At 64.2% G+C, this 111148-nt stretch carries 117 protein-coding genes, 2 tRNA genes and 1 pseudogene (1 of these 120 cut by a window edge); 53 read left to right on the top strand and 67 right to left on the bottom strand.

Translation table 11 applies throughout. The annotated features are described in order from the left end of the window. On the bottom strand, positions 1–562 hold the 5' portion of the coding sequence (gene tsaD / locus ACODSN_RS08295) for a tRNA (adenosine(37)-N6)-threonylcarbamoyltransferase complex transferase subunit TsaD (RefSeq protein WP_489054556.1). It extends 473 nt beyond the left edge of the window; the window shows 562 of its 1035 coding nt (coding positions 1–562); the start codon lies at positions 560–562; the stop codon falls past the left edge of the window. 44 nt (positions 563–606) lie between these two features. On the opposite strand from tsaD, the gene hemC reads away from it, so the two are divergent. The 4 genes from hemC (at position 607) to ACODSN_RS08275 (ending at position 3965) form a co-directional block, all read left to right on the top strand. Then, a complete protein-coding gene (gene hemC / locus ACODSN_RS08290; protein WP_489054554.1) occupies positions 607–1533 on the top strand; it encodes a hydroxymethylbilane synthase in 927 nt (308 codons plus the stop codon). Continuing rightward, entirely contained in the window at positions 1530–2201 is a 672-nt protein-coding gene (locus ACODSN_RS08285; protein WP_489054553.1) for a uroporphyrinogen-III synthase, read from the top strand. Before hemC ends, ACODSN_RS08285 begins: the two co-directional genes overlap by 4 nt. A gap of 9 nt (positions 2202–2210) precedes the next feature. Continuing rightward, entirely contained in the window at positions 2211–3107 is an 897-nt protein-coding gene (locus tag ACODSN_RS08280; protein ID WP_489054551.1) for a hypothetical protein, read from the top strand. 111 nt (positions 3108–3218) lie between these two features. Next, positions 3219–3965: an esterase/lipase family protein gene (locus ACODSN_RS08275; protein ID WP_489054550.1), complete on the top strand. Its 747-nt coding sequence runs from the start codon at positions 3219–3221 to the stop codon at positions 3963–3965. Positions 3966–3983: 18 nt separating this feature from the next. Here the strand turns inward: ACODSN_RS08275 and ACODSN_RS08270 are convergent, their stop codons facing one another. The 3 genes from ACODSN_RS08270 to aspS form a co-directional block, all read right to left on the bottom strand. Next, complete coding sequence (locus ACODSN_RS08270) at positions 3984–4169, bottom strand: hypothetical protein (RefSeq protein WP_489054548.1); 186 nt, start codon at positions 4167–4169, stop codon at positions 3984–3986. Between the two features lie 81 nt (positions 4170–4250). Then, positions 4251–5045, bottom strand: coding sequence for a polyphosphate kinase 2 family protein (locus ACODSN_RS08265; RefSeq protein ID WP_489054546.1), 795 nt, complete (start codon positions 5043–5045; stop codon positions 4251–4253). Positions 5046–5100: 55 nt separating this feature from the next. Further along, the gene (gene aspS / locus ACODSN_RS08260; protein WP_489054545.1) at positions 5101–6885 is read right to left on the bottom strand and encodes an aspartate--tRNA ligase; all 1785 of its coding nucleotides are present in this window, start codon (positions 6883–6885) and stop codon (positions 5101–5103) included. A gap of 126 nt (positions 6886–7011) precedes the next feature. On the opposite strand from aspS, the gene rnd reads away from it, so the two are divergent. After that, entirely contained in the window at positions 7012–8178 is a 1167-nt protein-coding gene (gene rnd / locus ACODSN_RS08255) for a ribonuclease D (protein ID WP_489054543.1), read from the top strand. A 4-nt stretch (positions 8179–8182) separates the two neighbouring features. Here rnd and ACODSN_RS08250 read toward each other — a convergent pair whose 3' ends face one another. Next, positions 8183–8866, bottom strand: coding sequence for a hypothetical protein (locus ACODSN_RS08250; RefSeq protein WP_489054541.1), 684 nt, complete (start codon positions 8864–8866; stop codon positions 8183–8185). A 143-nt stretch (positions 8867–9009) separates the two neighbouring features. Next, positions 9010–9423, bottom strand: coding sequence for a PH domain-containing protein (locus tag ACODSN_RS08245; RefSeq protein WP_489054539.1), 414 nt, complete (start codon positions 9421–9423; stop codon positions 9010–9012). Positions 9424–9567: 144 nt separating this feature from the next. On the opposite strand from ACODSN_RS08245, the gene ACODSN_RS08240 reads away from it, so the two are divergent. Beyond that, the gene (locus ACODSN_RS08240; RefSeq protein WP_489054537.1) at positions 9568–10101 is read left to right on the top strand and encodes a nuclease; all 534 of its coding nucleotides are present in this window, start codon (positions 9568–9570) and stop codon (positions 10099–10101) included. 6 nt (positions 10102–10107) lie between these two features. Here the strand turns inward: ACODSN_RS08240 and lepA are convergent, their stop codons facing one another. Continuing rightward, positions 10108–11916, bottom strand: coding sequence for a translation elongation factor 4 (lepA, locus tag ACODSN_RS08235; RefSeq protein WP_489054535.1), 1809 nt, complete (start codon positions 11914–11916; stop codon positions 10108–10110). A 174-nt stretch (positions 11917–12090) separates the two neighbouring features. Here lepA and ACODSN_RS08230 point away from each other — a divergent pair, with 174 nt between their 5' ends. Beyond that, complete coding sequence (locus ACODSN_RS08230; protein WP_489054534.1) at positions 12091–12858, top strand: CsgG/HfaB family protein; 768 nt, start codon at positions 12091–12093, stop codon at positions 12856–12858. A 54-nt stretch (positions 12859–12912) separates the two neighbouring features. Here ACODSN_RS08230 and ACODSN_RS08225 read toward each other — a convergent pair whose 3' ends face one another. From ACODSN_RS08225 to rpsL, 28 genes are all read right to left on the bottom strand, one after another. Next, a complete protein-coding gene (locus ACODSN_RS08225; protein ID WP_489054533.1) occupies positions 12913–13956 on the bottom strand; it encodes an acyltransferase family protein in 1044 nt (347 codons plus the stop codon). 158 nt (positions 13957–14114) lie between these two features. Further along, positions 14115–14768 carry an adenylate kinase gene (locus tag ACODSN_RS08220; protein WP_489054531.1) on the bottom strand — a complete coding sequence of 218 codons (654 nt, stop codon included), beginning with the start codon at positions 14766–14768 and terminating at the stop codon, positions 14115–14117. A gap of 45 nt (positions 14769–14813) precedes the next feature. After that, positions 14814–16178: a preprotein translocase subunit SecY gene (secY, locus tag ACODSN_RS08215; protein WP_489054530.1), complete on the bottom strand. Its 1365-nt coding sequence runs from the start codon at positions 16176–16178 to the stop codon at positions 14814–14816. Positions 16179–16365: 187 nt separating this feature from the next. Beyond that, positions 16366–16899: a 50S ribosomal protein L15 gene (gene rplO, locus ACODSN_RS08210; RefSeq protein ID WP_489054529.1), complete on the bottom strand. Its 534-nt coding sequence runs from the start codon at positions 16897–16899 to the stop codon at positions 16366–16368. Positions 16900–17037: 138 nt separating this feature from the next. Continuing rightward, positions 17038–17217, bottom strand: coding sequence for a 50S ribosomal protein L30 (gene rpmD / locus ACODSN_RS08205; protein ID WP_167304120.1), 180 nt, complete (start codon positions 17215–17217; stop codon positions 17038–17040). A gap of 5 nt (positions 17218–17222) precedes the next feature. Continuing rightward, positions 17223–17945 (bottom strand): 30S ribosomal protein S5, encoded by a 723-nt coding sequence (gene rpsE, locus ACODSN_RS08200; protein WP_489054527.1) that lies wholly within the window; start codon positions 17943–17945, stop codon positions 17223–17225. A gap of 2 nt (positions 17946–17947) precedes the next feature. Further along, positions 17948–18319 carry a 50S ribosomal protein L18 gene (gene rplR, locus ACODSN_RS08195; RefSeq protein ID WP_489054525.1) on the bottom strand — a complete coding sequence of 124 codons (372 nt, stop codon included), beginning with the start codon at positions 18317–18319 and terminating at the stop codon, positions 17948–17950. A gap of 1 nt (position 18320) precedes the next feature. After that, complete coding sequence (gene rplF / locus ACODSN_RS08190) at positions 18321–18854, bottom strand: 50S ribosomal protein L6 (protein ID WP_489054524.1); 534 nt, start codon at positions 18852–18854, stop codon at positions 18321–18323. Beyond that, the gene (gene rpsH, locus ACODSN_RS08185) at positions 18854–19249 is read right to left on the bottom strand and encodes a 30S ribosomal protein S8 (protein WP_489054523.1); all 396 of its coding nucleotides are present in this window, start codon (positions 19247–19249) and stop codon (positions 18854–18856) included. The genes rplF and rpsH overlap by 1 nt, the downstream gene beginning before the upstream one ends. Positions 19250–19261: 12 nt before the next feature. Continuing rightward, positions 19262–19567, bottom strand: coding sequence for a 30S ribosomal protein S14 (rpsN, locus tag ACODSN_RS08180; RefSeq protein WP_489054521.1), 306 nt, complete (start codon positions 19565–19567; stop codon positions 19262–19264). A gap of 56 nt (positions 19568–19623) precedes the next feature. Next, positions 19624–20199, bottom strand: coding sequence for a 50S ribosomal protein L5 (gene rplE / locus ACODSN_RS08175; RefSeq protein WP_489054520.1), 576 nt, complete (start codon positions 20197–20199; stop codon positions 19624–19626). Continuing rightward, positions 20199–20510, bottom strand: coding sequence for a 50S ribosomal protein L24 (gene rplX / locus ACODSN_RS08170; RefSeq protein ID WP_489054519.1), 312 nt, complete (start codon positions 20508–20510; stop codon positions 20199–20201). The genes rplE and rplX overlap by 1 nt, the downstream gene beginning before the upstream one ends. Beyond that, complete coding sequence (rplN, locus tag ACODSN_RS08165) at positions 20510–20878, bottom strand: 50S ribosomal protein L14 (RefSeq protein WP_183956278.1); 369 nt, start codon at positions 20876–20878, stop codon at positions 20510–20512. The genes rplX and rplN overlap by 1 nt, the downstream gene beginning before the upstream one ends. Before the next feature lie 167 nt (positions 20879–21045). After that, positions 21046–21309, bottom strand: coding sequence for a 30S ribosomal protein S17 (rpsQ, locus tag ACODSN_RS08160; RefSeq protein WP_340232325.1), 264 nt, complete (start codon positions 21307–21309; stop codon positions 21046–21048). Between the two features lie 12 nt (positions 21310–21321). Continuing rightward, positions 21322–21525, bottom strand: coding sequence for a 50S ribosomal protein L29 (gene rpmC, locus ACODSN_RS08155; protein WP_489054518.1), 204 nt, complete (start codon positions 21523–21525; stop codon positions 21322–21324). A 3-nt stretch (positions 21526–21528) separates the two neighbouring features. Continuing rightward, on the bottom strand, positions 21529–21960 hold the full coding sequence (rplP, locus tag ACODSN_RS08150) for a 50S ribosomal protein L16 (protein ID WP_006960313.1): 432 nt from the start codon (positions 21958–21960) through the stop codon (positions 21529–21531). Positions 21961–21981: 21 nt separating this feature from the next. Continuing rightward, on the bottom strand, positions 21982–22677 hold the full coding sequence (rpsC, locus tag ACODSN_RS08145) for a 30S ribosomal protein S3 (protein ID WP_489054517.1): 696 nt from the start codon (positions 22675–22677) through the stop codon (positions 21982–21984). A 4-nt stretch (positions 22678–22681) separates the two neighbouring features. Beyond that, positions 22682–23068: a 50S ribosomal protein L22 gene (rplV, locus tag ACODSN_RS08140; RefSeq protein ID WP_489054515.1), complete on the bottom strand. Its 387-nt coding sequence runs from the start codon at positions 23066–23068 to the stop codon at positions 22682–22684. Continuing rightward, the gene (rpsS, locus tag ACODSN_RS08135; RefSeq protein ID WP_007707899.1) at positions 23068–23343 is read right to left on the bottom strand and encodes a 30S ribosomal protein S19; all 276 of its coding nucleotides are present in this window, start codon (positions 23341–23343) and stop codon (positions 23068–23070) included. Before rpsS ends, rplV begins: the two co-directional genes overlap by 1 nt. Before the next feature lie 6 nt (positions 23344–23349). Next, a complete protein-coding gene (gene rplB / locus ACODSN_RS08130; protein ID WP_340232330.1) occupies positions 23350–24186 on the bottom strand; it encodes a 50S ribosomal protein L2 in 837 nt (278 codons plus the stop codon). A 1-nt stretch (position 24187) separates the two neighbouring features. Further along, positions 24188–24505, bottom strand: a complete 318-nt coding sequence (locus tag ACODSN_RS08125; protein WP_489054514.1) for a 50S ribosomal protein L23 — start codon at positions 24503–24505, stop codon at positions 24188–24190. Continuing rightward, positions 24498–25121: a 50S ribosomal protein L4 gene (rplD, locus tag ACODSN_RS08120; RefSeq protein ID WP_489054513.1), complete on the bottom strand. Its 624-nt coding sequence runs from the start codon at positions 25119–25121 to the stop codon at positions 24498–24500. The genes ACODSN_RS08125 and rplD overlap by 8 nt, the downstream gene beginning before the upstream one ends. 3 nt (positions 25122–25124) lie before the next feature. Further along, on the bottom strand, positions 25125–25877 hold the full coding sequence (rplC, locus tag ACODSN_RS08115; protein WP_489054512.1) for a 50S ribosomal protein L3: 753 nt from the start codon (positions 25875–25877) through the stop codon (positions 25125–25127). Between the two features lie 286 nt (positions 25878–26163). Then, positions 26164–26472, bottom strand: coding sequence for a 30S ribosomal protein S10 (rpsJ, locus tag ACODSN_RS08110; RefSeq protein WP_006960299.1), 309 nt, complete (start codon positions 26470–26472; stop codon positions 26164–26166). A 139-nt stretch (positions 26473–26611) separates the two neighbouring features. Continuing rightward, the gene (tuf, locus tag ACODSN_RS08105) at positions 26612–27802 is read right to left on the bottom strand and encodes an elongation factor Tu (protein ID WP_489054510.1); all 1191 of its coding nucleotides are present in this window, start codon (positions 27800–27802) and stop codon (positions 26612–26614) included. 135 nt (positions 27803–27937) lie between these two features. After that, positions 27938–30031: an elongation factor G gene (fusA, locus tag ACODSN_RS08100; RefSeq protein WP_489054508.1), complete on the bottom strand. Its 2094-nt coding sequence runs from the start codon at positions 30029–30031 to the stop codon at positions 27938–27940. 93 nt (positions 30032–30124) lie between these two features. Beyond that, a complete protein-coding gene (gene rpsG / locus ACODSN_RS08095; protein ID WP_489054506.1) occupies positions 30125–30595 on the bottom strand; it encodes a 30S ribosomal protein S7 in 471 nt (156 codons plus the stop codon). Positions 30596–30609: 14 nt separating this feature from the next. Next, a complete protein-coding gene (gene rpsL, locus ACODSN_RS08090) occupies positions 30610–30981 on the bottom strand; it encodes a 30S ribosomal protein S12 (protein WP_007707915.1) in 372 nt (123 codons plus the stop codon). A 377-nt stretch (positions 30982–31358) separates the two neighbouring features. Here rpsL and ACODSN_RS08085 point away from each other — a divergent pair, with 377 nt between their 5' ends. From ACODSN_RS08085 to uvrB, 3 genes are all read left to right on the top strand, one after another. Beyond that, entirely contained in the window at positions 31359–33635 is a 2277-nt protein-coding gene (locus ACODSN_RS08085; RefSeq protein WP_489054504.1) for a putative bifunctional diguanylate cyclase/phosphodiesterase, read from the top strand. 151 nt (positions 33636–33786) lie between these two features. Continuing rightward, positions 33787–34983: a M23 family metallopeptidase gene (locus ACODSN_RS08080; protein WP_489054503.1), complete on the top strand. Its 1197-nt coding sequence runs from the start codon at positions 33787–33789 to the stop codon at positions 34981–34983. A 59-nt stretch (positions 34984–35042) separates the two neighbouring features. After that, on the top strand, positions 35043–37226 hold the full coding sequence (uvrB, locus tag ACODSN_RS08075) for an excinuclease ABC subunit UvrB (protein ID WP_489054501.1): 2184 nt from the start codon (positions 35043–35045) through the stop codon (positions 37224–37226). A 46-nt stretch (positions 37227–37272) separates the two neighbouring features. Here uvrB and ACODSN_RS08070 read toward each other — a convergent pair whose 3' ends face one another. After that, positions 37273–39045, bottom strand: a complete 1773-nt coding sequence (locus ACODSN_RS08070) for an aspartyl protease family protein (RefSeq protein ID WP_489054500.1) — start codon at positions 39043–39045, stop codon at positions 37273–37275. Between the two features lie 225 nt (positions 39046–39270). Here ACODSN_RS08070 and ACODSN_RS08065 point away from each other — a divergent pair, with 225 nt between their 5' ends. Next, positions 39271–42108 carry a TonB-dependent receptor gene (locus tag ACODSN_RS08065; RefSeq protein ID WP_489054498.1) on the top strand — a complete coding sequence of 946 codons (2838 nt, stop codon included), beginning with the start codon at positions 39271–39273 and terminating at the stop codon, positions 42106–42108. A 104-nt stretch (positions 42109–42212) separates the two neighbouring features. Beyond that, positions 42213–42635, top strand: a complete 423-nt coding sequence (locus tag ACODSN_RS08060; RefSeq protein ID WP_489054496.1) for a response regulator — start codon at positions 42213–42215, stop codon at positions 42633–42635. A gap of 114 nt (positions 42636–42749) precedes the next feature. Here ACODSN_RS08060 and ACODSN_RS08055 read toward each other — a convergent pair whose 3' ends face one another. Further along, positions 42750–45359 (bottom strand): EAL domain-containing protein, encoded by a 2610-nt coding sequence (locus ACODSN_RS08055; RefSeq protein WP_489054494.1) that lies wholly within the window; start codon positions 45357–45359, stop codon positions 42750–42752. Positions 45360–45462: 103 nt separating this feature from the next. Next, a complete protein-coding gene (gene dnaN, locus ACODSN_RS08050; protein WP_489054492.1) occupies positions 45463–46575 on the bottom strand; it encodes a DNA polymerase III subunit beta in 1113 nt (370 codons plus the stop codon). Between the two features lie 406 nt (positions 46576–46981). On the opposite strand from dnaN, the gene ACODSN_RS08045 reads away from it, so the two are divergent. The 3 genes from ACODSN_RS08045 (at position 46982) to ACODSN_RS08035 (ending at position 49216) form a co-directional block, all read left to right on the top strand. Next, positions 46982–47401 (top strand): invasion associated locus B family protein, encoded by a 420-nt coding sequence (locus ACODSN_RS08045; protein WP_489054663.1) that lies wholly within the window; start codon positions 46982–46984, stop codon positions 47399–47401. A 79-nt stretch (positions 47402–47480) separates the two neighbouring features. After that, the gene (gene rlmN, locus ACODSN_RS08040) at positions 47481–48755 is read left to right on the top strand and encodes a 23S rRNA (adenine(2503)-C(2))-methyltransferase RlmN (protein WP_489054490.1); all 1275 of its coding nucleotides are present in this window, start codon (positions 47481–47483) and stop codon (positions 48753–48755) included. Positions 48756–48793: 38 nt separating this feature from the next. Further along, a complete protein-coding gene (locus tag ACODSN_RS08035) occupies positions 48794–49216 on the top strand; it encodes a hypothetical protein (RefSeq protein ID WP_489054488.1) in 423 nt (140 codons plus the stop codon). Positions 49217–49267: 51 nt separating this feature from the next. Here ACODSN_RS08035 and ACODSN_RS08030 read toward each other — a convergent pair whose 3' ends face one another. After that, entirely contained in the window at positions 49268–49810 is a 543-nt protein-coding gene (locus tag ACODSN_RS08030; protein WP_489054486.1) for an outer membrane protein, read from the bottom strand. A gap of 364 nt (positions 49811–50174) precedes the next feature. Between ACODSN_RS08030 and ACODSN_RS08025 the strand changes: the two genes are divergently transcribed. The 5 genes from ACODSN_RS08025 to ACODSN_RS08005 all read left to right on the top strand — a co-directional run bounded on the left by ACODSN_RS08025 (position 50175) and on the right by ACODSN_RS08005 (position 53684). Beyond that, the gene (locus ACODSN_RS08025) at positions 50175–50867 is read left to right on the top strand and encodes a cytochrome b/b6 domain-containing protein (protein WP_489054662.1); all 693 of its coding nucleotides are present in this window, start codon (positions 50175–50177) and stop codon (positions 50865–50867) included. Beyond that, positions 50864–51610 carry a molybdopterin-dependent oxidoreductase gene (locus ACODSN_RS08020; protein WP_489054484.1) on the top strand — a complete coding sequence of 249 codons (747 nt, stop codon included), beginning with the start codon at positions 50864–50866 and terminating at the stop codon, positions 51608–51610. The genes ACODSN_RS08025 and ACODSN_RS08020 overlap by 4 nt, the downstream gene beginning before the upstream one ends. Before the next feature lie 31 nt (positions 51611–51641). Continuing rightward, entirely contained in the window at positions 51642–52883 is a 1242-nt protein-coding gene (locus ACODSN_RS08015) for a class I SAM-dependent methyltransferase (protein WP_489054482.1), read from the top strand. A 101-nt stretch (positions 52884–52984) separates the two neighbouring features. Beyond that, positions 52985–53296: a hypothetical protein gene (locus tag ACODSN_RS08010; RefSeq protein WP_489054480.1), complete on the top strand. Its 312-nt coding sequence runs from the start codon at positions 52985–52987 to the stop codon at positions 53294–53296. Positions 53297–53405: 109 nt separating this feature from the next. Further along, the gene (locus tag ACODSN_RS08005) at positions 53406–53684 is read left to right on the top strand and encodes a DUF3297 family protein (RefSeq protein ID WP_489054478.1); all 279 of its coding nucleotides are present in this window, start codon (positions 53406–53408) and stop codon (positions 53682–53684) included. A 3-nt stretch (positions 53685–53687) separates the two neighbouring features. Here ACODSN_RS08005 and ACODSN_RS08000 read toward each other — a convergent pair whose 3' ends face one another. The 4 genes from ACODSN_RS08000 to ACODSN_RS07985 all read right to left on the bottom strand — a co-directional run bounded on the left by ACODSN_RS08000 (position 53688) and on the right by ACODSN_RS07985 (position 56804). Further along, positions 53688–54455, bottom strand: coding sequence for a CHAP domain-containing protein (locus ACODSN_RS08000; protein WP_489054476.1), 768 nt, complete (start codon positions 54453–54455; stop codon positions 53688–53690). A gap of 78 nt (positions 54456–54533) precedes the next feature. Continuing rightward, positions 54534–55070, bottom strand: coding sequence for a CHAP domain-containing protein (locus tag ACODSN_RS07995; RefSeq protein ID WP_489054474.1), 537 nt, complete (start codon positions 55068–55070; stop codon positions 54534–54536). Positions 55071–55179: 109 nt separating this feature from the next. Next, positions 55180–56253, bottom strand: a complete 1074-nt coding sequence (gene recF, locus ACODSN_RS07990; RefSeq protein WP_489054472.1) for a DNA replication/repair protein RecF — start codon at positions 56251–56253, stop codon at positions 55180–55182. Positions 56254–56291: 38 nt separating this feature from the next. Further along, complete coding sequence (locus ACODSN_RS07985; protein WP_489054660.1) at positions 56292–56804, bottom strand: hypothetical protein; 513 nt, start codon at positions 56802–56804, stop codon at positions 56292–56294. Positions 56805–56867: 63 nt separating this feature from the next. Here ACODSN_RS07985 and ACODSN_RS07980 point away from each other — a divergent pair, with 63 nt between their 5' ends. Next, positions 56868–57398: a peroxiredoxin gene (locus ACODSN_RS07980; protein WP_489054470.1), complete on the top strand. Its 531-nt coding sequence runs from the start codon at positions 56868–56870 to the stop codon at positions 57396–57398. A gap of 8 nt (positions 57399–57406) precedes the next feature. Here the strand turns inward: ACODSN_RS07980 and ACODSN_RS07975 are convergent, their stop codons facing one another. The 3 genes from ACODSN_RS07975 to ACODSN_RS07965 form a co-directional block, all read right to left on the bottom strand. Next, entirely contained in the window at positions 57407–58297 is an 891-nt protein-coding gene (locus ACODSN_RS07975) for a dienelactone hydrolase family protein (protein WP_489054468.1), read from the bottom strand. A 68-nt stretch (positions 58298–58365) separates the two neighbouring features. After that, entirely contained in the window at positions 58366–58752 is a 387-nt protein-coding gene (locus tag ACODSN_RS07970; protein WP_489054466.1) for a gamma-glutamylcyclotransferase family protein, read from the bottom strand. A gap of 395 nt (positions 58753–59147) precedes the next feature. Continuing rightward, a complete protein-coding gene (locus ACODSN_RS07965) occupies positions 59148–59594 on the bottom strand; it encodes a hypothetical protein (RefSeq protein WP_489054464.1) in 447 nt (148 codons plus the stop codon). Between the two features lie 141 nt (positions 59595–59735). Between ACODSN_RS07965 and ACODSN_RS07960 the strand changes: the two are divergent. Further along, a pseudogene (locus ACODSN_RS07960) lies at positions 59736–60407 on the top strand (spermidine synthase). Between the two features lie 13 nt (positions 60408–60420). On the opposite strand, the gene ACODSN_RS07955 reads toward ACODSN_RS07960, so the two are convergent. From ACODSN_RS07955 to ACODSN_RS07945, 3 genes are all read right to left on the bottom strand, one after another. Then, positions 60421–61164 (bottom strand): DUF72 domain-containing protein, encoded by a 744-nt coding sequence (locus ACODSN_RS07955; RefSeq protein WP_489054463.1) that lies wholly within the window; start codon positions 61162–61164, stop codon positions 60421–60423. 54 nt (positions 61165–61218) lie between these two features. Beyond that, on the bottom strand, positions 61219–61890 hold the full coding sequence (locus tag ACODSN_RS07950) for a peptidylprolyl isomerase (RefSeq protein WP_489054461.1): 672 nt from the start codon (positions 61888–61890) through the stop codon (positions 61219–61221). 142 nt (positions 61891–62032) lie between these two features. After that, a tRNA-Thr gene (locus ACODSN_RS07945) sits at positions 62033–62107 on the bottom strand. A gap of 114 nt (positions 62108–62221) precedes the next feature. On the opposite strand from ACODSN_RS07945, the gene ACODSN_RS07940 reads away from it, so the two are divergent. Next, positions 62222–62368, top strand: a complete 147-nt coding sequence (locus tag ACODSN_RS07940; protein ID WP_489054459.1) for a hypothetical protein — start codon at positions 62222–62224, stop codon at positions 62366–62368. Between the two features lie 102 nt (positions 62369–62470). Here the strand turns inward: ACODSN_RS07940 and ACODSN_RS07935 are convergent. Continuing rightward, positions 62471–62545, bottom strand: a tRNA-Glu gene (locus tag ACODSN_RS07935). 95 nt (positions 62546–62640) lie between these two features. Then, entirely contained in the window at positions 62641–64407 is a 1767-nt protein-coding gene (gene recJ, locus ACODSN_RS07930) for a single-stranded-DNA-specific exonuclease RecJ (RefSeq protein ID WP_489054458.1), read from the bottom strand. 148 nt (positions 64408–64555) lie between these two features. Between recJ and ACODSN_RS07925 the strand changes: the two genes are divergently transcribed. Together ACODSN_RS07925 and ACODSN_RS07920 are read left to right on the top strand one after the other, a co-directional pair. Continuing rightward, on the top strand, positions 64556–66670 hold the full coding sequence (locus ACODSN_RS07925) for an autotransporter assembly complex protein TamA (RefSeq protein WP_489054456.1): 2115 nt from the start codon (positions 64556–64558) through the stop codon (positions 66668–66670). Then, on the top strand, positions 66670–70875 hold the full coding sequence (locus ACODSN_RS07920; RefSeq protein WP_489054454.1) for a translocation/assembly module TamB domain-containing protein: 4206 nt from the start codon (positions 66670–66672) through the stop codon (positions 70873–70875). The genes ACODSN_RS07925 and ACODSN_RS07920 overlap by 1 nt, the downstream gene beginning before the upstream one ends. Before the next feature lie 14 nt (positions 70876–70889). Here the strand turns inward: ACODSN_RS07920 and ACODSN_RS07915 are convergent, their stop codons facing one another. The 10 genes from ACODSN_RS07915 to coxB form a co-directional block, all read right to left on the bottom strand. Then, on the bottom strand, positions 70890–71759 hold the full coding sequence (locus ACODSN_RS07915) for a class I SAM-dependent methyltransferase (RefSeq protein ID WP_489054452.1): 870 nt from the start codon (positions 71757–71759) through the stop codon (positions 70890–70892). Continuing rightward, complete coding sequence (gene thrC / locus ACODSN_RS07910; protein WP_489054450.1) at positions 71756–73156, bottom strand: threonine synthase; 1401 nt, start codon at positions 73154–73156, stop codon at positions 71756–71758. Before thrC ends, ACODSN_RS07915 begins: the two co-directional genes overlap by 4 nt. Positions 73157–73200: 44 nt before the next feature. Continuing rightward, positions 73201–73830, bottom strand: coding sequence for an SURF1 family protein (locus ACODSN_RS07905; RefSeq protein ID WP_489054448.1), 630 nt, complete (start codon positions 73828–73830; stop codon positions 73201–73203). Continuing rightward, complete coding sequence (locus ACODSN_RS07900; RefSeq protein ID WP_489054659.1) at positions 73827–74225, bottom strand: DUF983 domain-containing protein; 399 nt, start codon at positions 74223–74225, stop codon at positions 73827–73829. The genes ACODSN_RS07905 and ACODSN_RS07900 overlap by 4 nt, the downstream gene beginning before the upstream one ends. An 87-nt stretch (positions 74226–74312) precedes the next feature. Next, positions 74313–75143 carry a cytochrome c oxidase subunit 3 gene (locus ACODSN_RS07895; RefSeq protein ID WP_489054446.1) on the bottom strand — a complete coding sequence of 277 codons (831 nt, stop codon included), beginning with the start codon at positions 75141–75143 and terminating at the stop codon, positions 74313–74315. 41 nt (positions 75144–75184) lie between these two features. Next, a complete protein-coding gene (locus ACODSN_RS07890) occupies positions 75185–75760 on the bottom strand; it encodes a cytochrome c oxidase assembly protein (RefSeq protein ID WP_489054444.1) in 576 nt (191 codons plus the stop codon). After that, entirely contained in the window at positions 75760–75894 is a 135-nt protein-coding gene (locus ACODSN_RS07885) for a hypothetical protein (protein WP_489054442.1), read from the bottom strand. Before ACODSN_RS07885 ends, ACODSN_RS07890 begins: the two co-directional genes overlap by 1 nt. Further along, complete coding sequence (locus tag ACODSN_RS07880; protein ID WP_489054440.1) at positions 75891–76811, bottom strand: heme o synthase; 921 nt, start codon at positions 76809–76811, stop codon at positions 75891–75893. The genes ACODSN_RS07885 and ACODSN_RS07880 overlap by 4 nt, the downstream gene beginning before the upstream one ends. Before the next feature lie 111 nt (positions 76812–76922). Then, on the bottom strand, positions 76923–78590 hold the full coding sequence (ctaD, locus tag ACODSN_RS07875; RefSeq protein WP_489054438.1) for a cytochrome c oxidase subunit I: 1668 nt from the start codon (positions 78588–78590) through the stop codon (positions 76923–76925). Positions 78591–78608: 18 nt separating this feature from the next. Beyond that, positions 78609–79619, bottom strand: coding sequence for a cytochrome c oxidase subunit II (gene coxB / locus ACODSN_RS07870; RefSeq protein WP_489054437.1), 1011 nt, complete (start codon positions 79617–79619; stop codon positions 78609–78611). Positions 79620–79901: 282 nt separating this feature from the next. Between coxB and pyrE the strand changes: the two genes are divergently transcribed. The 5 genes from pyrE to ACODSN_RS07845 all read left to right on the top strand — a co-directional run bounded on the left by pyrE (position 79902) and on the right by ACODSN_RS07845 (position 83656). Further along, complete coding sequence (gene pyrE / locus ACODSN_RS07865; protein ID WP_489054658.1) at positions 79902–80483, top strand: orotate phosphoribosyltransferase; 582 nt, start codon at positions 79902–79904, stop codon at positions 80481–80483. Further along, positions 80483–81211 carry a pyridoxine 5'-phosphate synthase gene (locus ACODSN_RS07860; RefSeq protein ID WP_489054435.1) on the top strand — a complete coding sequence of 243 codons (729 nt, stop codon included), beginning with the start codon at positions 80483–80485 and terminating at the stop codon, positions 81209–81211. The genes pyrE and ACODSN_RS07860 overlap by 1 nt, the downstream gene beginning before the upstream one ends. Continuing rightward, entirely contained in the window at positions 81208–81609 is a 402-nt protein-coding gene (gene acpS, locus ACODSN_RS07855; RefSeq protein WP_489054433.1) for a holo-ACP synthase, read from the top strand. The genes ACODSN_RS07860 and acpS overlap by 4 nt, the downstream gene beginning before the upstream one ends. A 43-nt stretch (positions 81610–81652) precedes the next feature. Beyond that, the gene (gene lepB / locus ACODSN_RS07850) at positions 81653–82549 is read left to right on the top strand and encodes a signal peptidase I (RefSeq protein ID WP_489054432.1); all 897 of its coding nucleotides are present in this window, start codon (positions 81653–81655) and stop codon (positions 82547–82549) included. Positions 82550–82612: 63 nt separating this feature from the next. After that, positions 82613–83656 (top strand): AI-2E family transporter, encoded by a 1044-nt coding sequence (locus ACODSN_RS07845; protein WP_489054656.1) that lies wholly within the window; start codon positions 82613–82615, stop codon positions 83654–83656. 47 nt (positions 83657–83703) lie between these two features. Here the strand turns inward: ACODSN_RS07845 and ACODSN_RS07840 are convergent, their stop codons facing one another. The 3 genes from ACODSN_RS07840 to ACODSN_RS07830 form a co-directional block, all read right to left on the bottom strand. Then, positions 83704–84267: an FKBP-type peptidyl-prolyl cis-trans isomerase gene (locus ACODSN_RS07840; protein ID WP_489054430.1), complete on the bottom strand. Its 564-nt coding sequence runs from the start codon at positions 84265–84267 to the stop codon at positions 83704–83706. 79 nt (positions 84268–84346) lie between these two features. Further along, positions 84347–84553: a 30S ribosomal protein S21 gene (gene rpsU / locus ACODSN_RS07835; protein WP_004208618.1), complete on the bottom strand. Its 207-nt coding sequence runs from the start codon at positions 84551–84553 to the stop codon at positions 84347–84349. Positions 84554–84743: 190 nt separating this feature from the next. Then, the gene (locus tag ACODSN_RS07830; RefSeq protein WP_489054426.1) at positions 84744–85685 is read right to left on the bottom strand and encodes a toll/interleukin-1 receptor domain-containing protein; all 942 of its coding nucleotides are present in this window, start codon (positions 85683–85685) and stop codon (positions 84744–84746) included. Here ACODSN_RS07830 and ACODSN_RS07825 point away from each other — a divergent pair. Further along, positions 85684–86370 carry a hypothetical protein gene (locus ACODSN_RS07825; protein WP_489054425.1) on the top strand — a complete coding sequence of 229 codons (687 nt, stop codon included), beginning with the start codon at positions 85684–85686 and terminating at the stop codon, positions 86368–86370. The genes ACODSN_RS07830 and ACODSN_RS07825 overlap by 2 nt on opposite strands. A gap of 22 nt (positions 86371–86392) precedes the next feature. On the opposite strand, the gene ACODSN_RS07820 is transcribed toward ACODSN_RS07825, so the two are convergent. Beyond that, entirely contained in the window at positions 86393–87961 is a 1569-nt protein-coding gene (locus ACODSN_RS07820; protein ID WP_489054424.1) for a caspase family protein, read from the bottom strand. Between the two features lie 255 nt (positions 87962–88216). On the opposite strand from ACODSN_RS07820, the gene ACODSN_RS07815 reads away from it, so the two are divergent. From ACODSN_RS07815 to ACODSN_RS07785, 7 genes are read left to right on the top strand one after another with little or no spacing between them, the layout of a single operon-like run. Then, positions 88217–88807 carry a hypothetical protein gene (locus ACODSN_RS07815; protein WP_489054423.1) on the top strand — a complete coding sequence of 197 codons (591 nt, stop codon included), beginning with the start codon at positions 88217–88219 and terminating at the stop codon, positions 88805–88807. Further along, the gene (locus tag ACODSN_RS07810) at positions 88804–90423 is read left to right on the top strand and encodes an SUMF1/EgtB/PvdO family nonheme iron enzyme (protein WP_489054421.1); all 1620 of its coding nucleotides are present in this window, start codon (positions 88804–88806) and stop codon (positions 90421–90423) included. The genes ACODSN_RS07815 and ACODSN_RS07810 overlap by 4 nt, the downstream gene beginning before the upstream one ends. A gap of 57 nt (positions 90424–90480) precedes the next feature. Continuing rightward, positions 90481–91392, top strand: a complete 912-nt coding sequence (locus ACODSN_RS07805) for a hypothetical protein (protein ID WP_489054420.1) — start codon at positions 90481–90483, stop codon at positions 91390–91392. Between the two features lie 38 nt (positions 91393–91430). After that, a complete protein-coding gene (locus ACODSN_RS07800) occupies positions 91431–92978 on the top strand; it encodes a C1 family peptidase (RefSeq protein WP_489054418.1) in 1548 nt (515 codons plus the stop codon). Between the two features lie 10 nt (positions 92979–92988). Beyond that, positions 92989–95121, top strand: coding sequence for a RyR domain-containing protein (locus tag ACODSN_RS07795; protein ID WP_489054417.1), 2133 nt, complete (start codon positions 92989–92991; stop codon positions 95119–95121). Then, positions 95073–95876, top strand: coding sequence for an ABC transporter permease (locus ACODSN_RS07790; RefSeq protein WP_489054416.1), 804 nt, complete (start codon positions 95073–95075; stop codon positions 95874–95876). Before ACODSN_RS07795 ends, ACODSN_RS07790 begins: the two co-directional genes overlap by 49 nt. After that, positions 95858–96568, top strand: coding sequence for an ATP-binding cassette domain-containing protein (locus ACODSN_RS07785; RefSeq protein ID WP_489054414.1), 711 nt, complete (start codon positions 95858–95860; stop codon positions 96566–96568). Before ACODSN_RS07790 ends, ACODSN_RS07785 begins: the two co-directional genes overlap by 19 nt. Here the strand turns inward: ACODSN_RS07785 and ACODSN_RS07780 are convergent. Continuing rightward, positions 96526–97128 carry an ABC-type transport auxiliary lipoprotein family protein gene (locus ACODSN_RS07780; protein WP_489054413.1) on the bottom strand — a complete coding sequence of 201 codons (603 nt, stop codon included), beginning with the start codon at positions 97126–97128 and terminating at the stop codon, positions 96526–96528. The two genes, ACODSN_RS07785 and ACODSN_RS07780, sit on opposite strands and share 43 nt — an antisense overlap. Then, positions 97125–98135, bottom strand: coding sequence for an MlaD family protein (locus ACODSN_RS07775; protein WP_489054412.1), 1011 nt, complete (start codon positions 98133–98135; stop codon positions 97125–97127). The genes ACODSN_RS07780 and ACODSN_RS07775 overlap by 4 nt, the downstream gene beginning before the upstream one ends. A 159-nt stretch (positions 98136–98294) precedes the next feature. Here ACODSN_RS07775 and ACODSN_RS07770 point away from each other — a divergent pair, with 159 nt between their 5' ends. The 15 genes from ACODSN_RS07770 to ACODSN_RS07700 all read left to right on the top strand — a co-directional run bounded on the left by ACODSN_RS07770 (position 98295) and on the right by ACODSN_RS07700 (position 110754). After that, on the top strand, positions 98295–100166 hold the full coding sequence (locus ACODSN_RS07770) for a CHASE3 domain-containing protein (RefSeq protein WP_489054655.1): 1872 nt from the start codon (positions 98295–98297) through the stop codon (positions 100164–100166). 45 nt (positions 100167–100211) lie between these two features. After that, positions 100212–101453, top strand: a complete 1242-nt coding sequence (locus ACODSN_RS07765; RefSeq protein WP_489054411.1) for a putative DNA modification/repair radical SAM protein — start codon at positions 100212–100214, stop codon at positions 101451–101453. A gap of 74 nt (positions 101454–101527) precedes the next feature. Beyond that, a complete protein-coding gene (locus ACODSN_RS07760; RefSeq protein ID WP_489054410.1) occupies positions 101528–101884 on the top strand; it encodes a hypothetical protein in 357 nt (118 codons plus the stop codon). Positions 101885–101958: 74 nt separating this feature from the next. Beyond that, positions 101959–102423 carry a hemerythrin domain-containing protein gene (locus ACODSN_RS07755; RefSeq protein ID WP_489054408.1) on the top strand — a complete coding sequence of 155 codons (465 nt, stop codon included), beginning with the start codon at positions 101959–101961 and terminating at the stop codon, positions 102421–102423. Between the two features lie 5 nt (positions 102424–102428). Further along, complete coding sequence (locus ACODSN_RS07750) at positions 102429–103856, top strand: UdgX family uracil-DNA binding protein (protein WP_489054407.1); 1428 nt, start codon at positions 102429–102431, stop codon at positions 103854–103856. A 159-nt stretch (positions 103857–104015) separates the two neighbouring features. After that, the gene (locus ACODSN_RS07745) at positions 104016–104225 is read left to right on the top strand and encodes a dodecin (protein ID WP_489054406.1); all 210 of its coding nucleotides are present in this window, start codon (positions 104016–104018) and stop codon (positions 104223–104225) included. A gap of 109 nt (positions 104226–104334) precedes the next feature. Continuing rightward, on the top strand, positions 104335–104964 hold the full coding sequence (locus ACODSN_RS07740) for a nicotinate-nucleotide adenylyltransferase (protein ID WP_489054404.1): 630 nt from the start codon (positions 104335–104337) through the stop codon (positions 104962–104964). A 70-nt stretch (positions 104965–105034) separates the two neighbouring features. Further along, a complete protein-coding gene (gene rsfS, locus ACODSN_RS07735) occupies positions 105035–105424 on the top strand; it encodes a ribosome silencing factor (protein ID WP_489054402.1) in 390 nt (129 codons plus the stop codon). A 25-nt stretch (positions 105425–105449) separates the two neighbouring features. Beyond that, on the top strand, positions 105450–105872 hold the full coding sequence (locus tag ACODSN_RS07730; protein ID WP_489054401.1) for a 23S rRNA (pseudouridine(1915)-N(3))-methyltransferase RlmH: 423 nt from the start codon (positions 105450–105452) through the stop codon (positions 105870–105872). Positions 105873–105922: 50 nt separating this feature from the next. Continuing rightward, positions 105923–107140: a murein hydrolase activator EnvC family protein gene (locus tag ACODSN_RS07725; RefSeq protein ID WP_489054654.1), complete on the top strand. Its 1218-nt coding sequence runs from the start codon at positions 105923–105925 to the stop codon at positions 107138–107140. Between the two features lie 127 nt (positions 107141–107267). Next, positions 107268–108620, top strand: a complete 1353-nt coding sequence (locus ACODSN_RS07720) for a S41 family peptidase (RefSeq protein WP_489054399.1) — start codon at positions 107268–107270, stop codon at positions 108618–108620. A 22-nt stretch (positions 108621–108642) separates the two neighbouring features. Further along, on the top strand, positions 108643–109137 hold the full coding sequence (locus ACODSN_RS07715) for a disulfide bond formation protein B (RefSeq protein WP_489054398.1): 495 nt from the start codon (positions 108643–108645) through the stop codon (positions 109135–109137). Next, positions 109134–109688, top strand: a complete 555-nt coding sequence (locus ACODSN_RS07710; RefSeq protein ID WP_489054396.1) for a demethoxyubiquinone hydroxylase family protein — start codon at positions 109134–109136, stop codon at positions 109686–109688. The genes ACODSN_RS07715 and ACODSN_RS07710 overlap by 4 nt, the downstream gene beginning before the upstream one ends. Positions 109689–109699: 11 nt before the next feature. Beyond that, positions 109700–110242, top strand: a complete 543-nt coding sequence (locus ACODSN_RS07705) for a hypothetical protein (protein WP_489054395.1) — start codon at positions 109700–109702, stop codon at positions 110240–110242. 110 nt (positions 110243–110352) lie between these two features. Further along, a complete protein-coding gene (locus ACODSN_RS07700; RefSeq protein WP_489054393.1) occupies positions 110353–110754 on the top strand; it encodes a hypothetical protein in 402 nt (133 codons plus the stop codon). Positions 110755–111148 lie beyond the last annotated feature (394 nt).

Below are 111148 nucleotides of genomic sequence, written 5' to 3'. Positions count from 1 at the left end.
CCGCCTTCTCCACCGCAGGACCGCCGGGAAAGCCGAGGCCGAGCAGCTTGGCGGTCTTGTCGAACGCCTCGCCCGCCGCATCGTCGATCGTCGTCGCAAGCCGCCGGTAGCGCCCCACCCCCTCGACCCGCAACAGCTGGCAATGCCCGCCCGACACCAGCAGCAGCAGATAGGGAAAGGCCAGCGAAGGATCGGCGAGACGCGGCGACAGCGCATGGCCTTCGAGATGATTGACCGCGACCAGCGGCTTGCCCGCCGCATGAGCCAACGCCTTGCCGGTGACAAGGCCGACCATCACCCCGCCGATCAGGCCCGGCCCCGCCGTCGCCGCGATCACATCGACCTGCGCCAGCGTCATATCGGCGTCGGCCAGCGCCGCCTCGATCAGCGGCGTCAGCGCCTCGACATGCGCGCGCGCCGCGATTTCCGGCACCACGCCGCCATAGGGGCGATGCGCCTCCTCCTGCGTCGCGAGCCGATGGGCCAATATTCGCCCGTGGGCCGTCACCAGCGCGGCTGCGGTTTCGTCGCAGCTTGATTCCAGGCCGAGGATAATCGTCATTCCCGCTTCCATCTAATGCCCGTGGTCATTAGAGCAAGCCGCATATGCTTTTGCCCGAACGACCGTTGCGCCTTGGCACCAGAGGATCGCCGCTGGCGCTGGCCCAGGCCCACATGACCGCCCGCGCCCTGATCGACGCCCATGGCTGGAGCGACGAGGCGATCCAGATCGTCACCGTCCAGACCAGCGGCGACCGCATTCAGGATCGCGCGCTCGCCGATATCGGCGGCAAGGCGCTGTGGACGAAGGAACTGGACCGCGCTCTGATCGCTGGCGAGATCGACTTCGCCGTCCACAGCATGAAGGATGTCGAGACGCTGCGGCCATCCGCCTTCCGCATCGCCGCCATGCTGCCGCGCGCCGATGTGCGCGACCGGCTGGTGGGCGCGACCGGCTTCGACGCCCTGCCCTCCCGGCCGCTCATCGGCACCAGTTCGCCGCGCCGGGCGGCGCAGGTAAAACGCTTGCGTCCCGACGCGACGATCACGCTGTTTCGCGGCAATGTCGCCACGCGCCTCGCCAAGCTGGCGGCGGGGGAGGTTAATGCGACCCTGCTCGCGGCGGCGGGGCTGGACCGGCTGGATCAGGCGGAGGTCGGCGTCGCCATTCCGATCGACACGATGCTCCCAGCCCCATCGCAGGGCGCTGTGGGGATCGAGGCGCTGGCCGACAATCAGCCCGTGCTGGCGGCGCTGGCGGCGATCAGCGATTCCGCCACGTTCGATTGCGTGATGATGGAGCGCGCCGTTCTGCGCGGGCTGGGCGGCACCTGCCATTCGCCGATCGCGGCGTTGGCGCTGGTCGATGGCGAGGGGCTGTTCCTGCGTACCGAGATCATCAGCCCGGACGGCCGGGAGACGGTGCACGAGGAAGCGCGGCTGCCGCGCGGTGACGAGGCGGCGGCGGAATCCATTGGGCGGATGCTGCTCGACCGGGCCAGCGCGTCGCTGCGCGCCCTGTTCACCGGGTGAGCCGCGTCCTGATACTGCGTCCGGAACCGGCGGCGAGCGCAAGCGCGGCCGCTGCGACGGCGCGGGGGCTGAACGCTCATGTGCATCCGCTGTTCGCGCCGCAGCCGCTCGACTGGACGCCACCGCGGCCGGAAGATTTCGACGCCTTCCTCCTGACCAGCGCCAATGGCGTGCGATGGGCCGGACCCGATCTGGCCCGCTATCGTCACCTGCCAGCCTATGCGGTCGGCGCGTCGACCGCACGGGCGCTGCACGACGCGGGCTTCGAAAATGTGACCGCGGGCACCGCCGACGGCAGCGCCATCGCCGCGCGGATCGCCCATGACGGGCATCGTGCGGTGCTGCATCTGGCGGGCAAGCGCACCGCGCCGCTGGACCCCGGTCCGCTGCACATCCGTCGCATCGCCATCTACGCCATGCTTCCCGCTCCCGATGCCGATGCGCTGCCCGCGCTGGTCAGGCCGGGCGATATCCTTCTCATCCATTCGCCGCGCGCGGGGGAGCGGGCGGCGGCGCTGCTCCCCCCTTCCCTGCGCGGCACATTGCATATCGTCGCCATCAGCCGGGCGGCGGCGCTGGCCGCCGGCGACGGTTGGGCCAGCAGCCAGGCGACGCAGCAGCCGCTAGATGACGACATGCTGGCCCTCGCCGCCCGATTGTGCAAATAATCAGGCGATATGGAAGACAGCCCCGTGACAAGTGAGGAATACGGCGTCGAGCGCCGCGCCGCGCCAGCAGCCGTCCCGCGCCCCCGGAACCTGTGGCTGGTGCTCCTGCTCCCATTGCTCGCCTTTGCCATCGGCGTCGTCCTGACGATCCTCGCCCTGCCCGATGCGCAGCGATGGTGGCGCGGACGCCTTTCCGATTCGCCGCGCAGCGCGCCCGTGGCCACCGGCGCACCCGCGCTCGCCGTCATGCCGGTCCGGCCGTTGAGCGCGGACGCGGAACGATTGCTCGACGGTCGCACCGTGCAACTCGAAGAACGGCTGAACCATATCACGGTCGAAGCGCAGGCGGCGTCGGGCAATGCGGTGCGCGCCGAAGGATTGCTCGTCGCCTTCGCCGCACGGCGCGCGCTCGATAGCGGCGCGCCGCTCGGCTATATCGAAGGTCAGTTGCGGCTGCGTTTCGGACAGGCGCAGCCCCGCGCGGTGGCAACCATTATCAACGCCGCGCGGGAGCCGGTGACGCTGGCGGACCTGCGCGCCACCCTGCTCGATATCGCCGATCAGGTGGCCGCGCCCGACCCGGACGGCAATTGGTGGGACGCGCTGGAGCATGAGGCGCGCGAACTGGTGACGATCCGCAAGGCTTCCACCCCTTCGCCGCGCCCGCAGGCGGCCATGGATCGGGCGCTTCGGGCGATTGACGGCGGGCGCGTCGCTGCGGCCCTGGCGGAGGTCGAGGCCATGCCCGGCCGCGCCCTTGCCGATCGGTGGATGCAATCGGCCCGCCGCTATCTGGAAGCGCGCCGCGCGCTCGATCTGGTCGAAACGGCGGCCGTGCTCGAACCGCGCCAGTTGCGCGGGACGGACGGCGCAGCGCTTTCCCAAACCTCCCCCTTCGCCCCCTGATCCAGCCGCACTCGCGGCGAACCGTTCCGCTGGGGCGATGAAACCCGTGGACGGCCCGGACGTTTGTCACGACAATGTCATTTTTGTCCGTTCGGGCATCCGGGATTTATCGTGCCGCCTTACGCCAACAGCATCGCCAGTTTCTGGAAAGACCGACTCGCCATCGGGCCGCGCGCCACGGCGCGTCCGTCCATTCAGCATCTGCTCGCCAATGCCGGCCTGCCGATCGACGTGGCGCGCACGCGCAAACAGGCGGCATCGCTCGCAGGGGAAATCCGGGGCGATGGGCGCCATATCCTGCTGCTGCCCGGCCTGCTGGCGTCGGAATCGCGGATGGAGGCGATGCGCGGCATATTGAATGCGGCGGGCTATGACGCGCATGGCTGGGGCATGGGCCGCAATTTCGGGCCGAAGATCGACAGTCTGGAGCGGATCGACCGGCGCATCGACGCTATCCGGCGCGTGTCGGGCGGCAAGGTCATATTGGCCGGATGGAGCCTGGGCGGCCTGTTCGCGCGCGAATATGCCAAATATGCTCCCGGCAAAGTCGGCGGCGTCATCACGATGGGCACGCCCTTTTCCGGCGATCCGCGCGCGAACCATGCCTGGCGGCTCTACCAGATCGTAGCCGGCTGTCCGGTCGACCAGCCCCCTTTCGCATGCCGCCGCGAGGAAAAGCCGCCGGTGCCGACGATCGCCCTATGGTCGCGGCGCGACGGCGTGATCCAGCCAGAATGCGCGCGGGGCCGTGTTGCCGAAAGGGATCAGGCGATCGAGGTAGACTGCACCCATATGGGCTTTGCCGCCTCACCTGAAGGCATCGCCGCCGTGGGGCAGGCAATGGCGCTGATCGCCTGAAAGCCCCGGAAGGCCGGTTTATTCATGCGGTCGTAAAGAACGATTGAGGCTGTCGAGCACTTCGGCGATCGGCTCGGTCACGGTGACGCTGCGCCCTTCGCCGAAACGGATGCGGGTGCCGTCGCTTACCGACGAAACGAAGGTGACTTGCGCGGCGTTGACGGCGGTTTCGGTGCGGTCGGCGCCTACGAACATGACGAGCATGGCAGTCCTCTCCTTGTTATGGAGGGACAGCCTAACCGGATTTTCGGGCCGCGCCAGCCTGTTTTACATACGCACCCGCGCTTATGATGCGGCCCCGCGCGGTCGATAGCCGAATGCCTGCTCGGCCAGCTTGACGACTTGTGGGTCGGCTGCCGGAAAATCCATCGGTACCAGCGCTTCCAGACGGTCGGCGACATGGGTCAGCGCCGCGATCCGTCCGGCCTTGCGGTGATTATTGTCGATTACGTGCCACGGCGCCTGTTTCGTATCGGTGTGTTTGAACATGGCGTGCAGCGCGTCGAGATAGTCCGCCCGCCGTGCCCGATTGCGATAATCGTCCGCGCCCGTTTTCCATCGCTTCCACGGCGTGTCGAGCCGCTCGGCCAGTTGCTTGTCCTGCGTCTGCTGACTGATGTGGACGAACAGTTTGACGATGTTGGTGCCCGCATCGATCTGTTGCTGCTCGAACGCGTTGATCTCGTCATAGCCGCGCTTCCAGTCGGCCTTCGTCGCGAAGCCCTCCACTCGCTCCACCAGCACCCGACCGTACCAGCTGCGGTCGAAGATCGCGATGTTGCGCCCGGCGGGCAGCCGCGTCCAGAACCGCCACAGGAAATGATGATCCCGCTCGATATCGCTCGGCGCGGCGATGGGATGGACCTGATAATAGCGCGGGTCCCAGTCAGCGCTCATCCGCTTTATGATGCCGCCCTTGCCCGCCGCATCCCATCCTTCGAACAGGATCACCGACCGCCGGTCATGGATAATGTGCGCGACCTGGATTTTGGCGAGCCGCTGCTGGAGCGCGGCCAGTTCCGCCTCATAATCGCCGGCGAATTTCGCGCCGGATTCATAGTCAGCAAGATCGATGGTCATCCGTCTCTCCTTCGCGCCATGCTGGACCTGTCCTCCGCATGGCGCAAAGGATAACTCACCCCTTCGTCTGCGGCTCCACCACACGCACATGCAGTTCGCGCAGCTGCTTGAACTCGGCGGCGCTGGGCGCACCCATCAGCAGGTCCTCGGCGCGCTGGTTCATCGGGAACAGCGTCACCTCGCGCAGATTCTGTGCGCCCACGAGCAGCATGACGATGCGGTCGACGCCCGCCGCCATGCCGCCATGGGGCGGCGCGCCGTACTGGAACGCGCGATACAGGCCGCCGAACCGCTCCTCGACATCCTGCTGGGAGAGGCCCACCAGCTCGAACGCCTTGACCATCAATTCCGGCGACTGGTTGCGGATCGAACCGGACGCGATCTCATAGCCGTTGCAGACCATGTCATATTGATAGGCGTTGATCGTCAGCGGGTCCTGCCCGTTCAGCGCCTCCAGCCCGCCCTGCGGCATCGAGAAGGGATTATGCGCGAAGTCGATCGACTTCGAATCCTCGTCATATTCGTAGAAGGGGAAATCGACGATCCAGCACAACTCGAACCGATCCTTGTCGATCAGGTCGAGCGTTTCGCCCACGCGGATGCGCGCGAGGCCCGCGAGCTTGGCCGCTTGCGATTCCTTGCCCGCCGCGAAGAACACGCCGTCGTTCGGTCCCAACCCCAGCGCCGCGACCAGCTTCGCCGTCGCTTCTTCGCCATGATTTTTGGCGATCGGCCCGCCCGGCACGCCATCCTTGATATTGATATAGCCAAGGCCCGAATAGCCCTCGCCCCGCGCCCAATTGTTCATCTCGTCGAAGAACTTCCGGCTGCCCGCGCCCGCGCCCGGCGCCGGGATCGCGCGGATCACGCTGCCGCTCTCGACCAGCGACGCGAAAATGCCGAAGCCGCTCCCGTGGAAATGCCCGGTCACATCCTGAATCAGGATCGGGTTGCGCAGGTCGGGCTTGTCGCTGCCATATTTCAGCAGCGCCTCGGCGTGCGGAATGCGCGGGAAGCTGCCCGCCGGCGTCACCGGCTTGCCTTCCGCAAACTGCTCGAACACCTGCGCGATCACCGGCTCCATCGTGTTCCACACATCTTCCTGCGTGACGAAGCTCATCTCCAGATCGAGCTGGTAGAATTCGCCCGGCAGCCGGTCGGCGCGCGGGTCCTCGTCGCGGAAGCAGGGCGCGATCTGGAAATAACGATCGAACCCCGCCACCATCAGCAACTGCTTATATTGCTGCGGCGCTTGCGGCAGCGCGTAGAATTTGCCGGGATGGATACGGCTCGGCACCAGAAAGTCGCGCGCGCCTTCCGGACTGGACGCCGTCAGGATCGGCGTCGAATATTCGGTAAAGCCCGCGCCTTCCATCCGGCGGCGCATGTCGGAAATGATCTTCGTGCGCGTCACGATGTTGGCGTGCAGCGTCTCGCGCCGCAGGTCTAGGAAGCGATAGCGCAGGCGGATATCCTCGGGATATTCCTGCTCGCCCGCCACCGGCAGCGGCAGCTCGGCGGCGGTCGACAGGATCGTCACGCTGTCGGCGACGACCTCGATCGTTCCGGTCACCATCTTCGGATTGATCGCCTCCGCCGCGCGGGCGACGACCTTGCCCTCGATCGTCACCACCGATTCCAGCCGCAGGCTTTCGAGCGCGCGCAACGGGTCGCTCTCCGCCTTCGCGACGATCTGGGTGATGCCATAATGATCGCGCAGGTCGACGAACAGCACGCCGCCATGGTCGCGCTTGCGATGCACCCAGCCCGACAGACGAACGGTCGCGCCGACATCGGCCTCACCAAGGGCGGCGCAGTTGTGGGTGCGATAGGCGTGCATGGATCGGGAATCTTTCAATATGCTATAGGGATATGACAAACTGTTGCGCGCGAGCTATGGCTTTGTCCGTCACCTGCGACCAGCCCGCCAGGGAGCGGGCCAGCCCATAATAAGATCGAAGACCATATGCAAATTCATCCGCTGATTACCGACAGCAAGACTCTCGCCGATTTCTGCGCCCGCATCGCCAAATCCCCCTATGTCGCCGTCGATACGGAGTTCATGCGGGAAAACAGCTACTGGCCCGACCTGTGCCTGGTCCAGGTCGCCGACGAGCATGAGGCCGCCGCCATCGACCCCAAGGCGCCAGGCCTAGACCTCAAGCCGCTGCTCGACCTGATGTGCGACAATGAGGATGTGCTCAAGGTTTTTCATGCCGGTGGGCAGGACCTCGAAATCATCTACAATCTGACCGGCAAGACGCCGCATCCGATGTTCGATACCCAGATCGCGGCGATGGCGCTCGGCCTGGGCGAACAGATCGGCTACGGCAATCTGGTCGAGGCGTGGCTCGGCACCGTGCTCGATAAAGGGGCGCGCTTCACCGACTGGGGCCGCCGTCCGCTCGACAAGCGCCAGATCGACTATGCGATCGGCGACGTCACCTATCTGATCCAGATTTTCCCCAAGATGCTGGACGAACTGCGCCGCACCGGCCGCGGCGACTGGCTGGATCAGGAAATGGAGCGCATCTGCGCCGTCGAAAACTACATCAACGATCCTGCTGAAGCGTGGAAGCGCGTCCGCATTGCCAGCCGCAAGGCCGATGTGCTGGGCCGCCTGAAGGCGCTTGCCGCGTGGCGCGAGCATGAGGCGCGCGACAAGAATCTTCCGCGCGGCCGCATCGTCAAGGATGAGACGCTGGCCGACATCGCCAGCCATCCGCCCCGCACCCAGGATGATCTCGGCAAGGTGCGTGGGCTATCGGCCACATGGAAAGGCAATGACATCGGCGCGCGGCTGATGGCGGCGCTGAACAATCATGCGCCGCTCGGCAAGGACGAAATGCCAGATCGCGATCCCAAGCGGCCCGGCCTTGGCAAAGATGGCGCGCTGGTCGCCGACCTGCTCAAGCTGCTGCTCAAGATCCGCTCGCGCGACATCAACGTCGCTTCGCGCCTGCTGGCCCGTTCCGACGATATCGATGCGCTGGCGGCGGGCGTGCGTGAGGATCTTGCGATCCTCGAAGGCTGGCGCTACGAACAGTTTGGCCGCGACGCGGTCGATCTGGTCGAAGGACGCATGGCCTTTGCGGTGCGCAACGGCCGGCTCAAGATGACGCGCACGGAATAAAATCTCAACATTCCAGCCCGATCAGCGTGCCGCTGCCGATGCGGTCGACATGGCGCTTGCCATCGATTTCCAGCCAGTCGGGCGTCACTTCGAGCCGACGCCCTCTTATCGTGGTGCGCAGATGCTCTACCGCGATGCGGTTGCGCGTGACGATGCGTAGAACCGCCAGTCCGTCGCCCCGTGTCGCCATCATGCTGTAGCGATCGCCGCGCAGCAGGAAATGCCAGCTGCCATCGTCCGGCAGCCATTCGTTGCCGTCGATCACCTGCACCGGCGATCCATCGGGCGCGCCCAGCCGCACGCTGATCCGTATCGCGCCATTGCTGCGTCGGGGTGGTGCGAAGATCAGGATCGGCTCACCGTCCACCGTGATCGGGATGGGGGTGTCGCGCAACAGGCGCGATCCGCCGATGACGAGTTGCGGCATCTCGTTGGAGAAAGGCAGGCGGTCGCGCGCGAAATGGCGTTGGCGCACCACCGGATTGGCGTGAAAACTATGCACCTGTCCGGGGGTCAGCCGCCCCTCTTCGACCAGCCCGTGGCAGGTCGGGCACAGCAATGTCGCGCCCGGCCCGTCCGGCATCCCGAGATAGCGATAGATGGTGACGCCGCAGCGCACGCAGGCGAAACCGCAGGTTTGTCTTATTTCTTCTCGCTGGTCCGCCGTCAGATCCGGCAAGGACGGCATCACCCGCAAACCCATGAAAGACGACCTCTGCTAAGCACCGCGCTGCATGATGCGGCGCGGCGGGCTTCCTGGCGTCCTCCTGTTGCGGCTCTGCGGCCGCTCTCACCCCGCTATCGTTGGAATAAAACGGGCGAAGTCAAGCACTACCGCACGGAGGCGTCCGGCGGCGTCACCCGCTGCGGCAGCAGGTCGAGGTTGCGGGATGCTGCAATAGCGCGGATTCGACCGGGGCGCGGCATGTTGCGGACCGCGATTTCCGCGACATCGCCGGCGCTGAACAGTTCGACATTTCCCACGTCGAACAGCCTCTGGCCGAAACTTTGCGTGATGCGCACGCTGCGGATGCTCGACAACGCGATTTCGGTGCGCTGCCGCGACAACAGCCCCCGCTCCAGCAGGGCCTCCCGATCGCTGAGCGCCAGCCGCTCGCCCTTGTGCAGCACCCACCACACCCCGATCGCGAGAATGCCGACGACCGAGATCAGCAGCAGCAGGAACAGAAAGGGATGCGCCCGAACCATCGCCGGATTTTCGTCGTACAGCCATGCCTCGGTCATTTCGCGTCTCCCCGGACAGTCGCGCGCGCCATCATCACGGAAGTCGCGGCAGCGTCAAGCGCAGGGGCGACGATGAGAGCGCTTTGCCCGTTAACGCAAATTTACCGCATTTATATTATGGTCATAGGTTAGGCAGTGAGGAAAATGGCGCGCAATCTCTACGATATCGGCGACCAACGCTCGTCCCCGGATACCTGGCTGCGCGACAGACAGGATGGCCGGCAACGGGTCGTCCCGATAGGCAGCGTGCTGATAGCACTGCTGCTGGCAGTCGCGGGCGTCCTGCTCTTTCACTATGCGGTCCCCGATCCGGAAAAAGCGCAGCCGGCATCGACCATCATCATCGATTCGTTCAGCGCCTGCGATGAACCGGGCGGCAATGGCTGCACGCTGTCGGCCGATCGCTATAGCTGGCATGGCCGGACCTACCGCGTCGCCGACATTCGCGCGCCCAGTCTCGACAATCCCCGCTGTCCCCAGGAAGCCGATCTGGCCCGAAACGGGCGGACGGCGATGCTGGGGTTGATGAATGGCGGCGCGTTCGACGCCCGACCGGCCCCCTCCGGCGGATCGGACCGCATCCTTATCCGCGACGGGGTGTCGCTCGGGTCGATCCTCATCCTCAAAGGCTATGCAAGGCCGCCCGGCGAGGACCAAATCGACTGGTGCAAGGGCTGATCGCCCTCAGCCCTCGTCGCCCATGCGCAGCGCGGCGATGAAGGCTTCCTGCGGAATCTGCACCGATCCATATTCGCGCATCCGCTTCTTGCCCTCTTTCTGCTTGTCGAGCAGCTTCTTCTTGCGGCTGATGTCGCCGCCATAGCATTTCGCGGTCACATCCTTGCGCATCGCCGCGATCGTCTCGCGCGCAATCACCTTGCCGCCGATCGCCGCCTGAATCGGAATCTTGAACAGATGGCGGGGTATCAGATCCTTCAGCCGCTCGCACATGCCGCGTCCGCGCGATTCGGCGGTGCCGCGATGGACGATCATCGACAGCGCGTCGACAGGTTCCGAATTGACCATGATGCTCATTTTGACGAGGTCGCCCTCGCGATAACCGATCTGGTGATAGTCGAAGCTGGCATAGCCCCGGCTGATGGACTTCAGGCGATCGTAAAAGTCGAATACCACTTCGTTGAGCGGCAACTCATAGGTCACCTGAGCGCGCCCCCCGACATAGGTCAGATTCTTCTGGATGCCGCGGCGATCCTGACAGAGTTTGAGGATGGAACCGAGATATTCATCGGGGCAGTAGATCACCGCCTCGATCCACGGCTCCTCGATCTCGTCGATCTTGGTGGGATCCGGCATGTCGGCCGGGTTGTGCAGTTCCATCTCGCCCGCGCCATAAGTCAGCTGGATCTTGTAGACCACCGACGGCGCGGTGGTGATGAGGTCCAGGTCATATTCGCGTGTCAGCCGCTCCTGGATGATCTCCAGATGGAGCAGCCCCAGGAACCCGCAGCGAAAGCCGAAGCCCAACGCCGCGCTGCTCTCCGTCTCGAAACTGAAGCTGGCATCGTTGAGGCGCAGCTTGCTGATCGAATCGCGGAGTTTGTCGAAATCATTGGCGTCGACCGGGAACAGGCCGCAAAACACCACCGGCTGCACTTCCTTGAAGCCGGGAAGCGGCGTTTTAGCCGGGTTCTTGACCGTGGTGATGGTGTCGCCGACGCGGGTCTGGCTGATATCCTTGATCTGCGCGGTGATGAAGCCGATCTCGCCCGGCCCCAGTTCCGGCAGCGTCTCGATCTTGGGCCGCATGCAGCCGACGCGGTCGATCAAATGCTCGGTGCCGCCGATCATGAACTTGATGTTTTGGCCCTTCTTGATGACGCCGTTCATCACGCGCACCAGAATGACGACGCCCAGATAGGGGTCGTACCAGCTATCGACCAGCATCGCTTCGAGCGGCGCGTCGCGGTCGCCCTTGGGCGGAGGGATCTTCTTGACGATGGCTTCCAGCACCTCGTCGATGCCGATGCCCGACTTCGCCGACGCCAGCACCGCCTCCGACGCGTCGAGGCCGATCACGTCCTCGATTTCCTTGCGCACCTTTTCCGGCTCGGCGGCGGGCAGGTCGACCTTGTTGATGACCGGCACGATCTCATGGTCATGCTCTATCGACTGGTAGACATTGGCGAGCGTCTGCGCCTCTACGCCCTGCGCCGCGTCCACCACCAGCAGCGCGCCCTCGCACGCGGCAAGGCTGCGGCTCACCTCATAGGCGAAATCGACATGGCCCGGCGTGTCCATGAGGTTGAGCTCATAGGTCTCGCCATTCTTCGCGACATAGTCGAGGCGCACCGTCTGCGCCTTGATGGTGATGCCGCGCTCTTTCTCGATATCCATATTGTCGAGCACCTGCGCGCTCATTTCGCGATCGGTCAGGCCCCCGGTGCGCTGGATCAGCCGGTCGGCGAGCGTCGATTTGCCATGGTCGATATGGGCGATGATCGAAAAATTACGGATATGCGAAAGGTCGGTCATGCGCCGCGCCCTAGCAGCCATTTATCGGCCTGTCATCTTGCGCCCATCGGACGATCGACAGCCATCATCGCCCGCCCCGTCGCTTGAACCGCGCCCATGTTGTGATACAGGATAGGCAAAGATGGGTTGCAAAAAATCGACAACGAATTTCCGCAGCTAACGGGGTGCATGACAATGCAGTTTTTCAAGATAATCATGGCGGCTGGCGTCGGCATGGCGATGGTGACATCGCCCGCGACGGCCGCGAACAAAGGCTCGTCGGGACGACAGGCGCAGGCGAAGAAGCAGATGGAAATTCCCCACTGCACCCGCCGCCTCGGCACCGTCGCCATCGTCGAGCCGGACAATCAGTGGTGGCGCGAAATGAGCCTGGGCAGCCCGGAGGCGATCATCAAGCTGTTCGTGCAGCAGTCCGGCTGCTTCGGCATCGTCAATCGCGGCCGTTCGATGGCCAATCGCAACATGGAACGCGCCATGGCCGATTCGGGCGAGCTTCAGGCTGGCAGCAATCTGGGCAAGGGCCAGGTGAAGGCGGCGGACTATTTCCTTCAGCCCGACATCGTCACCACCAATAATAATAGCGGCGGCAATGCGGTCGGCGGCCTGCTCGGCGGCTTCATGGGCGGCACGCTCGGCGCGATCGCCGGCGGCATCTCGATCAAGAAGAGCGAGGCCAACGTCACCCTGTCGATCGTGAACGCGCGCACGACCGAGGAAGAGGCGATGACCGAAGGCTATTTCCGCAAGTCGGACCTGAGCTTCGGCGGCGGCGGCGGCCTCGGCTGGATGGGCGGCCTCGCGGCGGTTGGCGGCGGCGGCTACCAGAATACCGCGATCGGTCAGGTGATCGTACTCGCCTATCTCGACGCCTATACCAAGCTTGTTACGCAGCTTGGCGGTCTGCCCGACAATGCGGCGGCCGCTGCACCGACCGCGAAATAAGGCGATAGCCGATTTGAATTGGGAAGGGCGTTGCCAGCGATGGCGGCGCCCTTTTTACGTTGCTTCGGCTTCCGCGACCGGCAAGTTCGATCCCCGCAATCGCCTCCGCCGCCACCAGCCCAAAATTGCCTCGCCCGCCGGCCGCTCCACCAGCCGGTTGATGGCCGTTCCCAGAACCAGCGCGACGACAAAGGCCGCGGCGAACCCGACCCAGGGTCCATAACCCGCTCCAGCCACCTTCATCATGACGACGAAGCCGACATGCTGGTGAATGAGGTAGAAGGAATAGCTGACCCCGCCCAGCCACACGAGCGGCCGCCATGCAAGAAAGCGCAACCGCCCGAGGATAAGGGCCGAAAAGGTCGCCATCAACAAGAGAGCGACGACGGTCAGATCCCATGTCTCCATCGACACCACCGACAGCAATGCGGCCACGGCATAGGGCGCCTGCTGCCGCCAGCTGCGCTGCCCCGCCCAGATGCGGTAGGCCAGCATGCCGATCATGAAGAACGGCGTATAACGCAGCACGAACAGCATGATGAGCCGTTCCGGCATGTCGGGCCAGACGTGAAAGAGCCAGCGCAGCGCGAGCCAGACCAGCAATGCCGGCTCCAGACGCTTCAACCCCACCCATTTCCAGATCGCGACCATGCAGAAATAAAAGGCGATCTCGACCGTCAGGGTCCAATAGGCCCCGTCGACTTCGGGCAGGAAGGCAAAGCCCTGCAACATCGTCATATTCGCCAGAATCGCGCCCGGCCCGATCAGCAATTGCCAGGCATGGGACATATATTCGATCGACAACGTCAGCAGCATGGCGACCAGATAGGCCGGATAGAGACGCGCGAAACGATTGACCACGAAATCGGCTACGGTGCGGATGCGATCGAGCGTGAAGAAGATCGCGAAGCCGGAAATCGCGAAAAACAGCAGCACCCGGTAATTGCCGCCCGGAAAGCTGAACGGGACATGTTGCGCTTGGGGAAACAATTCGTGGAAGCGCGTCGAATAATGAAAAACGAGCACACAGAGCGCCCCTATACCGCGCAAGGCATCGAGTTCCGTTAACCTTATTCGGGAGCGTTCGGTTGCAGCCATGTCGCCCTATAGCAACAGGCGCGCAACAAATCCGTTATTATCGTAGTTAACTGCGCGCCCGTCACCCGGACCGGCTTACCACATGCCAATCCGAGCGTTGCGAGTAGCTTCGCCAGCTAATCGGCGTGCCGCCCTCCCGCACGGGAGGGACGAGAGCCTTAAGCGCCGCCGTCCAGGATCGTGGAGATCGCGACCGACACATCATCCATGTCTGCCATGCCGTCCACCCGCGACACGATGCCGCGTGCCTCATAGATCGGCAGGATCGGCGCGGTCTTGGCGCGATATTCGGCCATGCGGGTGCGCACCGTTTCCTCATTGTCATCGGGGCGGCGCTTGAATTCATGACCGCCGCACTTGTCGCAAGTCCCTTCGACTTTCGGCTTGGCGAAGCTGTCATGATAGCCCGCCCCGCAAGTCGCGCAGGTGAAGCGCCCGGTGATGCGCTCGACCAGCGCATCTTCGTCCACGCCCAGTTCGATGACATGATCGAGCGAACGCCCGCGCTCCGACAGGATGGCGTCGAGCGAATGGGCCTGTGCTTCCGTGCGCGGATAGCCATCGAAAATGACGCCGGTTTCGGGCGATAGCGCGTCGAGCGCCTCGCCGATGATGCCGGACACCACCTCGTCAGGCACCAGCGCGCCCGCTTCCATCAACGCCTTCGCTTCCAGCCCCACCGGCGTACCCGCCTTGACCGCCGCTCGCAGCATGTCGCCGGTCGAAAGCTGGACCATGCCCCGGCTATCGACCAGACGGCTCGCCTGCGTACCCTTACCGGCGCCTGGAGGTCCAAGCAAAATGATGTTCATGGCGCGCATACTCCCCTGTTGTGCGCTACAAGCTCGCCGTTCCTGTCAGCGCAGGCGGCCCTTGAGCTTCGCTTTCTTGATGAGATCGCCATATTGATGGGCGAGAAGATGGCTCTGGATCTGCGTCACCGTATCCACCGTGACGTTGACGACGATCAACAGGCTGGTGCCGCCCAGATAGAAGGGGATGCCCGCCCGTGCGATCGCGAATTCCGGCACCAGACAGATGAACGCGAGATAGGCGGCCCCGATCACGGTGATGCGCGTCAGCACATAATCCAGATAATTTTCGGTATTCTTGCCCGGACGGATGCCGGGGATGAAGCCGCCATTGCGCTTGAGATTGTCGGCCGTCTCTTCCGGATTGAACACCACGGCGGTGTAGAAGAAACAGAAAAAGACGATGCCCAGGCCATACAGCCCCATATAAACCGGGCTGCCATGCGACAGATACTGGTTCAGCGTCAGCACGAAATCGCCGAGCTTGCTGTCGCCCGCCACCGTCTTGCCCGCGAACTGCGAGATCGTCAGCGGCATCAGCAGCAGCGATGAGGCGAAGATCGGCGGAATAACGCCGGCTGTGTTGACCTTGAGCGGCAGATGGCTGCGATCGGCCTGCATCAGCCCCTGGCGCGTCTGGCGCTTGGGATATTGGATCAGCACGCGGCGCTGCGCCCGCTCCATGTAGCAGATCAGCAGCACCAGCCCGACGAGGCAGACCACGATCAGCATGATGAGCAGGCCCGAAATCGATCCTTCGCTACCCGATTTGAACAGGTTGCTGAGCGTCACCGGCAACTGCGCGACGATACCCGCCATGATGATGAGCGAGACGCCATTGCCGATCCCGCGCGAGGTGATCTGTTCGCCCAGCCACATCAGGAACATCGTACCGCCGATCAGCGAGACGACCGCCGCGATGCGGAACAACATGCCCGGATCGACCACCGCCTGCACGCCGGAGGACGCGCCGAAGCTTTCCAGTCCGCGCGCGATGAAATAGCCCTGAATGGCGGTCAGCCCGACCGTGCCGTAGCGGGTATATTGATTGAGCTTCTTGCGTCCGCTCTCGCCTTCCTTCTTGATCGCCGCGAGTTGCGGCGACAGCGAGGAGCCGAGCTGCACCACGATCGACGCGGTGATATAGGGCATGACGCCCAGCGCAATCAGGCTCATGCGCGAGAGGCTGCCACCCGAGAAGGTGTTGAAGATGTCGAGGATGCCGCCATTGGTCTGGCTGTAAAGCTGCGACAGGGCGGTCGGATCGACGCCGGGCAGCGGCACGAAGCTCAGAAACCGAAACACGATCAGCGCGCCGAAGGTGAACCACAGACGCTTTTTGAGATCGGTCGCCTGGCCGAACTTCGCCAGGCTGAGATTGGATGCGAGCTGGTCGGCTCTCGATGCCATGTGGCTGCCCTTCAAATCACGTTTGCCGGACGCACCGCCCGACTGGAATCGCTAACCCATTAACGGGCAGGGTTGCGCATGTCGAACGGGGAGTTGCCACGGCCGCGACAAACTTACGCCCCCGATATGCATGACCCCGCCAACCCATATCGGGCAGCGGGGCCGTGCTTGCAAGCCTTGGGGGCGATCAGCCCTTGCGCGCGGCTTTCGCGGCGGCCAGCGCCGTGCCCTTCTTGGCCTTCGCCTTGTCAGCGGCGGCCACGACTTCGATCACTTCGACCTTGCCGCCAGCCTTCCCGACCGCCTCGATCGCGCCCTTCGACGCACCGGCGACCAGCAGATTGACCTTGGCAGTCAGCTCACCCTTGCCGAGCAGACGCACGCCGTCCTTGCCACCACGCGCGAGGTTCGCAGCCTTCAGCGCCGCATGATCGATGGTCGCACCGGCATCCAGCTTGCCCGCGTCGATCGCCTTCTGCACAGCGCCCAGATTCACGATTGCATAGTCGCTGCCGAAGATATTGTTAAAGCCGCGCTTCGGGATGCGCATGTGGAGCGGCATCTGGCCACCCTCGAATCCGTTGATGGCGACGCCCGAACGCGCCTTGGCGCCCTTCTGGCCGCGACCGGCGGTCTTGCCCTTGCCCGAGCCGATGCCGCGTCCAACGCGCATCCGGCCCTTGCGGGCGCCATCATTGTCCTTGATGTCGTTCAGTTTCATGTCAGTGCACTCGCTTTCGCTTGGTTCGCGCTGCCCCCGTGGGAGCCGATGAGGGGACGCCACTAGCGCCTCCTTCACAAAAACGAAAGAGGGGTTTCCCCCTCTTCACGCTCTATTTCGTCAGATGAAAGGGCCTGTTCAGCCCTCGACTACCTGCACCATATGGGGCAGCTTCTTGATCGCACCGCGGACTTCCGCCGTGTCCTCAAGCTCCACCACCCGGTTCATCTTGCCAAGGCCGAGGCCGATCAGAATCTTCTTCTGGTCGGCTGGGCGGCGGATCGGCGAACCGATCTGCTTGATCTTGATCTTCGCCATATCAGTTACTCCGCAATCGCTTCGGCTTCGGCCTGAGCGACCTCGACCGATGCGCCGCCACGACGGAGCAGATCGGCGACCTTCTTGCCGCGACGCTGCGCCACCGACTTGGGGCTGGTCTGTTCGTTCAGCGCCTCGAAGGTCGCCCGGATCATGTTATAGGGGTTCGACGTGCCGTTCGACTTGGTCACGACATCCGCCACGCCCAGGCTTTCGAACACGGCGCGCATCGGTCCACCGGCGATGATGCCCGTACCGGCGGGAGCCGAACGCACCGTCACCTTGCCGGCGCCGAAATGACCGAGGCCATCATGGTGCAGCGTGCGGCCTTCCTTCAGCGGAATGCGGACCATCGCCTTCTTGGCCGACGCGGTCGCCTTGCTGATCGCCTCAGGCACTTCGCGCGCCTTGCCATGGCCGAAACCGGCTCGGCCCTTGCCATCGCCCACGACGACCAGCGCCGCGAAGCCGAAGCGCTTGCCGCCCTTGACGGTCTTGGACACGCGGTTGATGTGAACCAGCTTCTCGATCAGCTCTTCGCCACCGTCCTCGTCGCGGTTGCCGCCACGGCGATCGTCGCGACGGCCACGGCCGCCACGATCATTGCCGCCACGGTTGTTCCCGCCACGATTGCCACGCGGGCCACGGCCGGGGCCGCGTCCTTCGGTGGGTGCAGCTTCAGCGCCTTCGACCGGCGCGCCGCCTTCGATGATGTTTTCATCTGCCATGTTCAGAACTCCAGCCCGGCTTCACGGGCCGCATCGGCCAGCGCCTTGACGCGGCCATGGAAAAGAAAGCCTCCGCGGTCGAACACGACCTTGGTGACGCCCGCCTTGGTGGCGGCTTCCGCGATGCGCTTGCCGACATCGGCAGCGGCATCGGCGGTCGCGCCGGTCTTGCCAAGCGCCTTGGCGCCGACATCCTTGTCCAGCGTCGACGCGGCGGCGACGGTTGAACCGGCGGCGTCGTCGATGACCTGGGCATAGATGTGCCGGCCCGACCGATGGATCGACAGACGGGGACGGGGATTCTGACCGCCACGCGCCTTGAGCGCGGTACGGACGCGGCGGCGACGCCGCTCGAAGAGGGAAAGCTTTGCCATCTTACTTCTTCTTCCCTTCCTTGCGGAAGATGAACTCGCCGGCGTATTTGATGCCCTTGCCCTTATAGGGTTCGGGCTTGCGCCAGCGGCGGATCTCGGCCGCGACCTGTCCAACCTGCTGCTTGTCGATACCGCTGATCTCGACCGTGGTGTTATCCGGGGTCTTGATCTCGATCCCCTCGGGGATCGCGAAATCGACGTCATGGCTGTAGCCAAGCTGCAATTTCAGCGTCTTGCCCTGCGCATTCGCGCGGTAGCCGACGCCGGTGATGAGCAGCTTCTTGGAGAAGCCCTCGGTCACGCCGGTGATCAGGTTCTGGATCAGCGTGCGCTGCATGCCCCAGAAGGCGCGAGCCTGCTTGGTCTTGTTGGCCGGCTGCACCGAAATGCCGTCATTTTCCAGCGTATAGCTGATCTCGTCACGCAGCGACAAGGCAAGCGTGCCCTTGGGGCCCTTGACCGAAAGCTGTCCGCCTTCGATCGTCGCAGTGACCCCGCTTGGGATCGCGACCGGCTTTTTACCGATGCGGCTCATCAGAACACCTCCGCGAGCACTTCGCCGCCGACATTCTGCTCACGCGCTTCCGCGTCGGACAGAACACCCTTGGGCGTCGAAACAATGGTGATGCCAAGGCCGTTGCGCACTACCGGCAGTTCCTTGGAACCCGAATAGACGCGGCGGCCAGGCTTGGACACGCGGGCGACATGCTTGATCGCCGGCTGGCCCTCGAAATATTTCAATTCAATGCGCAGACCCGGATGGGCGCCAAGCGCTTCCTCGGAATAACCGCGGATATAGCCTTCGCGCTGGAGCACGTCGAGAACGCGAGCGCGCAGCTTGCTGGCGGGGGACACAACGCTGTCCTTCTTCGCCTGCTGCCCGTTGCGGATGCGGGTGAGCATATCACCCAGGGGATCGGTCAATGCCATGAGATGATATCCTTACCAGCTCGACTTGGTGACGCCGGGGATCAGGCCCTTATTGGCCAGATCGCGCAGCTGAATACGGCAGAGCCGGAACTTGCGGTAATAGGCGCGCGGACGGCCGGTCACCTCGCAGCGGTTCCGGACGCGGGTCGGGTTACCGTTGCGGGGGATTTCAGCCATCTTCAGCCGTGCCATCAGACGATCCGAATCATCGGCCGCCTTATCGTCGGCAATTGCCCTCAGACGCGCATATTTGCCGGCATATTTCTTGACCAGCTTCTTGCGACGCTCATTCTTGTTGATGGAACTCAGTTTCGCCATGACTTAAGTTCTCTTCCTTAGCCTGTTGGTTGGGAGGAGAAGCGGGGCCTAATTGCTCAGGCCGCCTGCTTCTCTTCTTCCTGCGGGAACGGGAAACCGAAGAGGCGCAGCAGTTCGCGCGCTTCGTCGTCCGTCTTCGCGGTGGTGGTCACGATGATGTCCATGCCGCGCACCTTGTCGATCTTGTCGTAGCTGATTTCGGGGAAGATCAGCTGCTCCTTGATACCGAAGGCATAGTTGCCACGGCCGTCGAACGACTTGGGATTGAGGCCACGGAAATCGCGGATGCGGGGCATGGCGATATTCACCAGACGGTCAAGAAACTCGTACATGCGCTCGCGGCGAAGGGTAACCTTCGCACCGATCGGCATGCCTTCACGCAGCTTGAACTGCGCGATCGACTTTTTCGCCTTGGTGATAACTGGCTTCTGGCCCGCAATCTGCTCCATTTCTTCGGCAGCCTGCGTGACCTTCTTCTTGTCCTGCGTCGCTTCGCCCACGCCCATGTTGAGCACGACCTTTTCGATCTTCGGGACTTCCATGACGTTCTTGTAACCGAACTTCTCGGTCATCGCCTTGGCGATCTCGGCGTCATAGAGCGCCTTGGAGCGCGGAATATATGTGTCGGCCATTACAGCGTCTCCCCGGACTTCACGGCCACGCGGACCTTCTTGCCGTCCTTGGTTTCAAAGCGGACGCGGGTCGGCTTGCCATCGGCGCCGGCGATCGCGACGTTCGAAATGTGCAGCGGCGCGGGCTTGCGGTCGATGCCGCCCTGCGGGTTCGCCTGGTCGGGCTTGCGATGCTTGGCGTGCACATTGACGCCTTCCACCAGGACCTTGTCGTCCTTGGGGAACATCTGGAGCACGGTGCCGGTACGGCCCTTGTCCTTGCCCGCGAGCACGACGACCTTGTCGCCCTTCTTGATTCTAGCAGCGCTCATTACAGCACCTCAGGCGCAAGAGAGATGATCTTCATATGCTTCTTGGCGCGCAGTTCGCGCACCACGGGGCCGAAGATACGCGTGCCGATCGGCTCTTCATTCTTGTTGATGAGCACGGCGGCGTTACCGTCGAAACGGATGACCGAGCCATCGGCCCGGCGAATGTCCTTGGCGGTGCGGACGATGACGGCGCGATGGACATCGCCCTTCTTCACCTTGCCGCGCGGCTGGGCTTCCTTGACGGAGACGACGATGATGTCGCCGACGCCGGCGAAGCGCCGCTTCGACCCGCCCAGCACCTTGATGCACTGGACGCGCTTGGCGCCGCTATTGTCCGCGACGTCAAGATTGGATTGCATCTGGATCATGGATCCGGTTCCTTCTTGTCTGGCCTACCGAGACGATCCCGGCGGTTCCGAATTCGTGGGCATCGACCGGAAGATTCGAATGCACGAAGCGCGGGCCTCTAGCCTCTTCTGAAAGAAAAGACCAGCCCGCGATTGCGTTTTCTTATCCTGCGGCCCTGTGACTGGCCTCAGGCCGCCGTTTCGGGCGACTTGTGGGTGTCCACGCGCTCAACGACCTTCCAGGTCTTGAGCTTGGAAATCGGGGCGGTCTCCTCGATGCGGACCGTCTCGCCTTCCTTGTAGACATTGCCCTCGTCATGGGCATGATATTTCTTCGAACGGCGGATGATCTTGCCGTAGAGCGCATGCTTTACCTTGCGCTCCACGCGAACGACCACCGTCTTGTCGGTCTTGTCGGAAACCACAGTTCCCGTCAGCACGCGCTTGGGCATCGTGTGGTTCCTTTACTTGGCAGCGGAGCGGTTACGCTCCGTCTGCAGGGTCTTGATCTGCGCGATCGACCGGCGGACATCCTTGACCCGGCTGGGCTTTTCCAGCTGGTTGGTGGCCGCCTGAAAACGCAGGTTGAACTGCTCGCGCTTCAGGGTGTTGAGTTCGGTCGACAGTTCGTCGTCCGTCTTGGTCTTCAGGTCTGCAACGTCAGCCATCGCTTAACCCTCCAGATGCGAGGTGTCGCCGAGGCGGGCAACGACCTTCGTCTTGATGGGCAGCTTCATCGCGGCGCGCGAGAAGGCCTCTGCTGCGAGCGGACCGGGCACGCCATCCAGTTCGAACAGGATGCGGCCGGGGGCGACGCGGGCCGCCCAATATTCGACCGAACCCTTGCCCTTGCCCTGACGGACTTCGGCCGGCTTCTTGGTCACCGGAACGTCGGGGAACACGCGGATCCACAAACGGCCCTGACGGCGGATGTGGCGAGTGATCGCGCGGCGGGCCGCTTCGATCTGGCGCGCGGTGATCCGCTCCGGCTCCATGGCCTTCAGACCATAGGCGCCGAAGTTCAGCGCGGTGCCACCCTTCGCATCGCCCTTGATCCGACCCTTGAAGGTCTTGCGGAACTTCATCTTCTTCGGTTGCAGCATGACGCTATACCTACCTTATGTTCAGCGCGCCGGGCGCACGCCGGAGGTCTGAGCCTCCAGCATGAGCCGGTCGGTAGCCATCGGGTCATGGCCCAGGATCTCGCCCTTGAAGATCCAGACCTTGATGCCGCACACGCCATAGGCGGTGTGCGCTTCGGCTTCGGCATAATCGACGTTCGCGCGCAGCGTGTGCAACGGAACGCGACCTTCGCGATACCATTCGACGCGCGCGATCTCCGCGCCGCCCAGACGGCCGCCGCAGGTGATCTTGATGCCTTCGGCGCCAAGACGCAGCGCCGACTGCACCGCACGCTTCATCGCGCGGCGGAACGCAACGCGGCGCTCCAGCTGATCGGCGATACCCTGCGCGACGAGACGGCTGTCGACTTCCGGCTTGCGGATTTCGACGATGTTCAGCGACACGTCAGACGTCGTGAACTGCGCCAGCTTCTTGCGCAGCTTTTCGATGTCCGCGCCCTTCTTGCCGATGATGACGCCTGGACGGGCGGCATAGATCGACACGCGGCACAGCTTGGCGGGACGCTCGATCACCACCTTGGAGATCGCTGCCTGCGGCATCGTCTTCATGATGAACTTGCGGATCTTGAGATCTTCCAGCAGCAGGCGGCCATAGTCGGCGCCTTCGGCGTACCAGCGGCTGTCCCAGGTGCGGTTGATCTGAAGACGCAGACCGATCGGATTGCTTTTATGACCCATGAGCTTACGCCTCCGCTTCTTCGCCAGCTTCACGCACGACGATGCGCACGCGGCTGAAGGGCTTGAGGATCCGGGTCGACTTGCCACGACCGCGAGCATGGAAACGCTTCAGCGTAAACGCCTTACCTACCGATGCTTCCGCGACGACCAGGCTGTCGACGTCCAGATTGTGGTTATTCTCGGCGTTGGCGATGGCCGAAGCCAGCACCTTGCGCACGTCGACCGCCATGGCCTTCTTCGAGAAGGTCAGGATGTTGAGCGCGTCCTCGACCTTGCGGCCCCGGATCAGCGTCGCGACCAGGTTCAGCTTCTGGGCCGAACCACGGATCTGCGTGCCGACGGCCAGCGCCTCATTGTCCGCAACGCGGCGGGGGGACTTTTCCTTGCCCATTAGCGCTTGCCCTTCTTGTCGGCGGCGTGGCCGGGGAAGAAGCGGGTCGGGGCGAATTCGCCCAGCTTGTGACCCACCATATCCTCGTTCACGGAAACCGGAACATGCTTGCGGCCATTATAGACGTTGAACGTCAGGCCGACGAACTGGGGCAGGATGGTGGAGCGACGCGACCAGGTCTTGATCGGGGCGCGGCCACCGGCGTCCTGCGCCGTTTCTGCCTTCTTCAGAAGGCTGAGGTCCACGAACGGACCTTTCCAGACGGAACGAGCCATCGCGGATTACCTCTTCTTCTTGGCGTGACGCGACCGGATGATCATCTTGTCGGTCGACTTGTTGTGACGGGTGCGGGCACCCTTGGTCGGCTTGCCCCACGGGGTAACCGGATGACGTCCGCCCGAGGTCCGGCCTTCACCACCACCATGCGGGTGATCGACCGGGTTCTTGGCGACGCCGCGGGTCAGCGGACGAATGCCGTTCCACCGATTGCGGCCCGCCTTGGCGAGATTGGTGTTGCCATTGTCGGGATTGCTGACGGCGCCGATGGTGCCCATGCAGTCCGAACGGATGTAACGCTGCTCGCCCGAGGACAGACGCACCATCACCATGCCGCGATCGCGACCGACGAGCTGGGCATAGGTGCCCGCCGAACGGCAGAGCTGACCACCCTTGCCCGGCTTCATCTCGATATTGTGGATGATCGTGCCGACCGGCATCTGACCCAGTTCCATCGCATTGCCCGGCTTCACGTCGGTCTTCTTGGCCGCGATGACCTTATCACCGGGGGCCAGACGCTGCGGCGCCAGGATATAGGCCTGGGTGCCGTCGGGATAGTTGACCAACGCGATGAACGCGGTGCGGTTGGGGTCATATTCCAGACGCTCGACCGTGCCCTCGACATCCCACAAGCGACGCTTGAAGTCGATGATGCGATAGCGCTGCTTGTGACCACCGCCGATACCGCGCGAGGTCACATGACCCTTGTTGTTGCGGCCACCAGTCTTGCGCTTGCCTTCGGTCAGCGCCTTGACGGGCTTGCCCTTGTGCAGGCTCGACTTGTCGACGAGGATCAGGCCGCGCTGCGCGGGACTGGTCGGGTTATAATGCTTCAGAGCCATCTCAGCGGACTCCCTCGGTGATGTCGATCGACTGGCCCTCGGCCAGGCGGACGATCGCCTTCTTCACGTCCGAACGCGTGTAGGGCTTGCCCTTCCAGCGCTTCGTCTTGCCCTTGGTCACCAGCGTGTTGACGCTCTTGACGTTGACACCCCAGATCGCCTCGACAGCGGCCTTGATCTGCGGCTTCGACGCATCGTTGGCGACCTTGAAGACCACGGCGTTGTTTTCACTCAGAAGCGTCGACTTCTCGGTGATGTGCGGCGCGACGACGACGTCATAATGACGATTGTCGACGGTGCCTGCTTGCTTCTTAGCCATTGAAACGGGCCTCCAGCTTTTCGACCGCCGCGCGGGTCAGCACCAGCGAGTCGGCTTTCAATATGTCGTAGACATTGGCGCCGACGGCCGGCAGCAGGTCCACGCCGATGATGTTGGCCGACGCCTTGGCGAAGCTGACGTTCACGGCGTCGCCGTCGATAAACAGCACCTTGGTCAGGTTCAGCTTGGCGAGGTTCGCCACCAGCGCCTTCGTCTTGCCCTCGGCAACGTCCAGGCTGTCGATGATCGTCAGCGTCCCGGCCTTCGCCTTGGACGACAGCGCCATCTTCAGACCCAGAGCGCGAACCTTCTTGTTCAGCGAGGGATTGAAGTCGCGGACGCGGGCGCCGTGCGCCTTACCACCACCGATGAACACCGGAGCGCGACGATCGCCGTGACGGGCGGTGCCGCCACCCTTCTGGCGACCGAACTTCTTGCCGGTGCGGGCGACATCCGAACGCTCGCGCGTGCCACGGGCGGTGCCGCGACGCTTTTCGAGCTGCCAGGTGACGACGCGATGCAGGATGTCGGCGCGCGGCTCGATGCCAAAAACGGCGTCATCAAGCTCCAGGTCGCCGGCGGCCTGCGCGTCGAGGGTCTGTACATTGACCTTCATGGTTTAGCCCTCCTGGCCTTCGGTCGCTTCGGGAGCGGCCGCTTCCGCGGGCGTTTCGGCCGGAGCGGGGTTGCTGTTGGCAGCCTGCTTCAGGCTGGCGGGATAGGGAACGTCGGCGGGACGGGGCACCTTGACGGCGTCCTTGACGGTCAGCCAGGTGCCCTTGGCACCGGGGACCGAACCCTTGACGAACAACAGGCCACGCTCGACGTCCGTGCGGACGATTTCGAGATTCTGCTGGGTCCGCTCACGGTCGCCCATATGGCCGGCCATCTTCTTGTTCTTGAAGACGCGACCCGGATCCTGACGGTTGCCGGTCGAACCATGGGCACGGTGACTGATCGACACGCCGTGAGTGGCGCGCATACCGCCGAAGCCCCAGCGCTTCATCGCACCGGCAAAGCCCTTGCCCTGCGTATGACCGGCGACGTCGACCAGCTGACCGGCGATGAAATGATCAGCGGCGATTTCAGCGCCGACATCCAGCAGCGCGTCCTGCGCGACCCGGAATTCGACCAGACGCGCCTTCGGCTCCACCTCGGCCTTGCCGAAATGGCCGCGCTGCGGCTTAGCGACATTCTTGGCCTTAGCGACGCCGGCGCCGAGCTGAACGGCGATATAGCCGTCACGATCGGTTTCCTTGCGCGCTATGACCTGGTTGCCCTCAAGAGCGAGGACGGTGACGGGGACATGACGTCCATCGTCCTGAAACAGGCGGGTCATCCCGACTTTCTTAGCGATCACGCCAGTGCGCATGATCCATACTCCCAATAGAGGCCCACCCCGACTTCTCACGAAATCACTGCGGGCGTATCCAACGAAAAAAACCGCTCGGGATCATTCCCTTGCGGCCAACCCAATATGTAGATCACCCCGTCCGGGTTGGATGCCATCCCCTCTCGGGAGCGGCGACGGGGGACCGTGACCACAGACCTTCCGGTTGCCCGGCGCTGTGCGGTATCCCTTGTGTCGTTTGAGTTCCCGGTTGCCCGGAATACCCGATACCCTGCCATCCTTGCGGAAGAGCGGGGACTTGCCAGCCTTAAGCCAGCTTGATCTCGACGTTCACGCCGGCAGCCAGATCGAGCTTCATCAGCGCGTCGACCGTCTGCGGCGTCGGCTGCACAATGTCAAGCATGCGCTTGTAGGTGCGGACCTCGAACTGCTCGCGCGACTTCTTGTCGACATGAGGTCCACGGTTGACCGTGAACTTTTCGATGCGCGTCGGCAAAGGAATGGGGCCGCGAATAAGGGCGCCGGTGCGGCGGGCGGTGTCGGCGATGTCGCCGGTCGCCTGATCGAGCACGCGATGATCGAACGCCTTCAGGCGAATGCGGATGTTGCTGTCCATGTCCTACTACCGATGCGAAAGAGCCAAAAAACAAACCGCCCCATTTTATCCTCTAGCACGATGCCGGCGAGGATATGTCCGGGGCGGTAAAAATCCGAGCGGCGCGAATCTCGTGATTCGCGCCGCTGCGGTGCCTATATTACTTGGAGATCGTTCCGACAACCCCTGCGCCGACGGTACGACCGCCTTCACGGATGGCGAAGCGCAGACCCGAGTCCATCGCGATCGGGGCGATGAGCTTGATGTTCAGCTTCACATTGTCGCCGGGCATGACCATCTCGGTGCCTTCGGGCAGGATGACCTCGCCGGTGACGTCCGTGGTGCGGAAGTAGAACTGCGGACGATAGTTGGCAAAGAACGGCGTGTGACGGCCACCCTCTTCCTTCGACAGCACGTAGATTTCCGCGTCGAACTCGGTGTGCGGCGTAACCGAACCGGGCTTGGCCAGAACCTGGCCGCGCTCGACGTCTTCACGACCCACGCCGCGAACCAGCGCGCCGATATTGTCGCCCGCACGACCTTCGTCGAGCAGCTTGCGGAACATTTCGACGCCGGTGACGGTGGTCTTGCGGGTGTCCTTGATGCCGACGATCTCGACTTCCTCGCCAACCTTGACGATGCCGGTCTCGACGCGGCCGGTCACGACCGTACCACGACCCGAGATCGAGAACACGTCTTCGATCGGCATCAGGAACGGCTTGTCGACCGGGCGCTCGGGCTGCGGGATCCAGCTGTCGACGGCAGACATCAGCTTCAGAACGGCGTCATGGCCGATCTCGGGCGTCTTGTCCTGCAGCGCGGCAACGGCCGAACCAGGGATGATAGGAATGTTGTCGCCGTCGAAATCATAGCTGGAGAGCAGCTCGCGGATTTCCAGCTCGACCAGTTCGAGGATTTCGGCGTCGTCGACCAGATCGACCTTGTTCATGAACACGACCAGCTGGGGAACGCCGACCTGCTTGGCGAGCAGGATGTGCTCGCGCGTCTGCGGCATCGGGCCATCGGTAGCCGACACGACCAGGATCGCGCCGTCCATCTGCGCGGCGCCGGTGATCATGTTCTTCACATAGTCGGCGTGGCCGGGGCAGTCGACGTGCGCATAGTGACGCGCTTCGGTTTCATATTCGACGTGCGCGGTCGAAATGGTGATGCCGCGCTCACGCTCTTCAGGCGCCTTGTCGATATTGTCATAGCTGGTGAAGGTCGCGCCGCCGGTTTCGGCCAGCACCTTCGTGATCGCTGCGGTCAGCGAGGTCTTGCCATGGTCGACGTGACCGATGGTGCCGATGTTGCAGTGCGGCTTCGTCCGCTCAAACTTAGCTTTCGCCATTTCTCTCTACCTTCTAATCAAATCAGCATGGGTTTGACCGCTTGGGCTAAGCCTTGCGAAGGCGCGTCCATAGCAGCAAATTCTCATAATGCCAGCCCTGTTCGCGCTCGTTTCGGAACGCGATCAGGGAAAGCGTCAGGCCATCTTCGCCTTGACCTCGTCCGCGACATTCTGCGGCACTTCGTCATAATGCGAGAAGGACATGGAATAGCTCGCACGACCCTGCGTGAAGGAACGCAGCGAGTTCACATAACCGAACATATTGGCCAGCGGGACCATCGCATCGACGGTCTGCGCATTGCCACGGCTGTCGGTGCCCTGAATCTGGCCACGACGGCTGTTCATGTCGCCAATGACGTCGCCCAGATATTCTTCCGGGGTCACGACTTCGACCTTCATGATCGGCTCCAGCAGGGTGATGCCCGCCTTCTGCGCGACTTCACGCATGGCGGCGCGGCCGGTGATTTCGAAAGCGAGCGCCGACGAGTCGACATCATGATAGGCGCCGTCATACAGGTTGATCTCGAAGTCGATGATCGGGAAACCGATCAGCCATCCGCTGGCCGCCGTCTCGCGCATGCCCTTCTCGATCGCGGGGATATATTCCTTGGGAATATTGCCGCCCTTGATCTCGTCCTTGAAGATGATGCCCGCGCCGCGTTCGCCCGGCGATACCTTCACCTTGATGCGGCCGAACTGGCCGGTGCCGCCCGACTGCTTCTTGTGGGTATAATCGACGTCGACCGCCTTCTTGAGATATTCGCGGTAAGCGACCTGCGGGGCGCCGACATTCGCCTCGACCTTGAACTCGCGCTTCATGCGATCGACCAGGATTTCGAGGTGAAGTTCGCCCATGCCCTTGATGATCGTCTGGCCCGATTCGTGATCGGTGGTCACGCGGAACGAGGGATCTTCGGCGGCCAGACGGTTGAGCGCGACGCCCATCTTTTCCTGGTCCGCCTTGGTCTTGGGCTCGACCGACAGCTCGATGACCGGCTCGGGGAATTCCATCCGTTCCAGAATGATCGGCTGGCGCTCGGCGCACAGCGTATCTCCGGTAGTGGTTTCCTTCATGCCCGCCAGTGCGACGATGTCGCCGGCATAAGCCGTGTCGATATCTTCGCGGCTGTTCGCATGCATCAACAGCATGCGGCCGACCTTTTCCTTCTTGTCCTTGACCGAATTCAGGTAGGTGCCCTTGACCAGCGTGCCCGAATAGACGCGCAGGAAGGTCAGCGACCCCACGAAGGGATCGTTCATGATCTTGAACGCCAGGCCCGAGAAAGGCGCATCGTCGGCCGTCGCGCGACTGTCGGGCTGATCGTTGTTCGGGTTGATGCCCTGCACGTCCTCGATGTCGAGCGGCGAAGGCAGATAGTCGACGACCGCGTCGAGCAGGGGCTGCACGCCCTTGTTCTTGAATGCGGAACCGCACAGCACCGGCACGAACGACTGGTTCAGCGTGCCCTTGCGGATCAGCTTCTTGAGCGTCGCGACATCGGGCAAATTGCCTTCGAGATAGGCTTCCATCGCCGCATCGTCCTGCTCGACGGCCAACTCGATCAGCTGTTCGCGATATTCGGCGGCCTTGTCGGCGAGATCGGCGGGAATCTCTTCATACGAGAATTCAGCGCCCAGATTCTCGTCCTTCCAGATGATCGCGCGGTTCTCGACGAGATCGACCAGACCCCGGAAATCCGATTCGGCGCCGATCGGCAGATAGAGGACGGCAGGCTTGGCGCCCAGGCGATCGATGATCGTCTGTACGCAATAATAGAAATCGGCGCCGGTGCGGTCGAGCTTGTTGATGAAGCACATGCGCGGCACGCGATATTTGTCGGCCTGACGCCACACCGTTTCCGACTGCGGCTCCACGCCGGCAACGCCGTCGAACGCGGCGACCGCGCCATCGAGCACGCGCAGGCTGCGCTCGACTTCGATCGTGAAGTCGACGTGGCCGGGGGTATCGATGATGTTCAGGCGGTGCTCAGGACCCTTGCCCTCTTCCGCCTTCCACACGCAGGTCGTGGCGGCGGACGTGATCGTGATCCCGCGCTCCTGCTCCTGCTCCATCCAGTCCATCGTTGCCGCGCCGTCATGGACTTCGCCGATCTTGTAGGACTTGCCGGTGTAATAGAGGATACGCTCGGTCGTCGTCGTCTTGCCGGCGTCGATATGCGCCATGATGCCGAAGTTACGATAGTTTTCGAGCGGATGGCTGCGGGCCATGATCTGTCTCCATTGCCGGAGTGCCGGCGGATTGGACGGGAAATGAGGAAAGCCGGGCACCGCAAGACGCGGCGCCCGGCTTCTATACTATTCTTACCAGCGGTAGTGCGAGAAGGCGCGGTTGGCTTCCGCCATCCGGTGCGTGTCTTCGCGCTTCTTGACCGCATTGCCGCGATTGTTGGCGGCGTCGAGCAGTTCGCCCGACAGACGGGCTGCCATGGTGGTCTCGCTGCGATTGCGCGCGGCGGTGATCAGCCAGCGAATCGCCAGCGCCTGGCTCCGCTCGGGACGCACCTCGACAGGAACCTGATAGGTCGCACCGCCGACGCGGCGGCTGCGGACCTCGATGCCCGGCTTGATGTTGTTGAGCGCATCATGGAACAGGCCGATCGGGTCCTTCTTGGACTTGGCTTCCACGGTTTCAAGCGCACCGTAGACGATCTGCTCGGCTACAGCCTTCTTGCCGTCATACATGACGCTGTTCATGAATTTGGAGAGGACCTGATCGCCATAACGGGGATCGGGCAGGATGATGCGCTTTTCGGGGCGACGACGACGTGACATATCTTGGGTCTCCCTTACTTCGGACGCTTCGCGCCGTACTTCGAACGGCTCTGCTTACGGTCCTTGACGCCCTGGGTATCCAGCACGCCGCGCAATACATGGTAACGCACGCCGGGAAGATCGCGGACGCGACCGCCACGGATCAGCACGACGCTATGTTCCTGAAGGTTATGACCTTCACCCGGAATATAGGTGATGACTTCGCGCTGGTTGACCAGGCGAACCTTGGCCACCTTGCGGAGCGCCGAGTTCGGCTTTTTCGGGGTCGTCGTATAGACGCGGGTGCAAACGCCGCGCTTCTGCGGATTCGCATCCATCGCAGGGACCTTCGACTTGGCCTTCTGCGGGTCGCGGCCCTTGCGGACCAGCTGGTTGATCGTTGGCATGAAGCCCTTCACCTTTTCAGTTACTTTACCGTCCTGCGCTTGCGTTCTCTGCCCCAAAAACCCGGAAGAGTTTCCAACAGCAAAGGCCCCGGTGGGCGATTAACGCCCCCTGGAGCCGCAAGAGCACCCGGTAATGTTCAGCTCTGTCTACCCGCTGAATGACGACCGAAAGACCCGTCCCAAAAGGACCCGTCTCCGCGCGGCAAGCCGCTGGGCAGGCGCGCCCTATAGCCGCGCCCCGCTTATGGGTCAAGCCGGTCGGCCAGGGCATCGGCGGCGCCGGGCAATGGTGAACGGGTCGTTAGCGGATTGATAAGGATCGATGCCTTAATGTTCGATAACGAGCGTCGTCCAAGGCGTTGAGAAGCAGGCGGAATATGAGCGAGTTTTCGATCATATCGGGCGAATTTGGAAGTGCCGACCGGGAAGCGACGTTTCAGGACGGACGCCTCGCCGAATCGCGGCAGCACGCGCGCACCCTGTTCGTCCTTTCCGCCATGCTCAACACGCTGTTTCTGGTAAGCGACTGGCGCTTTGCCGGGACGCCGCATTTTTACGTGGCGATCCCTGCGCGCCTTGGCGTCATCCTGTGGTCGCTCATTTGCCTGTCGCTGTGCCGACATATGACGAATTTCAAAAGAGTCGAGGGCATCTGCTTCGCGTGGCAATGCGGCACGGCCATCGGCGTCGCCTTCCTCGTCAGTTCGCGCAGCGACATCGCCATCTTTGTGATGGTGATGCTGCCGCTCGTCTTTTATCTCGTGGTGCCAAGCAGCTTTCGGGGCAATGTCGGTGGGGGCCTGGGCTGCTGCATCGCCATGCTCGTGGGCTACCTCGCGCCCGCCCCGCTTTCGCCCACCGCACCCGGCATGATCCTCGCGATGGTGATTCTCCATTGCGGCATGTGGATCGCGGTGATGCGAACCAATCGACTGCAACGACAGGCGTGGACCGCGAGCCAGGTCGCCGAATCGGCCCGAATCGCGCTCGCCCGCAACAGCGAAACGCTGGAGCGGATTTTCATGACCGTTCCCGTACCGCTCGCTGTCACGCGCTATAATGGGGAGCTGACCCGCTATAACGATGCTTATGCCCGTGCGTTCGGCGATTGCGGGTCGCTCGCCAAACTTCGCGTCATCGACGACGTGCCCGGCGTAAAGGACAGGCCGCTGCTGCGCGTCAAGGCTGGCGAGAGCGTGGACAATATCGAATATAGGGTCGCGGGTGAAAATGGCATCGTGCGCGACGTGCTGGTGTCCTGCCGACCGATCGTCATCGACGGCGAGGAACGCGTCGTCGCCAGCACGGTGGACATTACCGATCGCAAAATCGCCGAACGGCATCTCGCCCATCTCGCTATGACGGACGCTCTGACAGGCCTGGCGAACCGATCGCATTTCATGGCCGCGCTCACTCAGGCGTCCGCCGGAACGCTGCGGGGCGACACATCCATGGCAGTCGTGCTGATCGACGTCGACGAATTCAAACGGATCAACGACAGCGCCGGGCATGACGCAGGCGATGCGCTGCTATGCGCTGTTGCCATGCGCCTGCGCGAAGCGCTGCGTCCCGGCGATCTCGTCGCGCGCATGGGCGGCGACGAATTCGCCGTCCTGCTGACGCGCTTGCCCGGCGTCGCTGATCTTCAAACGGTTCTAGCGCGGATGACAGCGCGGCTGCATGTGCCGATCGACTATGCTGACCGATCGATCGATTGCCGTGTGAGCATGGGGGTCGCCCTCTTCCCCGATCATGCGCAGGACATTTCAGACCTGATGAAGCATGCCGACATTGCCATGTATGAAGCGAAAAATGGTGGACGCGGGCGGGCATGCCTTTTCGAGCCTATCATGCTCGACAACTGGCAAAAGGAGGCGCGCATGCTCGAGCGCGCCCGCGAAGCGCTGATCCATACGCCGCCTGTGCCCTGGTTTCAGCCCAAGGTCGAGCTTTCCTCCGGTCGCATCATCGGCTTCGAAGCGCTGCTGCGCTGCGTCCGTGCGGATGGGTCGATCCTGATGCCGGGGGATATCGCGGCAGCTTTCGAACATCCCGAACTCGGTCGGGCGTTGACGGACAGGATGCTGGGACAGATATTGTCACAGTGCAGCCACTGGCAGCGAGCGGGCCTCGATTTCGGGCATGTCGCCGTGAATATTCCGGGCGTCGAATTGCATGACCCCGGTTTTCCGGATCGGTTGATCGCGCGCATGATGGAAAGCGACGTCCCACCGGGCGCGATCGAACTGGAAATCACCGAATCGGTCTTTCTGGGTCGCAACGCGGAAGTCGTCGAGCGCAGTCTCCATCGGTTGAGCGAGGCGGGTTTTTCCATCGCGCTGGACGATTTCGGCACCGGCTATGCCTCGCTGTCCCATCTCAAACAGTTCCCGATCGACATCATCAAGGTCGATCGCTGTTTCGTGCGCGATCTGGAAACCGACCCAGACGATGCGGCGATCGTGCGTGCGGTGCTGAACCTTGCCTATAGCCTTGGCATCCGCACCGTCGCGGAGGGCGTCGAAAACGTCCGGCAGATCGATTATCTGCGCGCGGGCGGCTGTCATTATGCGCAGGGCTTTTATTTCAGCGCCGCCGTCCCGGCCGGCGCCGTGCAGGGCCTGCTGGCGCAACGCGCCACAGGTACGGGGTAGGTTAGAAAATTCTTCGCCCCCCTCGGAACCGGATGCGATATTGAACGTTTCGCCGCGCCCCCGCGTCGCTCTGTCACGACTCCACGCCTGTAGATTCGCATTAAAGGCAACCTTTTGTTAACCGGCCGTGCGAATCATAACGGGGCCGCAATTGAATCAGGAGCATAAAAGGAGAGCCGCCGGCCTCTGGACCAGGGTCGTCGCCCTGTGCCCGGAGCGGGAGATTTTCCTTCGCTCGGGCGGTCGTGCACATTTAATTCGGCTGTCCCGGCGCACCCAGTTCCTGACCTTAGGCTGGCTGGCTGCGCTGATGCTGGGCTGGACGGTCCTGACCATCAGCATGCTGACGCACCGCTCGGCAATGGCGAAGGATGAGGCTTCGCTGGCTGAAAAAAGCAGGGCGATCGACAGCAGGGCTAACGAGGTCGATACCTATCGTAAATCGGTCGATGATCTGGCGCACGAACTGGAAGCGCGCCAGGATTTCATGGACGATTTGTACCGCACCCATTTCGGTGCGGAAGATCGTGATGCCTCCGGTGCCGGACTGGTGGGGAAGGCCCAAGCCCCCAAGGCGCGTATCGAAACCAGGATTAAATCCGTCGATCCCATCAGCTTCGCGCCCGAAGCCGCGCCACTGATGGACATCGATGCACGGCAGCGCCGCTTCGCTGTTGCCCTGACCGGCGTCGTTCAGCGTCGCGCAGACCGGGCCGAAGCGGCAATCCGCAGCTTCGGCCTCAATCCTGCCAGGCTGGCGCAGAATGCCGCACGCGCGCAGGGCGGCCCGTTCGTGCCATGGCACGCGGGTCGGGAAGCGCTGCCATCGGAAATGGAAGGGCTGGCCGATGCGCTCGCCCGGCTGGAATTTCTGGAAACCAGCCTGATCGCCATCCCGTCGGGCAAACCGACGATGGCGCCGATGGAGACCAGCAGCTACGGCTATCGCCGCGATCCGTTCAACGGCCACGCCGCCTTCCATGCCGGCATCGATTTCCCCGGCAGTTTTGGCCAGCCCATATTGGCCGCCGCCAAGGGTCGCGTCAGCTTCGTCGGTCAGCGACAGGGCTATGGCAATGTCGTCGAAGTCGATCATGGCAATGGCCTGATGACGCGCTATGCGCATCTGTCGAGCTTTGCAGCCCGCCCCGGCCAGCCGATTGCGCGCGGCGGCGCTATCGGCCGCATGGGATCGACCGGCCGATCGACCGGCACCCACCTTCATTTTGAGGTGCGGCTGAACGGACAGCCGATCAACCCGCGCCGTTTTCTGGAAGCGCGCAAGGATGTGCTTCAGGTCCAGCAACTTGCCAAGGCCCGGTTCGCCGACGTCGCCCATCGCGGCTGAGCAACGCATCTCCGGCAGGGTGTTGCACCCCTTATGTTCCGCGCCCATATCATAGCGCGATGGCTATTCAGATCCGCACCACGCTCGACGAGCCGGAAACCGGCGCCGGTTTCGTTCCGCACCGCCCGGCCCGTCCCGAAAAGAGCGAGGGCGGGCGGCCCTTCAAGCTGGTCAGCGATTACGAACCGTCAGGCGACCAGCGCACCGCCATTCCAGAACTGGTGGAACAGGCGCTGGCCGGGGAGCGGGATCAGGTGCTGCTGGGCGTGACCGGCTCCGGCAAGACCTTCACCATGGCCAAGGTGATCGAGTCCTTGCAGCGCCCTGCCCTGATCCTCGCGCCCAACAAGATATTGGCGGCGCAGCTTTACGGCGAGTTCAAGAGCTTCTTTCCCGACAACGCGGTCGAATATTTCGTCAGCTATTACGACTATTACCAGCCCGAAGCCTATGTCGCGCGGTCGGATACCTATATCGAGAAGGAAAGCTCGGTAAACGAGAGCATCGACCGCATGCGCCATTCGGCGACCCGGTCGTTGCTGGAGCGGGACGACGTCATCATCGTCGCGTCAGTCAGTTGCATATACGGCATAGGCTCGGTCGAAACCTATTCGGCGATGACCTTTTCGATGAAAAAAGGCGGCATCGAGGACCAGCGCGAAATCATCCGCAAGCTGGTCGCGCTCCAGTATAAACGCAACGATGCGGGCTTTGCGCGCGGCAATTTCCGGGTGAAGGGGGACAATCTGGAAATTTTTCCGTCCCACTATGAAGACACCGCCTGGCGCATCAGTTTCTTCGGCAACGAGATCGAGGAAATCGTCGAGTTCGACCCGCTGACCGGGCGCAAGGTCGCCAGCCTTGATTATGTGAAGGTCTTTCCAAACAGCCACCATGTCACCCCCGGCCCGACGCTAAAACAGGCGATGGAGGCGATCCGCTTCGAACTGACCGAGCGGCTGAAGGAGCTGGAGGCCGAGGGCAAGCTGTTGGAGGCACAACGGCTGGAGCAGCGCACCAATTTCGATCTGGAGATGATCGCGGCGACCGGCAGTTGCGCCGGGATCGAGAATTATTCCCGCTTCCTGACCGGCCGCCTGCCGGGCGAGCCACCGCCGACCCTGTTCGAATATCTGCCCGAAAACGCGCTGCTGTTCGTGGACGAAAGCCACCAGACCGTGCCGCAGCTCGGCGCGATGGCGCGCGGCGACCATCGCCGCAAGATTACGCTCGCCGAATATGGCTTCCGCCTGCCAAGCTGCATCGACAACCGGCCGCTGCGCTTCAATGAATGGGACGCGATGCGGCCGCAAACGGTCAGCGTGTCGGCGACGCCCGGAAGCTGGGAGATGGAGCAGACCGGCGGCGTGTTCAGCGAACAGGTGATCCGCCCCACCGGCCTGATCGACCCGCCCGTCGAGATCAAGCCGGTCGAGGACCAGGTCGACGACCTCATCAACGAATGCCGCAAGGTTGCGGCGGCGGGCTATCGCACCCTCGTCACCACGCTGACCAAGCGGATGGCGGAGGATTTGACCGAATTCATGCACGAGGCCGGTCTCAAGGTCCGTTACATGCATTCGGACGTCGAAACGCTGGAACGGATCGAGCTGATCCGCGACCTTCGCCTCGGCGTCTATGATGTGCTGATCGGCATCAACCTGCTGCGCGAGGGGCTGGACATTCCCGAATGCGGCCTCGTCGCCATTCTGGATGCGGACAAGGAAGGGTTTCTTCGCTCCGAAACCTCCCTCATTCAGACGATCGGCCGCGCGGCGCGCAATGTCGAGGGTCGCGTCATCCTCTACGCCGACCGGATCACCGGCAGCATGGAGCGGGCGCTCAACGAAACCAGCCGGCGGCGCGAAAAGCAGGAAGCTTATAATCTTGAACATGGCATCACGCCGACCACGATCAAGCGCCATATCGGCGACATCATTGCGCATGTGGCGAGCAGGGATCAGGTCACGGTCGATACCGGCGATGCGGACCGCCCGCATATGGTCGGCCACAATCTGCGCGCCTATATCGAGGATCTGGAAAAGAAGATGCGCGCCGCCGCCGCCGACCTGGAGTTCGAGGAAGCCGGGCGCATCCGGGACGAGATCCGCAAACTGGAAGCCGAGGAGCTGGGGCTTCCGACGGAGCAGCAGGTCACGGCGCCAAGAGGCCGCGCGAGCGAAGGCAAGCCGGGGACCCGGAAATTGCGCTACGGCAAGACGCAGCGGAAGTTTGGGCGGTAGATACTGAAGCGGCCCTGATCGATCTTCTCGTAAGAACTTCCCCTGACTATGGCGCCGTTCGCCCGATGCCGAACCCCGCCGCCTCTTCCGCGATATCCGGCTTGATCGCCGCAGCGGCGGTCTGATCGGCCTTCCCCGCTTCGGCCTGCCCCGACGCGATCCGAATGAGTCCGCGCATGTAGAGCGACCAGGCGATGCGGGGATTGAGGGCAAGCGCCGCGTCATAATCGGCCAGGGCGGCCTTGAAGTCGCTTTTGCGGTAATAAACCAGGCCACGGCTGTCGAGAAAGCCCGCATTGACACCGCCGCGCTTGATCGCGCGGTTGCAGTCGTCGAGCGCCTTGTCGAGATCGACATTGGCGAGCGCGCGTTGCCAGCAGCGGCCGTTCAGCATCCCCGCGAGTTTCGAGTCGGCGGGATGGGCGTCGATCACGGCATCGAACAATGGGATAGCGCGCGCTGGCAGCCCCAGATGCTGGAACAAATTGGCGACACTGAGCGCCTGGAGCGAAGTCCGCGGAACTACCTTCTCCGCCGCTTCCGTATCGGCAAGAGCACCCACCTTATCCTTGCCGTGCAGCCTTTCGACCGCGCGAACGATCAGCAGTTCGCCATTGCCGGGATCGAGCGCCAGCGCCTTGTCGATATCGACGGCGGCCATACGCGCATCCCCATTCGCCTCATGCGCCCGCGACCGATCGCCATAATAGCTGGCCTTGCCAGGGGCCAGTCGCACGGCTTCGGTGAAGTCCGCCAGCGCCGCATCGGCCTTGCCCGCGGTCAGGCGTGCATTACCACGCCGCGCAAATTCTTCGGCCGTTTTTGGATCGGGTACGCCATTGACCGCCTCCACCCGGATCTTGCCCGCTGGCAGGTCCGGTGGAGGCGCCTGCACGCCCTCCTCCGCCGGTTGTCCGGTGATGAAGGGCCGGCCGCCGCTATAGGTGAAGTAAATGCGGCGTTGCCCCCGCGCCACATAGATATGATGCGCCATGATGAAATCCGCGCCCAGCAACATGTCCGGCCCTTCCGGCCCGGCAATGCCGCCGTCGATCACTTCGAGCCTGGTGCGCAGGATTTCCTCATCCCCGATGCCCACGCTGGCGACCGGCACGACCCATCCCTTTTCCTGCCGACGGCCAAAACCCGTGGCGCCATCGGATGGAACAACCCCCGGCGAAGCGAAGTCGATGCCCGCGCGCTCCGCCGCACGACGGCTGAGCAGCGATGTGGGCGCCCCGCTATCCAGTTCGGCCTCGATCCTGGCGCCGTTGATCGTAACCGGCAGGCGAAAAATATGATCGAACGGATTGGAGCCGGTCAGCAGCGGCACGGTGAAATAGGGTTTGCCCTCCGCCCAATAGGCCATCCCGCTCTTGTCGCAATCCGATGGTCTGATGAGCTTGACCACGCCATTGGCGAGGTCGAACTCCGTGTCCGCCAGCCCCAGCAAATTGCGGCCGATCAGGCCATTGCCGGCGTCGCTGCCCCCCACCAGAAATTGAATATTCGGCAATTGCTGACCGACAATGCCAAAGGATTTGATCGTCACCATCTCGACCGAGGCTTTGCCGCCGATGCCAATGACGTAAAGCCCCTGAGGCGCGGGCTTGATCGACAATCCCAGTTCGATCGCCTTCGCCCTGGACATGATGCTGAAAAATGCGCCGCTATCGAGCCAGAAGCTGGTGTCCCTGCCCTCCACCTTCACCGGCACGCTGGCGCGCAGGCCCGTCATCGTGACGGGCAGGTCGGCCATCACGCCAAGCTTGCATATCGCGAGCGCCGGGCTGGTCGACAGGAGCATAGCCAGTGCCACGCCGAGCGCAGCCAAATATCCCGTCCGCCCGATCATACGCCCCGTCCCGCCGCTGGCGGCATCATGAGCCGCGCAGCCATCGATACCGCGCCAGCCTCGCGGTGGTCAACGTCGCCGGGCCAGCCTGCGCATTACATTTTGCGACAAATCTTTCATGACGCCGGGGCATTTCTGCGACAAATGCGCCCTAACAGGGAAGGCATTAAGCCATCCGGGGGAATTATCGTGCGCCGATCCACTTGCCTGATCCTTGTTCCACTGATGCTGGGCGTCGCGCCCGGCGCGCTGATGGCGCAGGAACCGCAGGGCCGTGGCGGCGGCGGCACATCGCAGATGGACGAGGGGGACGAGATCATCGTCACCGGCCAGAAACAGCGCGGCGCGGTGGTCGGGGACATCAAACCCGAACAGCAGCTTACTGCCGCCGATGTGCGCGCGCTGGGCGTCACGTCCATAGCCGAGATGATTACCGAACTCGGTCCGCAGACCAATGGCACGCCTGTCGTTCTGCTGAACGGCAAGCGCATTTCGAGCTTTTCGGAAATTCAGGACCTGCCCACCGAAGCGGTGGCGCGGGTGGATATCCTGCCCGAACAGGTCGCGCTCAGCTATGGCTATGCGCCGACGCAGAAAGTGGTGAATATCGTGCTGCGTCAGCGTTTCCGTGCGGAAAGCATGGATCTGCGCGCCGGGACGACCACTGATGGCGGGCGGGACAATGGGCAGGCGGCGGCCGGTTTGCTGCGCATCCGTGGCGACAATCGTCTGACGATAAACCTGCAATATAGCCGAGCGGCGCAACTGCTCGAAAGCCAGCGCGACATCGATCCCACCGCGCCGGGCCCGCCCTATGCGCTGGGCGGCAATGTGACGGCGTTGACGAGGGACGCCAACGGCAACATCGTCCGCACGCCACCCGGCACGCAGATCGACCCAGCTCTGTCCGCTTTGGCGGGCCAATTGGTGACGGTGGCCGCCGTACCGGGAAGCGCCGCCAATACGGCGCCGATGCTGGCGGATTTCGTGCCCGGCGCCAACAGCAGGGCGGTGAGCAACCTCGCCCGCTATCGCACGCTCAGCCCAGCGACCGAAAATTTCTCCGCCAATGTGATTTATGCCCGCGCCTTGGGCGGCGTGTCCGCGACGATCAACGGCCGGCTGGAACTTAGCGACAGCGATTCGCTCCAGGGCATGTCGCAAGCGACCCTCAACCTGCCAGCGGGCAATCCCTTCTCCCCCTTCGGTCAGGATGTGCGGCTCTATCGCTACCTCGCGCAAGGCGGTGCGCTCGGGCAGAATGTCCGGGGCACGACCGGCCATATCGGCGTTACGCTGAACGGCCTGCTCGGCAAGGGCTGGCAATGGTCGTTCACCGGCAATGGCGACCTGTCGGACACGCGCACCCGCACCGATCGCGGCGTGGCGACAGGCGGGATCCAGTCAGCGCTCGACGCCGGCGATCCGATGGTCAATCCCTATGGGAATTTCGCCAGCGGTCTGCTCGCGACTCGCAATACGGATTTTGCGCGTGCCAAGTCGCAGGCGATCACTGGCGATCTGCTCATCAGCGGTTCGCCCTTCTCCCTGCCCGCCGGCGACGTGACGACCGCGATCCGCATCGGCGCGTCGGCCAATGGCTTTGAAGGCCGGTCGGTGCGCGGCGGTGTCGCGACCCCTAGCAATTATGACCGCCAGATCGCGAGCGGCCAGTTCAGCATCGATCTGCCGCTGACCAGCCGATCGAAGGATGTGCTGGGCGCGGTCGGCGACATCGGGGTCAACATGAATGTCGCGGCACAGAGGCTGTCGGATTTCGGCACGCTCTCGACACTCGGCTACGGGCTGCGCTGGCAGCCGGTCAAAGCGGTGCAGTTGCTCGTCTCCGCCAATCAGGATCGCGCAGCGCCCACCGGCACGCAGATCACCGACCCGCTGATCTCGACGCCCAATGTCTCGGTATTCGACTATGCCACAGGCCAGAGCGTGTTCGTGACCCAATTGTCGGGCGGCAATCCCGGCCTTCGCGCCAGCGTACGCGATCAGTTTCGAGCGGGCCTGACGATCAAGCCGTTCGAAAAGAAGAACCTGACGCTGACGGCGACCTATCTCAACAGCCGGACGGACAATCCGATCGCCACTTTCCCCTCGCCCACCCCCGCCATCGAAGCGGCCTTTTCTCAGCGCTTCCTGCGCGACGCGGACGGCGCGCTGCTTCAGATCGATTCCCGGCCGGTCAATTTCCTGTCGTCGCACAGCGAGCAGTTGCGCTGGGGCTTCGACTATTCGATCCCGCTGAAATCCCACATCCAGAAGATCGTCGAAGCCTGGCGCGCATCGGGCGGCAAGCCGGAAGACCGCCCCAAGGAATTGCAGGACCTGCGCGGCCTGTTCGGCAACCGCGACCGGCAGGGGACCCAGAATGGAGGCCCCCCGCCGGGCGGACCGGACGGTGGCCGTCAGGGCGAAGGCGGACCGGGCGGCGGTCAGAACGGACAAGGTGCTGGCGGGCCGGCTGGCGGCGGAGGAAGGGGCGGCGGCTTTGGCGGCGGACGCGGCGGCCAGGGTGGTGGCCGGTTGAGCTTCAGCCTCTATCACACCTGGCATTTCGCCGAGAGCATCCTGATCGCGCCCGGCGTGCCTCAACTCAACCTGTTGGATGGCGGCGCGACCGGATCGTCCGGCGGCCAGCCCCGGCACGAGGTCGAGGCGCGGATCGGCTATTCGAATAATGGTCTGGGCGCGCGGCTGGGAGTAGACTGGGAAAGCGGCACCCATGTCGACGGCGCTCTTGGCGCGACGCCCGGCGGCAATTCGCGGCTTGATTTCGGCAGCCTCGCGACCGCCAACCTGCGCATTTTCGCTAATCTGGGCCAGATGCCTTCGCTGGTTAAGGCCCATCCGTTCCTGCGCGGCGCGCGCGTGTCGATCGGCATCGACAATATCTTTAACATTCGCCGCGACGTGACAGATGCGAGCGGCGCTACCCCGCTGCGTTATCAGCCTGACTATCTGGACCCGTTGGGCCGCGCGATCACGATCAGCTTCCGCAAGCTGTTCTTCTGAAAGTTGCCTCGATGGCGCGTGGTTAAATAGCTGTTAGTCACGGCTAAAGCCGATCCTTCTGCGGCCGTTATGATCGGCATGGACAGTGCGGAAGGAACGGAGAAATGAAGCCAATCAGAATTGTGGTGGTCGATGACTCGCTCACCATCCGCGCGATGATCGAAACCATGCTCGAACGGGACCGGCGCGTCGAGATTGCGGGCATCGCCCGCAATGGCGAAGAAGCAATCGCCATGATTCGCGCCGAAAAGCCCGATGTGGTGACGCTCGACATCGCCATGCCCGGCAAGGACGGCATGACCATCCTCGACGAGATCATGGATATGGACCCATGCCCAGTCATCATGCTGTCCAGCCTGATGCGCGATGGCGCGCCGATCGTTGCTGAGGCGATGGACCGGGGCGCCGCCGCCTGTTTCAACAAGGCGATGATCGTGCGCGAAGCGACCCGCTTCGTCGGGCTGATCAAGCAGGTCGCACGCGGGCTGATTCCTGCCGAAGCCGGATCCGTGGCGATCGCCGCCTGACCTCCGCACCGTCAGGGCACATGAAAAGGGGCAGCGAATCGCTGCCCCTTTTCATGTGCCCTGACAGTTGAGGTGTACGCGCCCTCTTTCGAATGCGCCGTCAGTCCATGCCGTTCAGGACGCCAATGCGCGGGGGGCGGCAGGACTTAATTTGGTGAGATCGACCGCGCCCGCGAACTCGACACCCATTCGGTCATCCTTGCCCCAGCGGGCCGTTGCATTGATGATCTGACTTTCCGACAATTCGATCGCGAACAATGTGCCCTCGGGCACGTTCCACAGCCCTTCGATCAGCGCGCCGGTAGCCGAAATGTTGCGCACCCGCCCTGTATAGACATGCCCGTCATGATGGATGGCGACCGTGCGCAGCATTGATTTGCGTTCAGGCCGGCTAGACTGAAAGCCTTCGGCGCGGACATGCGTGCCCATATTGCGCTGCCGTTCGAGCACATCGGCCATCGGCATGGGCCGGCCATAGACATAGCCCTGGATATGGCTGCACCCCAGTTGGCGGATCAGTTCCAGTTCGTCCTGCGTCTCCGCGCCTTCTGCGGTCGTGTCCATGCCGAGCGCTTCCGCCAGGCTGACGATCGCCTTGATGATGGCGATGTTGCGGCTGCCCTTGATCGCCGCGCCGCGTACGAAACTCTGGTCGATCTTGATCTTGTCGAACGGCGCCTTTTTCAGATAGCCGAGCGAAGAATAGCCGGTGCCGAAATCATCGAGCGCAAGCCGCACACCCAGCGCCTTGAGACGCGCGAACATCGAATCGGTGTCGGCGTCATCGTTCAGAAAGACGCTTTCCGTTATTTCCAGTTCCAGCCGGCCCGGATCGAGCTGGGCAGCGGCGAGCGCGCTCATCACCGTTGAGGGCAATGCCGGATTGGCGAACTGGATCGGCGAAACATTTACCGCCACGCGAATGCCCTCATGCCATTGCGCGGCGTCGCGACAGGCCGTGCGCAGCACCCATTCGCCGATCTGGGCGATGAGGCCCGTGTCCTCGGCGATCGGAATGAAGACCGCCGGCGAAATCGCCCCGCGCTGCGGATGCTGCCAGCGCAATAGCGCCTCATAGCCGGTGATGCGCTCGGTGATCGAGGAGACCACGGGCTGATAAACCAGATGCAGACCATCGGCGGCAAGCGCGTGGCGCAGTTCCTCCTCCAGCACCCGGCGATCTTCCGCGTCGGCATGCATTTCGGGGGAATAGAAGCGGTGCACGCCCCGGCCGTCGCCCTTGGCGGCATAGAGCGCCAGATCGGCGTTCCGGATCAGGGCATCGGACGTCACGCCATCCTGCGGGCAGGAGGAAATGCCGATCGACACGCCGATGACGACGGCATTGCCTTCGATCGAATAGGGCTGAGAAAGGGAGGCGATGATTGTCTGCGCCAACTGCCCAAGCGCGGCCCGGTCGTGGCGGCCCGGCAGGATCACCTTGAATTCGTCGCCGCCCTGGCGACCGACCAGCCCCTTATCGCCGACCACGCGCTGGAGCCGCTGGCTCACCTGGCGCAGCAGCGCGTCTCCCGCCGGATGTCCCAGCGTATCGTTCACGCTCTTGAACCGATCGAGGTCAAGCATCATCAGGGCGCAGTCGCCGGGCGCACCGCGCATGCCCGCGACCGCCTGCTCCAGCGAACTCAGCATCTGCACGCGATTGGCGAGGCCGGTGAGGGAATCATATTGCGCCAGGCGCGCCACTTCCGCCTGACTGCGGCGCATTTCCGTCAGGTCGGTCCCCGACCCGCGGAAGCCGTGAAACTGGCCAAATTCGGTAAAGACGGGCTGGCCCGAAATCGACCACCAGCGCTCATCCCGCGCCATGGCCGCGCGCACCGGGATATCGGAAAAGGTCGTCCGCGCGGACAGATGGAAACCCAGCGTCCGCTCACCATCGCCCTGTTGCCGATCACCCGGCCGAATGATCTCGGTAATGGGCCGTCCCACCAGACCACCCTTTGGCACATCCAGCGTATCGGCCAGGGTTTCGGAAATATAGACCAGACAGCCCTGACGGTCCGTCTCCCAGAACCAGCCCCGGCCCGATTGCTCATATTCCTGTAGCAGCCGGTCGGATCGCTGCGCTTGCGCATCCTGCTTGCTGCGTTCCAGCGCGCGGGCGCGATCGGCTCTTGCCTGCCGCAGCGTCAGAATCATCATGACGCCCAGACAGCTTATCAGCAGGCCGGCCTGGCCGGAACTGGCCGGCTGCATCATCGTCATGCCGACGGCGCCCAGAAAATAGCCGACCCCCAGCAAGCGCCGGTTGCCGAACAGGCAGACCGCGAGCAACGCGACTGCAAGATCGGGCAGGATCGCAGACATCGCCGTCGTGTCGGATATATAATCCATCCACCCGCTGAAGCTGAGGCCTGACAGAAAGGCAGCGGGCAGAATCAGCCAGTGCTGAATATGCGGTCTCTGCCGCTGGAAGGATGGCAGGCGCGGCGCGACGATCAGCAGGCCGTCGATCAACAGCATCAGCCCCAGAATCGCCATCGCGGCGGGCTGGCCCGAAGTCATCAGGGGCGTGCTCTGCAAGATGGCGATGCACAGTTTCGCCAGCAACATCAACGGCCAGAGCCTGGCGATCTGAACAAAATCCCGTCCGGCGCCGCTCGCCAACGGTGCTATACCGCCATCCGCAAGACCAAGCAGAGACAATAGTCCCGCAGGTCGCGCTTGCGGATCGGAAATGACGGTACGTGAAAGTCTCATGCGCCAATAATAGGCACAACTTCTTGAAGGAAGATTACCCCCTCGCTCGACTCAAAGCATATTAGGTCCAATTTGCGCCATATTGGAGCAAATCATGCCAAGGTCAGACGCGCATCGGCATCAGGACATAGAGCGCGGCACTATGATCATTCTCGCGGATCAGCGTCGGCGCGGCGGCATCGGCAAGATGCAGTTCGACCAGATCACCGTCCAGCTGCCCCAATATGTCGAGCAGATAGCGGGCGTTGAACCCGATATCGAAGCCCTCGCCTTGAAACGCGCCGGGCACTTCTTCCGCTGCGGTGCCATTTTCGGGGCTGGTGACGGACAAGGTGATCTTGTCGCGATCCAGCGACATTTTGACGGCGCGCGTCTTTTCGGTCGCGATCGTCGCAACCCGGTCCACCCCTTCCTCGAAGCCGCGCGGATCGATCCGCAGCAGCTTGTCGTTCGCGGTCGGGATGACCCGGCTATAATCGGGGAAGGTGCCGTCGATCAGCTTGCTGGTGAGGATCGCACTGCCAAGGCCGAAGCGGATCTTGCTGGCCGACAAAGAAATCGCGACCGATCCGTCGACCTCGTCCAGCAGCTTGCGCAGTTCGGCGATGCATTTGCGCGGCACGATGATGCCGGGCATGCCGTCCGCGCCGTCCGGTCGCGGTACCGTGACGCGGGCCAGCCGGTGGCCGTCGGTCGCCGCCGCGCGGAGCACCGGCTGCCCTTCATCGGCGACGTGGAAATAAATACCGTTCAGATAATAGCGCGTCTCTTCGGTCGAGATCGCAAAGCGTGTCTTGTCGATAATCTGTTTGAGCGTTTCGGCCGGCAGCTCGAAACTGGTCGGCAGGTCGCCTTCCGCGATCACCGGGAAATCGTCACGCGGCAAGGTCGACAGGTTGAACCGCGCGCGGCCGGCCTGGATCAGCATCTTGCCCTCGGCCGCCTGCAACGACACCTGACTGCCTTCGGGCAGCTTGCGGGCGATGTCGAACAGGGTGTGCGCCGAAATCGTCGTCGCGCCCGCCTGCTCCACCTGGGCCGACACGCTTTCGACGATCTGAAGATCGAGATCGGTCGCCATCAGCTTGATCGCGCCATCGGCCGACGCTTCGATGAGGACGTTGGACAGAATGGGGATGGTGTTGCGCCGCTCGACCACCGACTGGACATGGCTCAGGCTCTTGAGAAGCGTCGCGCGTTCGATAGTGGCCTTCATATCCCTGGTCAGTCCGTTTCTTTTTCTGCTTTCGGCCGGGAAAGCGACGCTGGGTCGAATCCGGCCGACGATGAGGATGATTCTTCATAGCCGCTATGGCGGCGGCGGCAAGCTTTCCTCGTAACGACCGGCTGCCGGGGTTGCAAAAGGGCACGGGCTGCGCTTTGCCTGCGCCATGAAAGACTGTTTGGAAATGCGCCTTTGGCGCATCCGTACCGGCCCGCACCCCCACCCGACCGCTCATCAGAATATCATGTCTGGTCGGTCGGGTGGGAGTGCGGGCCGGTACGGCAACCTGAAATGCGCCCTCTCGCGCATTTCCAGACAGACTCTGAGATGCTCGCGCATAGCATGGATATTGGCGCTGCTGCCGCTTAGCCCGGCCCAAGCGCGCGATTCGCTTGGCATGTTCGAAAATTGGGGCGCCTTTCGCGATTCCGCTACGCCGCGTTGCTACGCGATCGCTCAAGCTCTGCCGACGCGAGGGTCCCGCGACGGATCCAAGGGCTTTGCTGCTGTCGCGACATGGCCTCGCGTAAAGGTGCGCGGGCAGGTGCATTTCCGTCTCAGTCGGCCCCATGCTTCCGCCGCCCCGGTGATACTGAACGTCGATGACCGGCGCTTCACGCTGGTTGCAGGGCAGGCCGACGCCTGGGCCGCGGACGCGCGCGGCGACGCTGCGATCGTGGCGGCCATCCGATCGGGCAGCAGCATGAGCGTGCAGACACGAGCGAGCGACGGGCGCGGCTTCGCCGACACCTACGCGCTGCGCGGCGCGGCGACAGCGATCGACGCGGCGGCGCTGGGATGCGCGCGGCTGCGGTGAGGGTTTGTTTGTAAATACGCCGTTGGACGCATCCGCACCGGCCCTAGAAAAAGCCTGCAAAATCGCGTAAGGCGCGGCCATGCAGTCAGCCGCCAATCCATTAATGCCCATTGCGGGCCATTTCGACCCTGTGCCCGTTCCCCGCGCCGTGACCCCGCGCGAGGATGGACGGACCGACCTCATGGGCCTGTCATGCGTTCAGATCAGGGATGTGCTGGGGGAAGCGGGACTGGACGCGAAGGCCGCCAAGCTGCGGTCCAAGCAACTGTTCCACTGGCTCTATCATCGCGGCGAGACCGATTTCGACGCGATGACCGACCTCGGCAAGCCGATGCGGTCGTGGATGGCGGAGCGCTTCGTCGTGGGTCGCCCGCAGGTGGTGGAGGCGCAGGTTTCCAGCGACGGCACGCGCAAATGGCTGCTGCGGTCGGATGACGGCCAGGATTATGAGATGGTGTTCATCCCCGACGCGGACCGCGGAACGCTTTGCGTATCGAGTCAGGTAGGATGCACGCTCAACTGTCGCTTCTGCCATACCGGCACGATGCGGCTGGTGCGCAATCTGACGCCGGGCGAAATCGTCGGGCAGGTGATGCTTGCGCGCGATGCGCTGGGCGAATGGCCCAAGGGCAATATGGCCGCCAATGATGTCGATGCGGACGATGACGATGGCGACGAGGATATGGGGCAATATTCTCCCGATGGCCGCATGTTGACCAATATCGTGATGATGGGCATGGGGGAGCCGCTCTATAATTTCGAGCATGTGCGCGACGCGCTCAAGGTCGTGATGGACGGGGCTGGTCTTGCCCTGTCGCGCCGCCGCATCACCCTGTCCACCAGCGGCGTCATCCCGATGATGGCGCGGGCCAGCGCGGAGATCGGCGTCAACCTCGCCGTGTCGCTCCATGCCGTGACGAAGGAGGTGCGCGACGAGCTGGTGCCGCTCAACCGCAAATATGGCATCGAGGAACTGTTGGCCGCCTGCGCCGACTATCCCAAGGCGAGCAACGCGCGGCGCATCACGTTCGAATATGTGATGATCCGCGACAAGAATGACAGCGATGCGGATGCGCGCGAACTCGTCCGCCTGATCCGCAAATATAAGCTGCCGGCGAAGGTGAACTTGATCCCGTTCAATCCCTGGCCGGGCACCGACTATGAATGTTCCACGCCAGAACGAATCCGCGCGTTCAGCAGCATCGTGTTCGAGGCCGGCATTTCCGCACCCGTCCGCACGCCGCGCGGGCGGGATATCATGGCGGCATGCGGCCAGCTCAAATCAGCGTCAGAAAAGAAAAGCCGCGCCGAACTCGACAGGCTGGCGGCGGAAAAGCAGGCGGCGCTCGGCTGAGGATTTCCGGCTGCTCCCCCGTCTGATAGGGGCGATTCATGACCGATAGCGAGATTGACGATATCGCGCGCGGTTTTTGCGCGCGAACACTGCCCAAGGCGCGTTGGACCCATGCCGCGCATTTCGCGACCGCGATCTGGCTGATCCGCAACCGCCCCGATATCATTCCCGAGCGGGACATGCCCGACATGATCCGGCGCTATAATGAAAGCACAGGGGGGGTGAATAGCGACAGCGCGGGCTATCATGAGACGATTACGCAGGCGTCGCTGCGCGCCACGCGAGCCTTGCTCGCGACGTTGGACGGGGACGCTACGCCGGCCGTCGCGTTGGCGGCGCTGAGGGCCTCGCCGCTGGGCGACAAAAACTGGCTGTTCGCGCACTGGTCGCGCGATCTTCTCCTGTCGGCCGAAGCGCGGCATCGCTGGGTGGAACCGAATCTCAGCCCGCTAAGACCATGAAAAAGGCGGCCCTTCGCAGGACCGCCTTTTCCTTCATACCGATCGAAAGGATCAGAAGCGGATACCGAGACCGCCGACGATCTGCTGACGCTCGACATCGCCTTCATAGTTCGAATAGCGATATTCGCCCTTCACGAAGAGCTGGCCGCCGAGCTTATATTCGACGCCCGCGCCGACGCGAACGCCGTCGCCATTGTCGCCGCCGAAGCCTTCGGTCTTGATGCGAGCATTGGTGTAGCCGGCCTTCACATAGATCAGCGCCTTGTCACCGGCGATGAAACCGGCGCGCGCGCCGACATACAGATCGCGGGCGGCATCGACGTCGGTGCCGAAGAAATTGCGCTTGGTGGTCGAATCGGCTGCTTCGGCTTCGACGCCGAGGACGGCATTGCCGACCTGCATGTCATAGCCAAGGCCGATGCCGTACAGGAAACCGTCGGGATTGCCGATGCCGCTGCCATTGGTGTCCAGCTTGTCATAGCCAACGATCACTTCGGCGCGCGGGCCAGTGAAGGGCGCGGCTTCCTGCGCGAAAGCGGGAGCGGACACGGCAAGGGCAGCAGCAGAAACAGCTGCGAAAATCACAGTCTTCATAAAAACCTCAATGTATATTGCGCACGCAGAGGAATACTGCGTTACAGGTCAGGCATAATGCACAGGAATATTGGCGACCTAATTTCGAAATTCCTCAAATCTTCCGCTTCTTTTGGCGGTAAGATCAACGGTTTGCATCACGACCGTCTGCGGCGCATTTAGGTTTCGTCCTGCAATTTGCAAAGGGGCATATCGATCATTTCCAGCGCATTTTATATTACTGTTGCAAAGTGGCCACAGCCGGGCCGAGGCTCGCCTGTATTTGCGGCGCAGGCCTGTCCTTCTCCAACAAAAAAGCGATCTGGTAAAAAGGTGAGAAAATTCTACTATCCGGCAGGTGCCTGACCTGTCTCTCGCCCAACCCATGGAGGTGAAGCGCCATCGGCTCTCAACCCGGCTGTGGCATTGGGCGAACGCCGCCCTGCTCTATACGCTTTTCACCAGCGGGCTGGGCATCTTCAACGCGCATCCGCATCTCTACTGGGGGCAGTATGGCGCGAATTTCGATCATCCCTGGCTGACGCTGGATCGGTTCGGCGGCTGGCTCACGCTTCCGGCCCACTATAATCTGGCGATGTCCCGGCACTGGCATCTGACCGCCGCGCCCCTCTTCGCCTTTGCCCTGCTCGGCTATATGCTTTGGAGCCTGTGCAACCGCCATATCGCACGCGACCTCGCATTCCGGCGGGGGGAACTGGCGCCGCGCCATATCTGGCGCGATATCAAGGATCATGCCCGTCTGCGCTTCCCCACGGGCGCTGATGCGTTGCGCTATAATATGTTGCAAAAGGGCAGCTATAACGCGGTGATTTTCCTGCTGCTGCCGATCCTGATCCTGACGGGCCTTACCATGTCACCCGGCATGAACGCGGCCTGGCCCTGGCTGATCGACCTGTTCGGCGGTCGCCAGTCGGCGCGGTCGATCCATTTTCTGGCCGCGTTCGCGCTCGTCGCCTTTTTTCTGGTGCATATCGCCATGGTGCTGCTCGCGGGGCCGGTAAACGAGATGCGCGCGATGATAACCGGCCGCTATCGCGTGCCGCCATCGCGGCCATGATCATCACCCGCCGCTCGATGCTGCTCGGCGCGGCCGCCACGCTCAGCGGCTGCGATCGGCTGGCGGGCCATGCTACGGTCCGGGAAGCGCTTTTTTCCTCCGATAATTTCCACAAATGGGCACAGCGCCGCCTGCTGGCCCCCGATGCGCTTGCGCGCGAGTTCCGCCCGGATCAGATTTCTCCGCTATTCCGGGCGAACGGCACCGCCAATCCTGCCAGCCCGGCCTATAAGGCACTGTGGCGCAACGGCTTCGCCGACTGGCGGCTGCGCGTGTCGGGCCTCGTCGCCCGTCCCCTGTCCCTGTCGCTCGCGCAGCTTCATGCCCTGCCTCATCGCGAGCAGATTACCCGTCATGATTGCGTGGAAGGCTGGAGCGCGATCGGCAAATGGCGCGGTGTGCCGCTCAAGCTGATCCTCGACGCCGCGGGGCTACGGGATCGGGCGCGCTATATCGTCTTTCGCTGTGCCGACGAGATGGGTGACGGGCGGCCCTATTATGAGAGTATCGATCTGATCGACGCCTTTCACCCCCAGACGATCCTCGCTTTCTCGCTCAACGATCGGCCGCTGTCCGTTGCCAATGGCGCGCCGCTGCGGCTGCGCGTGGAGCGTCAATTGGGGTATAAACAGGCCAAATATTTGATGGGAATACAGGCCGTCGATAGTCTGGCCGGCGTCGGCGGCGGCAAGGGCGGCTACTGGGAAGATCGCGCCGGTTATGACTGGTATGCCGGGATTTGACCGCGCCAAGGCGACCTGACAGGGTGCATCTATGAAGCTATTCGATCGAATTTTGCGACGGCTTGTGACGCAGGGACAGTTGACCGTCATATACCAGGACGGGTCCAGCACGACCGTTGGAACCCCCGCCGCCGGTTTCCCCGCGCTGGCGCTCAAATTCCATGACCGGCGCGTGCCGTTCGACATCATGCGCGACCCGCGACTGGGCATGGCGGAAGCCTATATCGACGGCCGCGTCACCATCGAGGGCGGCGGAATCATGGAACTGGTTTCGCTCATCCGCGCCAATAATGCCTGGGAGAAGGGCCGATCGATCAGCGCCAAAAGCCCGCTCAAGCGTGGCTTCCGTAAAATCCGGCAGGGCCTGTGGCGGGCCAATCACCGCCGCCGCGCCAAGGCCAATGTCGCCCATCATTATGATTTGTCGGCGGCGCTTTATGCGCTCTTCCTCGACAAGGACCGGCAATATAGCTGCGCCTACTGGCCCGACGCCGACAATGAAGCGGGCATCGGCCTCGAACAGGCGCAGGAGGACAAGAAAGCCCATATCGCCGCCAAGCTGGCGCTGAAACCGGGCATGCGCGTGCTCGACATCGGCTGCGGCTGGGGCGGGATGGCGCTCTATCTCCACCGCACCTGTGGCGTCGATGTGACCGGCATCACCCTGTCGGAAGAGCAGCTCAAGATCGCTCAGGCGCGGGCCGCCGAGGCGGGCGTCACCGATCATGTACGGTTCGAACTGATCGACTATCGCGATATTCAGGGTCCGTTCGACCGGATCGTGTCGGTAGGCATGTTCGAACATGTCGGCACGGCCCATTATCGCGCCTTTTTCAACAAATGCCGCGATCTGCTGACGCCCGACGGCGTCATGCTTATTCACACGATCGGCCGGATCGATGGCCCCGGCATTACCGACGCCTTCACCCAGAAATATGTCTTCCCCGGCGGCTATATCCCTGCGCTCAGCGAAATGATCCAGGGCAGTGAAGGCACTAGGTTGATGGTAACCGATGTCGAGGTGCTTAGGCTCCATTATGGTCTCACCATCCGCGAATGGTATCAACGGACGCTCGCGCACAAGGCGGAGATCGTCGCGTTGTATGATGAGCGATTCTTCCGCCTGTGGACCTTTTATCTCGCCGGGGCAGCGACCGTGTTCGAACATGGCAGCATGGTGAACTATCAGGTGCAATATGCCCGCGACCGGCGCACCCTGCCCATCACCCGCGACTATTTGGTGGAGGCCGAAACGGCGCTTAAGGGGCGCTGAACCTTAGCTGACAATGTCGTTCCCGGCCGGTTCAGTCACAGGGGTGCATTCTTCCTCCTTGCCCGATCGGTGGAGCGGCGGGCGGCATGAGGAGATGTGGCATGAATATATTTTGGAAAGGTGCGGCTGTGCTGGGGCTGACGCTTACCGGGATCGGCGCGGCGGCAGTGCCGGCGCAGGCGCAATATTATGGCGACAGGGACGGCTGGCGTGGCGACCGCGACGGTGGGCGCGATTCGCGTTGGGAGCGCGAGCGCCGCTGGGAGCATAGGCGTGATTGGCGCGACGAGCGGCGCTGGCGTCGGCACAGTGGCTATAACCCCTACTATGGCGGCTATCGGCAACGCTGCTGGAACGAATGGCGCTATGATCGCTACGCAGATCGGCAGGTTCGGGTCCGCATCTGTCGCTAAGCCAATGATTGCCCGCGATCCGCATCGTGCGGCGGATCGCGGGCACTGGTTGACGCCGTACCAGCCGAAAGGCTAGGCGACGGCGCACCAGCACAGGATTTTGCCAGCTATGAGCGATACGCCCCCCGACCGCCTTTCGACCAATCCGCGCAGCCCCCATTTCGATATGGAGGTTCTGCAACGCGGCATCGGCATCCGGTTCAAGGATCGCGAGCGCAAGGACGTCGAGGAATATTGCATGTCCGAAAGCTGGATTCGCGTCGCGGCTGGCAAGAGCCGGGACCGGCATGGCAACCCGCTGACCATCAAGCTCAGCGGCCCGGTCGAAGCCTGGTTCGAGAATCCGGCAGAGCCAGCGGAGACGGTCGCGACCGAACCGGACGCCTGATCGTCAACGCAACATCCTGTCCCGCTTCACGTCGGCGATGATGTCGCCGAGCGTGCGCTTCGCGGGCGTATTATCCGCATATTCGATGATGAACGGATCGCGCACCGCTTCCGACGCGGTCGCGGTACGTAGTGGTCGCGCAACGGCCTGAGCCGTCAAGACATCGCGTCCACGAACGCCGGTCGGCATGGCCCCACGCTGATCTTTATCCTGCGCGCCCGTCTGCCCGATATCGGTCCGGTCGTCCCACTGGCCCGGATCGACGCTGGCGAAGCGAACGCTGGCGCCCAGCGCCGGATCGGGATCGAATTTATGCAGCTTGGCGCGAAGCGGATAGATGAAGCCGTAAGTCGGATTGGTGCGCGCGCCCATCTGCCCGGTCGGGCTGTGCCAGACCCGCACCTGGCTCCAGTCGCCCTCGTCGGACACATCGACCGCCAGCACATCCTCCTCGATCGCGCCCGGCGCGGACCAGTTGGCATGGCGGATCAGCACGCGGCGATCATCGAGCACGCGACTGACGACGGCAACATGGCCCAGCGTCATCGGCCCGACAGGGCGAAAGGCCAGCACTGCGCCCTTTTTGGGCTTGTGCCCGCGTTTGTAATGATCCTGCGCCTGATCCCACCAGTTGAGCGCGTCGCCGTAAATATCGACGCCGGACACGATGCGGGCATAGGGCACGCACTGCAACACCGTGGCGCCCAGCCCAGGCGCCGCCGTCAGACCGGCCAGCAGCACCGCCACCGACCAGCGAAAAAATCGAGACATTCACGCGACCCCGGCATTCAAGAATCGCCCCACCGGAAGCGACCCTAGGGCGCGATCTTTTAGGAAGAGGTTAACGCCTCAGAAAGCGCCGCGCGGCGCGCCCAGCGCCAGCGTCGCACCATCGGCCGACGCTATGCGGACCGGCTCGGCTGCGGCTTGCGGCGCATTGGCGTAGATGAAACCGCGGGCATGATTGGAGCGCAGGCCAAGGTCGCCGATCGGCGCGTACCAGACCCGCACGTCGGTCCAGTCATTATTCGCCGAAACGTCCACGGCGCGGACATTGCGTTCGATGCCGCCACGGAACGACCAGTTGGCATGGGTCAGCAGCACTTCGCGATCGCTCACCACCTTGCTGACCATGGCGACGTGGCCGACGCGCATCGAACGGCTGGCGGCAAAGGCGAGAACGGCGCCGACGCGCGGCTGATGGCCACGCTCATAGCGCCCTTCGGCCTGACCCCACCAGGTATCGGCATTGCCCCGGAGATCGATGCCCGACACCTGCCGCGCGAAGGGCACACACTGAAGAACACCGGCAGTGGCAGGAGAAACCAGGAAAGCAGAGAGCGCAAGAACAGCCGTTGCGAACAAAGCGCGAAAACCACCGAACATGCGTTGCGAACCCCGTTTTCTGACTTCGGGCGTTATCCCCGACGCGGCCCTTAGGACAGAGCGCGGCCGGCTTGAAAACAACCGAGCGGCGAACCGTTGCTGCAATGCGTCACGTCGCGGAACGAAAAACGCGACCGGCTGTTACGCTCAGCCGCGTAGATAGTGGCAAACCGCTGAAAAGATTGGCTTCTGTTCCGGTCATCCATACCTGACCGCCGGTTTCCGCCAATCGGGCGAAGAGCGCGGCTCGTCGCGACGGATCGAGGTGAGCCGCCACCTCGTCCAGCAGCAACAGCGGTGGATGACCCCGGTCGGTCGCGACCAACGCCGCATGCGCCAGCAGGATGGAAAGCAGCAGCGCTTTCTGTTCCCCCGTCGAACATAGCGCTGCGGACTGATTCTTGGCCGCGTGCATGACGATGAGGTCCTGGCGATGCGGCCCCGCCAGCGTACGCCCGGCCGCCGCATCCCGCGTGCGCCCCCGCGCCAGTCGCACCGCCAGCGGCGCATCCTCAGGGCCTTGCAAGTCATCGATCGCCAGATGCGGGCGGGCAAAGGGCGCATCTGGCTGGTCGCGCAGAGCATCGTTCAGCCGGGCCACCAGATCGCCTCGTGCGTGCGCGAGCGCCGCGCCATGCTCGTCCATCTGCGCTTCCAGCGCATCCAGCCACAAGGGATCGGCCGCGCGCAGATCGCCCAGCAGCCGGTTGCGTGCCCGCATCGCCGCATCGTAACGCGTGCTGTGCACCGCATGGCCCGGATGCAGCGCCAGCGTGAGCCGGTCGAGGAAGCGCCGCCGGCCACCGGGACTGTCGACGAACAGCCGGTCCATCGCCGGGGTCAGCCACATGATCGACAGATGGTCGGTCAGCGCGTTGGCGGAGGACGGCGCGCCACCGATCCGCACCTGCCGCCGGTCCGGCGCATCGGGCATGACGCCGGTGCCCAGAACCGTGCCGTCCACCTCCGCCGCAATGCCGAAGCCCCCTGCCCCGTCCTGCCGCCGCATGTCGCGCAGCGCAGCGCCGCGCAGGCCGCGACCGGGTGCGAGTAGCGAAATCGCCTCCAATATGTTGGTCTTGCCCGCGCCATTTTCGCCGGTCAGGACGATGAAATTATGTTCGGGCACGATGAGCGCGTCGGCATGATTGCGAAAATCGCTGAGAGTAAGGCGGCCGAGCATGGCTCCCTCTAGCCGCGCGCATGCCTGGGGGAAAGCATTCAGGCTGCGTTGCAACGCTTCCGGATTACCGCTCCGCGATCGTCGATGATAGTGAGGCGCTGGCCATCCGCCGAAAGAGTCAGCCGCAACTGCGCCGGCCAGCTTGAGCCTTCGCCGGTAAAGTTCGCTTTCAGCGCCAATTTCCCCTCGCCAAGCGGCTCGACGGCTGTGACCGAGCCAACGCTTTCGTGAAAGACGAGCTGTCGGGGCGCGACATCAAGTTCCAGCGCCGCCGCCTTGTCGGCGCAATCATCCCGCGTCCCGGTCCAGCGGCCCAGAAAGGCCAGCGGCACGGCGGGGGAGCGATCAATCTCCACCCGCGACGGGGCGGCGCGCCTGACCGTTGTCGCGCCACCGGCAGGCAGCGGCGACAGTTGGTTTCCGTTCGGCGCCGGACTGGCGCCATTGTCATGATCCGGCGACCCGCCCCGGCAGGCGGCGAGGAGCAGAAGGACGAGGGCGGGCAGCAGGCGCATGTCGATCAAACCGGCCGGGTGCGCCGGGAGTTCCATGGACACCCTTGCGCGCTGCCTGCGTTGGGATCATCACTGGCCACCCTCTCAGGAGTTTCGCCGATGAAGATGCTGAAAATCGCCCTTGCCCTGACTGCTGCATGCTTGGGCGCGACCAGCGGCATGGCGGCGCTGGCCATCGGCGCGCAGGCGCCCGATTTCACGACGCGCGGCGCGTTGGCTGGCAAGCCCTTCACCCTGACGCTCAAGCACCAACTGCGCCACGGGCCGGTCGTCCTCTATTTCTTTCCGAAGGCCTTTACGGCTGGCTGTTCGGCGGAGGCGCGTGAGTTCGCGGAACATATCGCGGATTTCAAGAAGGCTGGCGCGACGGTGATCGGCATGTCCGCTGACCCGGTGGATGATCTCGTCGCCTTTTCGACCAAGGAATGCGCCGGCAAATTCCCGGTCGCGTCGGCCGGTCCGGCGATCATCTCGGGCTATGATGTCGCGCTCAAGATGCGGCCGGGGATGACGGACCGCACCTCCTACGTGATCGCGCCGTCAGGCCGGATCGCATTCGTACACAGCGAAATGAACTATGCCGGTCATGTGAAGAGCACATTGGCGGCGGTCGAGGCGATGAAGCGCTAGGCGCCCCCCTATCGCTGCGTTTTCTGCACGTAGCGCGCGAACCAGTCGAGCGTCGCATCCCAGGCGGCGGTAGCGGCCTGCGCATGATAGCTCGGCCGGTAATCCGCCATGAAGCCGTGATCCGCCTGCGGGTAGACGGTGATGGCGTCGGGTGGCGATTTGCCCGCTTTTTGCAGCGCGGCGCGCATCGCTTCGACATCGGCAAGCGGAATGCCCTTGTCGAGCGCGCCATATTGGCCGAGCACCGGCGCCTTGAGCGCGCCCACCTGCTCGATCGCGCTCAACGGCTGGAGCGCAGTTTTCTGGCTCATGATCCGGCCATAGAAGGCGACACCCGCATCGACACGGGCGCTCTGTGCCGCATAGAGCCACACCATCCGCCCGCCCCAGCAAAAGCCGGTGATGCCGCGCCGCGCCGCATTACCGCCATGGCGACCGGCCCATGCATAGGTCGCATCGATATCGGACAAAACCTGCGCGTCCGGGGCCTTTGCGACGATGGTGTCGATAAGCAGCTTGAAATCGGCGATTTTGGTCGCATCGCCATGGCGGGCGAACAAATCGGGGGCGACCGCATAATAGCCCGCTTTGGCGAAGCGGCGGCAGATGTCGCGAATCCATTCGTGCACGCCGAATATCTCATGTACGACGCAAATGACCGGCGCGGGCTTCTTACCCGCCGGGCGAGCGATGAAAGCGGGCATGGCAAAGCCGTCTGCCGCCTTGATCGCCACTGATTCTTCGATCAGCCCGTTGGCGGCGGTCTGGATCGCGCTGCTGGCGACCGGCCTGCATGCGGCGGCGAAACCGGCGGCAAAAGCACCCCCGGCGAGGAGCTTGCGGCGATCGAAGCCGGTGGAGGCGAGCCAGTTGCGGTCTTCGGGCAATCGATCGGTCACCGGCGCGCGCTCCTGCGATTTGTCCCCCGGCACGAGACTAGCGCGTCCTCCACCGGGCGCAACCGGAGTCAAGCCAGATAATCGCCGCTCGCTATCCGCTCCAGCCCGGCCACATCCCAGGCATAGACATAGGTCCACGCTTCAACCGGCCCCTCTCGCATCGACACGATCAGTCGCTCGCGCCGGTATTCATGCGGAGCTGGAAAATGATCGGAACATTCCTCATGCTCATCGAGCCGCGTGAGGGTCGCATCAGGATCGGGCAGCGCAAAAAGATCGCCCATCACATCGCCATCCAGACTGGCCACGAAGCCCGGATAGTCCGCCACCAGGTACAGCGAGCCGCGCGCAAGCGCCGGACCGACATGATGTGCCACGCCGCACAGCCATCGCGCCATCGCCCCGTCATAGCCGGGGCGCAGCGTGCCGTAGACGAAGAGGTGCGGATTTATCATGGCGCCACATCATAGTCGCGGTGCACCGGGACGAAACGAAAAATAACGGAAAAGGAAAAATCCGTCCCGTACAAACAAAAGAGCCGCCCCGACATATGTCTTGGGCGGCCTTTTATCGATCACCTGACGTTAAGGCGAAAATGTGGCGCGATTAAGCGCTCAGGCGTAGAGCACCGAATAGAAGGTCAGCAACTGTGCGCTGACGGCAACGATCAGGGCAACACCTTGTGTGGCGTGACGCATGACTTACTCCTTGGGTCGTTCCAACTACCGCTCATCGCGGTGAAATGGCCTATGCGCCCGACCCAGGATTGTAACAATCGCAAAGGATGACTTCGCGGTTGCAGCAAATGCAACAGCCTGTTGCAAGGATGGCACGCCCCCGGAAACCTGTGTCATCCGCCCAGGCAGAAGTCTCGCAGCGCACGGGCGTCGTGCAGCGCATTATGCGGCACCCGGCTGTTGGCGGCCGCGCTGAACCCGGCGGCATTGATAAGCTCCAGACGCAACCCGTTGATATCGACCATCCGCGCCGGCTCCGTCACCAGCAGCGCACAGAAATGCGCGAGATCCTCGGGCCAGTCCGCGATGATCACCGCGTCGGCATCACCCTCCAGATACGCCGCGATATGTTCGGCCGCCTGTTTGCGGTCGAGTTGGTGATCGACCCCCGGCGGCACATGGCGCAGATAGGGCACGACATGCTGCCCCACCCAGCTATGGACATGATCGGGCAGCGGCAGCGATGCGTAAAATTCCTGATCGCCATATTCGGGCACCAGCGCGACACTGATGAGCGCACCGCCAAAGCCGTTAAATTCGGTGTCGAGGAAATAGCGCATGCGGTGCAAAGAGCCTGTGCGATAGGGATAGGGACAAAGGTGCCGGCGCGCGATGGCGTCCGGTCCCCCAGCCCCTAATCATTTGCGCCGCCCCGGCCAAGCTGTCATGCGGCGACCCATGCGATATGGGAGGATTATCAGGTGACGCCACGCGAGCTGATCGGGACGGCACAGGTGCCGGGCGGCGAGGAATTGCGCCTCTACCGGCGCGGCGGCGACTTCATGATCGTGCTGGATCGCAATGAATTGATGAGCAGCCGCATGAGCGGATCGGAAAAAGCGCTGGCGGTGATGACGCTGGAGCGGCTCACAGGGCGCAAAGACCTGCATATGCTGATCGGCGGCTATGGCATGGGTTTCACCCTGCGCGCGGCGCTGGCCATGCTGGACGCGAAGGCGCGGGTGACGGTTGCCGAACTGGTGCCCTAAATCATCGCCTGGGCGCGCGGGCCGATGGCGGAACTCGCCGATGGGTGCCTCGACGATCCGCGCGTGCGCCTGATCGGGCAGGATGTCGCCGATGTGATCGCGGCGGACAGCGCCGCCTATGACGCGATCCTGCTCGATGTCGACAATGGCCCTGACGGACTGGTGCGGGCGGGCAATGACCGTCTCTATTCGGCGGCGGGCCTCGACATCGCCAAGGCCGCGCTTCGGCCGGGCGGTATCCTCGCCATCTGGTCCGCCGCGCCCGACGAGCCTTTTGCCCGGCGTTTGCGCCATGCCGGCTTTCATGTCGATGAAGTGGCGGTCAAGGCGCGGGACAATGGCAAGGGACCGCGCCATGTCATCTGGTTCGCGACGAAGCGTTGATTGCGCTCCCGGATCAGGGCGACAGGCGCGCGATCAAATCCAGTGCCGCCGCCGGGTTACGGACCTTCGCTCCGCTGATGAAGAAGGCGAATACGTCGCCATGCGCGGCCTGATCCCGCACGGTCGTCGCCCAACGGCTCATATCGATCGCAGCATAGCCCGCCGCTTCCTCCTCCTGCGTGCGCATCAGGCGAAGATAGGAAAAGCCGACATCCGCGCCGTGGATTGCCGGATAGGTCTCATGGTCGGCCAGCACCACCGCCGCGCCCGCGTCCCGCGCCATCGCGATAAAGGCCGGGTCGTCAAAACTTTCATGGCGCACCTCCAGCGCGTGGCGCAGCGGCACCCCATCGACGCTCGATGGTAATAATTGCAGGAAAGCCGCAAAATCCTGCGGATCGAACGCCTTGGTCGGCATGAACTGCCACAGAATCGGCCCCAGCCGGTCGCCCAGCTCGACAAGGCCCTGTTGGACAAACTTCGCGATCGACTCCCCCGCCTCCGCCAGCACCTTGCGGTTGGTGCAAAAGCGTGACGCCTTGACCGCGAACCGGAAGCCATCGGGCACAGCCTTCGCCCAGTTGGCGAAGGTCGCAGGCTTTTGTGTGCTGTAATAGGTCGCGTTGATCTCGGTCGCGGTCAGATGCTCCCCGACATAGCGCAGCTCGTCCTTCTGCCGCAGGCCATCGGGATAGAAGGCGCCGCGCCACGGTTCATAAACCCATCCGCCGATGCCGACCCTGATCCGTCCGCTCATGCCATTCTCCCTGCCGCCCATCATGAGGAGCGAAGCGCGTCAGGGCAAATCGGTTTAGCGCACCGGCGGCCGTTTCAGTCCGATCAGCCAGGGTTTGACCCCGCCGGTGGGGCGCGGCCTCCCGTCCAGCCGCCGCACGCGCAGGATCGTCACCGGCCTGATGATCATCTGGCCGCGCATCGCGCCCGACCCGCAGCATGTCGGCAAGGCGAGAATGCGGCGCACCACGTCCATCCCCGCGACGACATGGCCGAAAGCGGCATAGCCGATATAGGCCCCGCGCGCGTCCATATTGGGCGTTGGGCCGGCGGTGATGAAGAAATTGCCCATCGCCGAATTGGGCCGGTCGGGCCGGGCCATGGACAGGGTGGCGTCGAGATGTCGGATGCCGGTCATCGACGTCGACTCATGCTTCATCGGCGGCAGGGCGCGGCGCAGGTCGGTGTCGATCCCGCCCTGGATCAGGCCCAGCGTCGGCTCCGCCTTGCGCCGCGCGGCCCGGTAGAAAGTGACGCCGTCAAATCGGCCATCATCCGCATAGGTCAGGAAGTTGGCGGCCGTGCGGGGCGCGCGCCTCTGATCGACCGCAACGGTGATGACGCCCAGCGAGGTTTCGATGGCGACCCGGACATAGCCCGGCGTCGGACGATTGCCCGGAAGCGCGAAGGCCGCGCCAGGGCCGAGCATCAACAGAATGGCAAGACAGCGCAGGATGAAGAACGGCATCGGCGGCGATACTCGATTGCGACTATATGCGGTCCATCGCTAGTGACAGCACAGGCCCCGCGCAACCGTCTCAGCCGATCGAAAAGCGCCGACCTCGCCGGCATTATGCTTCCATGGGGGATAAGTCGGATTACGGAAAAAATGGTGCTGCCGGTGAGGATTGAACTCACGACCTCAGCCTTACCAAGGATGCGCTCTACCACTGAGCTACGGCAGCATTATCACCATTTTCCGGGACCCCACGGTCAGCGGAGCCGGGCCTATGGCCGCGAACACCCTCGATTGTCAAGGCGGGTTGCGGCATCCGCAGCAAATTGGTTAGGGGTGCATCATGACGAATGGACAGGATGGGCGTAAAGAGCGGCTGGCGCAGGCGTTGCGCGACAATCTGCGGCGGCGCAAGGCGCAGGCGCGGGCATCGGAATCCGCCGGGCGCGATGACGATTTGCCCGCCCGTCCCGAAACGCGCGACGATTAGCGGAACCGTGAGCGCAGGGCTTCATCCTGAACTCAAATAATGCGTTACTGACTTGCCAATTTTTCAGATTTTCACGCAGATCAGGCGAATGATCGCTCTGATTGGTGACCCCTACGGGAATCGAACCCGTGTTTCAGCCGTGAAAGGGCCGCGTCCTAACCGCTAGACGAAGGGGCCGTAAGCAGCGCCGGAGGGCTGCGAAGCGAGGGCGGCATTAGGGCGCGACCGGACGCGGGTCAAGCCCTCTTGGCGCATCAAATCCGGCGGATTGTTCAGTCGGCCCAGGCGGCATCCTCCAGATGCAGTTCCGCCGCTGGCCGGCTGCCCCAGTCGTCGATCTTCGCGCGGCCCGCCACCCACAGGCGGCGGTCGCGCGGCGCGCCCAATATCGCCTGGCCAAGCGGGGTTTCCGCCTGACGGAACGCGATCGTCTTGATCGAGCGGCCATCGTCACCGGCGACGATCGCACGCAGATGACCGTTGCCGACGATGTCGGCCTTGACCACACGCACGGGTCCTGCGGCGATCAGCGGCGCCGGCCAACCGGCGCCATAGGGACCGCCCGCCTCGATCGCGGCGACGAAATCGGGATTGACCCCTGAGGGGGCGAGCACGGCGTCGAGCAGCAGCGCGCGATCGTCGCGCGCCCGCGCCACCGCTGCCGACAGCCGCTCGTCGAGGAAATCGGCCAGCGCATCGAGCTTGCCCGCCGCGACGGTGAGGCCCGCCGCCATCGCGTGACCACCGCCCGCGACGAGCAGGCCCATATCTTTCGCAGCGAGCACCGCCGCGCCAAGATCGACCCCGGAGATCGACCGCCCCGATCCTTTGCCCACGCCCTGTTCGTCCAGCGCGACGACGATGGCGGGCCGCCCGGCCTTTTCCTTCAGCCGTCCGGCGACGATGCCGATAACGCCGGGATGCCAACCCGCGCCCGACACCAGCGCCACGGCGCGATTGCCCTGCGCGGCGAGCAGGGCTTCGGCCTGTTCCTGCACCTGCGCCTCGATCATGCGCCGGTCCTCGTTCAGCGAATCGAGTTCGGCGGCGATCGATGCGGCCTCGACCGGGTCGTCAGTGGTCAAAAGCCGCACGCCGAGGTCCGCTTTCCCAACGCGCCCGCCCGCATTGATGCGCGGGCCGAGCGCGAAGCCCAGATCATGGCAGAGCGGCGCGCGGGTCAGGCGACTGGCATCGATCAGCGCGGCGAGGCCGATATTGCGCCGACCGGCCATGACCTTCAATCCCTGCGCCACGAAAGCGCGGTTGAGGCCCTTGAGCTGCGCGACATCGGCCACGGTGCCCAGCGCGACGATATCGAGCAGTTCCATCAGGCGCGGTTCGGGCCGCGTGGCGAACCAGCCGCGTGCGCGCAGCGTCCGCACCAGTGCCGCACCCAGCAAAAAGGCCATGCCGACCGCCGCCAGATGGCCGTGCGTCGCGCCCTCCTCGCTTTCATCCAGACGGTTGGGATTGACCAGCGCGTGAGCAACCGGGAGCGCGGCGGCGCATTTATGATGATCGACCACGACGACATCGACACCGGCATCCTGAGCCATCGCCAGCGCCTCGAATGCCTGCGCGCCGCAATCGACGGTAACGATGAGGCTTGCCCCCTCGCCCGCCAGCCGCACCAGCGCTTCGCCCGATGGACCATAGCCTTCCATTAGCCGGTCGGGGATATAGGGCCGGGCGGCAAGGCCAAGGTCGCGCAGCAGGCGGATGAGCAGCGCCGCACTGGTCGCGCCGTCGACGTCATAATCTCCGAAGATGCGGACATCCTCGCCCCGTTGCACCGCGTCGGCGATCCGGTCGGCGGCGGCGTCCATATCGCGAAAGATGCTGGGATCAGGCATGAAGGCGCGGATCGTGGGCGCGCGGTGCGCCTCCAGCGCGTCGCGCGGGCATCCCCGCGCCAGCAGAAGCTGCGCCACCAGATCATCGGGCCGATAACCGGGATCGCGCGCATCGGCGCCTTCCCCGCGCCAGCGCCACGGCTGACCCGAAATCGAGCGGGTGATATTGAGGGCAGCGGTCATCGTTAAGGCTCTAGACCGGACGGCGGGCGGATGGAAGCAGCACGCCATTACGTCCCCGTTTCGGAAAAGAAGGGAACCCGCGCAAGCCTTTGCGCGTATTGGCGGTTCACGCCATATGGGATGGCGTGGCCAGGGGGCCGTGAGATTGATGCGCAGGCGGCAGGCGAAATGCGTTCGGCATGTCCTGACCCTGGCGTTGCTATCGACGTCGTCGCTTCCGCTGATGGCGCAAACTCAGCCCCCAGTTCGTCCCGCCGCGTCCAAACCGGACAGCGAAGCCCCCATTCTGCCCGACGATCAGTTCGATGCGCGTATGCCACCGCTCGATGACCCGGCCGCCAAGACTGCAGGCGCGCCGCTGCCCTCGATCGACAACTGGCTGGACAGCCAGATGCCATCAACCGGCACAGCCGCGCAATTACCGCCCGCGAGCGAACCGGCGCCCCAGCCGGAACTCGCCCAGCCACTAGCGCCGCTCGACAGCGTGAGCGTGCCGCCCGCATCAGCCGACGATAATAGCCCGGCGGAAAAAACGCCCGATATCCGCTATGCTGTAGAAATTGACGGGTTCGGCAAGACCGGCCTGGAGGATGAATTTCGCGCGGCGTCGGCGCTGGTCGATGGCAAGGGGAAGGCCGAAACCGCCGCGATGGTACAGGCGCGCGCGCAGGAGGATGAAGCACTCGCCGTGCGGCTGCTTTATTCGGAAGGCTATTATGACGGAACCGCGCTCGCCAGTCTGGATCAGGCCGGTGACGCGCTCAAGGCCGTGCTGTCGGTCACGCCGGGCAAGCGCTACAAAATCGGCGAGATCGTGATCCGCGCGGGCGCGACCACGCCTCCCGGCCTGATCCGCGACAGTTTGCCGCTTCAGTCTGGCGACGCCATTGTCGCCGCGACGGTCGAGGGGGCGGAGGCCAATGTGGCCCTCAAACTGCCGGAAAATGGCTATGCTTTCGCGAAGGTCGGCGATCGCGACATCCTGCTCGACCCGGCGACCGCGACGGGCGATTATACGCTGCCGGTGGAAACCGGCCCGCGTGGCACTTTTCGCAAAATCACCACATCGGGCGAAAAACAGGCGTTCGGCGCGGATCATATGGAAGTGATCCGGCGCTACAAGCCGGGGCAAATCTATGACAGCCGCAAAGTCGACGATCTACGCAAGGCGCTGGTGGCGACCGGCCTGTTCTCGTCGGTCGCGGTGGAACCTGTCAGGACGGGCGAGCCTGCGCCCGATGGCACGGAATATGTCGATCTCGCGGTCGCGCAGGAGGCGGGGCCACCGCGCACGCTGGCGGGCGAGCTGGGCTATGGCACGGGTCAGGGTTTCCGCGCCGAGGGCACATGGACTCACCGCAACCTGTTCCCGCCCGAAGGCGCGCTGATCGCGGGCGTGATAGCGGGGACGCAGGAACAGGGCGTGTCGGGTACCTTCCGCCGCTCCAACGCCGGCAAGCGCGACCGGACCTTTCAGGCGGGGGTCAACCTCAATCATCAGAATTACGCCGCTTATGAAGCGTTCACCGCTGGCATCAACGCCTCCATCTCGCGCGCCTCGACACCGATTTTCCAGAAGCGCTGGACCTATAGCTATGGCGTCGAGATCCTGGGGACCAACGAGCAGGTCACGATCGATCCGGCGACCGCAGCCAAGAACCGGCGCACCTATTTGATCGGCGGCCTGCCGCTGCAAATTGGCTATGACCGCTCGAACGACCTGCTGAACCCCACGAAAGGATTCCGCGCGAACCTGCGCGCAGAACCGGAAGGGTCGCTTCAAGGCGGTTTCTCGCCCTATCTGCGCGCGACCTTCGACCTGACCGGCTATTATCCGGTGTCGGACAGTCTGGTGATCGCCGGGCGCACGCGCGTCGGCACGATCAGCGGGGTCGGTCGCGACGATGTCGCTCCGTCGCGGCGCATCTATGCCGGCGGGGGCGGATCGGTGCGCGGTTTCGGTTATCAGGAACTGGGGCCGAAGGACGTGAACAATGACCCGATCGGTGGCCGTTCGGTGAATGAATTCGCGGTCGAGGGACGCTATCGCTTCGGCAATTATGGCGTCGTGACCTTTGTCGATGCGGGCCAGGTCTATGACAGCGCGATCCCCAAATTTTCGGACATGCGCTATGGCGTGGGCGTGGGCGGGCGCTTCTACACCAATTTCGGCCCCTTCCGCGCCGACATCGCCATGCCGATCAACCGGCAGCCGGGCGAATCGAAATTCGCCCTTTATATCGGCATAGGGCAGGCCTTCTGATGGCAAGCGAAGCCCCTACTCCGCCCGAGCCGGTCGCAATCCATGCGGGCCGTCCCTTGTGGCAGAAGATCGCGATCGGCATTGCGGGCCTTGTCGCCACAGTCATGTTGCTGGCAGCCGGGCTGCTGCTTGGCCTCGATACCCAGCCGGGCAAGCGCTTCCTCATCAAACAGATCGCAGCGCTCAAGCTCGAATCCGGCATGGCCATCGACGTCGGCCGGATCGACGGATCAATCTATGGCGACATGACCATTCACGATCTGGTGCTGCGCGATCCCAAAGGGCCGTTCGCCGTCAGTCCCAAAGTGCATGTCGTCTGGAAGCCGTTCCGCTATATCAACAACCACATCTCGGTCAGCCTGCTGGAAAGCCCGCTGGTCGTGCTGGCGCGCAGCCCGCAGTTCAACGTCACCAAATCCGATCCCGACGCGCCGATCCTGCCGGATCTCGACATCGACGTCGATCGCCTGAAAATCGCCCGGTTCGTGGTTGCCAAGCCGGTCATCGGCCAGAAACGCGAGATCGCGATCGATGGCGTAACGCATATCGCCGACGGGCGCGCGCAGTTGTCCGCCGACGCCATCGTCGATAGCGGCGACAGGCTTCAGGCCAAACTCGACGCCGTGCCATCGCAGAACCGCCTCGCGATGAGCGGCACGCTGACCGCCCCAAAGGGCGGCGTGATCGCGGCCATGGCGGGCCTGACTGATGGCGCTGTCGCGACGCTCGACGGCAAGGGAAGCTGGCAGGCGTGGGACGGGCGCATCGTCGCGTCCTCGCCCAGGGGCGAGTTGGCGAACATCGCGCTGGCTGCCCGCAACGGCAATTTCACCGCCAAAGGGTCGGTCAGGCCGGGGCTGGTGATGGCAGGCGCGGTGGATCGGCTGACCGGACCGCAACTCGATGTCGATCTGTTCGCCGGTCTCAATGAGCGGCGCGTCAACATCCGGGGCACGCTGCGCTCGCCCGCGCTGGCGGCCGATGCGCAGGGGTTGATCGACCTCGGCACCAGCCGGTTCGGCGCGCTCAAGATCAACGCCGCGCTGCTGACGCCCGGCGCGATCATGGAAAAGGTGCGGGGCAAGGATGTGCGCGCCTCGATCATCCTCGACGGGCCGATGGCGACGCCCTTTGTCGATTATGACATCAGCGCCACCACCCTCGCCTTCGACGCCACCGGAATCGAAGGGCTGAAGGCCAGCGGCAGGGCGGTGATCGACGCCGACCGCATCCGCATACCCATACAGGCGACCGCCCGGCGCGTGACCGGACTGAATGCCGCGGCGGGCGGCCTGCTCCAGAATCTGCGCGTCAAGGGCGACTTCGCCTATGCCGGCGGCAAGCTGATTAGCGACAATCTCAAGATCGACAGCGATCGCGTCAACGCCACCGCCATCATCCTCGCCGACCTCGACAACGCCCTTTATCGGGGCGCGCTCAAGGGGCGGGTCAACGACTACCGGATCGACGGCGTCGGCATCGTCAATCTCAATACCGATGTCGAGCTGGTGCCCGGTCCCAAGGGCGGGTTTGGCCTGTCGGGCCGCTTCGGCGTGCGCACCGCGCGATGGGAAAATGCGTCGGTGCGCGATTTTCTGGGCGGCAATGCAATCGCTTCGGGCCGGATCGGGATGACGCCGGAGGGCAAGTTCACGCTCGCTGGTCTGAAAGGCGCAGCGCCCAATTTCACGATTCAGTCCGGTTCGGGCAGCTATGACACCGATGGCCGGATCGCGTTCGACGCGACAGCCTCGTCGCGGCAATATGGCCCGCTCGCGCTCGCCGTGCGCGGGACGGCGGATCGGCCGCAAGCCGTGCTGCGGGCGGCGCGGCCCAATGTCGGCGTGCAACTCAACGACGTGGTGGCGAAACTCAACGGCGAAGCGGCCGGCTATCGGCTGGAGGCGACCGGCGGCTCGCCCTATGGTCCCTTCTTCGCCAATGTGCTGATCCGCACCGCCAGAGGTCCGCTCACCATCGACATCGCCAAAGCGCGCTTTGCAGGCGTGGATATTGCCGGAACCGTGCAGCAAACCCCGGCGGGACCATTTGCCGGTCGATTGACCCTGAATGGTTCGGGCATCGACGGCGCGGTGCGGCTGGCCGCGGTGGGCAAAGCGCAGGGTATCGATGTCGCCGCCACCGCCAGCAACGCCAAGCTGCCGGGCGAGGCCGACGTCGTGATCGGCCGCGCTATCGTCAACGCGTCGATGGTGCTGACCGACCAACCCCGTATCCTTGCCGATGTTCAGCTCGGCAATGCGGCTTATGGCGCGTATATCGTGCGCAAGGCGCGGGCGAAGGTGGATTATCAGGGCGGTCGCGGCCGCGCGCAGATCGTAGCCGACGGCTCCAGCGGCGTGCCTTTCTCTATCGCGGCCAATGCGGCGCTGCGCCCCGATCTTTACGCCGTCGCGCTGCAAGGCAAAGCGAGCAATGTCGATTTCCGTCTGGCTCGCCCCGCCATCATCCGGGTCGAACGTGGCGGATATCGGCTCGAACCCGCGACGCTCGGTCTTCCTCAGGGGCGGGTGGACCTCGCCGGTCGCTTCGGTGACGAGACCGCTTTGCAGGCGAGGTTCAAGGATTTCGACCTTGCCATCGCCAATATCGCCAAGCCGGGCCTCGGCATCGGTGGGCGGGCGACAGGCACGCTCAATTTCGCGCAGAGCGGCAACGCGTTCCCCACCGCAACAACCCGGATCGCGATCAGCGATTTTCGCCGGTCGAGCCTGACCGCCGTCTCCAACCCGGTGTCGATGAATGTCGAGGGCAAGCTTTCGGCGGCCGGCGGCGATGTGCGCGGCCTCATCCGCCGGGGCAGTGCGACGCTGGGCCGGTTCGTCGCCACCCTGTCACCGCCGGGGCCGGGCGCTGGCTGGACGGAGCGGCTGATGAACGCGCCACTGGGCGGCGGCATCCGCTATGCCGGGCCAGCGGAGGTGCTGTTCTCCTTCGCGGGCCTTGCCGATCAGCAACTGACCGGCGGCATCGCCGTCGCTGCCGATTTCAGCGGCCGGCTGACCGATCCGCGTATCAACGGCCTCGCCCGCGCCAATGCGCTGACTTATGATAACACGACCTTCGGCACGCGGTTGACGCAGATGAAACTGGACGGGCGCTTCACCAACGACCGTCTGGAAATTCGCGATTTTTCCGGCCGTGCGGGCAATGGATCGGTGCAGGCGCGCGGTTCGGTGGGGCTGGCGGCGGATAGCGGCTTCCCGATGGACCTTGCGATCAAGTTGGACAATGCCCGGCTGGCCCGCAGCGAAGCCATCACCAGTGTCGTCAGCGGCACGGTCAATATCACCAACAGCGCCGCCGCCGGTGGCCTCATCAGAGGCGATCTGTCGCTGCCGGAGACGCGCTATCGGGTCGCGTGGCAGGGCGGGGCAGAAATTCGCGAACTGCGCGGCGTCCGGCGCAAGGGTGAAGGCGTGGATGTCCTCGACCAGCGACTGGCGGCGCGCCAGGCGCAGGCGACGCCCGCCAACTGGAAGCTCGATATCCGCATTCGCGCCGACAATGAAATCTACGTCACCGGCATGGGACTCGATTCCGAGTGGAAGACCAACATGCGCGTCACCGGCACGACCGCCAATCCCAGCGTCGTCGGCAAGCTGCAAGTGATCCGGGGCCGTTACAGCTTTTCAGGCCATCAATTCGATCTGGAACAGGGGATCATCACCTTCAACGGGCCGATGATGAACCCCATCCTCGCGATCAAGGCCGAGACGAAGATCGACGCGGTAACGGCCGGAATCCAGGTGACGGGGTCGGCGCAGCAGCCCGACATCGCCTTCATTTCGAACCCAACCTTGCCGCAGGACGAAATTCTCTCGCGCATCCTGTTCGGGTCGAACGTCGCCAATCTTTCGGCAACGCAGGCGGTGCAGCTGGCGGTGGCGCTCAACGGCCTGCGTGGCGGTAGCGGCGGTCTCAATCCGATGGGCAAGCTGCAAAATGCGTCGGGCATCGACCGGATCGGGATCGTCGGCGGCGATGAAAAGACCGGGCGCGGCACGTCGCTGGCGGTCGGGCAGCATATCTCCAACAATATCTATGTGGAGATCATCACCGATTCGAAGGGCTTCACCGCGACCCAATTGGAGATCGCGCTGTCGAAAACGCTGAGCCTGTTGTCCAAGACCGGCACCAACGCCGGATCATCCGCCAATCTGCGCTATTCGAAGGATTATTGAGGCGTCCGCGCGGCTCAGCGCCGCCAGCGCGCCCAGATGGCGGTGGGCAGCAATAACCCGCGCGCTTCCTCACGCACGGCCAGTTCGCCCGCCTCGACCGTGCCGGGCAAGTCGGCAAATGCCTGCCGCAGCAGTTCGCCGATCGCCAGCGCCGACATACGCACGGCATAGACGGTGAGGAACAGGAACCGGCTGTCGCCGTCCAGTAACTGGCGGCAATTGGCGATCAGGGCGGGCAGATCCTCCTCCAGCCGCCAGACTTCGCCATCGGGACCACGACCATATTTGGGCGGGTCGAGCAGGATACCGTCATAGCGACGCGCACGCCGCACCTCGCGCGCGACGAATTTGGCGGCATCCTCCACGATCCAGCGGACCGGGCGATCTTCCATTCCCGACAGCGCGGCATTGGCGCGGGCCTGCGCAACGGATTTTTTCGACGCGTCGACATGCACCATCCGTGCGCCCGCCGCCGACATGGCGAGCGTGCCGACGCCGGTATAGCCGAACAGGTTCATGACCTCCGCGTCGGGCCTGTCCGCCGTCCGCTCGCGCATCCAGTCCCACACCGGCGCCATGTCAGGGAAGAAGCCGAGATGACGGAACGGCGTGCAACTCGACTGGAAGCTGACCTCCCGCCATGCCAGCGGCCAGCCTTCGGCCGGCACCGGGCGGTCATAATACCAGCGGCCGCCGCCATCCTCGTCCGATCCGGGGATGAACTCGCCGTCCGCCTTCCAATCATCCGTCGCGGGCGCCCACATCGCCTGCGGCTCCGGGCGGATGAAGCGGTAGCGGCCGTACCGCTCCAGCTTGCGGCCGTTGCCCGAATCGATCAGCCCATAATCGGGCCAGGGTTCACCGATGAGGGTTTGCAGGCTCATGCGCGCGGTGTCGCGTGCCCCGCGACATAATCCGTCACCGCTTCGAACGTGCCGGGCAGCTTCACATAGCGTTCCTCGCGCGCGAACAGATCACCCACGCGCGACGGCAGCGGCGGGCGCGTGCCGGTGGCGCGCTCGACCGCGTCGCGGAACTTGGCCGGATGTGCAGTTGCCAGCGTGACGATCGGTATCGCGGGGTCGAGATCGACTTCGCGCGCCGCCGCCAGACCGATCGCGCTGTGCGGATCGATCACCTGTCCCGCCGAATCATAGGCCCAGCGCATCGCCATGGTCATGCCGTCCGCGTCGATCCGGGCCGAACTGAACAGATGCGCGGCCCCTTCGCACTGCGCATTGGTGAGCCGCATCGCCCGGCTCCGTTCGAAACCAGCCATCTGCGCGCCCAGCGCCACGCCGTCGCGGCCGCCCGCGTCGAACAGCAGCCGCTCGAAATTCGAGCTGACCTGAATGTCCATGCTCGGGGTCGCGGTCGCCACCACTTGCCCCTGGCTGTAATCGCCTTCGCTGAGCGCACGGTGGAGAATGTCGTTCACATTGGTCGCGACGATCAGCTTGGCGATCGGCAGGCCCATGCGCGACGCGACATAGCCGGCAAAGACATCGCCGAAATTGCCGGTCGGCACCGAGAAGGCGACGCTGCGGTCGGGCGCGCCCAGCCGGACGGCGGCGTAGAAATAATAGACCACCTGCGCCATCAACCGCGCCCAGTTGATGCTGTTCACGGCCGACAGGTTAAAGCGGGTCGAAAAGGCCGGATCGTTGAACATGCGCTTTACCAGCGCCTGTGCGTCATCGAAACTGCCCTCGATCGCGATATTATGTACGTTGGGCGCGCGCACCGTGGTCATCTGCCGCCGCTGCACGTCGGAGACGCGCCCTTCGGGATGCAGCATGAAGATGTCGATCTGCGCCCGTCCCGCCACCGCGTCGATCGCCGCCGACCCGGTATCGCCCGAGGTTGCGCCGACGATCGTCAGATGATCGTCCCGGCGCGACAGGAAACGCTCGAACAACTGCCCGAGCAGCTGGAGCGCGACATCCTTGAACGCGAGAGTGGGACCGTGGAACAGTTCGAGCAGCCACTGCCGATGGTCGAGCTGGACCAGCGGCGTCACCGCCTGATGGCTGAAGCGGCCATAAGCAGCCTCGCACAGTTCGCGCAGTTCCTCCGGCGTCAGCGATCCGGCAACGAACGGCGTCATCACCCGCACCGCCGTTTCCACATAGGAAAGCCCGGCGAGCGCGCGGATGTCGGCTGCGGAAAATTGCGGCCAGCTTTCCGGCAGATACAGGCCGCCGTCGGACGCCAGCCCCGCCAGCGTCACATCTTCAAACCCTAGCGCCGGTGCGCTGCCCCTTGTGCTGACATAGTGCATGATGGGGTAGCGCGGTAACGAGCCATGGGTTCCGGGGCAAGCCTTTACGACGCTTCGCCGCTGCGGCGACGCAGTGCGAGACCATAGATGACGAGGGCGATGGCCGCGAAGAAGAACCACTGGACGGCATAAGCGAGATGATTGTTCGGCACGTCCGCGACATTGGGCGGTGCGGCGGCCTTCATGCCCGCTGGCGCGACGCGGGCGATCAGCATCGGACGCAAGGGCTGCGCATGGCCGCCGATGCGGGACAGCAGCGCGCGATGGTCTGGTTCCTCCGAAATCCAGCCGGCGATCTGGCCGCCGGTCCATTGCGGCTTGAAATCAGGCTTCTGCGCGATGCCGACCTCCACCAGCGCGCCCGGCCCCTCTGCGCCGGTCGTGCATTCCGCGATCGACCGGAATCCGGTCGAGCCATCGGCAGCGCGCCCAGCCTCGGTCCGCCATCCAACCACGCGCAGGCAGTGGACCGAGGATGGGCGAAACAGGATCGCCGGATCGACCGGAGCGAGCGCGGGGAAGGCAATCGCCGGTTTCGCCGGATTAGTCGCGGCGACGGCCAGCGCGGCGTTCTTCTCCGCGCGGCGTTGCAACTGCCATACGCCCAGCGCGACCATGACCATCACGGCGATCGCGACCACCACTGTCGGAATCAAAGGGATTCGGCTTTTCATGGATGTGGCTCCGCCGGGATGATCCGCCCCTCGCGGGCCTTGTTGCGATATTCGAGGTTCAGCAGCGCGCCCTTGGCAATGCGCAGGCTACCCACGACCGCAAGCACGGTCAGCGGTATCCAGAGCAGCGCATGAAGCCAGAGCGGCGGATGAACCCGCAGCTCAAGGGTCAGCGCCATCGCCACCATGACCGCGCCGACGATCAGGATCAGGAAGGCGGCCGGGCCGTCCCCGACATTGAACTGGGCGAAATCGAGGCCGCATCCGACGCATTTCGAGGCGAATCGCACAGGCCCGGCAAAGAGCGAGTGCGCGCCGCATTGCGGACAAGATCCGCGCGCTGCGTCGCGGATGAGGGCGGGTATGGAAAGCGCATCGTCGGACGGGATGGACATGGTCATGGCATAGCCCCCGCAACCTCAAAAGAAAACGGCCGGGGAATGCCCCCGGCCGATATTCATGGGATCAGAGGCTTTCCGGCCTCAGCCGCCGTGCAGCGGCGCGCCCCAGCCACCCCAGACATATATGGCGACGAACAGGAACAGCCACACCACGTCGACGAAGTGCCAATACCAGGCAGCCGCTTCGAACCCGAAATGCTGGCGGGGGGTGAAGTCGCCCTTATAGGTGCGGACCAGGTTCACGATCAGGAAGATCGTGCCGACGATGACGTGGAAACCGTGGAAGCCGGTCGCCATGTAGAAACCCGAGCTGTAGGGCGTCTTGCCGAACGGGAACGGCGCGTGAATATATTCATAGGCCTGGATCGAGGAGAAGAGCAGGCCCAGGATGATGGTGCACCAAAGCCCTTTTTTCAGGCCTTCGCGATCACCATGGATCAGCGCATGATGCGCCCATGTCACGGTGGTGCCCGAACATAGCAGGATCAGCGTGTTGAGCAGCGGCAGTTCGAAGGCGTTCATCACCTCGATGCCCTTTGAAGGGAACATGCCCTCGATCGGCGCCAGGGCGCTTGGGAACAGCGAGAAATCGAAAAAGGCCCAGAACCAGCCGACGAAGAACATGACTTCCGACGCGATGAACAGGATCATGCCGTAGCGCAGATGAAGCTGCACCACCGGGGTATGATCGCCGGCATGCGCCTCTGTGATCACCTGCGCCCACCAGCTGTAGAAGGTGAACAATATGCCCGCCAGACCGATGAAGAACACCCAGCCGCCATGGGCGGGCAGCGCGTCGGGATGCATCCACATGATCGCGCCAAAGGCCATCACCAGCGCCGACATCGAGCCGAACAACGGCCAGATGCTGGGTGGCAGGATATGATAATCGTGGTTCTTGGCGCCGGCCATGACTTGCTCTTCCCTGTTCGGTTCGGGTTATCGTGTTCGCCTTAGCTTGGCTTCTTGCCCTGCTCAACAGGGTAGAAGGTGTAGCTCAGCGTAATTTCCTGGGTGTCCCGATTGTCGGGATCGTTCAAAATTTTGGGATCGACATAGTAGATTACGGGCATGCGTACCTGCTCGCCCGGTTGCAGGGTCTGCTGGGTGAAGCAGAAACACTGAATCTTGGTGAAAAACACCCCTGCCTGTTCCGGCGTCACGTTGAACGCCGCGGTGCCGGTGACGGGCTTGTCGGACATGTTCTTCGCCAGAAAAATCGCCATCTTCTTTTCGCCGATGGTGACCGTCTGGGTCGGATGTTCGGGCTGAAACTGCCAGGGCATGCCGGGCGCGATGTTCGAATCGAAACGGATCGACAGCTTGTGCCCGGTAGCGACCTTGACCCCCGCATTGTCGTAAGCGCGCTGCGGCGTGCCGCCATAGCCGGTCCGCTCGCAAAAGATGCGGTACAGCGGCACCGAGGCGAAACCGAGACCTAGCATCGCCAAGCCGACGATCGCCATCATGATCATCGTACGCTGATTGCGCCGGTTGCGATCGAACGGGGATGGCGGCAGGCTGGCCATCAGGCGTGGCCCGCGCTGATCTTTGCGATCGCGATGGCAAAAAAGAGGATCACCAGCGCGCCGAGCAACAGGCCCGTCACGAGCGCGCGCGATTTCTGCCGCGCCCGCACCTGTTCCAGTTCCTCGGGCGTCACGCGAACACCCACCGATCGGCGACAACCGCACCAAATAGCAGGAAAAGATAGAGGATCGAATATTTGAACAAGCGCCGCTCCGGGGCCATGCACGCGGGATCGCTTTCCCGCCGACGATAGACCTGGAAGGCGAACAGCGCGAACAGCGCCGTGCCCAAAAACGCCACCGTTCCATAAAGCGGGCCGGTCAGGCGCAACAGCACGGGGGCCATCGCCGCCACCGCCATAATCGCCGTGTAGAACCAGATCTGCCGCCGCGTGACGACTTCACCGGACACGACGGGCAGCATGGGGATGCCAGCAGCCGCATAATCGGTCTTCACGAACAGGGCGAGCGACCAGAAATGCGGCGGCGTCCAGAAAAAGGTCAGCATGAAGAGTGCAACGGGAAGCGCGGACACATTGCCGGTCACGGCAGCCCAGCCGATTACCGGGGGAAATGCGCCAGCCGCCCCGCCAATGACGATATTCTGCGCCGTGCGGGGTTTGAGCCAGACCGTGTAGACGAGAACGTAGAACAGGATCGACACGGCCAGGATCGCCGCCGCCAGCCAGTTGGTTGCGGTGCCTAGCAATATGACCGAGAAGAAGGACAGACCGACGCCAAAATGCAGCGCTGCTTGCCGGTCCATGCGCCCTGCGGGCAGCGGGCGATTGGCGGTGCGCTTCATCTTCGCGTCGAGATCGGCCTCATACCATTGGTTGAGCGCGGCGGCGGCGCCGGCGCCGAGCGCGATACACAGGATCGCCGTGAACGCCAGCACCGGATGGATTGATCCGGGCGCGGCGAGCAGGCCGGCAAGGCCGGTATAGACGACCAGCGTCATCACCCGCGGTTTCGTCAATGCGACGAAATCCCGCCAATGGGCTGGCAGCAGGGGAGCCGCGCTCCCGGCCATGATCGGCGAACTTGCCATATGCTCCTCATGCGTCAGCCCGGCGCATGATCGCGCCGGGACTGATCATCCGGGACTTCGCCCGGAGGGCACTCCGGACCACCCGGAATGCCTGTCTTTACAGCAGCCCGATCAGTCGATGACCGGCAGCGTTTCGAACTGGTGGAACGGCGGCGGGCTGGGTAGGGTCCATTCCAGCGTCGTCGCGCCTTCGCCCCACGGATTGCCTTCCGCCTTCTTGCCGAAGGCCAGCGACCAGATCAGGTTGACGAAGAAGATCAGCATGCCGGCCGCCATGATCTCATAACCATGGCTGGCCACCGCGTTCCACTTCGCGAAGGCTTCGGGATAGTCCGGGTAACGACGGGGCATGCCCGACAGACCCAGGAAGTGCATCGGGAAGAACAGGATGTTCACGCCAACGAAGAACACCCAAAAGTGCAGATGCCCGAGGAACTCGTTGTACATCTTCCCCGACATTTTGGGGAACCAGTAGTAGAATCCCGCAAACAGGCCGAACACAGCACCGAGCGACAGCACGTAATGGAAGTGCGCCACGACATAATAGGTGTCATGCAGCACGTCATCGACGCCACCATTCGCCAGCACGACGCCAGTGACGCCACCCACGGTGAAGAGGAAGATGAAGCCGAGCGCCCACATCATCGGCGTCTTGTAGCTGATCGAACCGCCCCAGATCGTCGCGATCCACGAGAAAATCTTGATGCCGGTAGGCACCGCGATGATCATGGTCGCGGCGGTGAAGTACATCTTCACGTTGACGCTCATGCCGGTGACGAACATGTGGTGCGCCCACACGACAAAGCCGACGACGCCGATCGCGACCATGGCGTAGGCCATGCCGAGATAGCCGAACACGGGCTTGCGGCTGAAGGTCGACACGATCTGGCTGACGATGCCGAAGCCGGGCAGGATCATGATGTAGACTTCGGGGTGGCCGAAGAACCAGAAGAGATGCTGGTAGAGTTCAGGATCACCGCCACCGGCCGCGTCATAGAAGGTCGTGCCGAAATTGCGATCGGTCAGCAACATGGTGATGGCCGCGGCCAGAACCGGGAGCGCCAGCAGCAGCAGGAAGGCGGTGACCAGCACCGACCAGACGAACAGCGGCATCTTGTGCAGGGTCATGCCCGGCGCACGCATGTTGAGGATGGTGGTGATGAAGTTGATCGCGCCCAGAATCGAGCTGGCGCCCGCGATATGCAGCGACAGGATCGCCATATCGACGGCGGGACCGGCCGAACCGCTGGTCGAGAGCGGCGCATAGACCGTCCAGCCGGTGCCAGCGCCGTTGCCGGTGCCACCGGGGACGAAGGTCGAACCCAGAAGCAGGACAAAAGCGGGGATCAACAGCCAGAAGCTAACATTGTTCATGCGGGGGAAGGCCATGTCCGGCGCACCGATCATGATCGGCACGAACCAGTTGCCAAAACCGCCGATCATCGCCGGCATCACCATGAAGAACACCATGATGAGGCCATGAGCGGTGATGAGCACGTTCCACAGATGATAGGCCTGATCGAGCGTGGCGGTAGGACCGTCGCTCCATTGCGCCCAGGTCTGGAGATACTGGATACCCGGCTGCGCCAGTTCGGCGCGCATCAGGCCCGAGATAGCGCCGCCGATAATACCGGCGACGATCGCGAAGATCAGATAGAGGGTGCCGATGTCCTTATGGTTGGTGGACATGAACCAGCGCTGGAAAAAGGCCGGCTTGTGATCGGCGTCATGATGATCATGGGCATGGTCGCCATGATGGTCTGCGGTAATGGTGGTCATGGCGTATCTGCCCTTACATCAAAGCTTGGCGGCGGGGGCGGCGGGCGCAGCGGCCTCCGCAACAGGGGCAACAGCACCGGGCAGCTTGCCACCCTGCGAGAGCACCCACTGGTCGAACTGGGCAGGCGGCAGCGCCTCGACCGCGATCGGCATGAAGCCGTGGCGCGCGCCACACAGTTCCGAACATTGGCCGTAATAGACGCCCGGCTTTTCGATCGTGAAGCTCTTCTCGTTCAGGCGTCCGGGCACGGCGTCCATCTTCACCCAAAGCGAAGGCACGGCGAAGCTGTGGATCACGTCGGCGCCGGTGATGATCAGCTTGATCGGCCGGCCAGCCGGCAGCACCAGGCGATTATCGGGCGACAGCAGATAAGGCTCGCCATTTTCGGCGGCTTTTTCCTTGGTCTGCAAATTCGACACGAACTCCGGAATGCCCGCATCGGGATATTCATAACCCCAATACCACTGATAGCCGGTGACCTTGACGGTCAGCGCATCCTTGGGCGCGGGCTTATACTGGTCGGCGAGCAGTCCGATCGACGGGATCGCGATCAGCAGCAGGATAATCACCGGCACCACGGTCCAGATCACTTCGATCAGGGTGTTGTGCGACGTCTTGGACGGCACGGGATTGGCGCTGCGCCGGAATTTCCACATCGCGTAGAGCATCAGGATCAGCACGAAGATCGAGATCGCGAAGATGATGGGGACCAGCATCACATCGTGCAGCCAGCGGGCGGTGTGGCCCGTGGAGGTGAATTGCTTTTGAAGCGTATATTCGCCCGGCATCGGCATGCCGATGCCCAGGGTCGGCTTCATCCGGGGCGGCGCCGCCACCTTGGCAGCGGGCGCGGCCGCCGTTGCGGCAGGCGCAGCGGCGTTCGCGCTCGATTCGGCCGGCGCGGCGGCATTGCCCGCAGCGGTGGCCGCAGCAGCCACATTGTCCTGCGCCAGCGCCTGACTGTCCATCGCCATGGCCGGCGCAAAGGCCAGCAAACCAGCGAGAACGAGCGATTTCACCATTTTCATAAGCGTCTTCTTACCCCGTAACCCCTTGGCGCCGCTGCAACGAAGACGCGCGTCTGCGCGTCGCCCCCGCCCGGTCGGTCTGCGGCGGCTTATAGGCATGGTTTTTCGATGCCTCAAGCATCCTCGCGCAGATTTTCTTCGCTGTTGCAACGCCCGCCCCGCCCGCCTATCTGCCTCCGCGCGCACAGGGGCGCAAACAGGGGAGCCGGGATGGCCCGAACTCCTGGTGGCAGGCGATCATCGGCGATCAGGACGCCGGGGCGCGACTGGGATCGAAACGGTATGACCGACGAAGAGGTATTGGCGGATTTCAGGGCGGCGGGGGCGCTGCTCGAAGGACATTTCATCCTGTCGTCGGGTCGGCGCAGCGCCAATTATCTGCAATGCGCCCGCGTGCTGATGAATGCCGAGCGCGCCGGTCGGCTGGCTCGCGCCATCGTACAGAAATTGCCGCGCGAACTGCGTGCTGAGATCGATCTCGTCGTCTCGCCGGCGATGGGCGGCCTCATCATTGGGCATGAAGTCGGCCGCGCGCTGGACAAGGACGCGGTCTTCCTCGAACGCCCCGAGGGTATTTTCGAACTGCGCCGGGGCTTTGCGATCACGCCGGGTCAGAAGGTGCTGATGGTCGAGGATGTGGTCACGACCGGCCTGTCCTCTCGCCAGGCGATCGAAGCGGTCGCGCAGGCGGACGGGATCGTCATCGCCGAAGCGGCGCTGGTCGATCGGTCGGCGGGCGAGGTCGATCTGGGCGTCCCCTTCTACCCGCTCGTCAGCATCAACTTCCCTGTCTATGACGCAGACGATCTGCCCCCCGAACTGGCCGCCGTTCCCGCCGAAAAGCCCGGAAGCCGGAAGGCCTGATGACCAACCCCCTGCGCCTAGGGGTCAATATCGACCATGTGGCGACCATCCGCAATGCGCGCGGGGGCGTGCATCCCGATCCCGTCAAGGCGGCGCTGCTGGCGGCGAAGGCCGGAGCGGACGGCATCACCGCGCATCTGCGGGAGGATCGGCGCCATATTCGCGACGAGGATATCGCGACGCTGATGGCGGCGCTCAATGTACCGCTCAATCTGGAAATGGCGGCTACGCAGGAAATGCTGGAGATCGCGCTGCGCCACCGGCCCCATGCGGTGTGCCTGGTGCCCGAAAAGCGGGAGGAGCGCACGACCGAGGGCGGTCTCGACGCCGCCGGGCAGGAGGACCGCCTGGCGCCGCTGATCGCGCGGCTGAACGACGCGGGAATCAGGGTCAGCCTGTTCATCGAGCCGGACGTGCGGCAGGTCGATGCCGCGATCCGGCTGAAGGCGCCGGTGGTCGAATTTCACACGGGCCGCTATGCCGAACTGGATGGCGCGGCCCGAGCCGATGAGTTGCGGCGCATCGCCGACGCGGCGGCGCTGGCGACCAAGAACGGGATCGAGCCGCACGCCGGCCACGGCCTGACTTATGGCAATGTCGGCCCGGTCGCGGCGATCCCGCAGGTCGCAGAACTCAATATCGGCCATTTCCTGATCGGCGAGGCGATCTTCGACGGGCTGGAGGGCGCGATCCGCGCAATGCGGCGGCAGATGGATCTGGCGCGGTGATCGTCGGGCTTGGCTCCGACCTCTGCAATATCGAGCGGATCCAGAACTCGCTCGACCGCTTCGGCGAACGTTTCGAACGGCGCGTATTCACCGATGTCGAGCAGGCGAAGGCCAATCGCCGCCCCTTCACGAAGGCGGGCACGCTCGCCAAACGCTTCGCCGCCAAGGAGGCTTTTTCCAAGGCGGTCGGGACCGGCTTTCGCGCCGGCGTGTTCATGCGCGACATCGGCGTCGTCAACGCGCCGTCGGGCGCGCCCACATTGGCGCTGACCGGCGGCGCGCTGTCGCGGCTGGAAGCGCTGGTTCCGGCGGGGCATAGGCCGGTCATTCACCTGACGCTCACCGACGATCATCCATGGGCACAGGCCTTCGTCATCATCGAGGCGCTGCCGCTGTGAGGATGGACTGTCCCGCGCCGATCTTTCAAGCGAGCAATAACCTATGCCGGCAGCCGACATGACCCCGGATTCCGCGCCCGATCAGGACCCGGTTGCACCCGCCGTGTCGCAGGGTGAGGGCATGCGATCCGTCAACTGGTTGCAGGAGGCGAAAAGCATCGTCCTGCTGGTCCTGGCGGTGCTCGCTTTCCACAGCTTCGTCGCCAAGCCCTTCTACATCCCCAGCGAATCGATGATGCCGGTGCTGTTGAAGGGCGACCGGCTGGTGGTCAGCAAATTCCCCTATGGCTGGTCCTATGTGTCGCCCAGTTTCCACCCCCTGTCCTTCATCAAGGGCCGGCTGTTCGGACACCTGCCCGAGCGCGGCGACATCGTCATCCTGTCGCCCCCCAACCGGCGCGAGGATTATATCAAGCGGGTGATCGGGTTGCCGGGCGACATATTGGAAGTGCGCGGCGGGCAGATCATCCTCAACGGTGTGGCCGTGCCGCAAAAGACGTTGAAGCCGCTACGTATCCCGGTGGACGGCAATGCGCCCTGCCCGGCGGCGCAATTCCCCGGCGCGCGCATCACGGGCGCGGACGGCAAGGAGATATGCGAACTGCCGATCAAGCAGGAGGTGCTGCCCAATGGCAAAACCTATCTGACGATCGATACCGGGCCGACCGCGCTCGACTGGTATGGTCCCGTCCGCGTGCCGGAAGACCATGTTTTCCTGATGGGTGACAATCGCGACAATAGCGCCGACAGCCGCGCGCCGCTGGAGGAAAATGGCCTGGGCGGACCCGTGCCGTGGGAGGCGATCGGCGGGCGGGCCGAATTCATCACCTTCTCGCTGGACGGCGATGCGGGCTGGAATCCTCTGAGCTGGTTCCATTCGCTGCGGAGCGGCCGCGCCGGGAACAGCCTGCGCCCGGCGAGCGTTACACCCGCGAAATAAACGATGAGCGAGGAACGGGTGAGCGACAAGCAAGTGCATATCGAGGAACCCGGCCCCAGCGAGATGCGCAGCGCGCTCGTCGCGCATGAGATGAAGCGGGCGGGCGTATGGATCGCGATGGGTATCGCCGTCGCTCTGGTCGTCCTGCTGGCCCAGCCGATCCTGCTCATCATGGCGGCGCTCGTCCTGGCGACGATGATGGACGGCGGCACGCGCCTGATGGGGCGGATCGCCCCGATTGGCCGGGGATGGCGGCTGACGATCGTCCTGCTCGCGGTGCTGGCCTTCCTCGTCTATACTTTATACCTCACCGGCTCCAGCCTCGCGGCGCAGGCGCAGGCGATGCGGGTCATCGTCGAAGCGCAGGTCAGCCGGATCGGTGGCTGGCTCCAGCAGCTGGGCGTGACCACCACCCCCGAAGATTTCAAGAGCCTGGCGACGCAGGCGATGAGTTCGCTGGGCCGCGTCACCGCTGCCGTCGGTACGGTCGTGGGCGTCATCACCAGCGGGGTCATGATGCTGGTGCTGGCGATCTTCATCGCGGTCGAACCCAAGCTTTACGAGCGCGGCGTCGCCTGGATGCTGCCGATGAGCAAGCGGACCAGCTTTTATGTCGTCGCGGACCGCATGGGCTGGACGCTGCGCCGGCTGATGTTCGGCCGGCTGATCGGCATGACGGTGGAGGGCGTGGGCGTGTGGCTGCTGCTGTGGGCCGGCGGCGTGCCGATGGCGGCGCTGCTCGGCATATTGACCGGCCTGTTCGCCTTCCTGCCCAATATCGGGGCGATCATCTCCGGTGTGCTCATCATTCTCGTCGGCTTTTCCGGCGGCACGAGCATCGGTCTCTATGCGCTGGGCGTGTATCTGGTCGTACAGATCATCGACGGCTATCTGATCGTGCCGATGGTGGCCAAGCGCGCCACCGATCTGGCCCCCGCCCTGGTGCTGGGCGCCCAGATATTGTTCGGCGCCTTGTTCGGGATATTGGGGCTGTTCCTTGCCGACCCGATCGTGGCGATGATCAAGGTCTATCTGGAGGAGCGCTCCAAGGCGCTGGAGGCCGGGCGCGGCGACAGTCTTCTATCCCGCGAAAGCGCTCAGGCATAAAAAAAGGACCCGCCGGGCGGGTCCTTTTTTCTATCAGCTGCGATGGATCAGCGGCCCGGCATTGGCATCGGCGCGCCACCCTGCTGCTGCATCATCTGCTGCATCCGCATGATGTCGGCCTTCGACTTGAAGTCGTGCAGCTCGACGTCGAACACCAGCACCGAATTGGCCGGGATCGGGCCAGCGGCCTGTTCGCCATAACCAAGCTGCGGCGGGATCCACAGGCGGTACTTGCCGCCCTTCTTCATTTTCTGAAGACCTTCGGAGAACCCCGGCACTACGCCGTCGATCGGCATGGCGGTCTGCGGATTCGCATCGAAGGTCGTACCGTCGAGCAAGGTGCCTTTATAGCCGACCAGCGCTACATCGGTCGGCGTGGGATTAGGCCCTACGCCGTCCTGAAGCACCTTATACTGAAGCCCTGACGCGGTCGTCACGACGCCCGCCTCCCGGCCATTATGCACGAGGAAGCTGGCTGGCGACGGCTCGATGCCACGCTGTCCAGCCCAAGCCAGGCCGCCCGCTGCGAGCGCCACGGCGGCGACACCAATCCAGAGGCGCGACAGCGACCCTTTGGCGATGGGTCGAAGGGGAACGGCCGTCGTGGACATGGCTAGGCGCCTCGATAGGAAGGTCGGATAGGATCAGGAAGCTCGACAACCGAAGCGACAGGCGCTCCGGGCAGGCTTCTTAACGAACGCCGTCGCGCTCGGCGCGCTTGCGCTCCAGCTTGCGCGCACGGCGCACGGCCGCCGCTTTCTCACGGGCGCGCTTTTCCGAAGGCTTCTCATAATGACGGCGCAGCTTCATTTCGCGATACACGCCCTCGCGCTGCAACTTCTTCTTGAGCGCGCGCAAGGCCTGGTCGACATTGTTGTCGCGAACGATGATTTGCATAACCCAGTCAATCTCCAGTCGAAAACGGGCGGTGCGCCGGACGATCAATATCCCTGTCCGACGGGCCAACCGAATATCATAAAGCTGATTCGTCGCAGGTCGCCCTACGCCGTGTGGGGCGCGCCCTATCAGCAGAGTCGCGCCAGTTCAACCCAAAAGCCGTCTCCGCCGGTGGCGATGCGCCCGGCCGTTATCGCGCGCAGTCGCCGCCGCCCTTGCCCAGCAGGTCGGCCTGCCTGCGTATTTCCTGCGCTGCCGTCTGCGCCAGCCAGGCGCGCCTTTCCGCCTTGTCGGCATTTTCCTCCGCCAGTTTGCGCGCCGCCTGCGCCTCGTTGCGCTGCTGCACCGCCATCCGCGCGTAAGTCACCGCCGCGATCGACAGGCCGCTCAGCAGGATGATGAGCAGGAAGGCAAAGGCGCCCAGCCCCGCCGCAATCCGCCGCGCCCGCCGCTGGTCCCGGCGAAACAGCGCTGCATAGGATGTGCCGAGCAGCCCGGCGATCAGCTTGAGCTTGACGATTCGCCGATCATTTTTCTGAAGATCGGGCGCGAGCGGTTCGAGCGGCTTGTCCGGGTCCAGCTCCCCCGCCGGATCGAGTGCGAAGAGCAGCGGCCGGGGAAAACATTCCTGCTCCGGGTCGCCCGGCTTGCCCGCAGCGATGACCGCAAAGACCGGCGCGCCGGGATTAAGCCGCTTGAAGGTGCGGATTTCCTTGTCCACCCAGATCGAACGCGCCGATGCGGGCGAGCAAATCACGATGAGGGCGTCGGACCGTTCGAGCGCGCCTTCCAGCTTGGGTCCCAGCTCGGATGCGCCGGGCAATTCATCCTCATCGCGAAATATCGGACGCAACCGGGCGGGGATCGACCCACGGTCGCCCAATGTCCCGACCAGCCCGGCCGGCACGCGATAATTTTCGATCGCGCGGTGAAGCCAGCGCGCGAAGGCGATGTCCGCATGGCTATAACTGATGAAGGCGGCATAGCGCCCGCTGCCAAGCCCGCCAACGAGGCTAGTCAGTTGTTTTTGCGCGAATCCCGCCAGCTCGACCCCGCCAGACAGGACTGGCTTTCCGAGCGCTGCGGCGGTATCCACGGGAGCGGAAAATATCTTGCCGAGGGGATTTGACATGAAACGCACGATCCTAGCCGCGAGCCTGATTGCCGGCGCGGCCGCAGGCCATCCCGTCAGTGGCTTTGCGCAGGCAGGAAATCCCCCGGCCAGCGTGCCGCAACCGGCCGCCGCCGCTCCCGCCGTCACCTCGGCCGATCTGTTTGCCCAAGCCATCGCCGCGCGACAGGTGGCGGATTTCGCCCGGCGCGAGCGTGACCCCTATGCGATGCTGACCGCCGCGCGCATGCTGAAGCAGGTGCCGGTGACCGATGGCGAAGGCAGCACCGATGCTGCGGCCTTTTCCCCCGACAGCCTGTTCGCGGAGGCCAAGGCGCTGGCCCGCGACGACCAGCCATTGTTGTTGCAGATTCGCCTGTCTCAATCGGCTTCGGGCCGGGGCGTGATGGCGTCGGCGTTCGGCAAGGGGCTGGTGCGCCGCGTGCTCGACGTCAATCCGCGCAACGCCTACCGCTTCAACGTCACCGCCAGGGGTGGCGAACCGCTGCGGATCGGCGCGATCGGCGATATCGGCACGAGCATGTATATCCGCCTGACCGATCTGTCGGGCAAGCAATTGTGCCTCGACGACAATGCCGACTATGCGCCGGTCTGCGCGGTGACACCGCGCGCGTCGGGCAATGTCCGGGTGGACATCGGCAATAAAAGCGGCGCGCGCAGCCGCACGGTCGTTTTGAGTAATTAAAACCAGCAGGCCGGGCATTGGATCAGTTCCCGGTGTACAGTTCGCCGATCGACAGGCTCGCCCGCCCCGGCGCGGCGGCCAGCAAATCCTTGATCGGCGTCACCAGACGATCGACCGCGCGCTGATTTTCAACCGTGCGCAGCAGCAGCCTGAATGGCTCCGGCGGTCGCGGGGTTACGAGCGCAACAACATGATCGGTGCCATAGGGCGCGATCACCTGACTCTCCAGAATCGGCAGCGTCTGGCCGGGTGCAAGCTTGCCGTCGCCATCCGCCGGGGTCGTCGGATAGAGCCGCTGCACCGTCCCGTCCGATGCGACATTGAACACGGTCGCATAACGATCGCCGCCCGGCTCGACGCCGCCGGCTGGCTGGCTGAGCGCAAGCGTCACCGGCGCGCCGGACGCGTAACGCGCGCCATTTTCCAGCGGCCCGATCATGATCCGCGCCTGTCGTTCGGACAGGAGCGGGCGCAGGGCCTCCATCGCCGCCCAATTATCCATCACCCCGCGCACCTGCGAGACGGTTTTGACATTTTGCGCCACCATGTCGCCGGTCCGCCGCAGCATCACCTGTTTGCCCGCATCCCAGACGAAATCGGCGCCCTTGCCGTCGGTCAGAATGCGCCAGGGGAAATCGCCGGTAACGCTGGCGCGCGCCTTGGCGTCCGCAACATAGAGACCGGGCAGCAGCGGGGGCGCGGGCGGTCGGGGCGACGGCAGCACCGTCGCGAACAGGCCCTGACCGTCCCGTCCCGCCGGGATGACCATATTGCTTTCCTGCCGCTGGCCGCTGAGCGCGCGGACCTGAACGTTGAGATAGGCCCCAAGTTCGCCCACGGACACCACGCCGTCGCCATTCTGGTCTGCCGCCCATGTCTTGCCGTTCGCGCCGACCGTGGTCATCCCCTGTTCGAACGACCAGGTCAGGAAGCCGCGCGCCGGTGCGCCCTCCGCCGGAAGCGCATTTTCCCAAGCGACCTGATCGTCTTTCGCCGCGCTGAGGAAAAAGAGATTGGGCAGATCCTCCCGCGTCGCCGCAATACCCGCGCTGTCCGCGCTGGCGAGCACGCTGGCGAAGCGGGGCGACGGCCGCGCGGTCAGCTCGACATTGCGCCCGGCGAGCGTCAGGCGCGGCGTCATGCCCATGGCGCGCGGATCGACCGAACGGTGCATCGTCCCGGAATGGCAGGTATCGGCCATCATCAATATCTGAACGTCGCGCGGCACATAGCGCGCGAGCCAGTTGTAAAAATCCTTGTCCACAATATAGCGTTCGGGATCCTCATGATCGGGATCGAAGCCGGGAAGCGGCAGGAACTGGTCGGTGTCGCCGTCGCGCGTACCCTTGACCGTGGCTTCGGCGAGCGCGCCGTGGCCGGTATAGTAAAAGAAGATCCAGTCGCCCGGCTTGGACCGCAGGCCCAGGGCGTGCAGCGCCGTCTCGACCGCCGTGCGGCTGACGCCGTCATTGCGCAAGATGGTGACGTCGGTCGCCCCCTGACCCCGGACCAGCGTCTCCATCGCCGCCAGATCATTCTCCGGGCCGGCAAGGTCCATGATCAGGCTGGAATGGAAGCGCCATGACCCCACGAGCAGCGCCCGCGTCTCCGCGTGAGCATAACCTGGGTCAAGGAATATTGTGACAAATGCCGCCACTACTGTGACCCAGAGACCACGCCGCCCTTTCGACATTTGGATCTCCCACGCTTTTTTGTTGCCTGATCAATCACTAACACATAATCTGATAAGCCTTAGGTGAGCAATAACTATATCGTGACTCGGGGCGGACAGATGACGATCCAGCGACTCTTGCTAGCCATTGCAACCGTAACGTTTTCCACGGGGATGGGTCTGGGCGCCCTGGCGCAAAGTGGAACCGGCTCGTCGCCGCCAAAGGAGCATACGGATGGCGCCAGCGGACGCGGCGTCAGGATTATCGCGCCCGAAGGACCCGCGCCCGAACCCGTTGCAAAGCAGCAACAGACGCCCGCAGTCAATGCGATCAAACTGCCCGCACCTGCCAGCAGCGTCGGGCTTGTCCCACCCCCTTCCGCGCTCAAACCGTGCGACCGGCCTTTCATCAAGCCGACACTGCGGTTCGCCGATCCAGCGGGATTCGACCGGACGTTGCGCAACAAATTGCGGAGCGGGCGCACTGTCACCATCGATCTGGAAACGCCCTATCCGGTCAAGAATGAAGCCCCCGCCCCGCTTGGCGCATGGCTCAACGAAATCCAGAAGGGCGGGGGCATGGTCACGGTCGCGCCCTATTGCCAGAAGGGACGCGGTTTTGGCGATTTCATGGCGCGGATATTCGGCGGGGCGCCGGCCGATCCCTATCAGGCCGCGCGCAAATATGACGCTACGCTGCATGTCGATTCGATCGACCAGGTGGTGACCCAGATAGAATTTACGCCGCGCCGGGCCACGCGATGAACCGCATCGTCGCCGTGCGCCGCCGGGCGCTCTGCCTTCTTGTGGGAGTCATTCTGGCGCTGCTGGGCGGAAGCCCCGCATGGGCGGCCGACGAGCCTCGCCTCGCGCTGGTCATCGTCAATGGCGGCTATCAATCCTTCGACAAGTTGCCCTCGACCTATGCCGATGGCGACAAGATCGCGACCGCGCTCAATGCAACCGGCTTCGTCGATGCGACCGGCACAGGTCCGGTGCAGGTCCGGCGCGACCTCACTCGCGCGGCGATGCTGGAAGCGATCGCGCAGTTCCGCGAAAGGCTTGCGGCGGCTGGACCGAAAGCTTTTGGGACGCTTTATTTTTCCGGCCATGGCGCGGCGCTCGGCAGCTATGGCGATGTCATGCTGCTGCCGGTGGATGCAGGCCATGACGTCAGCGCCGAAAGCGCGACGCTCACACGCGCGACGCTCACACGCAACCTGCTGGGGTCGGGCGCTAAAACGGTGCTGATCGTGCTCGACATGTGCCGCAATGTGCTGTCCGCGCCGCCGCCTTCGCTCACCCAGCTCATTGCCGAGCAGACCGGCGTCGCGCAAAGCGCCGTCGGTGATCTGGCGGGCAGCAAGGGCTTGCGCCGCATGGTCCGCGCCCCGGCGGCGGCGGTCCGGCCGGATCAGGGCTATCTGGTCGCCTTTTCCACCAGCGCCGATCAGTTCGCCTTTGACGACGGCATATTCTCCAAGGTGCTGGCCGAAGAGATCCGGCGGCCGCAGCAGAATATCGCCGATGCGCTCAAGCGTGTGTCGGACCGCGTCGCCCTGTCATCGGGCAAGAATTTTCAGAAGCCGACCTTCGACTATGGTTTGCAGGGCGCGCCACCCTGCTTCATCTCCTGCGACCGGACGGCGGGCGACCGCTTCTATGATTGCGCAAATTGTCCCTGGATGCGACCGATCCCGGCGGGCACGACGCCGTTCGGTTCGCCCCGAACCGAAGCCGGGCGCGGCGGCGACGAGCCGGTGCAGGCCGATATCCGGATCGACCATCCGTTCGCGATCGGCGTCTATGAAGTCACGATCGCCGAATGGAGCGCCTGCGTGCGCGACAATGCCTGTCCGAAACTGGGCAATTGGGCAAAGGAAAATCCCAATCCGCTGATCCCGGCCACCGACATCAGCTATGAGGATGCTCAGGCGTTCGTCGCCTGGATTTCCGTGCAATCGGGCCGACCCTATCGGCTGCCGACCGATCAGGAATGGGAATATGCGAGCCGCGCGGGCGCGCAAACCGCCTTCCCCTGGGGCGATGAGATCAGCCCGTCGCTCGCCAATTACGATCATACTGCCAGCTATCGCGGATCGGAAACCGCACCCTATCGCGGTTATCCCGAAGTCGTGAACGGCTATCCCCCCAATGCCTTTGGCCTCAACCAGATGCAGGGCAATGTGTGGGAATGGACCTCTGGATGCACCGACACATCCTGCCGGTCGCGCACCATTCGTGGCGGATCGTTCCAAAGTGCCCCGGATGAGTTGCGCAGCGCCAATCGCCTGACGATCGCGCCGGGCAAAAGACGGCAGGATACGGGCCTGCGCGTGGTGCGCGATCTGGAGGCCGATGAAATCGGCGGAGTTTCCTGACCAGCCGGGAGGGCTGGCGTGAAAACAACGTAAAAAGAAGACTGACTAAAGGGTGATATGATGAAGACTATATTTTCCGTTTCCGCTGCGCTGCTGGCGCTGTTGCCGGTCGCCGCCGGTGCCGCGCCCTATCTGGCGACCGTGGGCAGCCCCAACAGCATGCAACATACCGCCGTCAGCACCGCGCTCGACCTCAACCAGCTCGATGACGATGACGCCGACAGCGCCGAAACGCCGGGCGATGCCGATACGGTCGGCGGCGCATTCACCTATTGGGGTTCGGCCGGTCAGAAAGGGCAGCGCTACGACCTGCGTTACCAGAAGGCGTTCCGCCCGTTCGAAGGCAGCCGCGCGCGTGTGCTTGTGGAGCCGGTGCTGAACATCCTCCATGTCAACAATGGTAAAACGGCAACGATGGGCACGCTGTCCACGGGCGTCGAGCTGCCGGTTCAGCCCAACTGGTTCATCACCCCGCGCATCGCCTATGGCGTGACTGACGCAGGCCCCTATTTCGGGTCCACCAGCAGCGAGATCCTGACCGTTTCGGCGACAAGCCGCTACAAGATCGCGCAGGTCGGCCGTGGCGATCTGACCATCGGCAATATGATCGCATTTTCGACGACGACCGATATCGGTCTGGGTCGCAAGCCGGGCTTCTATATCAAGGAAAATGTCGTTACCTTCCGCAACGGGCTTGCCTATCAGCTGCCGTTCAAGGGCCGGATGTTCGGTGGCCGCCAGGGTTCCTTGCGCATGAGCTATGTGTGGACCAAGCTGACCGACGATCCGCAATCTTATGAAAATGTGCATGAAGCCGGCATCAGCATCGGCGTGCGCACGCGCGAGGCGGAGCAGAAGAACCGTTTCGAACAAATGCGTATTGGCCTGCTCTACACCCATGCGGTGAGCAGCTTTTCGCATGATTTCGATTCTGACGCAGTCACGTTGACGCTGGGCTATCGATTCTAAACCGGATCGAAGGCTGACATTTCAGGAGGGGAACGGGCATGACGCGCCGCTTGGTCATTTGGGCTTTTCCGGCATTGCTCGCACTGCCGGCGGCGTTGCTGGCCCAATCGCAAAAGGCGGAGGAGCCGGTGTTCATGACCGGCGCCGAGCCCGTTTCCCCCGAAGCCTATGCCAAACTGCCCAAGCAAGGGCGTTTTCGCGCCTATCTGCCCAAGCGGATCGACCTGTCGGGGGCTTATCCGCCGCCCGGATCGCAGGGACCGCAGCCCAATTGCGTCGCCTGGGCCACAACTTACGCCGCGCGCACTTTCCTCAATTTCCGCGACAAGAATGTTCAGCCGGACAAGCCATCGGAGCAGATGAGCCCGGCCTATGTCTATAATCGGCTGCGCAAGCCGGGCACGCCCTGTTCGGGCACGATCAGCATCGTCCAGGCGCTGACCCTGCTTCAGAATGAGGGGACGGTCACGCTGGCCGACTTCCCCGACGACATGACCAAATGCGCGATCCCCGCCGATGACGCGTTGCGCGCCAAGGCGGGCGATTATCGCCTGCTCGACTGGCGGGCCATCGACCGGGAGACCAAGGATGACTGGCGCACCCCGATCATATTGGACGATATCAAGGGCGCGCTGGCGCGGGGCGCGCCCGTGATCTTCGCCATGCCGGTCGCGGCCGATTTCAAGGCGTTCCGCGGTGACGGCATCTATCGTCGCAGCGAAAAGCCGGTCGCCAATTTTCACGCCATGGCGATCGTCGGCTATGACGAGGACCGGCAGGCGCTGCGCATCATGAACAGTTGGGGTCCGGTCTGGGGCGACAAGGGCTATGCCTGGATCGACTATGGCGCGTTCAAACTGCTGGCGGGCGAAGCCTATTCGCTCGAAGCCCCGCCCGCCCCCGCAGGACCGCCCCCGCCGCCCAAGACCGACGCGCAACGCTTTTCCGAAGCGCTGGCCACCCTGCCCTGCGGCGCCGTGACCGTCACGCCCGCGCGTGGAGGCCCCAGGATCACCGGCTTTTCAGGCGACAGCAAAGCGCTCGACGCGCTTCGCGACCTGGCGCTGAGGGCCGATCCCGCGACGAAGTGGAATGCCCGCTATCTGCCTTGGCCGCAATGCGAGGCCGCCCTGACGCTGGCCGGTCCGCTGGCGCGTCCGGGCACGACCATCGCGGCACTGACGCCGACGGGTCAGACCCGGCCGGGTGATCCGGTGGAGATGAAGGATAATGACATGTTCGGCGTCACCGCGACGACGACCGCCGATCGCCCCTATCTGAACATCATCTATCTTCAGGCGGATGGCAGCGCGGTGGAATTGCATCGCAGCAAGCCGGGCGCCGATGGCCGCGCCGCGCGCCGGATCAGCATCGGCCTCAGCAAGACCGAGCAACGTTATGCGGTCGCGCCGCCCTATGGTCATGAACTGATCGTCGCGCTGGCGTCCGCCAGTCCGTTATTCGGCGATGGCGAGGTGATCGACGGGACCGAGCGGCAGTTCCTCACGCGGCTGCGGGCGAAACTGGTCGCCAATCCGGGCAGCAATGTGTCGGCGGCCTTCGTGCGCCTGCACACGAGCAACTGATCGTTCGGCGATGGCGGCCCATCCCGACAAGGGGCGCAGGCGCCGCCTGACATTGCCGCCGGTCGCGCCCGTGGTCCGCTTCGGAGCGATGGCCGTGGCGTTCCTGCTGGGCGTGGCCGGTTTTTCGCAGGCCTTTGCCGACGCGCATATCCCCATGACGCTGGCGCAGAGCGCGCTGCGGGCCATTCGCCTCATCGTCGGCAATTTTCCCGAGGCGCTGGAGGGGCGCGACCTGCCGCTGACGTTACAGATCGCGCGCTGGGCACTGCCGCTGCTGACCTTCTGGTCCACGGTGGCGCTGGCATGGGAACAGTTGCGCAATCCGCTGCGCCTGGTGCTCATCCGTGCGCGCGGCGAGCATGTCGTGATCGCGGGCGATTCCGGCCATGAGGGCGGGTTCGCTGCGCGCGCCGCGATGGGAGAGCTGGCCTATGGGCGGCGCGTCCTGCTGTGGCCGCAGGATCGCCGCGCGACCTGGGTCGCGGATGCGCTGGAGGAAGGCGCGGCGGAAGTCGAACAGCGGGAAGCGGGCGCAAACGCCGACGACCTCGCGCTCGACAAGTCCCGTGCCGTTCTGCTGCTCAGCCGCGACGCGCGCACCAATATCGCGCTGGCCTCCGCCGTGTCGGCACAGGCCGCAACCACACGTCCGGCGGGCGATCCACTAGACGTGCTGCTGCGCGTCGATGATCTCGATCTGCGGCGCAGCGTCGAACAGCGCTTCAATGAGGGCGATCGCAAGACCGCGCGGGTACGGTTGGTGTCCCTGCCCGACATCGCCGCCCGGCAATTGTCGCTGGCGCATCCGATCGACGCCTTCAGGCGCGAGGGCGTGCGCACCCGGACCATTCTTGTCCTGGGCTTCGCGCCGGTGATCGAACGCTTCATCCTGCGTTCGCTGGCGAGCGGCCATTATCGCGACGGCGGCAAACCGGCCTTTTTCGTGCAGGCGCCGGGCGCGCCAGAGATCGAGGCGGGCTTCCGATCACGCCATCTGGCGGCCGACGCCATGGCCCCGATATCCTTCATGGAGGCGCGATGCGAACCGGCGCTGGCCCCCGGCCTCATCGACGCATTCGTCGACCGGCATGGCGAGCCGGTCGCCATCCTGATCGACCAGCCGGACGATGACCGAGCGCTCGCTCTCGCGCTCGCGATCGACGCGCATTACCGGGCGCGCGCGCTGCCCGCGCCGCCGATTCATGTGCGCATGGACGGCGTTTACGATCATCGATTGGGCGCGGGCATCTTCAACTTCGGCGATCTGTCCGCGCTGGCGGGCACGGAGATGCTGTTGCAGGACGGCCATGATGCGCTCGCCCGGTCGATCCACGATTTCTACCTCGAAGGCCGCTTTGCCGAAGGCGACCGCATCGGCGCCCGTGCATCAATGCAGGAATGGGAAGATCTGCCGGAAAGTTTCCGCGACGATAATCGTCTGGTCGCCGACTGCTATCAGCTCAAACTGCGCGATATCGGCGCGCGGCTGATCGATGGATCGGGGCCGACGCTGCTGCTGGACGCCGCCGAGCTGGAGGAATTGTCACGCGCCGAACATGATCGCTGGATGGCGGCCAAGCTGGTGCAGGGCTGGACCTATGGCCCCGAGCGCGACGATGCCCGCCGCATTCATCCCGATATCGTGCCCTATGATGCTCTGACCGAAGCGATCAAGGATCTCGACCGCGAGCAGGTGCGGATCATGACGCGACTGCTCGCGGCGACTGGCCGACGAGCGTTGCGGACGCTGACCCTGATGATCCGGCCAGGCGGCGATGAGCCGCCACCTGCGATCGAACCCATGCTATCGGCGCTCGCCGATCATTATCCCGACCGTGTGCCGCTGTTCATCGGGGATTTCGCCGATCCTGCGGCGCGGCAGGCGCTGACCGGCCTTCAGGCGACAGGCCAGCTCATCCAGCTTATCCTGTCCACCCACGCACAGTCAGTCATCGACGCGCTGCCGGCCAGCGAACAGGCCGCTGCCACCACCCTGTTTCGCGCCGCCGACCGGGTGCTGGTCCGCAGTGGTGACGCGGAGCCGGTTGCGGACCTGATCGTCACGACCATGGCCGTGGATGATTCGCGCGCGATATGGCTGAACCCGGACGGATCGATCCGGCGCGCGCCGTGGACGCGATGAACCCCGCACGGCGGCTCCTGACCGGGCTGGGTGCGGGCGCATGGCTGGTCGTGCGGGCGTTGCGAGGCATGACCCGACGCATCGTCGCGGGAGACTTGCTGGCGGAGCGACAACTTGGCGCGGCGCTGCCGCTCTACATCTGGGGTCCGCTCACTACCCTGTTGCCGCTCGCCGCGCTGGCGGGCGTGATCGCGGGGATCGGCGCATCTCGCCTGCTCGGCGTCTACAATGCCGAAATTCCGGTCCTGACCATGCTCACGGAAACGCTGTTGCGCGATGTCGTGCCGCTGCTCGTCGGCCTGTTCGCATCCGGCAGCGTCTCGGTCGAGCTGTCGTCGCGGCTGGGGGCGATGTCGCTCAATCGCGAGATCGACGCGCTGGAGGCGCTGGGGCGCGACCCGGTCGATCATGCGCTGGGACCATCGGTGATCGCGGTGCTGCTGTCCACGCCCGTTCATATGCTGCTCGCCGGATTGTCGGCGCTTGCCGCGTGCGGGCTGCCGCTGCGAATGTCCGCCAATATCGCGTGGCGCGCATGGGCTGGCTTTGCCCTGTCCCACGCCGCCGCCAGCGCGATGCTGACGGGCATGGCCAAAGTGCTGCTCTACACGCTGATCGCCTTTGCCGTGGGCAGCGCGATCGGCGCCAAGCCGGTGCGATCACCGGCAGATATCGGGCGGCGGGCGACCACCGCCTTCACCGCCGGGCTGCTCGGCATCTTCACGGCGGCGGCGCTGTGGACGGCACTGCTATGAACAGCGTACTGCGATTCGACGCGGTCAGCCTCGTCATCGGCGGCGTGCGGCTGTTCGATGCGATCGATTTTGCGCTGGATGCCGGTGAGCGAGTAGCGATTGTCGGCGATAGCGGCTCGGGGAAAAGCTGGATTCAGCGCCTTGCCATCGGGTTGACCGTACCGACCAGCGGCGGCATCCATCTGATGAACCGCGCGCTCGACGAAGCGGATCAGGAGGAGCGCCGTCTGTTGCGCGCCCGTTGCGGTCTCGTCATGCAGGGCGGATCGCTGCTTGGCGAGTTGAGCGTCGAGGATAATCTGCGCCTCGCCATGGGCGCTACCTCTATGCGCAATGTCCGGGCGGCGCGGCGGATCGACCGGCTGCTCATGGAATTCGGGCTTGAACAATATGCCGCCGTCCCCGCCGCGCTGCTGTCCGTGGGCGAGCGTCGCCGCACCGAACTGGCACGGGCCTTTGCACGCGATCCCGACCTGCTGATCCTCGACGAGCCATTCGAAGGGGCCTTCGCGCGATCGCAGGGGCTGGAGGCCCAGGTTGCGCGGCGGATCCTGCCCCGGAACCGGGCGCTGTTGCTGCTGACCCAGGACCTCGCGCTGGCGGACCGTCTATGCGAGCGGACCTATCGGCTGGAGCATGGCCGACTGATTCAACAGGACACAGCGGTGACAGAGCCAGTCGCGATATCCTGAGCGAAATCGGACACCGCCTGTTCCATCGCCTCGCGGAAGGCCGTGGCGCGCATCGATCCGCTGGCGGAAACGATCGGGCGGGTCGCGCAGTAGCGGCCGGACCAGATCGCCTTGCCCTGCGTCACCTGCGTCACATCGAACGCAACCACTGCGCGGGCCTGCCCCCCGGCCGCTTCCTCCTCGAACCGATCCAGCACCGTGACGATGCGGCGATCGGCGGCGAGCGCGAGATCGGGACCCGCGACCGTGGCGAAGCGCGTGCGCAGGCCCGCGACGAGCGCACGCGCCAGCACCGCCGGCGGCGGCTCCTCCCAGAACAGCGTTGCCGCCTGCCTTATCTCGCCCGGCGCGGCAGCGTCGACATAGGCGTAGCGCAAGGCTCCGGTCAGCCCACGCGCCTGCACCGGCGCCACCGCGAAGGATGGCGCGGCCGCCGGTCGAACCGGGGATGTCGTGGCGAAATGTGGCGAGAGGCGCAGGATCACCGGCCGGTCGCCGCCCTTGAGGGCCGCGCAACCGGCCAGCGTCAGCAGAAGCATCAACGATCGCAAATGTTTCATTTCGACTCTCCGGGCGCTGGCGGATCGGCATAGCGCTGTCCCCGGATCGCATAGGTGGGGTCTCCGGCGAGCCGTTCGCTGAGCGAACCGAGACTGGCGCTGGTCCGTTCCAGATTGGCGCTGGTCGCGACCAGTGAAGCGGACGCGCCCTCCAGGATCATGCGCACTTCGCCCGCGCTCGTCTTGCCTTCGGCCAGAAGCCCGGCGATGCTCGCCTGATTCTGCGCGACCAGCGACTGCGTTTCGCGCAAGATGCCGTTCAGCGCGCCGACATCAACCTCCGACGCTCGCCCCGTCACCTTGCGCATATTGGCGAGCGTCAGCGCGATATCGCCCTTGCCGGGTGAAAAGCTGCGATCCAGTTGCCCGCTCAGCGAATTGAGTGCCGCCAGCGTTTCTGTCGCGTTGCGCGCGACCTGCGCCATATCGACCGCGCTCGCCCCCTTGCCGCCGCTGCCCTGAAGCATCGCCTGCAACCGCTGGGCCATGCCATTGGCCGCCTTGGCCACGGCGGCGGCTTCGCCCACGGCGACCGAAGCCGTTTCGAACAGGTCGGCGGGGCGGCGACATCCGGCGATGGTCTGCCCATCGGCCGCGCCCGTGATGGCAGGCACCGCGTCACAGCCGGAGGCGCGCCGCGCCAGCCCGCATTGCGCTGCGGGGGCTTCGAGTGCGACCAGTTCGATCCGGGGCGATGTGAAGGGATTGGCCGAGGATATGGTCGCGAACGAACAGGCCGACGGACGCCATCCGCGCTGGACCCCCATACGCACCGCGAATGTGCGACTGGTCCCATCGAGATCGATCGACCGGACCTCGCCGATCGGCGCGCCACGAAAATAGACCTGCACGCCCGGCGAAACGCCAGCGACATCGTCCAGGGTCGTAGCGATCACCCGTTGCTGGAAAAATGGGTCCGGAACCAGCGCGAGTATGGCGACAACCGCCACGGCCAGGATTGCGGCCCCCACGCCCCATTTGATCTGCGTTCTTGGATCCGGCGTCATGGCCTGCTCCCCCGACCTCGAACACAGACGCGCCCGACCCGCTTGTCAAGACCGTTCCTCTTAATGGAGATCAACTTCTCCCGGCACGACCGATATGCGAACAAAAACCGATGCATAAGGCTCTTGCCCCATGCATGACTTTTGCTCATTACCCGCTCCATGTACCGGCTTCGTCCCGAAAGATCGCTGCTGATTCTGATGCTCGCATTCGGGGTGGTCGTGACCGCCATCGGCGGGACCGTGTGGCTTTATATCAGCCAGCAAAACGGCGTCCGCTGGGTCAATCACACCCTGCGGGTGGAAGATAGCCTGTCGGCCATCCTGTCGAGCGTCCAGGCCGCCGAGAGCAGCCAGCGCGGCTATATGCTGACGGGGCAAAAGCCGTTCCTCGCCCCGTTCGAAGAAACGAAATCGAGCTGGCGCGGCGACATGCTGCGCCTGCGCGCCGAGGTGAACGACAATGAGGTGCAGCGGCAGGCCGCCGCCGAACTGGAACAGATGGTCGGCCAGCGCCTCGCCCTGTTGCAGCTCGGTGTCGATCGCCGTGCCCATGACATGACCGTCGCGCCGGAAGGCTTCCGGCCGGGTCTCATCGCCATGGCCAAGCTGCGCGCCCATGTCGCCGCGATGAAGGCGCATGAGGAACGCTTGTTGCGAACCCGCAGCCTCGCGGCTGGCCGATTGAGCAATATGGTGTCGGTCGGCCTGGCGGTCAGCACCGCGCTCATCATCCTTCTGGGGCTGATGGCGCTGCAAACCGCCCGCCGCCGCATGGAAGACGCCATCGCCAGCCAGCGCGCGCTCGCCGACGTCAACAGTCGGCTGGTGACAGAAGCGACCGAGCGCGAAGCCGCCGAGGCGCAAATGCGCCAAATGCAAAAGATGGAATCGATCGGCCAGCTGACCGGCGGCATCGCGCACGACTTCAACAATATGCTGGCGATCGTCATCGGCTCGCTCGACATGGCACGGCGGCGACTGGCGCCCGGCGGTGATCCGCGCATCGCGACCGGCATCGACAATGCCACCGAAGGCGCGCAACGCGCGGCGCAACTAACGGCGCGACTGCTCGCCTTTTCCCGGCAACAGCCGCTCGACCCACAGCCGACCGACGTCAACAAGCTGGTCGGCGGCATGTCCGAACTGCTGCGCCGCACGATCGGGGAGGGGGTGCGCGTCGAAACCGTGCTGGCCGGTGGCCTGTGGCGGGCCAGCATCGATGCGGGGCAGCTGGAGAGCGCGATCATCAACCTGTGCGTCAATGCGCGCGACGCCATGCCGGGCGGAGGCAGGCTGACGATCGAGACCGCGAACGCCCATCTCGACGACGCCTATGCCGCGATCCATCATGAAGTGGTCTCCGGCCAATATGTCGTCGTTTCCGTCACCGATACCGGCACCGGCATGCCCGCCGAAGTGGTCGAGCGCGCCTTCGACCCCTTCTTCACCACCAAGGGCGTGGGCAAGGGCACCGGCCTAGGTCTCAGCCAGGTGTTCGGCTTCGTCAAACAGTCGAAGGGCCATGTCAAAATCTATTCGGAGCCTGGTCAGGGCACGATCATGAAAGTCTATCTGCCGCGCCATTATGGCGAGGATGCCGCCAATGACCATGGCCGACCGGCCTTCACCAGCCTTCCCCACGCGCAAGGCGAGGAAATCATCCTCGTGGTCGAGGATGAGGAGCAGGTACGCCATATGTCGGTCGATGCGCTGCGCGAACTCGGCTATACCGTGGTGCAAGCGTCCGACGGCGAACAGGCACTGGGTCTGCTGACGATCCAGCCGCGCATCGACCTGCTGTTCACGGACGTCATCATGCCCGGCATCACCGGCAAGGTGCTGGCGGATCGCGCGCGTGCACACCGGCCCGACCTCAAGGTCCTCTACACTACCGGCTATACCCGCAACGCCATCGTGCATAACGGGATGCTCGATCCGGGCGTCGCCTTCCTGCCCAAGCCCTTCACGCTCGACCAGCTGGCGCTCAAGGTGCGGCAGGTACTCGACGAGGCTGTTTCGCCACCAGCTTGATCAGGGTTGTGGACAGGGACAGGCCAAGGATCATATCATGAACAAATGGCCGTTCTCTCCACCCCCGAAAAGCTGATCATCCTGGCCGACGCAGCCAAATATGACGCTTCCTGCGCCTCCTCCGGCACGACGAAGCGCGACAGCCGCAAGGGCGGTATCGGATCGACCGAAGGGATGGGCATCTGCCATTCCTATGCGCCCGACGGCCGCTGCATCTCGCTGCTGAAGATCCTGCTGACCAACAGTTGCATCTTCGACTGCCATTATTGCATCAATCGCCGGTCGAGCGATGTCCGCCGCGCCCGCTTTTCGGTGAAAGAAGTGGTGGACCTGACCCTCGATTTTTATCGCCGAAACTATATCGAGGGGCTGTTCCTGTCGTCCGGCATTATCCGTTCGTCCGATTATACGATGGAACAGATGGTCGCGGTCGCCCGCAGCCTGCGCGAAGAGCATGGGTTTCGCGGTTATATCCACCTCAAGACCATTCCCGACGCCGACCCCGAACTGACGTGGCAGGCAGGACTGTTCGCGGACCGGCTTTCGATCAATGTCGAACTGCCGACCGAACAGGGATTGCAGCGGCTCGCGCCCGAAAAAAACGGCGCTCGGATCGAGGGCGCGATGGCGCAGACCCGCAACAGCATCGAGGATATGGGCGACGCTCGCCGACGGTATAAACATGCGCCCCGTTTCGCGCCCGCCGGCCAGTCGACCCAGATGATCGTCGGGGCGGACGGCGCGGACGACCGCGCCATCATCACCCGCGCGAGCGACCTGTACAGCCGCCATGCCTTACGCCGGGTCTATTACAGCGCCTTTTCGCCGATCCCCTCGCCAAGCGCCGTGCTGCCGCTCAAGCGCCCGCCCCTGCTGCGTGAGCATCGGCTCTATCAGTCGGACTGGATGATGCGCTTCTATGGCTATTCGGCAAAGGAAGTCGCGAGCGCGGCCGATCCGATTTCCGGTTGCCTGCCGCTCGATATCGATCCCAAGCTCGCCTGGGCGCTCAACCATCGCGACATCTTCCCCGTCGACGTCAATCACGCGCCGCGGGAAATGCTGCTCAAAGTGCCGGGCCTTGGCGTCAAGGCGGTGGGCCGGATCATCACCAGCCGCCGCCATCGACGGCTCGCGCTGGACGATATCGCGCGGCTCACCAGTTCGGTGGTCAAGCTGCGCCCGTTCCTGATCGCGAGCGACTGGCGACCCGTGCAACTGGGGGATCGGGAGGATCTGCGGTCGCGGCTGGCGCCCAGGGCGGAGCAGCTCGATCTTTTCGCATGAAGGCGCGCTTAATGGTTGATCCGCGCGCGCCTTAGTGAAATTCTGCCCGTTGGCAGGTTCAGGAACGGGATAAGTTGGCGACATTTTTCAATAGCGACTCCGCCCCGGCAAGGCGGGCGGGTTTTGGCAAACGGGTCAGCACCCATCTGGCGCTGGCGCTCGTGTCATTCTGCCTGTTGCAGATATTCATCGTCGCCCGGATGGGCGGGTCGCTGGTCCTGCATCTGGGCATCATCATCGCGATCGGCGGTTTCGCCGTCGCCGCGCGAAGCCTTGAACACCGCTGGGACTTGCTCGACCGGAGCGGCCTTTCGCGCGAGCGATTGCGGTTGCGATATCACCGCGACGTGTTTCAACTCTGGGGCATCAGCCTGTTCGGCGCGCTGTTGTGGATTCCGATCGCAGCCATCTTTCGGGCGCTTTTCGGCTGATCCTTTTCGATTGCGCGGCGGAGCCAATCGCCCATCCCCTCGTTCTGCCTCCATTCGCCAGAAGGAGGACAAGCATGGCGCAGGCCACGATTTTCGATCGACTGAAACAGGATCACGACGCCCACCGGCAATTATTCGCCAAGATGGACGAAGCGGCGGGCGATACCGATCGCCTCGCCAAACTGTTCGAACAGTTCAGGGTCGAAGTGACCGCGCATGCCGCCGCCGAGGAGGAGACTCTCTACGCGACCATGCTCGCCCGGCCGGACTTGCGGGAAGATGCGCAGCATAGCGTGTCCGAACACAAGGAAATCGACGATTATCTGGAGGAACTGGACGAAGTCGAATTCGGCGCGGCGGAGTGGCGGACGACGTTCGACAAGCTCAAGAAACGCTACCTCCATCATATCGAGGAGGAAGAGGAAGAAATGTTCCCCGACGCCGCCAGGGAACTGACGGACGAGGAGGAACTGAAACTCGCCGCCCTGTTCGCCAAGCGTAAACCGGCCGAGCTGGAACGGGCCGAAAAGGCCAACTGACCCCGATGCACCGCGCGCTGCTGTCTGGTCCCGACGATTTTGAGGGATGGCGATCGGCGGCGCGCGGTTTCGCGCAGGCCGGCGTCGATCCGGGCGACATCGTCTGGCAGACGGCGGACGACGCGGCCGATCTGTTCGCGCAGGACGCGCCGGTCTCGACGACCTCTGGTGAGGGGGCATCTTTCGGCGTGCCAAAGGCGTTTGTCGAACTCGCGCAGATGGCGATCCTGCATCGGGCGCCGGAGCGGTTCGCGATGCTTTACGCCTTGCTCGTGGCGCTGCGCGAACGACCGGGGATGATGGAGGATCGTGCCGATCCACTGATGCGCAAGATCGATGCGCTGGCCAAGGCGGTACGGCGCGACATCCACAAGATGCGCGCCTTCGTGCGCTTCCGCGAAATGACGGAGGAGGGGGATACCGGACCGCAATCGCGCTTCGTCGCGTGGTTCGAGCCGGACCATCATATCGTGCGCGCCAATGCGGGCTTTTTCGTCCGGCGCTTCGCGGCGATGCGCTGGTCGATCCTGACACCGCAGGTCAGCATCCACTGGGATGGCGAGACGTTGAGCGAGGGTCCGGGGGCCAGCGCGACCGACGCGCCCACCGAGGACCGGATCGAAGAAGTGTGGAAAGGCTATTATGCCGCGATCTTCAACCCTGCCCGGCTCAAGACCGGCGCGATGCTGTCGGAAATGCCCAAAAAATATTGGCGCAACCTGCCCGAAGCGGCGCTCATCCCCAACCTTATCGCCGGGGCACAGGCGCGGGAAGCGGCAATGATCGCGACCCTGCCGACCCCGCCGAAACGGCCGGCGGCGCACCCCGGCAATGCGCAGGCGGTGTGGGCAGCGTTGCGCGAGGAAGCTATGGGCTGCACCCGCTGCCCGCTCTATCGCGACACCACGCAGACGGTGTTCGGCGAAGGGCCGGCCGATGCGCCGCTGGTCTTTATCGGCGAGCAGCCGGGCGATCAGGAAGATCTTGCCGGGCGTCCCTTTGTGGGGCCGGCGGGGCAATTGTTCGATCATGCGCTGGCGGAGGCGGGGATCGACCGCACCCGCGCCTATGTCACCAACGCGGTCAAGCATTTCAAACATGAGCGACGCGGCAAGCGGCGCATCCACCAGACCCCGGAGACGCCCGAAATCGTCGCCTGCCGCTGGTGGCTCGATCAGGAACTGGATCTGGTGCGGCCACGTATCATCGTGGCGCTCGGGGCGACGGCTGCGCGCGCTCTGCTGGGCAAGGCGGTGACGATCAGCCGGACGCGCGGGCAGGCGATTGCGCTGGAGCGCGGCGCGGAAGCCTGGATCACGGTGCATCCCAGCTTCCTGCTCCGCATGCCGGATGAGGCGCGCAAGATGGAAGAACAAGCACGATTCGTCGCGGATCTTCGGCAAGTGGCGGCGCGCGTGGCTTTACTGACATGAATATCCGGCATCACCCGCAAGTTTAGCGTACGCCTGCCGGAGAATAGCGGAGTAAAAACCAATCCCATTGTCCTCCCTCTATTTTTGGAACCCGATGACGGAGTTAGGAATTTAAGCCAGCGCCGCCCTTGCAACGAGGCGCATTCAGAGGAGAATATAATGTCTAATCATGTGGCGAAAATCATCGAAGTCGTCGGCACGTCCGAAGTGAGCATCGATGACGCCATCAAGGGCGCGGTGCAGAAGGCCAGCGAGACGCTGGAGAATCTGCAATGGTTTCAGGTCGTTGAGACCCGCGGCAATATCGCCGATCAGAAGATCGAACGGTTTCAGGTTCTTCTCAAGATCGCTTTCGGCCTGAACGACTGATCCTTAAAGACGGGCTTCACTTGCCGGGACGTCCGTTTCCGGACGTTCCGGCCGAACGAACTGCCGCTTGTTATTGCCCCGTCGCCTCCCGGCTGGCATGGCCAGACTCATGACCAAGATCGGCCTGCTCGGCGGTTCCTTTAATCCAGCGCATGGCGGGCATCGGGCCATTTCCCTGTTCGCGGCGAAGGCGCTGGGACTGGACGAAGTCTGGTGGCTGGTGTCACCGGGTAATGTGCTGAAACCTACGCGCGGCATGGCACCGCTACCTTCCCGGCTCGCCCGCGCCCAGCAGGTCGCGCGGCGCGCACCGATCCGGGCGAGCGCGATCGAACGCACGTTCGGCACGCGCTACACCACCGATTCGCTACGGGCGCTGACCCGGCGCTATCCCCGTCACGATTTCATCTGGCTGATGGGCGCCGACAATCTGGCGCAGTTCGGCGCGTGGCGGGACTGGCGCGGGATCGCCCGACAAATGCCCATTGCCGTGATCGCCCGTCCGGGCTATGATGGTGCCGCGCATGGCTCTGTGGCCATGAGCTGGCTGCGGCGCTTCGTCCGGTCGCCGCGCCAGAGTCGAGACTGGACGAACTGGAGACCGCCGGCGCTCGTGCTTTTGCGCTTTCGCCCTGATCCAAGATCGGCAACCCTGCTGCGGCAGGCGGACCCCCTTTGGCATCGCGAATATGAAGATGCACGTGTGCGCGACCCGCTCACGCGCCGGTTGATCGTATAAGGCATTTTCAGGACAGCCGCCGTGGCCGTCCGGTTCGAAAATGCGCCAATGAAGAAAGAATGGAGCTTTTTTGACCAGACCCCAACCCGCCAACGATCAGGCGCAAGGCGCCGAATCCGTGGCCGCCCTTCACGCGCTCGTCATGCAATCGCTGGACGATGATCAGGCGCAGGAAACCATTTCCATCCCGTTGGAAGGCAAGAGCAGCATCGCCGATTATATGGTGATTGCGAGCGGCCGGTCGTCGCGGCAGGTCGCGGCGATCGCCCAGCATCTGGCCGAACGGATCAAGAAGGAAACGGGCCGCTCGGCGCGGGTCGAGGGGCTGCCGGTCGCGGACTGGGTGCTGATCGACGCCGGCGACGTAATCGTCCACCTGTTCAAGCCCGAAGTCCGCAGCTTCTATAATCTGGAGCGGATGTGGGGCTTTGTCGACGCGCCGGTGGCGGGGACGGCCTGACCATCTCTGCCCGACGTTCGTCGCCATGCTCCTTCACATCATCGCGCGCGGAAAGATCGGGCGGTCGCCCGAGGCTGAACTGGTCGATCGCTATGTGAAGCGGCTGACCATGCCGCACCGGATCACCGAAATGCCCGATCGCGGTGGCAAGCTGCCTCCCGCCCCGCCCGGCACGGTGATGGTGATGCTCGATGAAAAGGGCAAACAGCTTTCCTCGATGGATTTCGCGCGGCGGATCGAGAGCTGGCGCGACGCGGGGACGCGCGAATGCCGCTTCCTGATCGGCGCGGCGGATGGCTTTGATGAGGACGAGCGGGCCAAGGCCGACCTGCTGATCGCGTTCGGCGCGATGACATGGCCGCATATGGTGGCGCGCGCGATGCTGGCCGAACAATTGTGGCGCGCCTGTTCCATCCTTGCCAACCATCCCTATCATCGCGAAGGATAGCAGCCGGACAAAAGAAGGGGCTTTCGACCGGCGTGAAGCGTCAGACGATCATGGCTGCGATACTGGCGGGTTTGGCGCTATTGGGTGCGACGCGCCTGATGGCGGCGGACGGCGACGCCATCGTGCTGACCGGCAATGGCGGGACGACGCTGGCGCAGGAGCAGGCGGCGCTCAAAACCGCGCGACGGCAGTCGGATGAAGCGCATGCGCGTTCCGAACGGCTGGAGCAGCAGGCGGGCGCGGCGCGCGAGGAAGCCGATCGCGCCGCCCGCCGCGCCGCCGCCATGGCCGCACGCATTCAGGAAGCGGAGGCCGATGTGCAGGCGGCGCAGGCCCGCATCGCCATCATATCCCGACTTCAGCGCGCGCAGGCGGTGCGGCTGGCGGCGCGGCAGGCGCCGGTGGTGCGATTGACCGCGGCGTTGCAGATCATGGCGCGACGGCCGCTGGTCCTGGCACTGGTACAGCCCGGATCGGTGGCGGACGCAGTGCATATGCGCGCGGTATTGGGACAGATATTGCCGGTGATCCAGGCGCGCACGGCGGGGCTGCGCGCGGAGCTGGACCGCAGCCGGGCGCTGCGCGCGACCGCCGAGCAGGCGGCGGGGGCACTGGCGAAAGGCCGTGCCGATCTGCGCGAACGGCAGGCGGCGCTTCAGGCGCTGGAGGCGCGCAAGCGGGTGGCGGCGATCGGCCTGCGATCGAGCGCGGGGGTGGAAAGCGACCGGGCGCTGGCGCTGGGCGAGCGGGCGCGCGATATCGTCGACCTGATGAACCGGATCGAGCAGGCGGGCGACCTGCGCAATCAACTGGCGCGCCTGTCCGGCCCGGTGCTGCGCCCGGCGCGCCCCGAACAGGCAGGCGCGCCAGCGCCCGAGCGGGTCGCCGCGTCGGACGGGCCACCGCCCTACCGCCTGCCGGTCGTGGGCCAGCTCGTCACCGGCATGGGCGAGGTGTCCGACAGCGGCGTGCGCTCGCGCGGCCTGACCATCGCGACCCAGCCGGGCGCGCTGGCGGTCGCGCCGACGGCGGGGCGCATCGCCTTTGCCGGTCCCTATCGCGGCTATGGCCAAATCCTCATCATCGATCATGGTCAGGGGTGGACGACGCTGCTGACCGGCCTCCATCGCCTGACCGCGCAGGTCGGCGATCGCGTGGCGCAGGGCGATCCGGTGGGGATCGCGGGACCGGCGCGGCCGACGGTGACGATCGAGCTGCGGCGCAACGGCCGGCCGGTCGATATCGTGCCGCTGGCGGGGTCAGGGTGACGCCGCGCCGTACACAGGCGTTAACCCCGCGCTCATCGGCGCCGGTCCATGATCGCGCACCGACGCTTTTGCGTTGGTCGCCAATCTCCCTTATATCGGCCTTTCCATGTCAGGAATCAGGACACCCATGAAATCGACTTTTCTGCGGGGCGCGATTGCGCTCGGCGCGCTGGCGCTCATCCCCGCGACCACCGCCGCGATGGCGGACGGCGAAGCGAGCAGCTACAAGGCGCTCGACGAGTTCATGGACGTATTCCAGAAAGTGCGCACCGACTATGTCGAGAAGGTCGATGACGAAAAACTGATCAAGGGCGCGATCGACGGCATGCTCGCCAGCCTCGACCCGCATTCCAGCTTCCTCGACGCGCGTGATTTCCAGAATCTGCGGGCGCAGACCGAGGGCAGCTATGGCGGATTGGGCCTGTCGGTCACGCAGGAGGATGGCGCGGTCAAGGTGATCGCCCCGACGCAGGGCACCCCGGCCTGGCGCGCGGGGATCAAGGCCGGCGACTACATCACCCATCTCGACGGCCAGCTCATCTATGGCGGAACGCTGGATGAGGCGGTCGACAAGATGCGCGGGCCGGCTGGCACGACGATCAAACTCACCATTGTCCGCACCGGCCGCGACAAGCCGATCGACCTGACGCTGACTCGCGAGATCATCGAGATCAAGCCGGTGAAGTGGGAAGCGAAGAATAATATCGGCGTCATCACCATCGTCAGCTTTTCGGCCAATACTGGCGCGGATGTGCGTCAGGCGATACGCAGCATCGACAAGTCGCTGGGTCACAAGCCGACCGGCTATGTGCTCGACCTGCGCTCCAACCCCGGCGGGTTGCTGGACGAGGCGGTGTCGACCAGCGACATCTTCCTCGAACGTGGCGAGATCGTGTCGCAGCGGGGCCGTGCCAAGGGCGACGTCGAACGCTATTACGCCAAGCCGGGCGACGATGCGAAGGGACTGCCGGTTGTTGTGCTGGTCGATGCCGGATCGGCCTCGGCCTCCGAAATCGTCGCCGGGGCATTGCAGGACCAGCATCGCGCACTGGTGATGGGCGAGCGCAGCTTCGGCAAGGGGAGCGTGCAGACCATGCTGCCGCTCAGCAACACGACCGCGCTCAAGCTGACGACCGCGCGCTATTACACGCCGTCGGGCCGGTCGGTGCAGGAAGGCGGGATCGAGCCGGATATCCGCGTGCCGCAATTGTCCGATCCCGATTACAAGAACCGGCCCAAATTCCGCGAAAGCGACCTGCGCCGCCACCTGATCAACGAGATCAAGACCGACAATGCCGCGCTGGAAGAAGATACCAAGGACGACCCGCGTTTCGCCGCGACCGCCGAGGAATTGAAGAAGAAGGGTATCGAGGACTTCCAGCTCGACTATGCGCTCAAGACCATAAGCCGCCTGGCGGGCAAGCCCGGCGCCGTAATCGCGCTCGCGCAGCCGGCGGCGCGCAAGCCAGCAGCGCAGTGACGCGCTGGCTCGTCCTGTCGGCATGAACGCAGCCTCTCGCCTGCCCATAGCCCGCGCGCTCGCGCTGCTCGTGCCCATGCTGCTGCTCGGCGGGGCCTATGTCTCGCAATATGTGGGCGGGCTGCATCCGTGCGAAATGTGCTGGTGGCAACGCTATCCGCATATGGCGGCGATCGCGTTCGCCCTCGTCGCCTTCGTGCTGAAGCGCGATCCTCGCGCCAGCATGGCCTTCATCGCGCTGGCGGCGCTGGCGATCGGGGTGAGCGGCGGCATCGGCCTGTTCCATGCCGGGGTCGAATATGGCTGGTGGCACGGGCTGACCGCCTGCTCCACCACCCCGACCAGCGGCAGTTCGGCCGACATATTGAACCAGATCATGGCGACGCCGATCACCCGCTGCGACGTTGCGCCATGGACGCTGATGGGCATTTCGCTTGCGGGATATAACGGCCTCTTGTCGCTGGGCGCGGCGCTCGCCATCTTGGGCCTGTTGTCGAGCAAAGGACGCAGGCCATGAACGACGCTCGCCATTTTCCACGGCCCGGCCGTCGGATTACGCCGGACGCGAAAGCGGCGATGCTGCGCGTCGATCAGGCGGGCGAGTTCGGCGCAACGCGCATCTATGCCGGGCAACTCGCCGTGATGGGCGATCGCCATCCCCACGCGCGCATCATTGCCGGCATGGCGGCGCAGGAGGACCGGCACCGCAAGGCGTTCGATGCGCTGATGACGGAGCGCGGCGTTCGCCCGACCGCGCTGTCGCCGCTGTGGAATGTCGCGGGTTTCGCGCTGGGCGCGGTGAGCGCCGCGATCGGGCCGGAGGCGGCGATGGCCTGCACCGCCGCGATCGAGACCGAGATCGACCGCCATTATGCGCAACAGCTCGACGAACTGGGCGAGGATGATGCGGAACTTCGCGACATGGTTGCGGATTTTCAGGCGGAAGAGGTCGAACATCGTGACGCCGCCATCGCCCATGGCGCGGAGCGGGCACCGGCCTATCCGCTGCTCTCGGGCGCCGTCCGCCTGGGCTGTCGCGCCGCCATCGCGCTATCGAAGCGCATCTGAAGGAACGCCCCATGATGAAGATGCCCATGATCGCCGGACTGCTGATGAGCGTGGCCGCGCCCGCGCTGGCGCAGGAGCCAGCGGCTCCGGTCGCGGCCGCAGGGTCCGAGCGGGTCAATCTCGTCATCGTCTATGGCGACGACGCTTGCCCGCAGGGTCAGGGCAGCGATATCGTCGTCTGCGCGCGCAAAGGCGAGGAAGAACGCTTCCGTATCCCCGAACCGTTGCGCGGCGATCCCAATCAGCCGAGCCATCAGGCCTGGGGCGAGCGCGTCCGGTCGATGGAATATGTCGGCCGCACCGGCACCGAAAGCTGCTCTCCGGTCGGCGGTGGCGGCGCGACCGGCTGTTTCGCGCAGCTTGCCCGCCTCGCCAAGGCCGAACGGCAGGCGGCCGACAGCGCCAGCTGGAAGGATCTGGTCGCGGCCGAGCGCGGCAAGCGCCTGTCCACCATCGACGCCGACAGCAAGGCGATCGAGGCGCAGGCAGTCGCCGATGAAAAGGCGGCGGCGGCCAATGGCGCTACGCCGGCAGGCGCCCCCCCCGCTCCGTGACAGGCACGGCGCTGACGGAAAGACAGACCGGCCGGCGTCCTATTCCACAGCGTTGCGGACCATGGGCACGTCCGCAATCATCACAGGGGCGACGAAAGGACAAGATGGTCATGCGAACGTCCCGAACCCTGTTTGCAGCGATCCTGATGGCAAGTGGCGTCGCGCCCCTGCCCGCCATGGCGCAGCCCGCCCCGCCCCCGCAGCGCATCTTCAACCTCATCGTCTATGGCGACGATCCCTGCCCCAAGGGCGAGGGTGACGAGATCGTCGTATGCGCGCGCAAGCCCGAATCGGAACGCTATCGCATCCCCAAGAAGCTGCGTGAAAAGCCGGCGGTTGCGGGTGGCCCCGGATGGGGCAGCCAGGTCGCGACGATGGAGCAGGTGCAACGACAGACCCTGCCGGGAAGCTGTTCCGCGATCGGCAGCAACGGCTTTACCGGCTGTACCGCGCAAATGCTGGCGCAATGGTTCGCCGAACGGCGGATGCAGGAGAGCAAAGGCGAACCCTAAGGGTTTCGCGCAATCACCTAAGATGCGCGACAGCGTCGAGAGAATGGTGCGCGACGCAGTCCGGAGCGTCACCGTCTCAGAGGTGAGTTCCCTGCCAACAGGGAAATTTGCAGGGAGTTTCGTGAAATTGTGCTCGGCGGGGAGCATTAGGATGCACTGAGGCACGCACAATCCCGGGCGTCTGTCCCGATATTCCCTAGCGCTGGAGCAGGGAATTTTTCTGGTCATGCAGGGAATCGCTTGCTCCGTCGCCGCGCAGGTTCGCGTTTTCCAGCGTCAATCGCCCTCGTAGTAAATGATGTCGAGCAATGCGACGCGACCCTCCCAAATTTGGCCCTCGCTGTTGATTGCCGCTGAGAAGTGGCCCGGGGAGGCCAGTAATTTCCACTGAGAA

It is taken from the genome of Sphingobium sp. FG11, assembly GCF_057809915.1.
This window is presented reverse-complemented; position numbering and strand designations above follow the sequence as displayed.

Excerpts from the sequence above, each read along its gene's own strand:
- ACODSN_RS07745 (WP_489054406.1), top strand. The coding sequence starts at position 104,016 with ATGTCTAATCATGTGGCGAAAATCATCGAAGTCGTCGGCACGTCCGAA.
- rlmN (WP_489054490.1), top strand. The coding sequence starts at position 47,481 with ATGCAGTCAGCCGCCAATCCATTAATGCCCATTGCGGGCCATTTCGAC.
- ACODSN_RS07920 (WP_489054454.1), top strand. The coding sequence starts at position 66,670 with ATGGCAAGCGAAGCCCCTACTCCGCCCGAGCCGGTCGCAATCCATGCG.
- ACODSN_RS08225 (WP_489054533.1), bottom strand. The coding sequence starts at position 13,956 with ATGGCTGCAACCGAACGCTCCCGAATAAGGTTAACGGAACTCGATGCC.
- coxB (WP_489054437.1), bottom strand. The coding sequence starts at position 79,619 with ATGAAAATGGTGAAATCGCTCGTTCTCGCTGGTTTGCTGGCCTTTGCG.
- ACODSN_RS07860 (WP_489054435.1), top strand. The coding sequence starts at position 80,483 with ATGACCAACCCCCTGCGCCTAGGGGTCAATATCGACCATGTGGCGACC.
- aspS (WP_489054545.1), bottom strand. The coding sequence starts at position 6,885 with ATGCACGCCTATCGCACCCACAACTGCGCCGCCCTTGGTGAGGCCGAT.
- ACODSN_RS07915 (WP_489054452.1), bottom strand. The coding sequence starts at position 71,759 with ATGAGCCTGCAAACCCTCATCGGTGAACCCTGGCCCGATTATGGGCTG.
- rpsC (WP_489054517.1), bottom strand. The coding sequence starts at position 22,677 with ATGGGTCATAAAAGCAATCCGATCGGTCTGCGTCTTCAGATCAACCGC.
- ACODSN_RS08035 (WP_489054488.1), top strand. The coding sequence starts at position 48,794 with ATGACCGATAGCGAGATTGACGATATCGCGCGCGGTTTTTGCGCGCGA.
- ACODSN_RS07775 (WP_489054412.1), bottom strand. The coding sequence starts at position 98,135 with ATGACGCCGGATCCAAGAACGCAGATCAAATGGGGCGTGGGGGCCGCA.
- ACODSN_RS07730 (WP_489054401.1), top strand. The coding sequence starts at position 105,450 with ATGCTCCTTCACATCATCGCGCGCGGAAAGATCGGGCGGTCGCCCGAG.
- pyrE (WP_489054658.1), top strand. The coding sequence starts at position 79,902 with ATGACCGACGAAGAGGTATTGGCGGATTTCAGGGCGGCGGGGGCGCTG.
- ACODSN_RS07715 (WP_489054398.1), top strand. The coding sequence starts at position 108,643 with ATGAACGCAGCCTCTCGCCTGCCCATAGCCCGCGCGCTCGCGCTGCTC.
- rpsU (WP_004208618.1), bottom strand. The coding sequence starts at position 84,553 with ATGCAAATCATCGTTCGCGACAACAATGTCGACCAGGCCTTGCGCGCG.
- rnd (WP_489054543.1), top strand. The coding sequence starts at position 7,012 with ATGCAAATTCATCCGCTGATTACCGACAGCAAGACTCTCGCCGATTTC.
- ACODSN_RS07725 (WP_489054654.1), top strand. The coding sequence starts at position 105,923 with ATGGCTGCGATACTGGCGGGTTTGGCGCTATTGGGTGCGACGCGCCTG.
- rplR (WP_489054525.1), bottom strand. The coding sequence starts at position 18,319 with ATGGCAAAGCTTTCCCTCTTCGAGCGGCGTCGCCGCCGCGTCCGTACC.
- ACODSN_RS08270 (WP_489054548.1), bottom strand. The coding sequence starts at position 4,169 with ATGCTCGTCATGTTCGTAGGCGCCGACCGCACCGAAACCGCCGTCAAC.
- ACODSN_RS08025 (WP_489054662.1), top strand. The coding sequence starts at position 50,175 with ATGGAGGTGAAGCGCCATCGGCTCTCAACCCGGCTGTGGCATTGGGCG.
- ACODSN_RS08060 (WP_489054496.1), top strand. The coding sequence starts at position 42,213 with ATGAAGCCAATCAGAATTGTGGTGGTCGATGACTCGCTCACCATCCGC.
- rpsJ (WP_006960299.1), bottom strand. The coding sequence starts at position 26,472 with ATGGACAGCAACATCCGCATTCGCCTGAAGGCGTTCGATCATCGCGTG.
- rplO (WP_489054529.1), bottom strand. The coding sequence starts at position 16,899 with ATGAAACTGAACGACATCAAGGACAATGATGGCGCCCGCAAGGGCCGG.
- lepB (WP_489054432.1), top strand. The coding sequence starts at position 81,653 with ATGCCGGCAGCCGACATGACCCCGGATTCCGCGCCCGATCAGGACCCG.
- ACODSN_RS08010 (WP_489054480.1), top strand. The coding sequence starts at position 52,985 with ATGAATATATTTTGGAAAGGTGCGGCTGTGCTGGGGCTGACGCTTACC.
- rplB (WP_340232330.1), bottom strand. The coding sequence starts at position 24,186 with ATGGCTCTGAAGCATTATAACCCGACCAGTCCCGCGCAGCGCGGCCTG.
- ctaD (WP_489054438.1), bottom strand. The coding sequence starts at position 78,590 with ATGACCACCATTACCGCAGACCATCATGGCGACCATGCCCATGATCAT.
- rpsN (WP_489054521.1), bottom strand. The coding sequence starts at position 19,567 with ATGGCGAAACTGAGTTCCATCAACAAGAATGAGCGTCGCAAGAAGCTG.
- ACODSN_RS07705 (WP_489054395.1), top strand. The coding sequence starts at position 109,700 with ATGATGAAGATGCCCATGATCGCCGGACTGCTGATGAGCGTGGCCGCG.
- rpsQ (WP_340232325.1), bottom strand. The coding sequence starts at position 21,309 with ATGCCCAAGCGCGTGCTGACGGGAACTGTGGTTTCCGACAAGACCGAC.
- ACODSN_RS07750 (WP_489054407.1), top strand. The coding sequence starts at position 102,429 with ATGCACCGCGCGCTGCTGTCTGGTCCCGACGATTTTGAGGGATGGCGA.
- ACODSN_RS07905 (WP_489054448.1), bottom strand. The coding sequence starts at position 73,830 with ATGAAAAGCCGAATCCCTTTGATTCCGACAGTGGTGGTCGCGATCGCC.
- recJ (WP_489054458.1), bottom strand. The coding sequence starts at position 64,407 with ATGACCGCTGCCCTCAATATCACCCGCTCGATTTCGGGTCAGCCGTGG.
- secY (WP_489054530.1), bottom strand. The coding sequence starts at position 16,178 with ATGGCATCGAGAGCCGACCAGCTCGCATCCAATCTCAGCCTGGCGAAG.
- ACODSN_RS08055 (WP_489054494.1), bottom strand. The coding sequence starts at position 45,359 with ATGAGACTTTCACGTACCGTCATTTCCGATCCGCAAGCGCGACCTGCG.
- rplE (WP_489054520.1), bottom strand. The coding sequence starts at position 20,199 with ATGGCCGACACATATATTCCGCGCTCCAAGGCGCTCTATGACGCCGAG.
- ACODSN_RS08000 (WP_489054476.1), bottom strand. The coding sequence starts at position 54,455 with ATGTCTCGATTTTTTCGCTGGTCGGTGGCGGTGCTGCTGGCCGGTCTG.
- ACODSN_RS07880 (WP_489054440.1), bottom strand. The coding sequence starts at position 76,811 with ATGGCAAGTTCGCCGATCATGGCCGGGAGCGCGGCTCCCCTGCTGCCA.
- ACODSN_RS07805 (WP_489054420.1), top strand. The coding sequence starts at position 90,481 with ATGATGAAGACTATATTTTCCGTTTCCGCTGCGCTGCTGGCGCTGTTG.
- ACODSN_RS07940 (WP_489054459.1), top strand. The coding sequence starts at position 62,222 with ATGACGAATGGACAGGATGGGCGTAAAGAGCGGCTGGCGCAGGCGTTG.
- fusA (WP_489054508.1), bottom strand. The coding sequence starts at position 30,031 with ATGGCCCGCAGCCATCCGCTCGAAAACTATCGTAACTTCGGCATCATG.
- ACODSN_RS08005 (WP_489054478.1), top strand. The coding sequence starts at position 53,406 with ATGAGCGATACGCCCCCCGACCGCCTTTCGACCAATCCGCGCAGCCCC.
- rpsL (WP_007707915.1), bottom strand. The coding sequence starts at position 30,981 with ATGCCAACGATCAACCAGCTGGTCCGCAAGGGCCGCGACCCGCAGAAG.
- rpsE (WP_489054527.1), bottom strand. The coding sequence starts at position 17,945 with ATGGCAGATGAAAACATCATCGAAGGCGGCGCGCCGGTCGAAGGCGCT.
- ACODSN_RS07845 (WP_489054656.1), top strand. The coding sequence starts at position 82,613 with ATGCGCAGCGCGCTCGTCGCGCATGAGATGAAGCGGGCGGGCGTATGG.
- ACODSN_RS07830 (WP_489054426.1), bottom strand. The coding sequence starts at position 85,685 with ATGTCAAATCCCCTCGGCAAGATATTTTCCGCTCCCGTGGATACCGCC.
- ACODSN_RS08015 (WP_489054482.1), top strand. The coding sequence starts at position 51,642 with ATGAAGCTATTCGATCGAATTTTGCGACGGCTTGTGACGCAGGGACAG.
- ACODSN_RS07795 (WP_489054417.1), top strand. The coding sequence starts at position 92,989 with ATGGCGGCCCATCCCGACAAGGGGCGCAGGCGCCGCCTGACATTGCCG.
- tuf (WP_489054510.1), bottom strand. The coding sequence starts at position 27,802 with ATGGCGAAAGCTAAGTTTGAGCGGACGAAGCCGCACTGCAACATCGGC.
- ACODSN_RS08020 (WP_489054484.1), top strand. The coding sequence starts at position 50,864 with ATGATCATCACCCGCCGCTCGATGCTGCTCGGCGCGGCCGCCACGCTC.
- ACODSN_RS07890 (WP_489054444.1), bottom strand. The coding sequence starts at position 75,760 with ATGGCCAGCCTGCCGCCATCCCCGTTCGATCGCAACCGGCGCAATCAG.
- ACODSN_RS08265 (WP_489054546.1), bottom strand. The coding sequence starts at position 5,045 with ATGACCATCGATCTTGCTGACTATGAATCCGGCGCGAAATTCGCCGGC.
- rplD (WP_489054513.1), bottom strand. The coding sequence starts at position 25,121 with ATGAAGGTCAATGTACAGACCCTCGACGCGCAGGCCGCCGGCGACCTG.
- ACODSN_RS07815 (WP_489054423.1), top strand. The coding sequence starts at position 88,217 with ATGGGTCTGGGCGCCCTGGCGCAAAGTGGAACCGGCTCGTCGCCGCCA.
- ACODSN_RS07980 (WP_489054470.1), top strand. The coding sequence starts at position 56,868 with ATGAAGATGCTGAAAATCGCCCTTGCCCTGACTGCTGCATGCTTGGGC.
- rpmD (WP_167304120.1), bottom strand. The coding sequence starts at position 17,217 with ATGGCGAAGATCAAGATCAAGCAGATCGGTTCGCCGATCCGCCGCCCA.
- ACODSN_RS07955 (WP_489054463.1), bottom strand. The coding sequence starts at position 61,164 with ATGAGCGGACGGATCAGGGTCGGCATCGGCGGATGGGTTTATGAACCG.
- ACODSN_RS07710 (WP_489054396.1), top strand. The coding sequence starts at position 109,134 with ATGAACGACGCTCGCCATTTTCCACGGCCCGGCCGTCGGATTACGCCG.
- ACODSN_RS07790 (WP_489054416.1), top strand. The coding sequence starts at position 95,073 with ATGGCTGAACCCGGACGGATCGATCCGGCGCGCGCCGTGGACGCGATG.
- ACODSN_RS08245 (WP_489054539.1), bottom strand. The coding sequence starts at position 9,423 with ATGACCGAGGCATGGCTGTACGACGAAAATCCGGCGATGGTTCGGGCG.
- ACODSN_RS07700 (WP_489054393.1), top strand. The coding sequence starts at position 110,353 with ATGCGAACGTCCCGAACCCTGTTTGCAGCGATCCTGATGGCAAGTGGC.
- ACODSN_RS08030 (WP_489054486.1), bottom strand. The coding sequence starts at position 49,810 with ATGAAGACTGTGATTTTCGCAGCTGTTTCTGCTGCTGCCCTTGCCGTG.
- rplP (WP_006960313.1), bottom strand. The coding sequence starts at position 21,960 with ATGCTGCAACCGAAGAAGATGAAGTTCCGCAAGACCTTCAAGGGTCGG.
- ACODSN_RS08045 (WP_489054663.1), top strand. The coding sequence starts at position 46,982 with ATGTTCGAAAATTGGGGCGCCTTTCGCGATTCCGCTACGCCGCGTTGC.
- ACODSN_RS07825 (WP_489054425.1), top strand. The coding sequence starts at position 85,684 with ATGAAACGCACGATCCTAGCCGCGAGCCTGATTGCCGGCGCGGCCGCA.
- ACODSN_RS07770 (WP_489054655.1), top strand. The coding sequence starts at position 98,295 with ATGTACCGGCTTCGTCCCGAAAGATCGCTGCTGATTCTGATGCTCGCA.
- recF (WP_489054472.1), bottom strand. The coding sequence starts at position 56,253 with ATGCTCGGCCGCCTTACTCTCAGCGATTTTCGCAATCATGCCGACGCG.
- ACODSN_RS07925 (WP_489054456.1), top strand. The coding sequence starts at position 64,556 with ATGCGCAGGCGGCAGGCGAAATGCGTTCGGCATGTCCTGACCCTGGCG.
- thrC (WP_489054450.1), bottom strand. The coding sequence starts at position 73,156 with ATGCACTATGTCAGCACAAGGGGCAGCGCACCGGCGCTAGGGTTTGAA.
- ACODSN_RS07840 (WP_489054430.1), bottom strand. The coding sequence starts at position 84,267 with ATGTCCACGACGGCCGTTCCCCTTCGACCCATCGCCAAAGGGTCGCTG.
- ACODSN_RS08250 (WP_489054541.1), bottom strand. The coding sequence starts at position 8,866 with ATGCCGTCCTTGCCGGATCTGACGGCGGACCAGCGAGAAGAAATAAGA.
- uvrB (WP_489054501.1), top strand. The coding sequence starts at position 35,043 with ATGGCTATTCAGATCCGCACCACGCTCGACGAGCCGGAAACCGGCGCC.
- ACODSN_RS07965 (WP_489054464.1), bottom strand. The coding sequence starts at position 59,594 with ATGCGCTATTTCCTCGACACCGAATTTAACGGCTTTGGCGGTGCGCTC.
- rplN (WP_183956278.1), bottom strand. The coding sequence starts at position 20,878 with ATGATCCAGATGCAATCCAATCTTGACGTCGCGGACAATAGCGGCGCC.
- rplV (WP_489054515.1), bottom strand. The coding sequence starts at position 23,068 with ATGGGCAAGGAAAAGTCCCCCCGCCGCGTTGCGGACAATGAGGCGCTG.
- ACODSN_RS07995 (WP_489054474.1), bottom strand. The coding sequence starts at position 55,070 with ATGTTCGGTGGTTTTCGCGCTTTGTTCGCAACGGCTGTTCTTGCGCTC.
- ACODSN_RS07740 (WP_489054404.1), top strand. The coding sequence starts at position 104,335 with ATGACCAAGATCGGCCTGCTCGGCGGTTCCTTTAATCCAGCGCATGGC.
- ACODSN_RS07755 (WP_489054408.1), top strand. The coding sequence starts at position 101,959 with ATGGCGCAGGCCACGATTTTCGATCGACTGAAACAGGATCACGACGCC.
- ACODSN_RS07970 (WP_489054466.1), bottom strand. The coding sequence starts at position 58,752 with ATGATAAATCCGCACCTCTTCGTCTACGGCACGCTGCGCCCCGGCTAT.
- rplX (WP_489054519.1), bottom strand. The coding sequence starts at position 20,510 with ATGAGCGCTGCTAGAATCAAGAAGGGCGACAAGGTCGTCGTGCTCGCG.
- ACODSN_RS08280 (WP_489054551.1), top strand. The coding sequence starts at position 2,211 with ATGGAAGACAGCCCCGTGACAAGTGAGGAATACGGCGTCGAGCGCCGC.
- ACODSN_RS07985 (WP_489054660.1), bottom strand. The coding sequence starts at position 56,804 with ATGGAACTCCCGGCGCACCCGGCCGGTTTGATCGACATGCGCCTGCTG.
- ACODSN_RS07765 (WP_489054411.1), top strand. The coding sequence starts at position 100,212 with ATGGCCGTTCTCTCCACCCCCGAAAAGCTGATCATCCTGGCCGACGCA.
- ACODSN_RS08220 (WP_489054531.1), bottom strand. The coding sequence starts at position 14,768 with ATGAACATCATTTTGCTTGGACCTCCAGGCGCCGGTAAGGGTACGCAG.
- hemC (WP_489054554.1), top strand. The coding sequence starts at position 607 with ATGCTTTTGCCCGAACGACCGTTGCGCCTTGGCACCAGAGGATCGCCG.
- ACODSN_RS07720 (WP_489054399.1), top strand. The coding sequence starts at position 107,268 with ATGAAATCGACTTTTCTGCGGGGCGCGATTGCGCTCGGCGCGCTGGCG.
- rplC (WP_489054512.1), bottom strand. The coding sequence starts at position 25,877 with ATGCGCACTGGCGTGATCGCTAAGAAAGTCGGGATGACCCGCCTGTTT.
- ACODSN_RS07900 (WP_489054659.1), bottom strand. The coding sequence starts at position 74,225 with ATGTCCATCCCGTCCGACGATGCGCTTTCCATACCCGCCCTCATCCGC.
- rpsS (WP_007707899.1), bottom strand. The coding sequence starts at position 23,343 with ATGGCTCGTTCCGTCTGGAAAGGTCCGTTCGTGGACCTCAGCCTTCTG.
- ACODSN_RS07810 (WP_489054421.1), top strand. The coding sequence starts at position 88,804 with ATGAACCGCATCGTCGCCGTGCGCCGCCGGGCGCTCTGCCTTCTTGTG.
- ACODSN_RS08230 (WP_489054534.1), top strand. The coding sequence starts at position 12,091 with ATGCAGTTTTTCAAGATAATCATGGCGGCTGGCGTCGGCATGGCGATG.
- ACODSN_RS07780 (WP_489054413.1), bottom strand. The coding sequence starts at position 97,128 with ATGAAACATTTGCGATCGTTGATGCTTCTGCTGACGCTGGCCGGTTGC.
- ACODSN_RS08085 (WP_489054504.1), top strand. The coding sequence starts at position 31,359 with ATGAGCGAGTTTTCGATCATATCGGGCGAATTTGGAAGTGCCGACCGG.
- ACODSN_RS08240 (WP_489054537.1), top strand. The coding sequence starts at position 9,568 with ATGGCGCGCAATCTCTACGATATCGGCGACCAACGCTCGTCCCCGGAT.
- ACODSN_RS07950 (WP_489054461.1), bottom strand. The coding sequence starts at position 61,890 with ATGCCGTTCTTCATCCTGCGCTGTCTTGCCATTCTGTTGATGCTCGGC.
- dnaN (WP_489054492.1), bottom strand. The coding sequence starts at position 46,575 with ATGAAGGCCACTATCGAACGCGCGACGCTTCTCAAGAGCCTGAGCCAT.
- lepA (WP_489054535.1), bottom strand. The coding sequence starts at position 11,916 with ATGACCGACCTTTCGCATATCCGTAATTTTTCGATCATCGCCCATATC.
- rpsG (WP_489054506.1), bottom strand. The coding sequence starts at position 30,595 with ATGTCACGTCGTCGTCGCCCCGAAAAGCGCATCATCCTGCCCGATCCC.
- ACODSN_RS07895 (WP_489054446.1), bottom strand. The coding sequence starts at position 75,143 with ATGGCCGGCGCCAAGAACCACGATTATCATATCCTGCCACCCAGCATC.
- rpsH (WP_489054523.1), bottom strand. The coding sequence starts at position 19,249 with ATGGCATTGACCGATCCCCTGGGTGATATGCTCACCCGCATCCGCAAC.
- ACODSN_RS07800 (WP_489054418.1), top strand. The coding sequence starts at position 91,431 with ATGACGCGCCGCTTGGTCATTTGGGCTTTTCCGGCATTGCTCGCACTG.
- ACODSN_RS08125 (WP_489054514.1), bottom strand. The coding sequence starts at position 24,505 with ATGGCTAAGAAGCAAGCAGGCACCGTCGACAATCGTCATTATGACGTC.
- rpmC (WP_489054518.1), bottom strand. The coding sequence starts at position 21,525 with ATGGCTGACGTTGCAGACCTGAAGACCAAGACGGACGACGAACTGTCG.
- rplF (WP_489054524.1), bottom strand. The coding sequence starts at position 18,854 with ATGAGCCGCATCGGTAAAAAGCCGGTCGCGATCCCAAGCGGGGTCACT.